We start from the raw sequence: 113,325 nt of genomic DNA, 5'->3' as shown, positions 1-113,325 counted from the left end.
GGAAGCCGAGCTGGTAGAGCAGGTCGAACGGGTGGTCGACGAGCTCGTCGCCCCACGCCGCGATCGCGCCGGTCTGCAGGTTCGACGACGGGCTCGTCTCGAGCGCGATCTCGCGGTCGCGAACCCACTGCGCGACCGGACCGAGCGAGACGTAGGTGTTCTCGTCGTCCTGGCGCTCGATCGTGAGGTCTTCGGCGAGGCGCACGCCGTGGCCGAGGCGCAGGGCGCGACCGTCGAACAGGGCGCTGCGGATGGACTCGAGGCCGTCGCCCTCGCCGGCATGCACCGTGACCGGGAGGAACTGCGTGGCGAGGTAGTCGAAGGCGGTGCGGTGCCGACTGGCGGGGAATCCCGCCTCGGCGCCGGCGATGTCGAACCCAACGACGCCGCGATCGCGGTGGCGCACGGCGAGCTCGGCGATCTCGAGACCTCGGTCGGCGTGGCGCATCGCGGTGACGAGCTGGCCCACACGGATGCGACCGCCCTGCCGGCGCACCTCATCGACGCCCTCGTCGAGTCCGGCCTGCACGGCCTCGACCGTCTCGTCGAGCGAGAGCCCGCGGCTGAGGTGCTGCTCGGGCGCCCAGCGCACCTCGCCGTAGATCACGCCGTCCTCGGCGAGGTCGAGCGCGAACTCGCGCGCGACGCGGGCCAGGCCGTCGCGCGTCTGCATCACCGCGGTCGTCAGGTCGAACGTCTTCAGGTACTCGACGAGCGAGCCCGAGTTCGACTGGTCGGCGAACCAGGTCGCGAGCGCCTCGGCGTCGGTCGCGGGCACCTCGTGCCCGATCTCCTCTGCGAGTTCGATCAGGGTCTGCGGCCGCAGGCCGCCGTCGAGGTGATCGTGCAACGAGATCTTGGGCAGCGACCGGATGTCGGTCCCGTCCCCCTCGAGCCGGTAGTCGGTCGCGCGCGTGTCCACCCCACCACGATAGCGGCGCGCGCCTCGCCCGGCGCGGCCATTTCGCGCGGCGTCAGCGGCCGATGCGGTCGGCGATCAGGGGCCCGCCGTCCTGGATCTCGTCACCGGCGTCGCCGATGGTCCACGCGCCCTCGACGGCCTCGAGCGCCCGCGCGAACCGCTCGGGCTCGTCGGCGTGCAGCGTGAACAGCGGCTCGCCCTTGCGGACCGGATCGCCCGGCTTGGCGTGCAGGTCGATGCCGGCGGCGTGCTGCACCGGGTCCTCCTTGCGCGCGCGACCCGCGCCGAGGCGCCAGGCGCCGATGCCGAACGGCAGCGCCTCCTGCCGGACGAGCACGCCGTCCCGGTCGGCCACGACCACGTGCTGCTCCCGCGCCGTCGGCAGCGGCGCCTCGGGGTCACCACCCTGCGCACGGATCGCCGCACGCCAGGTGTCCATGGCGCGCCCGTCGTCGAGCGCCGCCTCGACGTCGAGGTCGGGCTTGCCGGCGAGCGCGAGCATCTCGCGGGCGAGTTCGACGGTCAGCTCCCGGATGTCGGCCGGCCCGCCGCCCGCGAGCACCTCGACGGACTCGCGCACCTCGTTGGCGTTGCCGATGGTGAGTCCGAGCGGCACGTTCATGTTGGTGAGCAGGGCTGACGTCGCGACGCCCGCATCCTCGCCGAGCTCGACCATGGTGCGCGCGAGCTCGCGGGAGCGCTCGATGTCCTGCAGGAACGCGCCCGAGCCGAACTTCACGTCGAGCACCAGTGCCCCCGTGCCCTCGGCGATCTTCTTCGACATGATCGACGAGGCGATGAGCGGGATGGCCTCGACCGTGCCCGTGATGTCGCGAAGCGCGTACAGCTTCTTGTCGGCGGGCGCGAGGCCGGCGCCGGCGGCGCAGATGACGCCGCCGACATCGCGCAGCTGCGCGAACATCTCGTCGTTCGACAGTTCGGCCCGCCAGCCGGGGATCGACTCGAGCTTGTCGAGCGTGCCGCCGGTGTGGCCGAGGCCACGGCCCGACAGCTGGGGCACGGCGACGCCGAAGGTCGCCACGAGCGGCATGAGGGGCAGCGTGATCTTGTCGCCGACGCCGCCCGTCGAGTGCTTGTCGGTCGTGGGCTTGCCGAGGCCGGAGAAGTCCATGCGCTCGCCCGACGCGATCATCGCCATCGTCATGTCGCGGATCTCGCGTCGCGTCATGCCGTTGAGGAAGATGGCCATGGTCATGGCCGACATCTGCTCGTCGGCGACGTACCCGCGGGTGTACGCGTCGACGAGCCAGTCGATCTGGGCGGTCGACAGCTCGCCGCGGTCGCGCTTCGTGCGGATCAGGTCGACGGCGTCGAAGGCCTCGACGGTGCTCATGCGGTCTCTCCTCGGAATTCGGCGAGCTGTCGCGGGCCGAACGCGTCGGGCAGCACCTCGTCGATGGTCTTCAGTCCCGAGACGGTCTCGAGCACCATGCCGTCAGCCGAGTGCTCGTAGAGCAGCTGGCGGCAGCGGCCGCAGGGCATGAGCACGTTGCCGTGGCCGTCGACGCAGGTGAACGCCGTGAGCTTGCCGCCCCCGGACATGACGAGCGCGGACACGAGCGAGCATTCGGCGCACAGCGTGACGCCGTACGAGGCGTTCTCGACGTTGCATCCGCTCACGATGCGGCCGTCGTCGGCGATCGCGGCCGCGCCGACCGGGAATTGCGAGTACGGGACGTACGCCTTCGCCATCGCCTCGCGGGCGATCTCGCGGAGGTGGTCCCAGTCGATCGCGTGCTGGGCGGTCATGGTGCTCCTCGGGTCAGGACTTGATGTACGGCTTGCCCTCGGCTGCGGGTGGTCGTGACTTCCCGACCAGCCCGGCGACGGCGAAGATCGTCACGACGTAGGGCAGCATGAGCATGAACTCGCTCGGCACGGGCGAGCCGATGACCGACAGCGTGTTCTGCAGGTTCGACGCGAAGCCGAACAGCAGCGCCGCGAGGGTCGCCTTGATCGGGTCCCACTGGCCGAAGATGACGGCGGCGAGCGCGATGAAGCCCGCGCCCGCGGTCATCTCCTTGTTGAAGGCGATGCCCGAGCCGATCGTGAAGAACGTGCCGCCGAGGCCGGCGATCGCGCCCGCGAGTGCGACGTTCCAGAACCGGGTGCGGTTCACGTTGATGCCCACCGTGTCGGCCGCCTGCGGGTGCTCGCCCACCGAGCGGACGCGCAGGCCCCACTTCGTGTGGAACAGGCCGACGTAGACGAGGGCCACGGCGACGTACATGAGGTAGACGATGATGGTCTGGCGGAACAGCACGGGCCCGATGATCGGGATCTCGCTGAGGACCGGGATCGGCAGCCGCTCGAAGCGCTGAGCGGTGTTGTTGAGTGCGGCGGCGTTCGGGGCGAGGACCTGCGAGAAGAAGAAGCTCGTGAGGCCGACGACGAGCACGTTGAGCACGACACCCACGATGACCTGGTCGACGAAGTACTTGATGGCGAAGGCCGCGAGCACCATGCCGACGAGCATGCCGGCGACCATCGCCGCGATGGTGCCGGCGATGAGGCCGAGCCAGGCCTGGCCCGTGGACGACGAGACGATCGAGCACACGACGGCCGCGGTGAACGCGCCCGCGAGCAGCTGGCCCTCGATCGCGATGTTGATGACGCCCGCGCGCTCGCCGATGACGCCGGCGAGCGCGCCGTAGATCAGCGGAACGGCGAGGCTCAGCGAGCCGAACAGGAGGCCGATCATGGGCAGTGATGCGCCCGCGCCGGCCCATGTCAGGAAGCCGAACATGAACAGGATCGCGAAGACGACGACGAGCCAGAGCGGCACGCGGCGCTTCTGCGACACGAGCCACGCCGAGTACGCCGTCACGAGCCCCAGCAGGACGACGACGGTCCACAGTGCGGGCATCGCCGGAACGGTGAGCTCGGGCAGCTGGATGACGTCGTTGGCCGTCGAGAGCCGATAGGTGGTGGTGGCACCGCCGGATCGCGGCGCGAACACCGCGAACGCGAGCAGCACGAGCGTGAAGACGCCGAAGGCGATGGGTGCCTTCCAGCTCGTCACGACGGTCGTGTCGAGCGACGTGGACTGCGGCACGACGGGGGCGTTCGCCAGCGAGCTGCTCACTTCGCCACCACCTCCTTCGGGGTGACGCGCGTCGGTCGCTTCCGGCGGTCGGGATCGGGCAGCCGGAAGATCGTGCGCACGAGCGGCGGCGCAGCGATGAAGAGCACGATGAGGGACTGCACGACGAGCACGATCTCGATCGGCACGCCCTCGGCGGCCTGCATCGCGAAGCCGCCGGCCTTGAAGGCACCGAACAGGATGCCCGCGGCGAAGGTGCCCCACGGCGTGGATCGGCCGAGCAACGCCACCGTGATCGCGTCGAAGCCGATGCCCGCGTCGATGCCGGCCGTGAACCCGCTCGTGACGGTGCCGAGCACCTGGCTGACGCCGGCGAGACCGAGCAGCGCACCCGAGATGAGCATCGCGTAGACGTACATGCCCTTGACGTTGATGCCGGCGACGCGCGCAGCATTGGGGTTGATGCCGACGGCGCGGAACTTGAATCCGAGGCTCGACCGGCTGAGGATCCACCACACGATCACCGTGGCGACCACCGCGAGGATGAAGCCGAAGTGCAGGTTGTACTGGTCGCCGAGGAGCGCGGGGAAGATCGCCGTCTCCTTCATCGCCGGCGTCTTGGGGTTCGACGAACCCGGTGCCTGCAGCAGGCCCGGCGTGCGCAGCAGCCATGACACGAGGTAGAAGGCGACGTAGTTGAGCATGATCGTCACGATCACCTCGTGGGCGCCGGTGCGCGCCTTGAGCAGGCCGGCGATGCCGGCCCACAGCGCACCGCCGATGAGGCCGCCGACGAGCGCCACGAGCATGTGCAGGCCCCAGGGCAGGTCGAAGCCGAACGCGAGCCAGCCCGCGACGGATGCCGCGATGAGCATCTGGCCGCGGCCACCGATGTTGAACATGCCGACGCGGAACGCGAGGGCGACGCCGAGGCCGCCGGCGATCAGGGGCGTCGCGAAGGTCAGCGTCTCGGTGAGCGGGCGGATGCCGTCGATGAAGGTGTCGCGCCGGAAGTTGTAGATCGCACCCTGGAACAGCGCCGAGTAGGCGCCGGACACCGAATCCCAGACGGCGACCAGCGTGTCGGTGGGACGCGCGAAGAAGTACACGCTCGTCTGCTGGACCCGCTCATCGGTGAAGGCGATCATGATCGCGCCGACCAGCAATGCGAGCAGGACGGCGAGCACCGAGATGATGGCGTTGCCGGTGGCGATGTCGCGCAGCGTCGTGTGCCAGCGGGACGGCGGAGCCACCTCTGCGGCCTCGGGCGCCGGGGCCTCGGGCTCCTCGGCGACGGCGCCGGGTTCCTCGAGGACGACGTCGATGTCGAGGTCGGGCTCGTCGGCGCGGGGCGCGTCGCCCCGCGGCTCCTGGGGGTCGCTCATGCGGCCGCTCCTTCTGCGGGGGTTTCGCCGGCCATCATGAGGCCGAGCACGTCGCGCGGGGTGTCGCCGGGCACGATCCCGACGATGCGCCCGCGGTACATGACCATGATCCGGTCGGCGAGCGCCTCGGCCTCGTCGAGCTCGGTGGTGACCACGAGCACCGGGACGCCGTCGTCGCGGGTCTCGACGATGCGCTTGTGGATGAACTCGATGGAGCCCACGTCGACGCCCCGGGTCGGCTGGGCCGCGACGAGGAGCCGGAGCTCGCGGCTCAGCTCGCGCGCCAGCACCACCTTCTGCTGGTTGCCGCCGGACAGGCGGCTGGCCCAGACGTCGATGCCCTGCGTGCGGATGTCGAACTCGCGGACCTTCTCGCGCGCGAACTCGGCCAGCGCCCCGCGCTGCAGGCTGCCGGCCCGAACGAACGGCGGACTCTCGCTGCGGTTCAGCATGAGGTTCTCGGCGATCGTGAACTCGCCGACGAGGCCGTCCTCCTTGCGGTCCTCGGGCACGAAGCCCACGCCGGATTCCAGGATCCGGCGCACGCTCGCGCCGACGAGCTCGACGCCGTCGAGCCGGACGGTGCCCTGCACATGCTCCTGCAGCCCCAGGAGCGCTTCGGTGAGCTCGGTCTGGCCGTTGCCCTGCACGCCCGCGACCGCGAGGATCTCGCCGCGGCGCACCTCGAAGCTCACCTCGTTGACCACGAGGTGGCCGAGCGGGTCGATCACCGTGAGGCCCTCGACGACGAGCGCGGGATCGCCGAGCGTCGGCTCCTCCTTGCGGACCTTCAGCTCGACCGCACGGCCGACCATGAGCGACGCGAGCTCGGCGTTCGATGCGGTGGGCGACGCCTCGCCGACGACCTTGCCGAGCCGGATGACCGTGATGCGGTCGGCGACCTCGCGCACCTCACGCAGCTTGTGCGTGATGAAGACGATGGACGTGCCCGACTCCTTGAGCTGGCGCATGATGCCCATCAGCTCGTCGGTCTCCTGCGGCGTCAGCACGGCGGTCGGCTCGTCGAAGACGAGCACGCGTGCATCGCGGGAGAGCGCCTTGATGATCTCGACCCGCTGCTGGACGCCGACCGGCAGGTCTTCGACCAGCGCATCGGGATCGACGTGGAAGCCGAACCGCTTGGAAATCTCGAGGACCTTCTCGCGGGCGGCCGCCAGGTCGAGCAGCCCGCCGGTGCGTGTGGACTCGTTGCCCAGCATGACGTTCTCGGCGACCGTGAACACGGGGATCAGCATGAAGTGCTGGTGCACCATGCCGATGCCCGCCGCCATCGCGTCGCCCGGTCCGGCGAAGTGCTGCACCTCGTCGTCGAGGAGCACCTCGCCCTCGTCGGCGGTGTACAGGCCGTAGAGCACGTTCATCAGCGTCGACTTGCCCGCGCCGTTCTCGCCGAGGAGGCAGTGGATCTCTCCAGCCTCAACGGTGAGGTCGATGTGGTCGTTGGCGACCAGGCTGCCGAAGCGCTTCGTGATCCCGCGAAGTTCGAGCTTCATGTCCCCGATCCTAGTGAGGGCGCTGCATCCGTTGGGGGTGCTGCGCGGATGTCGGAGCGGCTCATGGCGGCCTGCTCAGATGTTGGGATGCGCGCGCCGATGCGCGAGCCGGAATGCCGAACGGGGAGGCCGGCTGTGCCGACCTCCCCGTTCCGTACGGGTGTCCTTACTCCGCGAGGTAGGACTGGACCTCGATGTCACCGGCGATGATCGCGTCGCGCAGCTCGTCGAGCTCGCCCTGGAGCGTGTCGGAGACCTTCGACTCGAAGTCGTGGAACGGCGCGAGGCCGACGCCCTCGTTCTCGAGCGTGCCGATGAACGGCGTCGGGTCGAACTCGCCCTGGCCGGCGGCGAGCACGGCCTCGGAGACGCCGACGTCGATGCCCTTCAGAATCGAGGTCAGGACGAGGTCGGCCACGTCGGGGTCGGTCTCAGTGAAGTCCGCGTCGACGCCGATGAGGGCGATGTCACGGCCGGCCTCGCGGATCGCCGCTGCGGCCGACTGGTAGATCGGGCCGCCGACGGGCAGCACCACGTCGACGTCCTGGTCGATCAGGCCCTGCGCCACCTGGCGAGCGGTGTCGTTCGCCTCGAACCCGCCCGTGAACAGGCCGTCGGTGCCGTCCCAGCCGAGGACCTCGACGTTCGTGCCCTTCTCCTGGTTGTAGTAGTCGGCGCCCTGCTTGAAGCCGTCCATGAAGATCGAGACGGTCGGGAAGTTCATGCCGCCGAAGGTGCCGATCTTGTCGGTCTCGCTGAAGTCGGCCGCCGCGTAGCCGGCCAGGAACGCCGCCTGGGCGGTGTCGAACAGGATCGGCTTGATGTTCTCGGAGTCGACGGTGCCGTCGAAGTCGTTGTCGGCCGCGTCGTCGATGATGACGTACTCGATGTCGGGGTTGGCGAGCGCCGACTCGACCGTGGCGGCCGAGAGGGCGAAGCCGACCGTCACGATGAGGTCGCAACCCTGGTCGACGAGGCTCGTCAGGTTCGGGGCGTAGTCGGTCTCGGACGCGGACTCGACGGTGATCGCCTCGACGCCGAGCTCGTCGCTGGCCTGGGTGATGCCCTCGAAGCCGAGCTGGTTGAACGACTTGTCGTCGAAGCCGCCGGCGTCGGAGACCATGCACGGCTGGAAGTCGATCGCCTCGCCCGAGGCGCCGCCGTCTTCGGACTCCTCGGGAGCCGATGCGCAGCCCGCGAGCAGCGCGACCGCGCCGAGCGTCGCCAGGCCGCCGAACGCGGCCTTCTTGAACGTGAACGTCACAGTGTCCTCCAAAAGACTGCACCCCGATCAGGTCTCGGGGACCGTGCAGTCACGTTACCCAAAGTTTCGGCGGGCGCCACGGGTCGTTCGGCCCGGTCGGGCAATGGTTATGAAGCCGCGACCTTCTGCTCATATGAGCAGGGTTCACTCACCCCCGAGCGGGGGACGCGCCATCCGGGATCAGGGCGTCGACGGGGATTCGACGACCAGCTCGCCCGCGATGATGCTCTGCCTGACGCCCTCGATCTCGCCCTGCAACTCGGGCGGGACGAGCGACTCGAGGTCGTGGTACGGCGCGATCTCGACGCCGCCGTTCTCGAGCGTGCCGATGTACGGCTCGTTCGTGAACGAGTCGTCGACGACGTCTCCCACGATCTCGACCATCGCCTGCTGCGTGTTCTTCAGGACGCTCGTGAGCAGCACCGCGCGGTACTGCTCGGGAAGCGTGTCGTAGCCGTCGCTGTCGACCCAGATGATCGACGTCGCACCGCGCTCGAGCGCCGCGGCCGCCGCACCCTCGCCCACCTGACCGGCGACGGGGAGGATCACGTCGGCCCCCTGGTCGATGAAGCCCTCGGTGAGCACCTTGCCCTTGTTGACGTCCTCGAAGTCGCCCGTGAAGGCGCCGTCCTGGGCCTCCTTGTCCCACCCGAGTGCGCGCACCTGCGTGCCGTGCACCTCGTTGTACTGCGCGACACCGTCGACGAAGCCGTCCATGAACAGGGTCACCGGCGGCTGGTTGCCACCGCCGAAGGTCGCCACCATCCCCGTCTTCGAGACGCCTGCGGCGAGGTATCCGGCGAGGAAGGACGCCTGCGCGGTGTCGAACACGACCGGCTTGACGTTCTCGGCCTCGACCACCTCGTCGACGATGGCGAACGCCAGGTCGGGGTTCGCCTCGGCCTGGTCGAGCGTCGCCTGCGCGAGTTCGTATCCCACGGTGACGATGAGCTCGCAGCCGGAGTCGACGGCCTGCTGCACGTTCGGCTCGAGGTCGGTCTCGGCGGTCGAGACGAGCGCCTCGGCCTCGATGCCGTATTCCTCCTCGGCCTGCTGCAGGCCCTCCCAGCTGGACTGGTTGAAGGAACGGTCCTCGAGGCCGCCCGAGTTGGTGACCATGCGGGCGCAGACCTCGGCCTGGGCGCCGTCGTCGCCGCCTTCGGGTGCCTGGCCGCACCCGGCGAGCGCGAGGGATGCCGCGACGAGCGCGGCTCCGACCGTGACGACCCTGCGCACCGACATCCCGACCGCCTTCCCGTGCCTAGAGCACGTCGCTGGATCCGCCGAGACGCAGCGCGTCGACGACGGCCTTCACGCGCTGGGCGTGCTCGCTCGTGGTGACCAGCAGCGCGTCCGGCGTGTCCACGACGACGATATCGCGGACCCCGATCAGCGTGATCACGCGGTCGGCGCGGCTGACCACGATGCCGCTCGCGGCGTCGGCGAGGACGCGCGCGTTCTCGCCGAGGATCGCGAGCTCGCCCGAACGGCCGGAGGTGTTCAGCTTCGCCAGCGACGCGAAGTCGCCGACGTCGTCCCACTGGAAGTGGCCGCGGATGACCGCGAGCCGTCCCCGCTCGGCGGCGGGCTCGGCCACGGAGTAGTCGATGGCGATCTTCTCGAGCCCGGGCCAGATGCGGTCGACGGCCGGACCGCGCGTGGCGGGGTCGTCCCACGCCGCCGCGAGCTCGACGAGGGCGGCGTGCAGCTCGGGCTTGGTCCGCGCGAGCTCCTCGAGCAGCCGGTCCGCGCGCGCGATGAACATGCCCGCGTTCCACAGGTGCTTGCCACCCTCGAGGTAGGTGCGGGCCGTGTCGAGGTCGGGCTTCTCGACGAAGCTCGAGACGGCCGACGCGTGCTCCGCCCCCGGGATGTCGAGCGGCTCGCCGCACTCGATGTAGCCGAAGCCCACCGCCGGCTCGGTCGGCGTGATGCCGATCGTCGCGATGTACCCGGCGTCGGCCGCGGCGACCGCCGAGGCGACGGCCTCGCGGAACAGCGTCGAGCCCGAGATGACGTGGTCGGCCGCGAACGAGCCGATGATCACGCCCGGCTCGCGGCGCTGCAGGATCGCCGCGGCGAGCCCGATGGCCGCGGTCGAGTCGCGCGGCTCGCTCTCGAGGACGATGTTCTCGTCGGCCAGCTCGGGCAGCTGAGCCTCGACGGCGGCGCGATGCGCGCGGCCGGTGACCACCATGATGCGCTGCTCGCCCGACAGGGGCGCCAGGCGGTCCCAGGTGTCGCGCAGCAGCGTCTGACCCGACCCGGTGAGGTCGTGAAGGAACTTGGGCGCGTCGGCGCGCGACAGCGGCCAGAGCCGTGAGCCGACGCCGCCGGCGGGGATCACGCTGTAGAAGCGTTCGAGGGGAGCCTGTCGCATCCGATCAGGATAGTGGCGGGTCCCTGCATGGACGCGGCGGCGAACGAAGCACGCGCGCGGCGGGGATAGACTCGTGCCGGGCCATCGGTCCCGTCACGCCCACAGTCGGGCGACGCACACCGCCAGGAGGGTTGTCCATGTCCGCAACGACGACACGGACCCCGACCGCACCCCAACCGGCGCAGCAGAAGCCGGGCGGCACGCTCTACCGCGGCCGCGAGGGCATGTGGTCGTGGGTGCTGCACCGGATCACCGGGGTGGCGATCTTCTTCTTCCTCCTCGTGCACATCCTCGACACGGCCCTCGTGCGGGTGAGCCCCGACGCGTACAACGCGGTCATCGGCACCTACCAGACGCCGATCATGGGCCTCGGCGAGGTGGCCCTCGTCGGCGCGATCGTCTTCCACGCGTTCAACGGGCTGCGCATCATCCTCGTCGACTTCTGGTCGTGGGCGACCCGCAACCAGAAGGTCCTCTTCTACGTCGTCGTGGCGCTGTGGGTCCTCACCATGCTCGCGTTCACCCCGCGCCACCTGATCAACGTCTTCAGCCACTAGGAGCGCGAGATGACCGTCATCGAATCCCCGCGCACCCCGGCGCGGCCGGCGCCGCGGAAGGGCGTCAACCTCGAGAAGTGGGGCTGGATCTGGATGCGCGCCTCCGGCGTGGTCCTCGTCGTGCTGATCTTCGGCCACCTCTACGTGAACCTCGTCGACGGCGAGGGCGTGAAGGCCATCGACTTCGGCTTCGTCGCCGGCAAGTGGGCCAGCCCGTTCTGGCAGGTCTGGGACCTCCTGATCCTCTGGCTCGCGCTGATCCACGGCGCGAACGGCATGCGCACGATCATCAACGACTACACGAGCCCCGGCGCGGTGCAGAAGGTGCTGAAGGGCGCGCTGCTGCTCGCGACCGTCGTCCTGCTCGTGCTCGGCACGCTCGTGATCTTCACGTTCGACCCGTGCCCCGCCGGATCGCCGGCCGAGCTCCTCCCCTCGTTCTGCACCGCATAGGAGACACGTGACCACCGAGAACCACGTCGACACGACGGTCGTCGACGGCGTCCACCACCACCAGTACGACATCGTCATCGTCGGCGCAGGCGGCGCCGGCATGCGCGCGGCCATCGAGGCCGGGCCCGGCGCGAAGACGGCCGTCATCTCGAAGCTCTACCCGACCCGCTCCCACACCGGCGCGGCGCAGGGCGGCATGGCGGCCGCGCTCGCGAACGTCGAGGAGGACAGCTGGGAGTGGCACACCTTCGACACCGTCAAGGGCGGCGACTACCTCGTCGACCAGGATGCCGCCGAGATCCTCGCGAAGGAGGCCATCGACGCGGTCATCGACCTCGAGAACATGGGCCTGCCGTTCAACCGCACGCCCGAGGGCAAGATCGACCAGCGCCGGTTCGGCGGGCACACGCGCGACCACGGCAAGGCCCCGGTGCGCCGCGCGTGCTACGCCGCCGACCGCACCGGCCACATGATCCTGCAGACGCTGTTCCAGAACTGCGTCAAGCTCGGCATCGAGTTCCACAACGAGTTCTACGCGCTCGACCTGGTGATGACCGAGGTCGACGGCGTACCCCAGCCCTCCGGCATCGTGGCCTACGAGCTGGCCACGGGCGAGCTCCACGTCTTCCAGGCCAAGGCGATCATCTTCGCCACCGGCGGCTTCGGCAAGATCTACAAGACCACGTCGAACGCGCACACCCTCACGGGCGACGGCGTCGGCATCATCTGGCGCAAGGGGCTGCCGCTGGAGGACATGGAGTTCTTCCAGTTCCACCCGACCGGCCTCGCGGGGCTCGGCATCCTCCTCACCGAGGGCGCGCGCGGCGAGGGCGCGATCCTGCGCAACGCCTCGGGCGAGCGGTTCATGGAGCGCTACGCCCCCACCATCAAGGACCTGGCGCCGCGCGACATCGTCGCCCGGTGCATGGTGCAAGAGGTCGCCGAGGGCCGCGGCGCCGGTCCGCACAAGGACTACGTGCTGCTCGACTGCACGCACCTCGGGGCCGAGGTGCTCGAGACCAAGCTGCCCGACATCACCGAGTTCGCCCGCACGTACCTCGGCGTCGACCCGGTGTACGAGCCCGTCCCGGTCATGCCCACCGCGCACTACGCGATGGGGGGCATCCCGACCAACGTCGCGGCCGAGGTGCTGCGCGACAACACGACCGTCGTGCCCGGCCTCTACGCGGCCGGCGAGTGCGCGTGCGTCTCGGTGCACGGCTCGAATCGCCTCGGCACCAACTCGCTGCTCGACATCAACGTCTTCGGCAAGCGCGCCGGCCGCAACGCGGTCGAGTACGTCAAGACCGTCGACTTCACCCCGCTGCCCGCCGACCCCGCTGCCGGCGTGCGCGCGCTCCTCGAGACGCTGCGCGACTCCGACGGCACCGAGCGCATCGCGGCGATCCGCAAGGAGCTGCAGGACGAGATGGACAAGGGCGCGCAGGTGTTCCGCACCAGCGAGTCGCTGGCCCACGTGGCATCCGTCATCTCGAACCTGCGCGAGCGCTACCGGCACATCGCCGTCCAGGACAAGGGCAAGCGGTTCAACACCGACCTGCTCGAGGCCGTCGAACTGGGCTTCCTGCTCGACCTCGCCGAGGTCGTCGTGACGTCCGCCGCCAACCGCGAGGAGAGCCGCGGCGGCCACATGCGCGACGACTTCCCGAACCGCGACGACGCGAAGTACATGCAGCACACGATGGCCTATCTCTCGGGCGACCCGCACTCCACGCACGCGGCCGACCACATCCGGCTCGACTGGAAGCCCGTGACGATCACCCGATACCAGCCGATGGAGAGGAAGTACTGACGTGACGACCGCCACGCTCCAGAACGCGTCGACCGGCACGGTGGATGCCGCCACGCAGGCCTTCACCGTCACGTTCCTGATCCGCCGCTTCGACCCCGACGTCGACACCGAGCCGCGCTGGCAGGACTTCGACGTCGAGATGTACGCGACCGACCGCGTGCTCGACGCGCTGCACAAGATCAAGTGGGAACAGGACGGCTCGCTGACGTTCCGTCGCTCGTGCGCGCACGGCATCTGCGGCTCCGACGCCATGCGCATCAACGGCCGCAACCGCCTCGCCTGCAAGACGCTGATCAAGGACCTCGACATCTCGAAGCCGATCTACGTCGAGGCGATCAAGGGCCTGCCGCTCGAGAAGGACCTCATCGTCGACATGGAGCCGTTCTTCGCGAGCTACCGCGAGGTGCAGCCGTTCCTCATCGCGAACTCGACGCCCGAGCCCGGCAAGGAGCGCATCCAGGACGTCGCGTCGCGCGCCCGCTTCGACGACACCACGAAGTGCATCCTCTGCGCCGCGTGCACCTCGTCGTGCCCCGTGTTCTGGACCGACGGCCAGTACTTCGGCCCCGCCGCCATCGTGAACGCGCACCGGTTCATCTTCGACTCGCGCGACGACGAGGCGAAGGTGCGCCTCGACATCCTCAACGACAAGGAGGGCGTGTGGCGCTGCCGCACGACCTTCAACTGCACCGACGCATGCCCTCGCGGCATCGAGGTCACGAAGGCGATCGCCGAGGTCAAGCAGGCCATCCTGCGCGGCTCGCCCTGAGTCCGATCATCGTCCCGCGGAGGGGTCGGCGCGTCGCGCCGGCCCCTCCGTCGTTCCCGTGACGCCACGCCGAAGCCGGGCCCTTCGCCGCGCCGGTGCCGCGGCATCCGCTCGCTAGGGTGAGCGTGTGAGCGAACGCGATCGGGGGCGCGGGAACGGAACGCCCGACGGTGCCTCGGGCGCGCCCACCGACGGTGGGACGCCCGCGCCATCCGGCCCCGCATCGGACGACCGGCCGCGGTCCACCGCCGCCGATGTCGCCGAGAGCATGCGCGAGCGCTTCGACGAGCCGATCGCGAAGGTCGAGGACCTCACGCAGCGGACGATGGCGCTCTTCCCTGTGCGGGTGTGGCGGCACTTCCTCGCCCGCAACGGGTTCCTGCTCACCGCGGGCATGAGCTACCAGTCGCTGTTCGCGGTGTTCGCGGCGATCTACATCGTCTTCGCCGTCGCGGGCATCTGGCTGCTGGGCGACGACGAGACGCTCGACGCCCTGATCACCCTCATCAACACGTACGCGCCGGGCCTGGTCGGCGAGAACGGGGTCATCACCCCCGAGGCGTTGCAGGAGGCGGCCACCGCGAGCACGAGCCTCTTCGGGTGGACGGGTGCCGTCGCCCTCGGCGGCCTGGTCTGGACGGCCATCGGATGGGTGACGTACGCCCGGATGGCCGTTCGGAGCATCTTCGGCCTGCCCAAGGACGATCGCGCCTACCTGTACCTCAAGGGTCGCGACTTCCTCGCCGCGCTCATGTTCGGCCTCGCCATCCTCGTCGCGGCCGTGCTCTCGATCGTGGCGACCGGGTTCCTCGACTGGGTGTTCAGCCTGCTCGGGATCGGGCTGACGACCGATTCCCCCGTCGTCAGCGCCACCCTCCAGCTCGGCGCGCTCGCCATCGTGTTCGTCATCGACACGCTCGCGCTCGCGGTCATGTTCCGGTTCCTGTCGGGCGCCGAGATGCCGTGGCGCCGGATGTGGACGGGATCGCTGCTCGGCTCCGCGGCGCTCAGCGTGCTGCAGCTCGCCGGCGGCTTCGTGCTCTCGTGGGCCGGGTCGAACCCGTTGCTCGCGACGTTCGCTGTGCTCGTGGCGCTGCTGCTCTGGTTCCGCATCGCTAGCATCATCATCCTCGTCGCCGCGTCGTGGATCGCGGTGGAGGCCGCCGACCGGAACGAGTCGCTCCGACGGGTCACGGCCGAGCAGCTCGAGGCGGAGCGGCGGGTCCGGGAGTACGAGGCGCTCGTGACGGCGGCGCGAGTGCGGGTGCGCGAGGCGAGCCAGGAGCTCGCGGCCGCGCGCTGGTACGAACGGGTGGTCGCCGAGCGACGGCTGACGAAGGCGCGACGCGAACTCGCCGAGCTCGAGGCGAACGCCCCGCCCCCACCGCCCGCCCGACCGCGCGCCTGGCTGGCGCCGAACGACCGGAACGGCGGCGACCGCCCGAACGCCTGAGTCAGGGCGGCGTGGTCGGTGGCCTCGCCTAGGATCGAAAGCATGCCCTCCGCGTCCCCGCTCCGTATCGCCAGCGCCAACGTGAACGGGATCAGGGCGGCGTTCCGCCGCGGCATGGGCGAGTGGCTCGCCGCGCGCGACATCGACATCCTCGCGATGCAAGAGGTCCGGGCCTCCACCGACGACGTCGCTGAGCTCCTCGGCGACGAGTGGAGCATCGTGCACGACCCGGCGACCGCGAAGGGCCGGGCGGGCGTGGCGATCGCGAGCCGCGCCGACGCGAGCATCCACCGCGTCGAGCTCGGCGTCGGCGACCACGACACCGCCGGGCGCTGGCTCGAGGCCGACTACGAGGTCGACGGCCGCATCGTCACGGTCGTGAGCTGCTACGTGCCGTCGGGCGTGGCCGATTCCCCGAAGCAGGTCGAGAAGTACCGCTTCCTCGATGCGATGAGCGAGCGGATGGCGCAACTCGCCGACCACGAGCTCGCCGTCGTCGTCGGCGACCTCAACGTCGGCCACCGCACGCTCGACATCAAGAACTGGAAGGGCAACCTCAAGCACGCCGGCTTCCTGCCCGAGGAGCGCGAGTACTTCGACCGCTTCATGGGCGCCGAGGGCGAAGACCAGTACAACGCGGGCGCCGGCTTCGGCTGGGTCGACGTGGGCCGACGCGTCGCCGGCGAGGTCCCCGGGCCGTACACGTGGTGGTCGTGGCGCGGCAAGGCGTTCGACAACGACAGCGGATGGCGCATCGACTACCAGCTCGCGACCCCGAAGCTGGCCGAGGCGGTGGCCGCCTACACGGTCGACCGCGCCGACGCCTACGACCAGCGATGGTCCGACCACGCCCCCGTCGTCGTCGACTACGCCATCCAACCCTGAGGACCTGACACCGAAATGAACACCGCACGCCCCGTCGTCTTCTCCGGCATGCAGCCGTCGGGCGACTCGCTCCACCTCGGCAACTACCTCGGCGCCCTCGTGAACTGGGTCGCCCTCCAGGAGGACCACGACCCGATCTACTGCGTCGTCGACCTGCACGCCATCACCGTCCCGCAGGATCCGACCGAGCTGCACGCCGCCACGCGCCGCACCGCGGCGCAGTACCTCGCGGCCGGCGTCGATCCCGAGCGCTCGACCCTGTTCGTCCAGTCGCACGTGCTCGCCCACACCGAGCTCGCCTGGGTGCTCGGCACGCTGACCGGCTTCGGCGAGGCCAGCCGCATGACGCAGTTCAAGGACAAGTCCGCCCGGTACGGGGCCGAGGCGACCACGGTCGGCCTCTTCACCTACCCGGTGCTCATGGCCTCCGACATCCTGCTCTACGGCACGCAGCTCGTGCCCGTCGGCGACGACCAGCGCCAGCACCTCGAGCTCACGCGCGACCTCGCGGGTCGGTTCAACTCGCGCTTCGGCGAGACGTTCGTCGTGCCCGAGGCACTGATCCCCAAGGAGTCGGCGCGCATCTACGACCTGCAGGATCCGAACGCCAAGATGTCGAAGTCGGCGTCGAGCCCGAACGGCCTCGTCAACCTGATGGACGACCCCAAGGTCATCGCCAAGAAGATCAAGAGCGCGGTGACCGACACCGAGCGCGAGGTCCGGTACGACCCGCAGGCCAAGCCCGGCATCGCCAACCTGCTCGACATCTACGCGACGGTCTCGGGGCGCACGATCCCCGAACTCGAGGCCGAGTACGACGGCCGCGGCTACGGCGACCTGAAGAAGGACCTCGCCGAGGTCGTGGTCGAGCGCGTCGCGCCGATCCGCGCGCGCACGCTCGAGCTCATGGAGGATCCGGCCGAGCTCGACCGGCTGCTCGCGATCGGTGCCGACAAGGCGGCCGAGCGCGCCGATCGCACGCTCGCGACGGTCTACGAGCGCGTCGGCTTCCTGCGCCGCCGGTGAGTGCGAGCCGGCGCGACGAGACGCCGTCGCAGGATCCGGCGCCCGGCGGCGCCGTGATCCTGTTCGACCTCGACGACACGCTCATGGCGCATCGCGAGGCGGTCGCCGACGGAATCCTGGCGCACCTGCGCGAGCGAGGATACGACGCCCACGTCGCCGAGGCCCGTGCCCTCTGGCACGAGCTCGAGGAGCGGCACTACCACGCGTACCTCGCCGGCGCGCTGACCTTCGAGGAGCAGCGGCGCGCCCGCGCTTCGGAGTTCGCGCTCGCACACGGCGACGCCCTCGACGATGACGCGGCGGGGGCCTGGTTCGCCCGGTACTTCGAGCACTATCGCGCCTCCTGGGCACTGCACGACGACGTCGAACCGGCGTTCGACGCGCTCGAGCGGACCCTTCCCGGTGTGCGATTCGGGATCATCACGAACGGCGAGGAGGAGTTCCAGCTCGCCAAACTCGTCCGCCTCGGACTCGAGGTCGGGCATCCGGGTCGCATCGCCCATCTCGTCGCGTCGGGTTCCGAGGGCGTCACGAAGCCCGATGCGCGGATCTTCCACGCGGCGATCGCGCGGTTCGCCGCGTCCTCGCCGGTCTCGGCGGCGGCCTACGTCGGCGATCGGCTGCGCACCGACGCGATCGGCGCCGCACGCGCCGGGCTCGTCGGCGTCTGGCTGAACCGTTCCGGCGAGCGCCCCGACGAACTCGACGCAGCGGATGCCGCGACCGCCGGGGTGCTCGAGATCCGCTCGCTGTCCGAACTCCCGGCGCTGCTCCGCGATCACCTCGCGGGCGAGTAGCGGCGGCCGCAGGCCGACGCGTATCGAGACCCCCACGAGGAGGGTCTCGATACGCGTGCCGCTCCGCCGCGCGCTACTCGACCACCGAGGGTCAGCGGACGTCGTCGTCGACCCAGTCGAGGGTCTTGGTGACGGCCTTCCTCCAGTTGCGCAGAAGCCGGCCCTGCTCGGCCTCGTCCATCGACGGCTCCCAGCGACGATCCTCCTGCCAGTTCTTGGCGAGGTCGTCGAGGTCGGCCCAGAAGCCGACCGCGAGGCCGGCCGCGTACGCGGCGCCGAGCGCCGTCGTCTCGGCGACGACCGGGCGCACCACCGGGACGCCGAGGATGTCGGCCTGGAACTGCAGCAGGGTGTCGTTGGCCGTCGCCCCGCCGTCGACGCGCAGTTCCGTGAGCTCGATCCCCGCATCGGCGTTCACGGCGTCCACGACGTCGCGCGTCTGGAACGCGATCGCCTCGAGTGCCGCCCGCGCGATGTGCCCCTTCTGCACGTAGCGGGTCAGGCCCACGAGCGCGCCGCGCGCGTCCGGACGCCAGTACGGGGCGAAGAGCCCCGAGAACGCGGGCACGAAGTACGCGCCGCCGTTGTCCTCGACGGACGTCGCGAGCTCCTCGACCTCGGCGGCCGACGAGATCAGGCCGAGGTTGTCGCGCAGCCACTGCATCAGCGAGCCCGTCACGGCGATCGACCCCTCGAGCGCGTAGTGGACCGGCTGGTCGCCGAGCTTGTAGCCGACGGTGGTGAGCAGCCCGTTCTTCGAGTGGACGATCTCCTCGCCCGTGTTGAAGATGAGGAAGTTGCCCGTGCCGTAGGTGTTCTTCGCTTCGCCGGCGTCGAACGCGGCCTGGCCGAACGTGGCGGCCTGCTGGTCGCCCAGGATCCCGGCGATGGGGGTCTCGCGCAGCAGCGAGTGCTCGTTCGCGACGCCGTACACCTCGGACGAGGACCGGATCTCCGGCAGCATCGAGCGCGGCACGCCGAACGCGGCGAGGATCTCGTCGTCCCACTGGAGGGTCTCGAGGTCCATGAACATCGTGCGGCTCGCGTTCGTGACATCCGTCGCGTGCACGCCGCCGTCGACCCCGCCTGTGAGGTTCCAGAGCACCCAGGTGTCGGTCGTGCCGAAGAGCAGGTCGCCCGCCTCGGCCTTCTCGCGTGCCCCGGGCACGTTCTCGAGGATCCAGACGATCTTGGTGCCCGAGAAGTAGGTGGCGAGCGGCAGCCCGACCTTGTCCTTGAAGCGCTCCACGCCGCCCTCGGCGGCGAGCCGGTCGACGATGGGCTGCGTGCGGGTGTCCTGCCAGACGATGGCGTTGTAGACGGGCTCGCCGGTCGTGCGGTCCCAGACCACCGCGGTCTCGCGCTGGTTCGTGATGCCCACCGCGGCGATGTCGTGCCGGGTCAGGTTCGCCTTGCCGAGCGCCTGCCCGATGACCTCGCCCGTGTTGCGCCAGATCTCGGCGGGGTCGTGCTCGACCCATCCCGGCTTCGGGAAGATCTGCTCGTGCTCGAGCTGCCCGGTCGAGACGATCGATCCGGCCTTGTCGAAGATGATCGCGCGCGACGAGGTCGTGCCCTGGTCGATCGCGAGGATGTGGTCAGCCATCTGAGAACTCCGTCGTGTCAGTGAATGGATTGGGGTCGGGCGCGCTGACGCGCGCGGATGGCGCGGCTCAGCCGAGCAGCGGCAGCAGCGGGATCGCGGCCCAGCCGGCGAGCACGCCGCCGATGATCGGGCCGACGACGGGCACCCACGAGTAGGACCAGTCGGAGCCGCCCTTGCCTGCGATCGGGAGCACTGCGTGCGCGATGCGCGGGCCGAGGTCGCGGGCGGGATTGATCGCGTAGCCGGTCGGGCCACCGAGGGAGGCGCCGATGCCGATCACGAGCAGCGCCACGGGCAGCGCGCCGAGCGCGGCGAGCCCCGACGCGTCGCCGTTGCGGCCGAAGCCGATCACGACGAACACGAGCACGAAGGTGCCGATGATCTCGGTCACCAGGTTCCAGCGTACGAGCGGATGGCGGGACCGGTCGAGAACACGCCGAGCTTCGGCGCAGCCTCGGGCTCGGCGTCGAAGTGCTGCTTGTAGGCCAGCCAGCACACGACGGCCCCGATGAACGCGCCGATGAGCTGCGCGCCGATGTACGTGAGCACCGAGAGCGCGTCGACGGGAACACCCGGGACGAACTCGGTCGCGCCGTTCGCGACGAGTCCGAGGGTGACGGCGGGGTTCAGGTGCGCGCCGGAGGCGTACGCGACGATGACGCCGGCGAAGACCGCGAGGCCCCAGCCGAAGTTGACCATCAGGAACCCGCCGCCGAAGCCCTTGTTCTTCGCGAGCGCGACATTGGCGACGACGCCGCAGCCGAGGAGCACGAGCATGGCCGTGCCGACGAGTTCCGACAGGAACACGACACCGAGAGTGTCCACGTTGACCTTCTTTCGTTGTGATCGGGATGCCGCGTCCGCGCGGCCCCGATGAAACGTACCGGCGGGAAAGCCCGGAAAACGGCGGTCCCGCGTGCACGTCTGTGCAAGTTGGAGCCGGTGTCGAGTGGGGCTACTCGACCGGCGACGCCGCCTCGAGCACGACGCCGTGGCGGTCGGCGAGCAGGCGGCGCGTTGCCTCGACCTCGGCGCGTCGCTCCGCGGCATCCCACCCGAGCTCGTCGCCGACGACCTCCGCGAGCTCATCGAGCAGCAGCGGCGTGAGCGCACCCGTGAACGCGAGGCTCGTTCGGCGCAGCACGAGGTCGGCGAGATGCACGACCCGCTCGTTCCGGGCGAGCCAGGCGACCTCTTCGCGGCTGTATCCCTCGTGCACGGCGAACGGCGTCTCGGGGCCGCCCTCGACCTCTCGGATCAGTGCCTCCGAACGCGTGCCGTAGCGCTCGAGCAGCGCCTCGGCGCGCGCGCGGCCGACTCCGTCGCCATGCCCGGCGATCCACACCAGCCGCGCGTCATCCGTCGTCGGGTACCCGGCGCCGCCGCCGATCGGCAGGCCCTTCGTGGAGCGCACGCGTGAGCGGCCGACGAGCTCGAGGACCTCGTCGGCGAGGTGCTCGGCGAGCGCCCGGAACGTGGTCCACTTGCCGCCCACGAGGCTCAGCATCGTGGTGCCCGGGCGCTCCGCGACATCCGCCCGCTCGATGCGGTAGTCGCGGCTCACGAAGCCGGGCTGGGTGTCGTCGTGACGCGGCAGGGGTCGCACCCCCGAGAAGCGGTACACGATCTGCGAACGGTCGACGCGGATGCCTGGGAAAACGTGCGCGACGAGGTCGAAGAAGTAGTCGACCTCGGCCTCGGTGCATACCGCGGGCTCGCGCATGTCGTGCTCGAGGTCGGTCGTGCCGACCATGACGCGACCCTTCAGCGGGTAGATGAGCACGATGCGGCCGTCCTCGTGCTCGAAGAAGATCTCTCGGCCGCCGGTCGCCTCGAGCAGCTCGGGGTGGTCGAGCACGATGTGGGAGCCCTTGGTGCCGCCCATGAAGCGGGTCTCGCGGCCGAGCTGCGCGTTCGTCAGGTCGGTCCAGGGACCGGAGGTGTTGACGACGACGTCGGCGGCGAGGTCGAACTCGTCGCCCGTGACCGCATCGCGCACGCGCACGCCGTTCGCACCGAAGCCGACCGCTTCGAGGTGGTTCGCCGCCCGGGCGTGCGGACCGGCCGCGAGGCCGTCGAACAGCACGTCGAGGGCGAGCCGCTCGGGGTCGTGCATGCTCGCGTCGTAGTACGTCGCGGTGTACTTCAGGCCCGGGTTCAGCGCGGGCAGCTCGGCGAGCGACTTCTTGGCACCGAGGAACCGGTGCCGCGGTACGCTCCCGCCGTCGCGCGAGAACGCGTCGTACATGGTCAGTCCGGCCTTGATGAGCGCCGCACCGCGCTCGGTGGGCGCGCCCTGCTTGTGCGTCAGGAACCGCAGCGGCGCGGAGAGGATGCCCGAGAAGGTCGAGAAGATCGGCACGGTCGTACGCAGCGGCTTGACGTAGTGCGGCGCGATCCTCAGCAGGCCGTTGCGCTCCTGCACCGACTCCTGCACGAGGCGGAACTCGCCGTTCTCGAGGTAGCGGATGCCCCCGTGGATCATGTGGCTCGACGCCGACGAGGCGCCCGAGACGAAGTCGTCGCGCTCGACGAGCACGACGTCGACGCCCTGCAGGGCGAGGTCGCGGAACGTGGCGATGCCGTTGATGCCGCCGCCGATGATCACGACCTCGGCGGTGGGTCGGGCGCGCAGCGCCGACACCTCGGGGCGGGTGCGGGGCGCGTGGTTCGGTCGGGTCGTCATCGACGTGGTGGGCGACATCGCTGTCCTTTCGAGCTGCGGTCACGCCGGCTTGCGGAGGCGGGCCGGCTGTGGATGAATACATCGTGAGCACATGCGCACATGCTTGCAAGCCGAATGAACAGATGTGCAAGAGGGGGCGGCGATGACCGTGACGGATGCCGCGGGGCCGGCGCTGGAGGGCGAACTGCCGTCCGGCAAGGTCCGCGATGCGCTGCGAGCAGCGCACCTGTACTACCTGCAGGACCTCACGATGGACGCCATCGCGAAGGAGCTGCACACCTCGCGATCCTCGGTATCGCGGCTGTTGAGCCACGCCCGCGCGACCGGACTGGTCGAGATCTCCATCCACTCGCCGCTCGACCTGCCGAGCCGGCTCGAGCAGGAGATCCTCGAGCGCCACGAGGTCTCGGCGCACGTCGTGCCGGTGCCCGACCACGCCAGCGACGTCGACCGGCTCGAGCGGGTCGCGCTCTCGGCTGCACGGATTCTCAGCCGCTTCATCGACTCGAACCAGACGATCGGCGTCGCGTGGGGCTCGACCATGAGCGCGATGAGCCGGCACCTCGCCCCCAAGGCGACGCACAACTCCGAGGTCGTGCAGCTCAACGGCGCGGGCAACCTCCGCACGACCGGCATCCTGTACGCCTCGGAGCTGCTGCGCCGCTTCGGCGACGCCTTCGGCGCTCGGGTGCAGCAGTTCCCGGTCCCCGCATTCTTCGACGATCCCGCCACGAAGCAGGCCTTCTGGCGGGAGCGCAGCACGCGGCGCCTGCTCGACCTGCAGGCCGGGATGGACGTGGCGATCTTCGGCATCGGCTCGCCCTTCGCCGAGGTGCCGAGCCACGTCTACCAGGGTGGCTACCTCGAGCGAGCCGACTACGAGTCGCTCTCGCGCGACGGTGTGGTGGGCGACGTCGCGACGGTCTTCTACCGAGCGGATGGATCGACCGAGGGCATCGCGATGAACGCGCGCGGCACCGGGCCCGACTTCGCGACGCTCCGACGCGCGCCCCGGCGCATCTGCGTCGTCTCGGGGCGGGCGAAGCTGCCGGGCTTGACCGGAGCCCTGGCGGCGGGACTCATCACCGACCTCATCATCGACGAGGGGACGGCACGCGACCTCGTCGGGGAGGCGTGATGCGGGTAGCCTGACCGTCGGATGACCGACCTGACCCGCCCGCCCGCACGACGCAGCCCGGCCGCGACCGCCGCGGTCGCGGTCGTCGTCGGCGTGCTCATCACCGCGGCCGGCCACCAGCTTGCCGCGACCGAGATGCACCGGCAGTTCTGGCCGTCGTGGGTCGCGGCCGACACTCGAAGCGACGACGCATCCGCCGCGTACGACGAGGCGATGGCGCTTGGCGAGGCCGCCGTGAGCCGGACCGAGGAGCTCGAGGCCGTCCTCACGCCCGACCTGGTGCGCGACCAGGACCGCACCGCGCTGACCGACGCGCTCGTGGGGCTGCGGTCCGAGCTCGACGAGGGTGCTGCCGCGGGCGCGGCACGGCTCGGCATCGTCGAGCTCACCGACCCCGATGCATTCGCTCCTGCCTGGGAACGGTACGCCGACCTGTGGGAGATCTCGGAGCTCGTCCCGGAGCGCATCGCGGCGGCGGAATCGAGCGAGGCCGCGACCGATGCCGTGCAGGCGGCGCGCGACGAGGTCGACGCGGCGACCGAGACGCTGGTCGCCGGCGCTCACGAGATCGCGCGCGCGGAGCTCGCCGCGAACCCGTCTGCGACGTTCCGCGCGCGGAGCACGCTGCAACAGCTCGTCGACGGCGCAGCGTCGACCACCGATGCCGCCGGGTTCACCGCGCTCGTGACCGCGGTCGCCGACGTCCGCGCGTCGCACGCGGCCGCGGTGGCCCGCGCCGACGCCAACCCGGTGCGTGCCGAGATCGAGGCGTTCGCGCGATCCATCGCGAACGGGGTCGCGCTCGACTTCGCCTGGGCGTACGAGGTCGCCGGGCTCGAGAGCGACACGTGGTACTCCGGCACGGCCGAATTCGGGGTCGACGGCGGCGAGTGGGGGCTGATCACGCTGAGCGAGAGCATCGAGTGGGCCTGGGGGAACGACCCCAACGCCGAGGCGGTCGTCGTCCACGAGGTGGGCCACACGCAGGTGATCCGCGAGGCGTGCCGCGCGCTGTTCGAGGAGGCCGGAAGCGACCACGAGTCATGGGCGACGGCCTGGGCGATCAGCATGGGCTACGACCTCCCCGGCGCCGGCATCGAGGCGTACGGGCGGCCGAGCGATGCGCAGGTCGCCGCGGCCGCCGAGTGCCGCTGACGCGTTCGGTGGTCGAGTAGCCCCGCGGCGAAGCCGCGCGCGTACCGAGGCCTGGAACCCGGGGAATACGACCCGCCCGCGTGCGTTGACCTAGAATCGAACACGAAACGTGCTCCGGGGTCGGTGCAAGTCCGAACCGGCGGTGAAAGTCCGCGAGCCGGGAGCGCGTGGCCGTCCGGCCATGCGCGAGCGGTTGAACCGGTGGAACTCCGGTACCGACGGTGAAAGTCCGGATGGGAGGCGGCACGTGTCGACGATGCTCACGAGCGCCGTCGACGTTTCCGGCGCCGCCGGGAGTCCCGGAGCCTGGAAGGCAGGCGACCGATGTCCACGGCGACGCACGCGGCGACGGATGTCGCGGTCATGCGCCGGGCGCTCGAGCTGGCCGAGCGCGGCCCCGCCCGAGGGGTGAACCCCCGCGTCGGATGCGTCATCCTCTCCCCCGACGGCGACGTGCTCGCCGAGGGATGGCACCGCGGTGCCGGCACCCCGCACGCCGAGGTCGACGCGCTCTCGGCGCTGCCGGCCGGCGCGGCGCGCGGCGCGACTGCGATCGTGACGCTCGAGCCGTGCAACCACACGGGACGCACCGGCCCGTGCGCGCAGGCCCTCGTCGACGCCGGCATCGCGCGCGTCGTGTACGCGGTCGACGACCCGGGCGATCACTCCGCCGGCGGGGCGCGCACGCTGCGGCACGCCGGCGTCGAGGTCGTGGCCGGAGTGCTGGCCGACGAGGTCGCGGCGTTCCTCGAGGACTGGCTGTTCGCAGCCCGGCACCGTCGTCCGCGCGTCACCGTGAAGTGGGCGTCGAGCCTCGACGGGCGCGCGGCCGCGGCGGACGGCACGAGCCAGTGGATCACCGGCCCCGAGGCGCGCGCCGACGTGCACCTGCGCCGCGCGGCATCCGATGCCATCGCGGTGGGCACGGGCACTCTGCTCACTGACGACCCGGCCCTCACCGCGCGCGACGCCGACGGCGAGCTGTTCGAGAACCAGCCCGTTCCCGTCGTGTTCGGGCGGCGCGAGGTGCCGCCGGGCGCCGCGCTCGGGCGCCATCCGCACGAGGCGATCCGGATGGCGGGGATGGACCTCGCCGCCGACCTCGCGGAGCTGCAGCGCCGTGGCATCCGCTCGCTCTTCATCGAGGGCGGCCCGAGGCTCGCGAGCTCGTTCCTCGCGGCCGGCCTGGCCGACGAGGTGCTCGTCTACCTCGCCCCTGCGCTCATCGGCGGCCCGCGGACCGCCATCGACGACCTGGGCGTCGCGACCATCGCCGACACCCTCCGCTACGACTTCACCGACCTGGTGCGACTCGGCGACGACCTGCTCGTCGTCGCTCGGCCACGAGCCGCCTCGCACGACGTAACTCCCACCCGAGAGAGGGCCTGACAATGTTCACCGGAATCATCGAGGAGCTCGGCGAGGTTATCCGCGTCGAGCCGAACGCCGACGTCGTGCGGCTGACCGTGCGCGGGCCGAAGGTCGTCGAGGGCGTGCGACACGGCGACTCGATCGCGGTCTCGGGCGTGTGCCTGACCGTGGTCGACGCCGACGCGTCCTCGTTCAGTGCCGACGTCATGGCCCAGACGCTGCGGATGTCGACGCTGGACACGGTCTCGACCGGACGTCCCGTGAACCTCGAGCGCGCGGCCCTCGTCGGCGATCGACTCGGCGGGCACATCGTGCAGGGGCATGTCGACGGCACCGCCGACGTGCTGGAGGTCCGGCCCGGCGACGAGTGGAGGGTCATCCGCTTCTCGCTTCCCGACGCGCTCGCCTCGCTCGTGGTCGACAAGGGCTCGATCTCGGTCGACGGCGTCTCGCTCACGGTCTCGGCGCTCGGCGATGAGGCGGACGGGTCGTGGTTCGAGGTGTCGCTGATCCCCGAGACGCTCGCCGCGACCACGCTCGGCCGGCTCGAGCCCGGCGACCGGGTCAACCTCGAGACCGACGTGCTCGCCCGACACGTGCAGCGGATGCTCCGCCTCGACGCGCACCGGTCGTTGCCGTCCTCACTCGCCGAGCCGGTCGGGGGTGCGCGATGAGCCTCGCGACGATGCCCGAGGTGCTCGACGCGCTGCGCGCGGGCAAGCCCGTGATCGTGGCCGACGACGAGGGCCGCGAGAACGAGGGCGACGCCATCATCGCGGCCGAGTTCGCGACGCAGGAGTGGATCGCGTGGATGGTCCGGCGCACGAGCGGGTACCTGTGCGCGCCGATGCCGAACGCGTACGCCGACCGGCTCCGCCTGCCGCCGATGGTCGAGCGCAACGAGGATGCGCGCGGCACCGCATACACCGTGTCGGTCGACGCCGCCGACCGCATCTCGACCGGCATCTCGGCGTCGGATCGCGCGCACACGCTGCGAATCCTCGCCGACCCCGCCGCGACACCCGATCGCCTGATCCGCCCCGGGCACATCCTGCCGCTGCGTGCGGTCGACGGCGGCGTGCGCGAGCGCGCCGGCCACACCGAAGCGGCGGTCGACCTGATGCGCCTCGCCGGCCTCTCCCCCGTCGCCGTGATCGGCGAGCTCGTCGCCGACGACGGCGAGATGATGCGACTGCCCGAGCTCATCACGCTCGGCGAGCGCGAGGGCCTGCCGGTCACGACGGTCGAGGCGCTCGTCGCCTGGCTGCACGAATGGCACGACGGCCAGGACCTCGCCGCGGGCGAGGAGCCCGAGGCGATCGTGGAGTCCTCGCGCGTGCAGTTCGAGGTCGAGACGAACCTGCCGACCATGCACGGCACGTTCCGCGTGCGCGCGTACCGCGACCGGAACACCGGCGCCGATCACCTCGCGATCATCGCGGGCGATCCCGCAGCCGATCCGGCGGGCGCGATCGCGCGCGTGCACTCGGAGTGCCTGACCGGCGAGGCGTTCGGCTCGCTGAAGTGCGAGTGCGGTCCCCAGCTCGACACCGCGCTCGCGGCGATCGCGGAGCGCGGCGGAGTGGTGATCTACCTCCGCGGTCACGAGGGTCGCGGCATCGGCCTGATCAACAAGCTGCGCGCCTACCGGCTGCAGGAGGGCGGGCTCGACACGCTCGACGCCAACCTCGCCCTGGGCCTGCCGATCGACGCGCGCGACTACACCGCGGCGAGCGCGATCCTCGACGACCTCGGCGTCGAGCGGGTGCGCCTGCTCACGAACAACCCCGAGAAGGTCCGCCAGCTCGAGGCGCACGGCATCCGCGTCGCCGACCGGCTGCCGCTCGTCGTCGGTGTCGGCGACGTGAACGCGGGCTACCTCGAGACCAAGCGCACCCGCATGGGTCATGCGATCGACGACGAGCAGCTGACGAATGGCGCTGCCGACGAACTCATGAAAGGACACGCAACATGAGCGGAGCCGGATCCCCCGAACTCGACGTCGACGGCCGCGGCCTCCGCGTCACGATCGTCGCCGGCAGCTGGCACGACGAGATCACCGACGGGCTCATCGCCGGCGCGACGCGCACGCTCGAGTCGGCCGGGGCCGCGTTCGAGCTGGTGCGCGTGCCGGGCAGCTTCGAGCTGCCGGTCGTCTCGAAGGCGGCGCTCGAGGCGGGCGCCGACGCGGTCGTGGCGCTCGGCGTCATCATCCGGGGTGGCACGCCCCACTTCGAGTACGTCTCGTCGGCCGCGACCGACGGCCTGACCCGGGTCGCCCTCGACACCGGCAAGCCCGTCGGCTTCGGCGTGCTCACCCTCGACGACGAGCAGCAGGGCCTCGACCGCGCCGGCCTGCCCGGCTCGAAGGAGGACAAGGGTCGCGAGGCCGCCGAGGCCGCCATCGCGACGGCGAACCTGCTACGGGGCCTGCGGGGCTGACGCCTCGTCCGCGTGTCTCCATCGCGGGCACACGGTCCACTTCCACGACCGAACCTGCTTGCGATGCGGCCACGCCGAACGCGCGGCATCCGACGTTCGAGGGGCTTCGTGGCCGGGCTCCCACGCCCGTCGTGGGCGCCGTGCAGCGTCGGGGCTCACGCCGCTGAGCGCGATCCTCGCGGTCGCCTGGCGCTGAGTCGTCGCACGACGTCGCCGAGCCGGCCCCACGCCCACCACGCGGCGAGGCCGACGGCGAAGGACGCCGCGATCGCGAGCGGTGGCGACACCTCCTCGATCGGCGGGTAGACCTGCCAGTGCGTCAGGTACACGAACAGCGAGGCGGATGCCACGGTGCCGATCGCGCCCGCCAGGAACGCCGGCACCGGCAGGCTCGTCACCCAGATCAGCAGGCCGAGCCCGATGATCACGATCGACTCGCGCAGCGGATCGCCGAAGAAGCCCGGCACGGTCGCGAGCACGATCGCGGTCGCGGCGACCCGACGCGGAAGCGTCGTCGAGCGGGCGACGAGCCATCCGAGCGCGATCAGCCACGCGATCGCGGGCAGCGCGTAGCGCATCGGCGAATCGGGCGTGATGCCGCCCGACACGATGAACCGCCACGCCAGCGCAGCGCCGAGCACGGCGAGCGCGAACGCGTACGGATGCCGCCGCTCGAGCGCGTTGACGCCCGGCACCGCGAACAGGACCGCGAGGCCCACGAACGACCAGATCAGCGCCTCGAGGAACCAGAACTGCCACTGTTCGCTCCACGCGGTCGCGCCGGGCACCGCCCAGTTGGACAGCAGCACCGTGGCGGGATCGTACGTGCCGGCGATGAGCGCGACACCGCCGATCCACAGCACAGCCGGGACTGCGAGGGCGCGGACGCTGCGGAGCAGGCCGCGCACGCGGCGCATCCGAGCGGTCCGTTCATCGCCCGCGCGGGCGCCGCCGCCGCTGAGGCGGAAGCGCGCGAGGTTGAATCCGGCGACCGCGAGCAGGAGGTGCGCGCCGCCCTTGACCTGCACGACGTCGGCGTGCGTCGCGACGATGAGCAGGATCGCGGCGGCACGGAGCACGACCGAGGTCTCGAGCCGGGCGACCCGGCGGCGCGGGCGCGGTTGGGCTCGGGCTGCCGGGTTTCGAGACGGGTGCTGCGCGCCCTCCTCAACCACCACAGTCGACTCGTCGGCCGGGCGCTGCGCGCCCTCCTCGGCCACGACGTCGACGGCGAGATCCCGGATGCGCCGGCTCGGCCAGTCCGCGGGCAGGGCGCCGATGCGCTCCTCGAGCCGGAGCGCGAGCTCCACGTAGTTCAGCGAGTCGCCGTCGAGCGTCGTGAAGCTGTCGTCCTCGGTCGCGTCGGGACGCGCGAGCAGTTCGGCGCAGAGGTCGCGGAGGGCGGACGCCGAGGTCGCCGCCGCGGTCGGCGCCGACCCCGCGGCATCCGTCGCCGTCGCCGTCGCGTTCGTGGTCGTCGCCGCGGCGCGCAGCAACGACGCGTGCGCGCGCAGCGCCGCGTGGTCGGGCTTGCCGTTCGCCGTGCGCGGGAACTCGGCGAGCGCGTGGACATCGAAGGCGTGCGTCGGCAGCCCGGTGTGCCGCTGCACCGCCTCGCGGGCGGCCGCGACGAACCGCTCGTGCCGCACGAACGCCGCGAGCCGCTCGTCGACCCCGACGGTGCGGGCCTCGATGCCGTCGGCGGCGAGCAGGCGCTCGATGCGGTCGAGGTCGAGCCGCAGCCCGAAGCCCTTCACGAACCGGCTGATCCGCCCGGTGATCTCGTAGAGCCCGTCGTCCCGCCGGCGGGCGAGATCCCCGGTGCGGAGCTCGTCGAGCTCGGGTCCGCGGGCCAGGTCGGACGGCGTCTCGGCGTAGCCCATCATCACGTTGGGCCCCGAGTAGACCAGCTCGCCCTCGCCGGGCGCACCGCCGCCGACCGCCTCGTCGATGCGGAACGACCCGCCCGGAATCGGCATGCCGATCGCTCCGGCGGCCGAGGACGCGAGCGACGGCGGCAGGTACGCCATCCGCGCGGTCGCCTCGGTCTGCCCGTACATCACGACGACCTCGAAGCCGCGCTCGCGGCCGAGGTCGGCGAGCGCGCGCACACGCTCGGGCGCGAGCCGTCCGCCGGCCTGCGTCACGTACCGCAGCGTGGGCAGCCGGCGCTGCGCGAAGTCGGTCGACTCGAGAAGCTCGTACGTGTAGGGCACGCCGGCGAACGACGTCGCGCCGGCCGCGTCGAACTCGCTCCAGAACTCGGGCTCGACGACCGAGCGATCGGTGAGCAGCAGGCTGCCGCCCGAGATGAGGTGGCTGTTCACGACCGACAGCCCGTAGCAGTAGTGCAGCGGCAGCGGCGTCGCCGCGCGGTCGTCGGGCGTCAGGCGCAGGTAGTCGGCGATGCTGCGCGCGTTGCTCAGCACGTTCGCGCGCGACAACCGGACGAGCTTCGGCGAGCCCGTCGATCCCGAGGTGCTCGCGAGCAGGGCCAGCTCGGGATGGAACGTGTGGCGACTGCCCGCGCCGCGGTGGTCGAGCTCGACGTCCGCGCCATCCGGGCCGGCCGTGGCGATCACGTCGGGCCGGTACCGGTCGATCAGGCCCTCGAGGCCGGGTGCGCCATCCGCCCCGCTCGCCTGCAGCAGCACCGGGTGGCCGCCCGCGAGCGCCGCGAGGTAGGTCACCACGGTCTCGATCGTGTTCGAGCCGGCGAGGAACACCAGGCGGCGGCCGGTGCCGAGCGCGGCACGGCGGTCGGCGACGCGCTCGGCGAGTTCGGCGTAGTCGATCGACGCGTCGCGCGTCAGGATCGCCGGCGCGGCGGCCTCGCCCCCGAGCAGGTCGAGCACGGCGGGCTCGGTCCTGGTCAGGGTGGTGCGCATGCGGGGACTCCGGAATCGGAAGAGAAGAGACGCCGGGAAGCGTCAGAGGTAAGGCTAACCTTACGTGACATACCGACCAGGCCGAAATCGGATGGCGCGACCGTTCGTCGCACGCTTCGACCGCTCGTCGTGCTCGATTCGCCGGCGCGCCGCGCCGTGCATAGGGTGTGGGCGTTGCCACAAGCAGCGGTTCCGCGCCGACGCGGTGCGGCGCCCCACAATGAAGTGCCGCGCGCCGGCCATCCTCACCATCGGAGTCCCGTCCTGCCATGACCGCAACCCAATCCCCCGCCGACTCGACGGCGCCGGCCGCGCCGGCCGCCGGCACCGCGCCCGCCAACTCGCGCAGCCGCGTCATCCTCGCCAGCCTCGTCGGCACCACGATCGAGTTCTACGACTTCTACGCGTACGCGACCGCGGCCGTGCTCGTCTTCCCCATCCTCTTCTTCCCGACGGGCAACGAGACGACCGCCCTGCTGTCGTCGTTCGCCGTGTTCGGCGCCGCGATGGTCGCCCGACCGATCGGCGCGATCGTGTTCGGCCACTTCGGCGACAAGTACGGCCGCAAGGCGACGCTCGTCGCGTCCCTGCTCACGATGGGCATCGCGACGTTCCTCATCGGCCTGCTGCCGACCCACGAGCAGATCGGATGGTTCGCGGCGCTGTTCCTGCTGATCCTCCGCCTCGCGCAGGGCTTCGCGCTCGGCGGCGAGTGGTCGGGCGCCGCGCTCGTCGCGACCGAGAACGCACCGAAGGGCAAGCGCGCCTGGTACGGGACCTTCCCGCAGCTCGGCGCGCCGATCGGCTTCATCATCGCGAACGGCGTGTTCCTCGCGATCAACCTGCTCTCGCCGTCGCGCGAGTGGTTCTTCGAGTGGGGATGGCGCGTGCCGTTCCTGTTCTCGGCCGTCATGGTCATCGTCGGTCTCTGGGTGCGCCTCAAGCTCGTCGAGTCGAGCACCTTCACCAAGGCCGCCGAGAAGGGTGCGATCCGCAAGCTGCCGCTCGGCACCGCGTTCAAGCACAACTGGCGCGAGCTCATCCTCGGCACGTTCATCATGTTGGCCACGTACGTGCTCTTCTACCTGATGACGAACTTCACGCTGTCGTACGGCACGAAGGCCGCCGACCTCGAGGCCGCGAGCGCCGCCGCACAGGCCACTGCCGAGGCATCCGGCCAGCCGTTCGACGCCGATGCGTTCGCGGCTGCCTTCTATCCCGGACTCGGGTTCACCTATCCCGACTTCGTGATGATGCAGATCATCGGCGTCGTGTTCTTCGGTGTCTTCACGCTCCTCTCCGGCCCGATCGCCGACGCGATCGGCCGCCGTCGCCTGCTGATCTGGGTGACGGTCGCGATCATCGTGTTCGGCCTGACGTTCAACCTGTTCCTGATGCCGCAGCTCGACCCGAAGTTCACCGGCGCCCTGACGCAGGCGTTCCTCATCTTCGGCTTCGTGCTCATGGGCTCGACGTTCGGTCCGATGGGCGCGATCCTGCCCGAGCTGTTCCCGACGAACGTGCGGTACACCGGCTCGGCCGTGGCGTACAACGTCTCGTCGATCCTCGGCGCCGCCGTGGCCCCGCTCATCGCGGTCGCCCTGTGGGCCGCGGCCGACGGCCAGCCGTGGCCGGTCGGCATCTACCTCTCGGTCATGGGCGTGCTGACGCTCGTCGCGCTGCTCATCTCGAAGGAGACCAAGGACGTCGACTACGACGACGCCGGCGTCGGCGCTCGCGGCCGGCTCGCCGAGGGCGAGGCCGAGGCGGCCTCGCTGTAGCGCGTCGCGCCTGACACAGGGCGGATGTCGCGGGCTCACGAGCCCCGCGGCATCCGCCCTGTTCCGTTCGTGTTGCGGGTTCGTTCCACGCCCGTGACGGATGGCGCGACCCCCTTCTGGGCGCTCGGGTCGCGGCGTACCATGACGCCGACAGGGTCGCCGGGACCTCAGCCGGCAACGTCGACGCCCGGCCCCGGAGACGGCGGGTGCGCGGATGAACATGACGATGGACATGATGAAGGGCGCGATGTCGGCGTCGGACATGCCTATGAAGGACATGGACATGTCGATGATGCAGGAGTGTATGGAGGCCCTCTCCGCGTGCATGCAGGCGTGCGTCATGTGCGCCGATGCGGACGCGGGCGAGGGTATGGGCCGCTGCGCGGCGATGTGCTCCAACTGCGCCGACGTGTGCGACAGCATGATGCGGATGATGCTCCGCACCACCGGCTACGACTCGCAGGTCATGATGTCGATGATGGAGACGTGCGTGAAGATGTGCCGCGCGTGCTCCGCCGAGTGCATGATGCACGCCGACATGAGCGAGCACTGCCGCATGTGCGCGATGGCGTGCGACCAGGCCGCCATGGCGATGGAGAAGATGATGGGCGCGATGAAGGAGATGATGCCCAGCTAGACGGCGGCCACCGAGAATCGGTCGTCGCCCCGGGCGAGGACGCCGTAGACGCCGTGGAGCGCGACCGGGTCGCCGACGGCGAGCTGCCCGGTGAACGCGCCGTGGTGCCAGACGCGGTGCACGCCGCCGTCGAGGTCGAGGAGTTCGACGAACCCGTCGGCGCCCGAGGCGGTCACGACGGCGTCGACCCAGCGGCTGGCCGCGATGCGGGACAGGCGGTCCTGCATCGCGTGCAGGCCGTGCCCGGGCCGATCGCTCGAGCACGTCTCGCCCTCGACGCAGCCGCGCATGCCCATCGCGAGGCCCGTGCGGGACTCGGCGGCGGCGTGCGGCTGGTGGGTCGACATGCGTGGCTCCTCTGGGTTCGTACCGTGCAGGCGACGATACGCCCGGGCTGCGCGGATGTCGCGGCGCGCCGTCACACGCGGAAACAGTGCTCCCGCGTCAGGCGAGGAACAGCGCCCGCAGCCGCTTGGTGGTGAAGAACATGCCGAGCGCGATCATCACGACGTAGTAGCCGACGTGGATGAGCATGGCCGGACCGACAGCCCCCGTCGTCAGGCCGCGCACGAGTTCGACGCCGTGCCACAGGGGCAGCGCCTGGATCACCCACTGGATCGGCTCGGGGTAGACCGAGAGGGGGTAGAACGTCGCCGAGAAGAGGAACATCGGCAGCATCACGAAGTTGATCCAGTCCATCTCCTGGAACGACTTCAGGTAGCTCGTCACCGCCATCCCGACGCTCGCGAACCCGAACGCGATGAGCAGCACCGCGGGGATCGCGAGCAGCGCCCACCACGACAGCGCGAGTCCGAGCACCTGCATCACGACCATGAACCCGGCGGCGTACAGGCCACCGCGCAGCAGGGCGAGCGAGATCTCGCCGAGCGCGACGTCGAGCGGGCCGAGCGAGGTCGCGAGCATGCCCTCGTAGAGCTTGGCGAACCGGATCTTGAAGAACACGTTCCAGGTGGAGTCGTAGATCGCGCCGTTCATGGCCGCCACGGCGAGCAGGGCGGGAGCGATGAACGCCGCGTACGGCACCTCGCGCCCGTCGACGGTCACGGTGCCGACGAGGGCACCGAGGCCGATGCCGAGCGAGAGCAGGTAGAAGATCGGCTCGAACAGGCCGCTGAGCATGACGAGCCAGTTCGTGGATCGCGTGGCGCGCCATCCGCGGTACATCACCGATCGGGCGTTGCCGGCGTACAGCGCCCCGACGCCGCGACGGGTGCGGTACTGGGCGGCGTGGTCGACGGTGGTCATGCCGTCAGCCTCCGGAACGCGATGCGGCGCGACCACACCCACCCGACCGCGGTCATGGCCACGAGCACGACGACGTGGAGCGCCGTGAGCCAGATCGGCTCGGGGTAGCCGAAGGTGAGGACCCGCGCGAGCTCGGTGCCGTGCCACAGGGGCGAGAGCCATCCGATCCACTGGAGGAACCACGGCAGCTCGGAGAGCGGGAAGAACGTGCCCGAGAACAGCGTGAGCGGCAGCACGATGAGCCGCTCGACCATCGCGAGCTGCCCGGTGTCCTCGCGGATCGTCGAGGCGTACGCCATGAGCAGCGTGCCGAACGCCATGCCGGTGAGGGTCGCGACGAGGATCGCGAGCCAGCCGGTCGCCGACGGCACGGCGCCGAAGAGCAGCATGAACGCGAAGTACACGGCCATCGTCGCCGCGAGGCGGATGACCACCGAGATGACCAGGCCGTCGACGATCTGGCCAGGCCTGATGGGGCCCGAGTGGATGCCGCTGAACGTCGGGTTCCACTTGTAGCCGAGCAGCACCGGATACGAGAACTCGATCGTCGCGGTCGTGAGTCCCGCGCTGCACAGCAGGGCGGGCGCGACGTAGACGAGGTAGCCGACGCCGGCGGCCTCGGCGCCCAGGTTCTGGTCGACGAGCGTGGCGAGCCCGACGCCCATCGCGTAGAGGTAGATGAGCGGCTCGCCGAACCCGGTCGCGATGATCGTCTGCCCGTACGACCACATGACGCGCAGGCGGTGCTCGGCGACGTACCAGGCGCCGAAGCGCCGCGGCCGGGCGCCGCCGGCGAGGGCGAGGCGCGCGTCGTCGGAAGCGCCGGCGTTGGTCGCCGGGGTCTCGACACGGCCCTCCCGGCCTCCTCGACTGACGGAATGGTCGCTCATTCGATGAGGCTCCGTCCGGTCAACCTGAGGAACACGTCCTCGAGGCTCGAGCGCCGCACGAGGCTCGTGAGCGGGTGCAGGCCTGCGTCGGAGATGCGCTCGAGCTCGGCCTCGCCGTCGCCCGTGTAGACGAGGATGCGGTCGGGCAGGACCTCGACGCGGTCGCCCGTGCCCTCGAGAGCGCGCGCCACCTCTTCGTTGCGGTCGGAGCCGAATCGCAGCTCGAGCACCTCGCGCGACGAGTGCCGTCGGATGAGCTCGGCCGGCGTTCCCTCGGCCATGATCCGGCCGTGGTCGACGACGATGAGCCGGTCGCACAGCTGCTCGGCCTCGTCCATGTAGTGCGTCGTGAGCACCAGCGTCTTGCCCTGCTCCTTGAGGCGGAACAGGCGATCCCAGAGGATGTGCCGGGCCTGGGGGTCGAGCCCGGTGGTCGGTTCGTCGAGCAGCAGGATGCGCGGGTCGTTGATGAGGGCCCGCGCGATCGTGAGTCGGCGCTTCATGCCGCCGGAGAGCGCGTCGACCTTCGCGGTGCCGCGATCTTCGAGCTGGGCGAAGCGCAGCAGGTCGTCGGCCCGCTCGGCGACCACGCGTCGCGGCAACCCGAAGTAGCGCCCGTAGACGAGCAGGTTCTCGCGCACGCGCAGTTCGGCGTCGAGGTTGTCGGCCTGCGGCACGACCCCGAGCTGCGAGCGGATGTCGGGACCGTGCCGGTCGGGATCGAGCCCGAGGATCGACAGCTCGCCGCCGGTGCGCGCCGAGACCGCGCCGATCATGCGCATGGTCGTCGACTTGCCGGCCCCGTTGGGCCCGAGCAGTCCGAACGACTCGCCGGGCGCGACCTCGAACGAGAGCCCGTCGACGGCGGCGAACTCCCCGTATCGCTTGACGAGGTCGGCGGCGACGATCACGGGCTGCGGCACGGTTCCCCACCCTAGACCCGGGGGCCGACATAGCATGGCGCCATGCAGCCCGACCCCTCCCCCGGCGCCGGGAGCGCCATCCGCGTCAGCGACCGGGTCCGCGAAGCCGTCGCCGCGGGGCGCCCGGTCCTCGCGCTCGAGTCGACGATCCTCACGCACGGCCTCCCGCGGCCGCGCAACCTCGAGGTCGGCCTCCAGGCCGAGGCCATGGTGCGCGAGGCGGGGGTCGAGCCGGCGACGATCGGGGTCGTGAGCGGGATCCCGGTCGTGGGACTCGAGCCCGACGACATCCGGCGCCTCTGCACGACAGAGACCGTCGTCAAGGCGAGCACGCGCGACCTGCCGATCGCCCGGGCGCAGCGGCTCGACGCGGGCACGACCGTCGCGGCGACCGCGTGGCTCGCGCATCGCGCCGGCATCCGGGTGTTCTCGACCGGTGGGCTCGGAGGCGTGCATCGCGGTGCGGGCGAGACGTTCGACGAGTCGGCCGACCTCCCGACGCTCGCGGTCACGCCCATCACGCTCGTGAGCGCGGGCGTGAAGTCGATCCTCGACATCGCCGCGACGCTCGAGCGGATCGAGACGCTCGGCATCCCCGTGGTGGGTTATCGCACCGACCGGTACCCCGGCTTCTACGTCGCCGACTCCGGCTTCCCCGTGCCGGCGCGCGTCGAGTCGGCGGGCGAGATCGCGGCGCTCGCCCGGGCGCGCGACGAGCTCGGGCTGCCGTCGGCGGTCCTCGTGGCGAACCCCATCGCCGAGGCCGACCAGCTCGACCCGGCCGAGCACGATCGCGTCCTCGGCGAAGCGCTCCAGGCGGCGGATGACGCGGGCATCACCGGGCACGACACCACGCCGTTCCTCCTCGACCACGTCCAGCGTGAGACCGGCGGACGCAGCCTCGAGGTGAACCTCGCCGTCTACTTCGGCAACGCGCGCCTCGGCGCGGAGATCGCGCGTGAGCTCGCCGGCTGAAGCGGCCGAGCCGGCTGGGCCTGCGGAGCGCGCCGGGCACCGGACGCCGGGCGTGCTCGTGGTCGTCGGCGACCTGCTCGAGGACATCGTGGTGTGGGCGACCGAGCCGATCCGCGCCGCGACCGACTCGGCGGCGCAGGTGTTCCGCTCGCGGGGCGGGAGCGCGGCGAACGTCGCGGCGCACGCGGCGACGCTCGCACCCACGCGGTTCATCGGTCGCGTCGGCGACGACGGTGCGGGCCGGGCACTCGAGAGCGCGCTCGCCGCGACAGGAGTCGACGTGCGCGTGCAGCGTGCCGGCCGTTCGGGCGCGGTCGTGCTCATCGTCGCGCCCGACGGCGAGCGCACGATGTTCCCCGACCGCGCCGCCGCGGCCGAGCTCGAGGACGTCGACCCGGGCTGGCTCGACGGCGTCGACTGGGTGCACGTGCCGAGCTACGGGCTCGAGCACGAACCCATGCGCGGCGAGGTCCGGCGGCTCGTGGCGCTCGCGCGAGAGCGCGGTGCGACGGTGTCCGTCGACGCATCCTCGACCGGCCTGCTCGAGACCCTGGGGGTCGAGCGCGCGCTCGGGTGGATCGCCGGGCTCCGGCCCGACGTGCTGTTCGCGAACGAGACCGAGGCGACGCTGCTCGGGGTCGCCAGCGGCGGCGGGATCGCGGCATCCGTCGCCCGGCGCGTCGTCGTCAAGCACGGACCCGAGCCGACCGAGGTGTTCGACGACGGCAGGCTCGACGTGCGCGTGCCCGTGGCCCCGGTCGCGTCGGTGCGCGACCTCACCGGTGCGGGCGACGCGTTCGCCGCGGGCTACGTCGCCGCAGCCCTGGCCGGGGCGGATGCCACGGGGTGCTGCCTCGCCGGGCACCGGCTCGCGGCATCCGTCATCGCCTCGCCCGGCGGCGACGTCAACGGCGGTTGACGTGGTGCTCTTCGTCAACTACGGTTGACGCATGGACGACGGCACCCTGAAGACCGCGATCGCCGCGGCCGACGGCGACGACCCGTACCGCGCGCTTCGGCGCATCCGCGCCGCGCGCGTCGAGCTCACCAGCGAACTCGATCGAGCCGAGGCGGCCGCGGTGCGCCGCGCCCGCGCATCGGGCTCGAGCTGGCAGCTCATCGCGCTCGCGCTCGACGTGAGCAAGCAGGCAGTGCACAAGAAGTACGGGCGCGCGTAGCCGCGATCCATCCACAGGCGCGCACTTCCGCGGGCCCGGCTCCCAGCCGGGCGACGTATGCTGCAAGGCGGCCCGGCGAGCGCCACGACAGATGCCGCAGCCGCGCGCCATGCGAGCAGGAAGACGACATGAGCGACATCGAGACCCGTCCCGGCACCCGAGCCGCCGCGCGTGCAGCCGAGCGCGCTGCCGAGCGCACCGCGCGCACCGGCGGCATCCCGCTGCCCGGCCGCCGCGCCACGGCCTCCGACCGTCCGAACGCGGAGCGTCCCGCATCCGCCCCCGGCGCCGGCGGAGAGCGGCGCCGCAGCCCCTTCGGCCGCCGTGGCGAGACGCCGCCCGGCCCCCGCGCGACCTTCCGCCAGCTGCTGCCGTTCATCTTCGAGCACCGGCCGGTGCTCATCCTCGTCGCCGTGCTCTCGGTCATCGGCGCCGTCGCGAGCCTCGCCCAGCCGCTGCTCGTCGGCCGCGTCATCACCATCGTCGAGGCGGGCGACCCGCTCGACGGACTCGTCTGGGCGCTCGTCGCGCTCGTCGTCGTCAGCGCGGTCATCACCGGCTACCAGCACTACCTGCTGCAGCGCACGGGCGAGGGCGTCGTGCTCTCGAGCCGGCGGCGCCTCATCGCCAAGATCCTGCACCTGCCCATCGCCGAGTTCGACACGCGTCGCACGGGCGACCTCGTCTCGCGCGTCGGCAGCGACACCACGATGCTCCGGGCCGTGCTCACGCAGGGCCTCGTCGAGGCGGTCGGCGGAGCCGTCACGTTCGTCGGCGCCCTCATCGCGATGCTCATCATCGACGCGACGCTGCTCGGGCTCACCGGGCTCGTCATCGCGATCGCCATCACGACCGTGACCCTCCTGTCGTCGCGCGTGCGCGAGGCGTCGCACGCCGCGCAGGCCAAGGTCGGCGACGTCGCGGCATCCGTCGAACGCGCCATCACCTCGGTCCGCACCATCCGCGCCGCCGGCGCCACCGAGCGCGAGGTCGCGGCCGTCGACCGCGAGGCCGAGGGCGCCTGGTCGATGGGCGTGCAGGTCGCGAAGGTCTCGGCGCTCATCGTGCCGATCGCGGGCATCGCGATGCAGGTGTCGTTCCTCGTCGTGCTCGGCGTCGGCGGCTTCCGCGTCGCATCGGGCGCGATCACCGTCGCCGACCTCGTCGCGTTCATCCTCTTCCTGTTCATGATGATCCTGCCGCTCGGCCAGGCGTTCGGCGCGATCACCTCGGTCAACCAGGCGCTCGGCGCGCTCGGCCGCATCCAGGAGATCCTCGACCTGCCCGACGAAGACGCACACGATCGACAGCTCGCCGCTCGCGCCGTGGTCGTCGGCCCCGCCAACGAGGGCCTGCTGCCCGACTCGCCCGCCATCGAGTTCGACGACGTGCACTTCGCGTACGCGCTCACGCGCCCCTCCGACCCGGCCGACCCCGCCAACGACTCGCCCGACGAGCACCTGCCCGAGCCCGACGTCACCGAGCGGCAGCCGGTCCTGCGGGGCGTCTCGTTCCGGGTGCCGCGCGGGCAGCGCATCGCGCTCGTCGGGCCGTCCGGGGCCGGCAAGTCCACGATCCTCTCCCTCATCGAGCGGTTCTACGACCCGAGCGTCGGTACGGTCCGCATGGGCGGGCTCGACCTCCGCGCCCTCGAGCGGGCCGAGCTGCGCGCCCAGATCGGCTACGTCGAGCAGGATGCGCCCGTGCTCGCCGGCACGATCCGCGACAACCTCAAGCTCGGCAGCCCCGACGCCACCGACATCGAGTGCGAGCACGTGCTCCACGCGGTGAACCTGGGGTCGGTGCTCGAACGCGACCCGGCCGGGCTCGACGCGCAGGTCGGCGAGAACGGCATCATGCTCTCCGGCGGCGAACGACAGCGGCTCGCGATCGCCCGAGCGCTCCTGGCGGCCCCGCCGATCCTGCTGCTCGACGAGTCGACGTCGTCGCTCGACGGCGTGAACGAGCGCATGATGCGCGAGGCGATCGACGCGGTCGCCGCCGGCCGCACGCTGATCGTGATCGCGCACCGGCTTTCGACCGTCGTCGACTCCGACCGGATCGTCGTGATCGACGAGGGTCGCGTGATCGGCGAGGGCACCCACCAGCAGCTCGTCGAGACCGTGCCGCTCTACCGCGAGCTCGCGGAGCACCAACTCCTGGTCTGAGTTCATTCGCGCGCCGGTCCCCGCCCGGCGCGCCGTGGTCGAGCGGGCGTGGCCGCTTCTCAGGGTTATCCCCCATGCCCACCCGGGGCGGACTCCGATGCCGGGTCAGCGCATCGTTCGTAGCGTGGCCTCCATCGCAATCCCGGCGCGCTCGCGCCGCCCCACACGGAGGACCACCATGACGCTGCTCGATTCCCCCCGGACCGCCGGCCCCGCGGTCCTCTCCTCGCGCGACCTCGTCGCCGCCCTCGACACCCCGCCGGTCGACGACGCGCCCAGTGCGTCCGCGCCCGGATTCGACCAACTCCGCAGCCGCCTGCAGACCTGGCTGCGCGAATGGGACACCCAGCGCCTGCCCGCATTCGAGCAGGCGCGCACGGTCAGTCCCGACGGCGAGCGGACCAGCGCACTGCGCTCGGCCCCCGCGCGGGCCGACGGCGCCGTGCGCATCACCGCCAGCCTGTACGACGCACCGAACCGCCAGGGCGATGCCCTCGCCTGGTCGCGTCACTGGGTCAGCGCCGCCGTGCTGCCCGCCGCACCCGTCGACGGCCGTCTCTTCTACCGGTTCCGCGCCGGAAGCCGGCTCGTACTCGACGGCCACGCCGAGACCGCGCTCGCCTCGACGAGCGTGCACGTCGGCGTGTCGGCGGATGCCGCGACCTCGAGCCCGTTCGACGCACCTGGTTTCGGCACGCCCGTGTGCCGTCCGCTCGTCGGCGTCGAGGCCCGCGAGGACGTCGACGCACGTGCCGAGCACGACATCGAGGGTTCGATCGACCTGCGCGCCGGCGATACCCCGGCCATCGCGATCGTCCTCGGCGCCGACGTCGTCTTCCGCGACGGCTGGATGCGCGTGCACGAGGGTTCTGGCCTCTGGATCGGCTCCGCCGGCGGCGGACCGACCGGATCGGTCGAGGTGCGGTTCGCACCGTCCGCCCTGCTCGACCTGTTCGGCCAGGCCGGCATCGCCTGACGAGCGGCCCACTGCTCGCCCGAAGCGTCCCATGCGGCGTACCCTCGCCGCATGGGACGCTTCGCCGTGGTGCTTCCGCTCGAACCGCTCGCCGCGGGCGACGGCTTCCCGGTCTCGGCGTGGCCGCTGCACGTGACGGTCATCGAGCCCTTCGAGACGCGCCACGATGCCGCGTGGGTCGCCGAACTCCTCACGCCCGTCCTGCACGGGCGCCGACCCGTCGAGGTGGAATCCTTCGACCGCGCGATGTTCGGCCCGAAGCGCGACGTGCCCGTCACGCTGGTCCGCGACCGCGGGCCGCTCGGCGCGATGCGCACACGACTCCTCGGCGCGCTTCGCGACGCCGACGTCGACGTCGCGCGGGCCCGGCTCGACTACCGCCCGCACGTGACCGACAACTCGCACGGCTCGATCGCGCCCGGGCGCGCCATCCGGCTCAGGCAGGCGGCACTCGTCGACCTCCGGCCACCCGAGGGACGCGCGATGCGCACCGTCGCGGCCGTGTGGCCGCTGGACGCCTAGCGCCGACGGGCCCCACGCGGGCTTCAGAAGCCGCCGCGATCCCATTCCCGGACCTGCGGATCGTCACGGCGGCGTACACCTCCGGCGAGCGCGCGGGCGGATCCGCGCGCATCCGCCGGAACTACACGCGCTCGGCGCCTCCGGCCGGTGCCGGAGCGGCGGCGGCGGGCGCGGTCGCGCCGGTTGCGTCGTCATCGACGGCGCCAGCACGCCACCTCTGCCACGGCCAGCGTCCGGTGATCTCGACGGCGAGCGACCAACTCAGGAATGTCCGGATCAGCACGATGAGCGCGAGCACCGCGACCGATTCGAGGGTCGGCGTCACGGCGACCGTGCGGATGATGTCCGCCGCGACGAGCAGCTCGAGGCCGACCAGGATGCCCCGGCCCAGCACGCGACGGAATCGCTCGTAGACCGGGCCGGTGCGCCGGAGGCGCCGAACCGCGGCATCCGCCACGGCGTAGACCACGCCGACGACGATCGCCAGGACTCCAACGATGTCGATGACCTCGCCGACGCGTGTGATGATCGTGCCGAACTCCATGCCGCCCTCCACGGCTCACGGTAGACCCGCCGCGGACGCTGGCGTCGGACGCGCCGCGCGTGGCGCGGAGCGGGTCCACGCGACCCCGTCGATGCCGCGCCGTCCCCGGTTGGGGTCTTCCGGGGCCGGGCGCGCGGGACGAGAATGCGAGCATCGGCCGACGATCACGCCGGTCGAGCGTATCGACAGGGGGTCGATCATGAGGATTTCCAGCGTCCTGCTCGCCGCAACCCTGGCAGTCGGCGGCTCGATGGCCGTGGCCGTGCCTGCCCAGGCGGCCGATACCACCTACACCGCGCACCTCAGCGCCGCGGACGAAGTGCCGACGAACGTGTCGCTCGCCCACGGACAGGTCGTGCTGAAACTGTCCAGCGACGGCACCGAGCTCGAGTACCGACTCATCGTCGCCAACCTGGACAACCCGGTCGCGGCGCACATCCACCTCAGCCCCGAGGGCGTGAACGGCCCGGTCGTCGCCTTCCTGTTCGGTCCGGCCGCACCCGCCGGCGGGCAGACCAGCGGCGTCATCGCGACCGGCACGATCACCGCGGACGACCTGGTCGGACCGCTGGCGGGCCAGCCGCTGAGCGTGCTGATCGACGCGATCGAGGACGGGAACGCGTACGTCAACGTCCACACGAACGACGGCGACCCGTCCACGTCGGGTGGGCCTGGCGACATCCCCGCCGGGGAGATCCGCGGTCAGCTCGACTGATCGACCTGCGCGCCGACGCAGGAGAAGGGCGACGGATGCCGCGGGCGAGGCGCGCCTTCCCGTGCACGCCGCGCCCGCGGCATCCGTCGCCGTGCGCGCACCCCCATGCGCGCGGCCGCCGGCCGCCCCCGCCCAGGGACGGCCGGCCGCGATCGATCGCTACGCGACCTGCTGCTGCAGGTGGTAGCGCAGGCTCGACAGCTCGGCGTTGAGGGCGGCAGGCACCCGGTCGCCGAACTGGGCGAAGTACTCCTCGGTGAGGTTGCACTCCGCGAGCCAGGTCTTCGGGTCGACCTCGAAGAGGTGGTCGACCGTGTCCTGCGAGATCTCGAGCCCGTCGAGGTCGAGCGAACCCTCGGCGGGGAGCAGCCCGATCGGCGTCTCCCGCGCCTCGGCAGTGCCCTCGACGCGACCGACGATCCACTCGAGCACGCGCGAGTTCTCGCCGAACCCGGGCCAGAGGAACGAACCGTCGTGGCCCTTGCGGAACCAGTTGACCTGGAAGATTCTCGGCGCGTTCGTGCCGAGGATCCGGCCCATCTTCACCCAGTGGCCCCAGTAGTCGGCCATGTTGTAGCCGCAGAACGGCAGCATCGCGAACGGGTCGCGGCGGAGCTCGCCCACGGTGCCCTCGGCCGCCGCGGTCTGCTCGGACGAGATCGTGGCGCCCATGAACACGCCGTGCTTCCAGGTGCGCGCCTCGGCGACGAGCGGCACGTTCGTGGCGCGGCGGCCGCCGAAGAGGATCGCGTCGATCGGCACGCCGTCATGCGCGTCCCAGTCGTCGGAGATCTGCGGGCACTGCGCCGCCGCGACGGTGAAGCGCGAGTTGGGGTGCGCGGCCGGGCGGCCCGATTCCGGCGTCCAGGCGTTGCCCTCCCAGTCGATGAGCTCGGCGGGCGCCGTGTCGGTCAGGCCCTCCCACCACACGTCGCCGTCGGGCCGCAGCGCGACGTTCGTGAAGATCGTGTTGCCCCACAGCGTCTGGACCGCGGTCGGGTTCGTCGACTCGCCCGTGCCGGGCGCGACGCCGAAGAAGCCCGCCTCGGGGTTGATCGCGTAGAGGCGGCCGTCCTCGCCGGGACGCATCCACGCGATGTCGTCGCCGATGGTCTCGACCTTCCAGCCGGGGATCGTGGGCTGCAGCATCGCGAGGTTCGTCTTGCCGCACGCCGACGGGAACGCCGCGGCGACGTGGTAGGCCTGACCCTCGGGCGAGGTGATCTTGATCAGCAGCATGTGCTCGGCGAGCCATCCCTCATCTCGGGCCATCACCGATGCGATGCGCAGAGCGAAGGCCTTCTTGGCCAGCAGGGCGTTGCCGCCGTAGCCGGAGCCGTACGACCAGATCTCGCGCGAGTCGGGGAACTGCACGATGTACTTCGTCTCGTTGCAGGGCCATTCGACGTCGTCGCGGCGGTGGCCGACGCCGTCGACGAGCGGGTAGCCGACCGAGTGGATGGTGCGCACCCACGGTTCCCCCGCCTCGATGAGGCGGTACACCTGCTCGCCCATGCGCGTCATGATGCCCATGGAGAGCACGACGTAGGGCGAGTCGGTGATCTCGACACCGAGCTGGCTGATCTCGCCGCCGAGCGGGCCCATCGAGAAGGGCACGACGTACATCGTGCGGCCCTTCATCGAGCCGTCGAAGACGTGCGAGAGCTCCTCGCGCATGGCGTGCGGGTCGCGCCAGTTGTTCGTGGGGCCCGCGTCCTCTTCGTAGGTCGAGCAGATGAACGTGCGGTCCTCGACGCGCGCGACATCCGACGGGTCGGTGCGGGCCAGGAAGCTGTTCGGACGCCACTCGGGGTTGAGCTTGATCATCTTGCCCTCGGCGACGAGCTGCTTGGTGAGCAGGTCGGCCTCGTGCTTCGAGCCGTCGCACCAGACGATCTCGTCGGGCTTGGTCAGTGCGGCGATCTCGGCGACCCAGGCGCGAAGGGCGGGATCGGTGGTGCCGTGCGGGCGCTCCTCCGCGTCCGAGGCGGATCCGGAGGCGCTGACCGAGAAGTCGGAGATGGTCATCGTCGTCCCTTTCGTGGAGGTTCGGGAGCCCCAGGTTCGGTGGCGTGTTTCCAGTCTGCGAGAAGACGAGGCATCCATTCAGCCCCTTGACGTGTTAAGAACGCGCGATCTTTCGATATTCTGAAGGCATGAAGCTCGGCAGCCCCGACCTGGCCACGCTCGGCCACCGTATCCGGCACTACCGCGGCGAGCGCGGGTTCACGCTCGACCAGCTCGGCGAACGCGTGGGGCTCGCCGGCAGCCAGCTCTCGCTCATCGAGAACGGCAAGCGCGAGCCGAAGCTGTCGACGCTCGACGCGCTCGCCTCGGCGCTCGAGGTCGAGATGACCGACCTCCTTTCGCGCGAGGCGCCGAGCCGCCGCGCCGCGCTCGAGCTCGAGCTCGGCCGCGCGCAGTCCAGCCCGCTCTACGCCACCCTCGGCCTGCCGCACGTCAAGCCGTCGCGCGGCATGAGCGACGAATCCCTCGAGGCGATCGTGGGCCTGCACCGCGAGCTCGAGCGCCGTGCGGGCGAGGCGATCGCGACACCCGAAGAGGCGCGCCGCGCCAACACCGATCTGCGCGAGCGCATGCGCGACCAGGCGAACTACCTGCCCGAGATCGAGGACCTCGCCGAGGAGCAGGTGCGTGCCGCCGGGCACCGCTCGGGCGCGCTCACGCACCGCGAGGTGAGCGTCATGGCCGAGCGACTCGGGTTCCAGCTCATCTACGTCAACGACCTGCCCGACTCGACCCGCTCGATTACCGACCTGGCGAACGGCCGCATCTACCTGCCACCCGCGTCGATCCCGGGCGGGCACGGCCTGCGCTCGATGGCGCTGCAGGCGATGGCGCACCGGCTGCTCGGGCATACTCCCCCGGCGAGCTACGACGAGTTCCTCTGGCAGCGACTCGAGATCAACTACTTCGCCGCGGCGGCCCTCATGCCGCAGGACGCATCGGTCGCGTTCCTGCAGGACGCGAAGAAGGAGAAGCGGCTCGCGATCGAGGACTTCCGGGATGCGTTCGGCGTGACGCACGAGGCCGCGGCGCTGCGGTTCACGAACCTCGCGACCGAGCGGCTCGACATGACCGTGCATTTCCTGCGCGTCAACGGCGACGGTGCCCTGCTGAAGGGCTACGAGAACGACGGCCTGCCGCTGCCGACGGATGTCACGGGGTCGATCGAGGGCCAGTGGGTGTGCAAGAGGTGGAGCGCGCGCACGGCGTTCGAGCACACGAACCGCACGACCGAGAACTACCAGTACACCGACACGCCCGCCGGCACCTACTGGTGTGCCACGCAGACGGGTCGAACGGATGCCGCGGAATTCTCGATCACGATCGGCGTGCCGTTCAGCCAGGCGAAGTGGTTCCGCGGCCGCGAGACCACCGTGCGCGCGAGCTCGACGTGCCCCGACGAGTCGTGCTGCCGCCGCGCGCCGAACGAGCTCGCTGAGCGGTGGTCGGGCCAGGCGTGGCCGAGCGCGCGGCTGCACGCGCACGTGCTCTCCCCGCTCCCGTCGGGCACGTTCCCCGGCGTCGACGACGTTGAGGTGTACGCGTTCCTCGAGGCGCACGCGGGCGAGTAGCCGGCCGGGCGGCGCGGTCGCCTTCGCACGGCGTAGGGCGACATCCGTCATCGTGCCTCTTGCAATAGTGTGCGTTGCACAGTACAGTGCTTCACATGAGCATGGATGACACGACTGCCGGCCACCTGCAGGAGCTGCGGCGCGGCACGGTCGTGCTCGGCTGCCTGATCCGGCTGCGCGAGCCCGACTACGGATACGCCCTGCTCGAGGCGCTCAACGGCATCGGCATCACCGTCGACGCGAACACGCTGTACCCGCTGCTCCGGCGCCTCGAGAAGCAGGGCCTCCTCACGAGCGAGTGGAACACCGACGAGGCCCGGCCTCGCAAGTTCTATCGCACCGGCCCGGCGGGCGAGCAGCTCGCCGGCGTCCTCACCGCCGACTGGAAGAACATCGACCGGGCGCTGACCCGGCTCACCTCGGGAGACGAACGATGAGCGAACCCACGCCCACCCTGACCGACCGCTACGTCTGGGCGGCCGCCCGCCGCATGCCCGAGGCGCAACGCACCGAGTTCGGTCGCGAGTTGCGCGAACGCATCGGCGACGAGGTCGACGCCCGCCTCGCCGACGGGACGGCGCCGGCCGACGCGGAACGCGCCGTGCTCGTCGAGCTCGGCGACCCCGACGCCCTCGCCGCCGAGTACGCCGACCGGCCGATGCAGCTCATCGGGCCGCGCTACTTCCTCGCGTGGAGGCGACTGCTGACCCTCCTCTACGCGATCGTGCTCCCGATCGCCGGAGCCGGCCTGCTCCTCGCGCAGCTGCTGGCCGGGGCCGAGCCGGGCGAGATCGCCGGCAGCGTCGTCTCGACCCTGCTCGCGCTCGTCGTGCACCTCGCCTTCTGGGTCACGCTCGTGTTCGCGATCCTCGAACGGTCGCCGCAGACGCAGGCGCTCGCCCCGTGGACGCCCGAGCAGCTGCGCGAGCTGCCCGACACGGGCCGGTCGGGTCGCCTCAGCGACCTCATCGCGTCGCTCGTGTTCCTGACCCTCTTCGCCGTCGTGATCGTCTGGCAGCAGGCCGAGCCCTTCGCGTTCGGGGCCGCCGACGCGATGCCCATCCTCGACCCCGAGCTGTGGTCGTTCTGGCTGCCGTACTTCCTCGTGCTGATCGTGCTCGAGATGCTGTTCGCGATCGCGGTCTACGCCTGGGGCTGGAACTGGTGGCTCGTCGCGGCGAACGTCGTGCTCAACGTGGCCTTCACCGTGCCGGCGCTCTGGCTGTTCGCCACCGGGCAGCTCCTCAACCCCGAGTTCCTCGAGGTCATCGGCTGGCCGTGGGGCGAGGGATCGGACGTCACGACGATCGTGATCGTGGTCGTCTTCGTCGGCGTCGCGATCTGGGACGTCGTCGACGGCGTCATCAAGACCGTGCGTGGTCGGGACGGGTCGGCGCTCGCGCTCGGCCGGATCTGAGCCGGGCGGTCGGATGCCGCGGGGTCGTCGCCCCGCGGCATCCGCCGTCTCGCGACTACTTCGGCTGCATCCGGATCGCGCCGTCGAGCCGGATCACCTCGCCGTTGAGCATCGGGTTCGCGATGATCGACCGCACGAGCGCGGCGTACTCGGCCGGGTGGCCGAGTCGGGACGGATGCGGCACCTGCTGCTCGAGCGACGCCCGGACCTCGTCGGTCATGCCGGCCATCATCGGCGTCTCGAAGATGCCGGGCGCGATGGTGGCGACGCGGATGAGCAGCTTCGACAGGTCGCGCGCGATCGGCAGGGTCATCCCGGCGACCGCGGCCTTCGACGCCGAGTAGGCGGCCTGGCCGACCTGTCCGTCGAACGCGGCCACCGAGGCGGTGCTCACGATGACGCCGCGCTCGCTCGTGGCCGGTCCGCCCGGCACGCCGGCCGAGACCGGCTCGGTCGCGGCCATCGCAGCCGCCGCGAGCCTCGTCACGTTGAACGTGCCGATGAGGTTCACCCGGATGGTGCGCTCGAACGCCTCGAGCGGCGCCGGGCCGTCGCGACCCACGGTCCGGTTCGCGGTCACGATGCCCGCGCAGTTGACCGCGATGCGAAGCGGAGCCAGCTCGGAGGCCGCGTCGACGGCCGCCTGCACCTGCGCCTCGTCCGCGACATCCGCCGGCACGAATCGGGCGTGCTCGCCGAGTTCGGCCGCCGCCTGCTCGCCGCGCGGACCGGGCAGGTCGACGAGCACGACCTGCGCACCGCCGTCGACGAGCGCCTGCGCGGTCGCGCGGCCGAGTCCCGATGCGCCGCCCGTGACGATCGCGGATGCTCCGCTGAGTTCCATGTGGTTCCTTCCTGTGGTGTGTTCGACGAGTGTTTCCGTTCGTCGCGAACCCGGCCCACCGAACGGGCCAGTTCCCGTCGAACGGGAACGCTCGACGAGTGGGAGCTCAGAGGCGTTCGATGATCGTGGCGTTGGCCATGCCGCCGCCTTCGCACATCACCTGGAGGCCGTAGGTACCGTCCGTCGCCTCGAGCTGGTTCACGAGGGTGGTGAGCAGGCGCGTGCCGCTGGAGCCCAGGGCGTGCCCGAGGGCGATGGCGCCGCCGCGCGGGTTGAGCTTCGCGACATCCGCCCCCGTCTCGGCGAGCCAGGCGAGCGGGACCGACGAGAACGCCTCGTTCACCTCGTAGGCGTCCATGTCGGCGTGGGTCAGGCCCGCGCGCTCGAGCACCCTCGCCGTCGCCGGGATCACCCCGGTGAGCATGTACAGCGGGTCGCTGCCGACGACCGAGAACGCGCGGAAGCGGGCGCGCGGTTCGAGCCCGAGCTTGTCGGCGGCGTCGGCGCTCATGATGAGCGCGGCCGACGCCCCGTCGGTGAGCGGCGAGGAGTTGCCCGGCGTGATGTTCCACGCGACATCCGGGAACCGCTCGGCAAGGGCGTCGGTGCGGAACGACGGGTTCAGGCTCGCGAGCGAGTCGACGGTGGTGCCGGGGCGGACCGTCTCGTCGACGAGCCGGTCGACCCCTGCGACGGGCACGAGCTCGGTCGCGAACGCGCCCGACTCCCCCGCCTCGGCGGCGAGCGCGTGCGAGCGCGCCGCGTACCCGTCGAGCTCGTCGCGCGAGAAGCCCCACTTCGCGGCGATCAGCTCGGCCGACACGCCCTGGTTCACGAGTCCCTCGGGGTAGCGGGCGCGGAGGCGCGAGCCGAACGGGTCGGCCCCCGCCGCGCTCGATCCGAGCGGCACGCGGCTCATCGACTCGACGCCGCACGCGATCACGATGTCGGCCTGGCCGGCGAGCACCGCCTGGGCGGCGAAGGTCGCGGCCTGCTGGCTCGACCCGCACTGCCGGTCGATCGTCGTGCCGGGCACCGACTCGGGGAAGCCGGCGGCGAGCAGCGCGTTGCGGGTGACGTTGTACGACTGCTCGCCGATCTGGCTGACGCATCCGCCGATCACGTCGTCGACGAGCGCGGGATCGAGGTCGTTGCGGTCGACGATCGCGGTGAGCACGCCCGCGAGCAGGTCCACGGGGTGCACGCCGGACAGCATGCCGCCCGGCTTCCCGCGCCCCACGGGGGTGCGGATCACGTCGATGATCACGGCGTCGTGGCTCATGGGTTCAGCCTACGACCGCGCGGGACTCAGCCGACCTCGGCGACCTCGGGCACGGCCGCGGCGACGACCTGCTCGACGCGCACCGGCTGTCGCTCGGGCAGCACGCGCGGGTGGGTGCCCGCCATCGCCTCGATGACCCGCACGACCTGGCACGAGTAGCCGTACTCGTTGTCGTACCAGACGTAGAGCACGACGTCCGTGCCATCCGCGATCGTCGCCAGCCCGTCGACGATGCCGGCGCGGTTCGACCCCACGAAGTCGGTCGAGACCACCTCGGGCGACTCGATGTAGTCGACCTGCTGGCGCAGCGGCGAGGTCAGCGACACCTGGCGGAGGTACGCGTTCAGCGTCGCCTTGTCGGTCGGCTGCTCGAGCTGCAGGTTCAGGATGGCGAGGCTCACGTCGGGCGTCGGCACCCGGATGGCGCTGCCGGTGAGCTTGCCCTGCAGCTCGGGGAGCGCCTTCGCGACGGCCTTCGCAGCGCCGGTCTCGGCGATGACCATGTTGAGCACCGCCGAGCGGCCGCGACGGTCGCCCTTGTGGAAGTTGTCGATGAGGTTCTGGTCGTTCGTGAACGAGTGCACGGTCTCGACGTGGCCGCGCACGATGCCGTACGCGTCCTGGATCGCGGCGAGCACCGGGGTGATCGCGTTGGTCGTGCACGAGGCCGCCGACAGGATGCGGTCGTCGGCCGTGATCGCGTCGTGGTTGATGCCGTGCACGATGTTCTTGATCGCGCCCTTGCCGGGCGCGGTGAGCAGCACGCGAGCGACGCCCTTCGACTCGAGGTGACGGCCGAGGCCCGCCTCGTCGCGCCAGCGGCCCGTGTTGTCGACCACGATCGCGTCGGAGATGCCGTACGCGGTGTAGTCGATCGTGCCGGGATCGTCGGAGTAGATCACCTGGATGAGCGTGCCGTTCGCGAGGATCGTGTTCGCCTCCTCATCGACCGCGATGGTGCCCTGGAAGGGGCCGTGCACCGAGTCGCGACGCAGCAGGCTGGCGCGCTTCACGAGGTCGTTCTCGCTGCCCTTGCGCACCACGATCGCGCGCAGGCGCAGCCCCTGGCCGCCGCCGGAGTGGGCGATGAGGATGCGGGCGAGCAGGCGCCCGATGCGGCCGAAGCCGTAGAGCACCACGTCGGTTCCGGATGCCGCGGGCTCGCCGCCCTCGACCAGCACCGGAGCGAGCTCGGACCGCAGGAAGTCGACCAGCTCGGTGCCGGGCTCGGCGGTGTGGAAGCGCGCAACGAGGCGGGCCACGTCGATCGACGCGGGCGACGGCTCGATCTCGGCGAGCGCCTCGAGCACGCGCATGGTGTCGTCGAGTGCGAGCTCGACATCGCCGGCCTGGCGGGCGAAGCGGTGCGCCTTGAGCAGGTCGACGGTCGAGGCGTTGATGAGCCGCCGGCCGTGGATGGAGGTCACCACCCCGTGGCGTCGGTAGAGGCCGCCGATGAGCGGGATCATCCGCTCGGCGAGTTCCTCTCGGGCGATCCATTCCTCGCGGCGGGTTTCGAACTCGTGGTTCACGTCAGGCCCTTCTCGGCCGCGCGCGATGGTGGGCAGCGTCGACCGCACTCAAGTTGGGGATGAACAGAATGCTACCGGCCCGGATGAGCGGGAAGGGCGTACACGGTGGTACCTCGGGCCGCTGCCAGTGTACTCGACGTCGATATGCGGCCAGGAACCCGGCCCGAACAGATGGCGCGCCGCGCGCCGCGACACGGGTCAGGCGAACGTGTCGTCGACGAGCGCGATGTCGGAGATCGCGACCCGCTGCGGCACGCCGTCGAACGCCGCCGCGCGGGCGTCGGACGCGAGGTACTCCTGCTCGAGCGCGCGGAAGGCGTCGGCGTCGCCGGGCGCGCTCACGGCCCACACGAACTGGTTCGCCTCGCGGATGCCGTACGCGAACTCGATCGTGAAGCCCGCGGCGGGCCGCACGCGCGGCATCCACTCCTGCCACCACGCCACGAAGGCGTCGTACTCCCCGTCGACGAGCGTGTACCGGCGCAGCTGGGTGGTCTTCACCCGAGCCATTCTGCCGTGCGGCGGCAGCGGATGACGCGCCGCATCCTTGCGCGGTCGGTCAACCGCGGCGCGCAGCGCGACAAGGCGGCGCGGAGCGGCGTCCCTAGCGTGGAGGGCCACGACTCGATGTGGAGGAGACATGACCATCGACACCCCGACCGGCGTCATCGCGGCGCCGTACGCCGACCTGCTCGGCGCGATCGCGCCCGAGGCGGGCGAGGTCCGCGACATCCTCGACCCGGCGACCGGTGAGGTGATCGGCCGGGCACCCGTGCAGACGGTCGCCGACCTCGACCGCGCCGTCGCCGCGGCCAGGGCCGCCCAGCCTGCCTGGGCGGCGCTCGGACATGAACGCCGCAGCGAGCTGCTGCTCGCGGCGGCCGACGCGATCGACGCGAACGCCGAGGCGCTCGCGCACCTCCTGTCGCGCGAGCAGGGCAAGCCGCTCAACGGCCCGAACGCGCGCTTCGAGGTGGGCGGGGCATCCGGATGGATGCGCGCCGCCGCCGCGACGCCGCTCGAGACCGAGGTGGTGTTCGACGACGGACAGACGCACGCCGAGCTCACGTATCGTCCTATCGGCGTCGTCGGCGCGATCGGGCCGTGGAACTGGCCTCAGATGATCAGCGTGTGGCAGATCGCGCCGGCGCTCCGCATGGGCAACACCGTCGTGGTGAAGCCGTCGGAGTACACGCCGCTCAGCGTGCTGGCGCTCGTGCATGTGATCAACACCGTGCTGCCCGAGGGCGTGCTGCACGTCGTCAGCGGCGGACGCGACGTGGGCGCCGCGCTCTCGACGCACCCCGAGGTCGGCAAGGTCATGTTCACGGGCTCGACCGCGACGGGCAAGGCGATCATCCGCAGCTCGGCCGACACGATCAAGCGCCTCACGCTCGAACTCGGCGGCAACGACGCCGGCATCGTGCTGCCCGACGTCGACCCGAAGGCCATCGCCGAGGGGCTGTTCTGGGGCGCGTTCATCAACACCGGGCAGACCTGCGCCGCCCTCAAGCGCCTCTACGTGCACGAGGACGTCTACGACGCCGTGTGCGACGCGCTCGTCGACGTCGCCCGCTCGATGCCCATGGGCATCGGCCTCGACGAGCAGAACGTGCTCGGCCCGCTGCAGAACCGGCAGCAGTTCGAGATCGTCGACCGCCTCGTCGAGGCGGCGAAGGCGTCGGGCGCTCGGGTGCTGCTCGGCGGCGACCCGGATCGCGACCAGCCGGGCCACTTCTACCCGACGACGCTGATCGCCGACATCCACGACGGCGCCCCGCTGGTGGACGAGGAGCAGTTCGGTCCGGCGCTGCCGATCATCCGGTACCGCGACCTCGACGAGGTGATCGAGAAGGCCAACGGCGTCGACGTGGGCCTCGGCGCCTCGGTGTGGTCATCGGACCGCGAGCAGGCCCGCGCCGTCGCCGCCCGGATCGACGCCGGCACCGTGTGGATCAACGCGCATGGGGCCGTGCACCCCCTGGTGCCGTTCGGCGGTGCCAAGCAGTCGGGGTACGGGCTCGAGTTCGGCGTCGAGGGCCTGAAGGCGCTCGGGGTGCCCCAGGTGATCAACGGCTGACGTCCCACTCGTCACGACACGGCGGCCGCACGGATCCATCCGTGGGGCCGTCGTCGTCGTGCGCGCCCGTATCGTGGAGGGCGAGCGCACCGACATCCGGGAGAGGCCATGCCGAAGATCGTCGATCACGACGAGCGACGACTCTCGATCGTGCACGCGACGTGGCGGCTGATCGCCGCGAAGGGGTTCCGCGCGACGACCATGCGCGAGATCGCCAAGGCGTCGGGCGTCGCGAACGGCGGCCTGTTCCCGTACTTCCGGAACAAGGAGGAGCTGATCGGCGCGACGTTCGAGCACGTGTTCGAGGCGACGAACGAGCGCTTCGCCGCCGTGCGCGCCGACCTCGAGGGGCTGCCCGCCCTGCGCGCCCTCATGCTGCAGATCTTCCCGCTCGACGAGGAGCGCCTGCTCGAGGCGCGCATCGTGATCCCGTTCTGGGAGTACGCGGCCAACGAGCCCGAGCTGCTCGAACTCCACGAGCGCACGATGCAGCAGTGGCGCGGCGAGATCTCCGACCACCTCGAGACGGCCAAGCGGCTCGGCGAGATCCGCGACGACGTGGATGTCGCGCGCTCGACGGACCTGTTCATGGCGCTGCTCGACGGCGTGCAGGTCGTCGCGGTCGTGTCGCCGGGCACGTCCTCAGCTGAGCGCCTCACCGGCCTGCTCGACGGCTACCTCGACCTGTTGCGCTGACCAGTCGGTGAGGGCGGATGGCGCCGCTCGCGCCATCCGTCCTCGTGCGAAGTCACGGGCTCAGTGCGCGTGGCCCGAGCAGGTGCACGCGCCGGAGGCGCAGTCGCATGCGCCCGCGCCGTCGTGCGCGCCGTGCCCCGCGACATCCGCGTGGCAGGCCATGCCCATCGACTCGGATGACGGCACGTTCAGCGTGGGGTTGCGGTCGAAGAAGCCGTACGGCTTGAGCGTGAACTTCGCGTAGTCGACCGGCATGACGGGCCAGTCCTCGACGCGCGGGAAGTGCGTCGGCCCGAAGGTGTGCCAGACCACGAGGTCCTCGCCATCGATCGAGCGGTCGGCCGCGGTGTAGCGGGGCAGGCCGTCGCCGCCGGGGTTCTGGTTCACGAGATCACCGGCGGGGTAGCGCTCGTCCTGCGCGTACCGAGTGACCCACAGGTGGTTGCGCGTGAAGCCTGCGCGCTTCGCGATGACCGACTCGGGGTCGGCCATGAGCGTCGGCAGGCCCTGCGAAAGCAGCTCGTAGGCGACCGGCTGGCCGAGGCGGTTCTGCTTCTCGGTGTTCACGATGTGCCACGCGCGGCCCACGCTGAGGTCGGCGTCACGCACGCCCTCGGACTCGGTGCGCAGGCGCGTGCGCCGCTTCGTGAACGCGTTGCCGTACTCGTTGCCCTCACCCATCGGCAGGCGCACCGCGTCGACCTCGTCGACCGCGTTCGCGACGCCGTCGACCATCATGTCGAGGCGCGCGCTGAACAGGTGCTGGTGGTACGGGGCCCCGAGCCCGGGCGCGACCTGGCTCGCGTGGTCACCGGCCTCGGGGTCGTAGGCCGACGTGAACAGTACGCCCGTGAGCTTGGCCTCGCACTCGATCGTGCCGTCGAGGTACAGGTACCAGTAGAACCCGTAGTCGTAGTTGCCGACGGTCGTGAAGAAGCTGATCACCAGGCGGCGCTGGCGGCGCACCTCGTTCGAGCCGGTGTAGATGTCGGTGTGCTTCCAGAGCGTGCCGTAGTCCTCCTCGTGCATGCAGATCGCGTTCGGGATGACGCGGGGGTTGCCGAACTCGTCGGCGAGCGTCGCATCGAAGTAGCGGATCTCGCCGAGGCAGTCGCAGCCCAGCACGAGCGAGTTGGCGTACCGGCCGAAGACGTACTCGCCGGTGTCGAAGTAGTTCTGCCAGAACCGCGCCGGCGACGGGTCGCCGTACGGCACGACCATCTCGGCGATGGAGGCGCGGTAGACGATGTCGCGCTCCTGCCCGCCCTGGTCGGCGTCGACATATCGGATGCGACGCAGCACGAGCCCCTCGCGCGCGTCGAAGGCGATTGAGAAGCGCCAGTTCGCCCACGACACCTCGTCGCCCTCGACGCTGAAGCTCGGACCCTCGGGCTGCGTGATCGCGATGGGCTTGAGCGTGTCGAGCGGAGCGCCCTGCACCTCTGGGTCGTCGAAGTTGCCGCCCTCGGCGGGGATGTCGTAGACCTTGTGATCGACCAGCTTGAACATGCGGCCCTCGACCATGTCGACGTAGGCGCACAGGCCGTCGACGGGGTGCGCCCAGCAGTGGTCCTGCTCGTACTGCCGCATGAAGGCGAGCACCCGGATGACGCGGCGCCCGCGCTCGTCCTCGAAGCCGTACTGCCCGGCCGACAGCGGTGCGAGCGCCACCTGGTCGTGCGTGATGCCGCGCTTGGCGAGCGCCGCGCGCCACTCGTCCTCCGCCCCGAGCATGTCGTATATCGCCTCGAACTCGACATCGAGGATCGGCAGCTGGCCGTCGGCGCCGTCGATCTCGTCGGCGCGGATGACCGAGCGCTCGGTGAGCGAGACGCGCGCGTCGTGCGCGGCCCCCGTCGCCTGGTCGAGCAGCAGGGCGCGGATGACGCGGGGCAGGTCGCCGCCCGCGAGCACCTCGACCTTGTCGGGCTCGTCGACGCCCACGTACACGAAGCGCGTGGACTCCTGCACCAGCCCGGCGGCGGCCAGGATCTCCCGGGTCGCGACGATCTCGTCGGCATCGAGGCCGCGGAGCGGATCGGCGGATCCGGCGGCGGAAGCGGTGGGGGCGAGCGCGGTGGTCGCGGTCGCGGCGTGCGAGTGGTGGGCCTGAGCGGCTGACATCGTCGTCATGCTGGGTTCCTTTTTCTCTACGTTTGTTGAGTAATATAGCTCGCAATCACGAGACAGGGAAGTCCGGAGATGAGCGAACTCGCACACGGCGCGATGCTGATCGGCGCACTGGGGGGTGCGGCCTGCGCGGTCGGCGGCGGCCGTCGCACGGCACTCGACCTCGCGGCATCCGCGGCCATGCTCGTCGCGATGACCGACATGGCGTTCACCCGATTCGTACCCGCACTGGCGTGGACCGCGGTGCTCGCCGGCCTCGGCATCGCGCTCGGCACCCGCCTGCGACCGACTCGCGCCGCGACCCAGCCCGCACTCTCCGCCGGGCGTCGCGGCCACGCGCTGTACCGGGCGCTCGCGTTCATCGTCGGCGCCTGGGCGTTCGTCGCCGCCGGCCGTGGATCGGGCGCCGCACCCTCCGCGACCGGCCACACGCACGCCGACGCCGGCCTCCCCTTCGTGGTGGCGACGCTGGTGATGACGGCCTTCGGCGGATGGCTCGTGGCGGCCGAGCTGCGGGAGCGTCGGCGGGCGCGCCGCGCCGGGTCCGTCCACGACTCATCCGGATGGGCCCGGCACACAGCCGAGGCGGCGAGCACGACCGTCATGCTCGCCGCCATGGCCGTTCCGGGACTGCTCGCCGCGCTCGCCTAGATGCCGCGGTGCGGCTCGTGGTCGAACGCGGCCGCTTCGGCTTCCTCGATGCCGTGCCCGATGTTGCGGTAGAGCCCGGGGTCGCGGCGACGCAGCACGAAGGCCCAGATCACGCCGAGGATGCCGGGGACGATGAGCAGCGCCGGCAGCACGAACGTGAGCGCCGAGGGCTCGGTCTGGCCGAGCAGCACGTCGAAGTTCGCGACGATGAGCGCGAACACCGAGAAGAGCACGATCGCGGCGATGGTCGGCGCGACGACGGCCGCCCAGGCGCTCACGCCGCGTCGGTCGCGGCGGAAGAAGCCGATGACCGCGATCGCGATGATGCCCATGAGCAGCACGAGCCCCATCGCGCCTGTGTTCGTGAGCCACGTGAACATGGTCAGCACCGGGTAGAGGAACTCGACCGGCGCGAAGTCGGCCTCGAGTCCGAGGCCCTCGCCCGCGACGACGAACGCGAGCGTCACGACGAGCGCGATGACGCTCTGGGCGACCGACCCCGCCCACGGTGCGCGCGATCCGGACCGAACCGCGCCGAGCCCGCGGTGCAGCACGCCCTCACGACCCAGCGAGTAGAGGTAGCGCGCGACCGCGTTGTGGAACGACTGCAGTGCCGCGAACAGGCTCGTGAGGAAGAGCACCTGCATGATGTCGCTGATGATCATCGGGGCGTGCTCGCCCATGAGCGCGAACATGAGGTCGGGTCCGGCCGTGGCCGACGCCTCGACGATCTGCGACGGGCCGATGCCCACGGTGAACGCCCACGCGCTGAACGCGTAGAACACGCCGATGATCGCGACGGCCGAGTACGTGGCCCGGGCGACCGTGCGCTTGGGGTCCTTCGCCTCCTCGCCGTAGATGGCGGCCGACTCGAAGCCCATGAACGCGGCGATGCCGAACGCGAGCACGGCGCCGACGCCGGGCACGAAGAGGTTCGCGGGCTGCAGCGACGCGGTGCTGAGCCCCTCGGGCGCAACCGCGAGCGACACGAGGTCGAACACGAGCACGGCGACGAACTCGAGTGCGACGAGCGCGCCGAGCACCTTCGCCGAGAGGTCCACGCGGTTCACGCCGAGGATGCCGACGATCACGATGCAGACCAGGATCCACAGCCACCAGGGCGTGACGATGCCGAACTTCGCCTCGAGGAACATCGAGGCCTGGAACCCGAACAAGCCGTAGATGCCGATCTGCATGGCGTTGTAGGCCACCAGTGCGACGAGCGACGCGCCCACGCCGAACGGCCGGCCGAGGCCCTGCGCGATGTACGCGTAGAAGGCGCCGGCGTTCGTCACGAATCGGCTCATCGCCGCGTAGCCGACCGCGAACACGGCGAGCGCGGCCGCCAGCAGGATGAACGAGAGCGGCACGCCGATGACACCCGTCACCGCGAAGGTCGTGGTCACGCCGCCCGCGACGACCGTGAGCGGCGCCGAGGCCGCGATGATCATGAAGGTGACGGATGGCACGCCGAGGCGGCGGTGACCGAGGTCACCGGTGGTCGTCGGCGGCGGCATCGTCGGCGCTGAGGTCATGGCAGGAACCCTTCGTCAGGTCGGAGCGAAGCCGGGGCAGCCTCGCACGATGCCCGTCATCATCGTCGCGCACCTCGGCGGCGGGTTGTCCGAGCGCGAACGCCGCTTGTCCTCGGATGCACGGCTCGCCTGTCGCTCTTAGCCCTACAGGCGTAGACTTACCCAACCTGTGCCGGACGAGGACGTCCGGAGGAAGACCGAGGTCACGCCGTGCCCCACGTCCCCGAGACATCCGCCGCCGACATCACGACCGCGCCGCTCGACTTCACGGAGTTCAGCGCGATCGTGTCGCAGTCGTTCGTGCCGCTGCGCGTCCATTCCGACCGGCCCGAGCCGTTCCGCGGCGAGGTGCGCACCGCGGCATCCGACGACGTGCACCTGTCGGTCGTCACCGCCGATGCCCACGACATCCAGCGCACGCCCGCCCTCGTGGCCCGCAAGGAGCAGCGGTACTTCAAGCTCGGGCTGCAGCTGTCGGGCACGGGGCTCCTGATCCAGGACGGACGCGAGGCGGTCGTGCGCCCCGGCGACCTCGCCATCTACGACACGAACACCCCGTATTCGCTCGTGTTCGAGGAGCGCTTCAGCACGGCTGTGCTCATGGTGCCGCACCGGCTCATCGAACTCCCCACCGAGGCGGTGCGCGGCATGACCGCGACGACGCTCCCGGGCGAGGAGGGCCTCGCACGCGTCGTCTCGGGCTTCCTCGGCGGCCTCGCAGGGCAGCTCGACCAGCTCGACGGCCCGGTGGGCGCTCGGCTCGCGCGCAACGCGGTCGACCTCGTCACGACGATGTACGCCCAGCAGCTCGACGTCGCGCGCGACGCCGACAAGCCGCACCGGCCGGTGGTGCGCCGCGTGCAGGCCTACATCGACGAGCACCTGCCGCTGCCCGACCTGAACCCCTCGACGATCGCGGCCGCGCACTTCATCTCGACGCGTCACCTGCACGCGATCTTCCACGAGGAGGGCCTCACGGTCTCGAGCTGGATCCGCGCTCGGCGCCTCGACCGGTGCCGCCGCGAGCTGGTCGACCCGCTCGCCGCGCAGCGGCCGGTGAGCGAGGTCGCAGCCCGCTGGGGGTTCCCGGATGCCGCGCACTTCAGCCGCGCGTTCCGCGCCGAGTTCGGCGAGCCGCCGTCGGCCGTGCGCGCGCGGGCGCTCGCGGGCTGACCCGCCGGTATACTCGGCAGCGTCCAGGCACCCCTCGTCCGAGGTGGCGCCGGCGCTCGAAAAATGGGCGCGAAGCGTCGCCGATGCCGGCGTCGGCCGCGAGACACATACGGAAGCACGACATCCGTCTCGTCTCGAAAGGCTTCGCCATGCCCACCGTCTCCGCGCACGTCGCCCGCACCCTCGCCGCCCACGTCGACCACGTCTTCGGCGTCATGGGCAACGGCAACGCGTACTTCCTCGACGCGCTCGAGCGCGACACCGACGCGACCTTCACCGCGGTGCGTCACGAGGCCGGCGGTGTGGTCGCGGCCGACGCGCACTTCCGCGCCTCGAACCGGCTCGCCGCGGCGACCGCGACGTACGGCGCCGGTTTCACCAACACCCTGACCGCGCTCGCCGAGGCCGTGCAGGCGCGCGTGCCGCTCGTGCTCGTCGTGGGCGACGAGCCGACGTCGGGCCCGCGCCCGTGGGATGTGGACCAGATCGCGCTCGCCTCGGCCGTCGGCGGCCGCACCTATACCGTGGGCCGAACGGATGCCGCGGCGACGACGGTCATCGCGCTCGAGCACGCCCTGACCTACCGCGTGCCCACCGTGCTCGCGATCCCGTACGACGTCGCCGCGCTCGAGGCCGGCGACGTGCCGCCCACGCCCCAGCCGAACCTGCCTGGACCGCTGGCGCCGCGCGGCCCGTTCGCCCGGCGTGCGATCGCCGATCTCGCGCGGGCACTCGCGGGCGCGCGCCATCCGCTGCTCATCGCCGGCCGCGGCGCCTGGCTCGCCGGCGCCGGCGAGGCGCTCGGCGCACTCGCCGACGCGACCGGCGCCGTCACCGCGACCACCGCGCTCGGGCGCGGCGTCTTCCCCGCCGGAGGCTACGACCTCGGCGTGACGGGCGGCTTCGGCGCCGAGGGCGCGATGGAGCTCATCCGCGAGGCCGACGTCGCCGTCGTCTTCGGCGCCTCGCTCAACCAGTTCACGATGCGCTTCGGCGAGCTGTTCGCGCCGGGGACGCACGTCGCCCAGGTCGACGTCGGGCCTGCGGCGACGCACCGGAACGTGGGCGCCTTCATCCAGGGCGACGCGGCAGTGGTCGCGCGCGTGCTCGTCGACGAGCTCGTGTCCCTCGATGCGACGAGTTCCGGATGGCGCGAGTCGATCGATCTCGCGCCGCTCCGCGCGCACGACCCGGGCGTCGGCATCATCGAGGCCGACGGTCGCCTCGATCCGCGCTCGGTCGCCGCCCGCCTCGGCGAACTGCTGCCCGGGGACCGCGTCGTCGTATCCGACGGCGGGCACTTCATCGGCTGGGCGAACATGCACTGGCCGGTCGCCTCGCCCGACCGCATGATGATGGTCGGCACCGCGTTCCAGTCGATCGGCCTCGGCTTCCCGAGCGTCGCCGGTGCCGCCGCCGCGAAGCCCGAGTCCACCATCGTCCTCACGACCGGCGATGGTGGTGGCCTCATGGCGATCGCCGACCTCGAGACCGCGGTGCGCACCGCCGGTGGGCGCGGCATCGCCGTCGTCTGGAACGACGCCGCCTACGGCGCCGAGATCCACCTCTACGGCCGCAAGGGCCTCGCCGAGCCGCCCATGCGCATCCCCGAGACCGACTTCGCCGGCATGGCGACGGCGCTGGGCGCCGAGGGGATCGTCGTGCGCGAGCTCGCCGACCTCGACCGGCTCGCGACATGGTCGACCGAGCGGGTCGATGAGCGTCGCTTCCTGCTGCTCGACTGCCGGATCTCCGACCGGGTCACGGCGCCGTACCAGGAGGAGATCCTCCACGTGAACTCGCTCCCCCGCGACTGAGTCCTCCCCGGTCGACGGATCGGGCGCGGGCCGATGTGGAAGGCTGCTGACATGCCGTCCCCGCAGTCGTTGAGCGAGCCGGACCGCCGCGTCGTCGCGGCGTGGGCAGCGGAGTGTGCCGAGCGCGTCCTGGGCCTGTTCGAGGCCGAGGCCCCGTCGGATGATCGACCACGCGACGCGATCGCTCGAGCTCGAGCTTTCTCCCGCGGCGAGTTGGATGCCGCCGGCGAGATCCGTCGCCGGTTCGTCGCCGGTCGAGCGGCGCACGCGGTGAGCTCTCCTGCGGCCGTGGCCGCTGCCCGGGCCGCTGCCCAAGCCGCCGGCGTCGCCCACATGGGCGCGCACGCCCTCGGCGCCGCCGCCTATGCGGCGAACGCTGCCAGACTCGCCGCGCCCGATCAGCCCGAGGCTGTTCAGGACGAGGTCTCCTGGCAGCTCGAGCGCCTGACCGAGGAAACCCGGTCTGTGCTTCGCAAGCTGCCTCCGGTGGGCGAGGACTCCGCAGGCCCTCTCGGCGCAGGACTGCTCGCGTCAGGCAGGCTCGGGTCGATCATCCGCGAGATCCAGGCCGCGCTCAGCGAGCCCGGGGCGTGAAACGAGCGGATGTCGCGCGCCCTGCGGTACGCGACATCCGCTCGTTCGGAACTTCGCCCGGCCTACTTCTCCCAGACGAAATGGCGCTGCGACTGCTCGGCCTCGTGGTCGGGCCCGAGCGGGATGCCCGTGCGGTCGCGGAGCAGCAGCGTCGCGATGAACGCGATCACCATGACGCCGGCGATGTAGAACGCGACGGATGTCGCGGTGCCGGTCGACTGCACGAGCCAGGCGGCGATGGTCGGGGCGAACGCGCCGCCGATGATCGCGCCGATCGCGTACGTGATCGAGACGCCCGAGTAGCGGATCGATGCCGGGAACAGCTCGGTGAAGTACGCCGCCTGCTGGCCGTAGGTGAAGCCGTTGCCGATCGCGAACAGCGAGACGCCGAGGAACAGCAGCCACGGGTTGCCGGTGTTCGTGAGCGGGAACAGCAGGAACACGGTCGCGAGGAACGCGATCCAGCCGATGATGTACGTGTTCCGGCGGCCGATGCGGTCGGACACGATACCCGCGGCGAAGGTGCAGATCAGCCAGACGATCGAGGCGCCGGCAACGGCGAGCAGGACGGGTGTCCGCTCCATGCCGACGAGTCCGCCGTCCTCGACGGGCGTCGTGGCGTAGTTCTGCAGGTAGCCGCCCGTGGTCATGTAGCCCGCGGCGTTGTTTCCGGCGAACGTGAGCGCGGCGAGCAGCACAAGCAGCCAGTGCCGGCGGAAAAGCGTCAGGATCGGGGTCTTGGCCTTCTCCTTCTTCGCGGCGATCTCCTGGAACACGGGGCTCTCGTCGACGGCCCGACGCACGACGATGCCGACGATGATGAGCACGAAACTCAGCAGGAACGGGATGCGCCAGCCCCACTCGAGGAACGCGTCACCGGGCGAGATCACGCCGGTCATGAGCGCGAGGATCCCGGACGCGAGGAGGAGTCCGATCGGCACGCCGATCTGCGGGAACGCGCCGAACCGGCCGCGCTTGCCGCCGGGCGCGTGCTCGACGGCCATGAGCACGGCGCCGCCCCACTCACCGCCGGTCGAGAGGCCCTGCACGATGCGGAGCAGGATGAGCAGGACCGGCGCGGCCATGCCGATCTGCTCGTACGTCGGGAGCACGCCGATGAGCGTGGTCGCCGCGCCCATGAGGATCAGCGTGATCACGAGCATCGCCTTGCGGCCGATCTTGTCGCCGTAGTGGCCGGCGAGGAACGCCCCCAGCGGCCGGAACAGGAAGCTGATGCCGACGGTCGCGAACGCCAGGATCGTCGCGAACTGCGGACCGGCCGGCGCGAAGAAGAGGGCGCCGAACACGAGGGCGGCGGCGCTCGCGTAGAGGAAGAAGTCGTACCACTCGATCGTCGTGCCGATCACGGTGGCGAAGGCGACGCGACGCAGCTCGTGCGGTCGGGTCGCGGCGTGGAACTCGGTGCCGGGTGTCGCGGTCATGGCGGGATTCGACTCCTCTGTCGGTCCGCGGATGGATGGATGCCGCTCCGAATGTCCGGAGCAGGTTTCGGAGACTATCGTATATGATTTCGGATACCAAATGTGATCACGCTTTCGCGTAGCATCACGAGAGGCCTCGACGACGGAGTGGAGACACATTGCTCGACCCAGCACGCATCACCGAGATCGCCGACGAGCTGCTCGCGGCCGATCGCGACCGCACGACCGTCCCGCTCCTCACCGCGCGCAATCCCGACATGACCGTCGAGGACGCGTACGCCGTGCAGCGGCTCTGGGCTGACCGCGCCATCGAGCGCGGCCGACGGCTCGTCGGGCGCAAGATCGGCCTCACGTCGAAGGTCATGCAGGTCGCGACCGGCATCACCGAGCCCGACTACGGCGTGATCCTCGACGACATGGTCTACGAGTCCGGCGCGGTGGTCGAGTTCGACCGCTTCTCGAACGTGCGCATCGAGGTCGAGCTCGCGTTCGTGCTCGCCAAGCCGCTGACGGGCCCGGGCACGACGATCTTCGACGTGCTCGACGCGACGGCCTACGTCGTGCCGGCGCTCGAGATCCTGAACTCGCACATCGAGATGCAGGGCCGCACGATCGTCGACACCATCTCCGACAACGCCGCGATGGGCGCCATGGTCGTCGGCGGCACTCCGGTCAAGCCCGACGCGGTCGACCTGCGCTGGGTCTCCGCACTGCTCTACCGCAACGAGACCATCGAGGAATCGGGCGTCGCCGGTGCCGTGCTCGGCCACCCCGCGATGGGCGTCGCCTGGCTCGCCGACAAGCTCGCGCAGCACGGGCAGTCGCTCGAGGCGGGCGAGATCATCCTCGCCGGCTCGTTCACCCGCCCCATGTGGGTCGAGCGCGGCGACACCGTCCATGCCGAGTACGGACCCCTGGGAGCGATCACGTGCCGATTCGCATGAACCTGCCCGAGACCTTCGCGGCGCGCCTCGCCGCAGCCGATCGACCGCTCGTCGGCCTCTGGGTCTGCTCCGGCAGCCCGGTCATGGCCGAACTCGTGGCGGGCAGCGGCGTCGACTGGGTGCTCATCGACGGCGAGCACTCCCCCAACGGCCTCGAGTCGATCCTCGCGCAGCTGTACGCCGTGTCGGCCTACCCGGTCGCACCGGTCGTCCGCGTGCCGATCGGCGACACCGTGATCATCAAGCAGGTGCTCGACCTCGGCGCGCAGAACCTGCTCGTACCCATGGTCGACAGCGCGGCGCACGCCGAAGAGCTCGTGCGCGCCATCCGCTACCCCGCCGGCGGCGTGCGCGGGGTCGGCGCCTCGCTCGCGCGTTCGTCGCGCTGGAACCGCGTTCCGGGCTACCTGGCGAACGCGTCATCGACCGTGAGCCTCACGGTGCAGATCGAGTCGGCGGCGGCCGTCGCGGCGGTCGACGAGATCCTCGCGGTCGACGGCGTCGACGCGATCTTCATCGGGCCGGCCGACCTGGCGGCGTCGATGGGACGGCTCGGGGAGCCGACGCATCCCGAGGTCGTCGAGGCCGTCCTCACGGCCCTGCGCGCGGCCGCCGCGGCCGGCAAGCCCGCGGGCGTCAACGCGTTCGTGCCCGAGGAGGCCGAGCGGTACCTCGCCGAGGGTACCGCCTTCGTGGCGGTCGGGGCCGATGTCGCGCTCGTCGCGCGCGCCACCGAGGCGCTCGCCGACCGGTTCATCCCGCTGAGCGACGGCGGGCCGGATGGCGCTCCGCGCGCCTCCTACTAGCCCACCCTTGCACCGCCTGACCCGATCGTATACGATTTAAGATACGAAGAGACGAGGACGCTCATGGCCAACGACGGCATCGCCACGCCCGGCAAGATCATCGCCGTGCACCTGAACTACCCGTCGCGCGCCGCGCAGCGGGGCCGCACCCCCGCGGCACCGAGCTACTTCCTCAAGCCGGCCAGTTCGGTCGCCGCGACCGGCGGCACGCTCGAACGCCCCAGCGGCACCGAGCTGCTCGCGTTCGAGGGAGAGATCGCCGTGATCATCGGCGAGCCGGGCCGCCGCATCGCGCCCGGCGACGCGTGGTCGCACGTCGCCGCCGTCACCGCGGCGAACGACTTCGGCGTCTACGACCTCCGCGCCGCCGACAAGGGCTCGAACGTCCGCTCGAAGGGCGGCGACGGCTTCACCCCGATCGGCCCCGCGCTGATCCCGGCGGCCGACATCTCCCCCGACGCGCTGCGCGTCCGCACGTGGGTGAACGGCGAGCTCGTGCAGGACGACACGAGCGACACCCTGCTGTTCCCGTTCTCCCAGCTCATCGCCGACCTCTCGCAGCTGATGACGCTCGAGAGCGGCGACGTGATCCTCACCGGCACGCCCGCGGGCTCGTCCGTCGTCGTCCCCGGCGACGTCGTCGAGGTCGAGGTCGACGCACCTGATGCCGCGGGCTCGCCGAGCTCCGGCCGGCTCGTCACGCGCATCTCCCAGGGAGCCGAGCCGTTCGGCGACCACGGCACCAAGCCCGCCGTCGACGACCTGCAGCGCGTCGAGGCATGGGGCTCCGAGGAGGAGCTCGCGGCGGCAGTCGCGGCGGGGCGCGCGACGGCGCCGGGCGACGCCGGGTCTCGAGACGGCGCTGACGCGATTCCTCGACCCTCACAGACGTTCGAGCTGAGCGACGAGCTCCGCGAGCGCCTCGGTCGCGTCGGCGTCGCGACCCTCTCCGTCGCGCTCCGCAAGCGCGGCTACCACGACGTGGTCATCGAGGGCGTCCACGCGCTCCGCCCCGGCCAGCGCCTGGTCGGCCGTGCGAAGACGCTCCGCTTCATCCCGTTCCGGCCCGACCTCTTCGCCTCGCACGGCGGCGGCTTCAACGCACAGAAGCGCGCGTTCGACACCGTCGAGCCCGGCGAGGTGCTCGTCGTCGAGGCCCGCGGCGAGCGCCGCACGGGCACCGTCGGCGACGTGCTCGCCCTGCGCGCGAAGTTCCGCGGGGCGGCCGGCGTCGTGACCGACGGCGGCGTCCGCGACGCCGACGCCGTCGCCGAGATCGGGCTCCCCGTCTTCTCGCAGGGGCCCCACCCAGCGGTGCTCGGCCGACGCCACGTGCCGTGGGAGACCGACGTCACGATCGCGTGCGGCGGCGCGGCCGTGCAGCCCGGCGACGTCATCGTGGGCGATGGCGACGGCGTCATCGTGATCCCGCCGGCGCTCGTCGAGGAGGTCCTCGCCGAGACCGAGGCGCAGGAGCGCGAGGACGCGTGGATCGCCGAGCAGGTCGCGCGCGGCGAGTCCGTCGACGGCCTGTTCCCCATGAACGCCGACTGGCGCCGCCGCTTCGAGGCGACCGTTCGACAGGCTCAGGAACCGGAGGAAGGCCGATGAGCGCCGAGAGCAAGTCCGAGCGCGCCTACCGCTTCCTGCGCGAGCGCATCGACGACGGCCGTTACGTGCCCGGCTACCGGCTCGTGCTCGCGCAGATCGCATCCGAGCTCGACGTGTCGGTGGTGCCCGTGCGCGAGGCCATCCGCCGCCTCGAGGCCGAGGGACTCGTGACCTTCGTCCGCAACGTCGGCGCGCAGGTCGCGCTCCAGCAGGAGACCGAGTACCTGCACACCATGCAGACGCTGGCGCTCGTCGAGGGCTTCGCGACGAGCCTGTCGGCGCCGCACCTCACGCCCGACCACCTCGTGCGGGCGCGAGAGGTCAACGAGCGGATGCGACGCACGCTCGACGACTTCGACCCGCACCGCTTCACCGAGCTCAACCGGCAGTTCCACGCCGTGCTGTTCGAGGAGTGCCCGAACCCGCACGTGCTCGATCTCGTGCACCGCGGCTGGAACCGCATGCGCGTGCTTCGCGACTCGTCGTTCAGCTTCGTGCCCGGCCGTGCGCGTGAGTCCGTCGAGGAGCACGCCCGCATCATCGACCTCATCGAGCAGGGCGCGCCGGCGCTCGAGATCGAGCTCGCCGCGCGCGAGCACCGCACCGCCACGCTCGACGCGGTCCTCTCGTACCAGTCCGAGCACAAGCCGCCGACGGATGCCGCGTCGGCGCGCACGACGACCGAACCCGTTCCCGAGCCCGGCGCCGCTGCCGCGGCATCCGCTTCGAGCCAGGAGGCACAGATCGCATGACCCACCACATCCCCGAGGGCCTGCCCGACCGCATCCGCCACTACGTCGACGGCGAGTTCGTCGACTCGATCGGCGGCGAGACGTTCGACGTGCTCGACCCGGTGAGCAACGAGACGTACGTGCAGGCGGCCGCCGGGCAGAAGGCCGACATCGACCGCGCGGTCGAGGCCGCCTCGCGCGCGTTCCGTGAGGGGCCGTGGCCGCGGATGCTGCCGCGCGAGCGCTCGCGCGTGCTGCACCGCATCGCCGACATCGTCGAGTCGCGCGACGCGCAGCTCGCCGAGCTCGAGTCCTTCGATTCGGGACTGCCGATCACGCAGGCGCTCGGCCAGGCGCGCCGTGCCGCCGAGAACTTCCGGTTCTTCGCCGACCTGATCGTGGCGCAGGCCGACGACACCTACAAGGTGCCCGGCCGCCAGATCAACTACGTGAACCGCAAGCCGATCGGCGTCGCCGGCCTGATCACGCCGTGGAACACGCCCTTCATGCTCGAATCGTGGAAGCTCGGCCCCGCGCTCGCCACCGGCAACACGGTGGTGCTGAAGCCCGCCGAGTTCACGCCGCTCTCGGCGTCGCTCTGGGCCGGAATCTTCGAGGAGGCGGGGCTGCCGAAGGGCGTCTTCAACCTCGTCAACGGCCTCGGCGAGGAGGCGGGCGACGCCTTGGTGAAGCATCCGGATGTGCCGCTCATCTCGTTCACGGGCGAGAGCCGCACCGGGCAGGTCATCTTCGGCAACGCCGCGCCGTTCCTCAAGGGCCTCTCGATGGAGCTCGGCGGCAAGAGCCCGGCCGTCGTGTTCGCCGACGCCGACCTCGACGCGGCCGTCGACGCCACGATCTTCGGCGTGTTCTCGCTGAACGGCGAACGCTGCACCGCGGGCAGCCGCATCCTCGTCGAGCGCCCGATCTACGACGAGTTCGTCGAGAAGTACGCCGCGCAGGCCAAGCGCGTCGTGGTGGGCGACCCGCACGACCCGAAGACCGAGGTCGGCGCGCTCGTGCACCCCGAGCACTACGAGAAGGTCATGAGCTACGTCGAGATCGGCAAGGCCGAGGGCCGCCTCGTCGCGGGCGGCGGCCGGCCCGAGGGCTTCCCGACGGGCAACTACGTCGCCCCGACGGTGTTCGCGGATGTCCCGAAGAACGCGCGCATCTTCCAGGAGGAGATCTTCGGCCCGGTCGTCGCGATCACGCCGTTCGACTCCGACGAGGAGGCGCTCGAGCTCGCGAACGGCGTGAAGTACGGCCTCGCCGCCTATATCTGGACCAACGACCTCAAGCGCGCCCACAACTTCTCGCAGGCCGTCGAGGCCGGCATGGTGTGGCTGAACTCGAACAACGTGCGCGACCTGCGCACGCCGTTCGGCGGCGTGAAGGCCTCCGGGCTCGGCCACGAGGGCGGCTACCGCTCCATCGACTTCTACACCGACCAGCAGGCGGTGCACATCACCCTCGGTGCCGTGCACAACCCCACGTTCGGCAAGCAGGAGCACCACGAGACCGACCTCGACGACCCGGACCCGCGCTGACGCGCCATCCCATCGACCCACCCCAGGCAAGGACGCTGACATGACCAACCGCGACGACAAGACGTTGACCTCCTCGGGCTTCTACGTGAGCCAGGAGGCGCCGATCCACACCGACAACCCCATCCCCACCCCGTCGGCGCCGGCGCCCGACATCCTGCGCTGCGCGTACATGGAGCTCGTGGTGACCGACCTCGAGGCCAGCCGCAGGTTCTACGTCGACGTGCTCGACCTCGTCGTGACCGAGGAGACCGAGGACACGGTCTACCTGCGCTCGCTCGAGGAGTTCATCCACCACAACCTCGTGCTGCGCAAGGGTCCGGTCGCGGCGGTCGCCGCGTTCTCGTACCGCGTGCGCACGCCCGAGGACCTCGACAAGGCCGTCGCGTTCTACACCGAGCTCGGATGCCGCGTCGAACGCCGTGCGGAGGGCTTCACGAAGGGCATCGGCGAGTCGGTGCGCGTCGAGGACCCGCTGGGCTTCCCGTACGAGTTCTTCCACGACGTCGAGCACGTCGAGCGCCTCGCCTGGCGCTACGACCTCTACACGCCCGGCGCGCTCGTCCGCCTCGACCACTTCAACCAGGTCACGCCCGACGTGCCCCGTGCGGTCGCGTTCATGCAGGACCTCGGCTTCCGCGTGACCGAGGACATCCAGGACGACGAGGGCACGGTCTACGCGGCGTGGATGCGCCGCAAGCCCACCGTGCACGACACCGCCATGACCGGCGGCGACGGCCCGCGCATGCACCACGTCGCGTTCTCGACGCACGAGAAGCACAACATCCTCGCGATCTGCGACAAGCTGGGCGCGCTCCGGATGTCGGATCGCATCGAGCGCGGACCGGGCCGTCACGGCGTCTCGAACGCGTTCTACCTCTACCTGCGCGACCCCGACGGGCACCGCGTCGAGATCTACACGCAGGACTACTACACGGGCGACCCCGACAACCCCGTGGTGACGTGGGACGTGCACGACAACCAGCGCCGCGACTGGTGGGGCAACCCCGTCGTGCCGTCGTGGTACACCGAGGCGTCGCTCGTGCTCGACCTCGACGGCAACCCCAAGGAGGTCGTCGCCCGGACCGACGCGAGCGAGATGGCCGTCACCATCGGCGCCGACGGGTTCTCGTACACGCGGCACGACGACGGCGAGGGCTCGATGCCCGAATGGAAGCAGGGCGAGTACAAGCTCGGCAACCAGCTCTGACGCGCTGACCCCCGGTCGGGAGGCACCCACGGGGTCTCCCGACCGCGCGCGTCCCGCTACAGTCTGAGCATGCCGCCGGAACGAACCCAGCTCCTGTCCGGGAGGGTGCGCGTCCTCGAGCTCGACCGGTTCGACGACGAGCGGGGTTCGCTGGTCCCGCTCGCGTTCGACGACCTCGGCTTCCGGGTCGCTCGCACCTTCGTCGTGAACGCGCCCGCCGGCGCGGTGCGCGGCGGTCACGCGCACCGCCGAGTGCGCCAGGTGCTCCTGCGAGCCGGCGGCACCATCGAGGTCGAGGTGCGGCACGACGGCGAGCAGGCCCGCGTCACGCTCGACGCGGCCCGGCCGGCGCTGCTCATCGAGCCGGGCGTGTGGGCCGAGCAACGCTACCTCGACGAGTGCGCCGCCCTCGTCGTGTTCGCCGACGGCCCGTACGAGGCCGACGAGTACGTGCACGAGCCCGTCGACGTCTCCGAGACGCCGTCGTGAGGCGGCGCCGGGTCGCGGTCCTCGGGGCCGGCATCATGGGCAGCGCCGTGGCGATCCACCTGGCTCGGCGCGGACTGGACGTCACCGTTCTCGATCGGGAACCGGCGCCCATGTCGGCCGCCAGCCGGTGGAACGAGGGCAAGATCCACCTCGGCTACATCTACGGCGCGGATCCCACGCTCGCGACGGCGCAGCACCTGCTCACGGGCGGTCTCCTCTTCGGCGACCGGCTGCGCGAGCTCATCGACGACGACCTCGCCGGGCACGCGACGACCGAGGACGACATCTACCTGGTCCACCGCGACTCCGTCGTGGGTCCCGACCGCCTGCGGCCGAAATTCGAGGCGATCAGCGAGCTGATCCGCGAGCACCCCGACGCCGGCCGGTACCTCGTCGATGTCGGCGACGCCCGCGCGACCGAGATCGCTCGCGACGAGCTGGCGCGCCTCGCCGGGCCCGACATCGTCGCGGGCTTCCGCGTTCCCGAGCGCTCGGTCGAGACCCGTTGGGTCGCCGACCGTCTCGCCGGCGCACTCGCCTCGCAGGCCGGCGTCACCGTGCGCACTGGCACGGACGTCATCGCCGTCGAGCCGACCGACGGCCACGCTGGCTCCTGGCGCGTGCGGACCGCCGATGGCGAGCACGAGGAGGCCGACCTCGTCGTGAACGCCCTGTGGGACGGGCGGCTCGCGATCGACGCGACCGCGGGCCTCGCGCCGCAGCCGCCGTGGACCCACCGGTACCGGCGCTGCCTGTTCGTCCGCACGCGCCGCGCCCACGAGCTGCCGAGCGCACTCGTGGCCGTCGGCCCGTTCGGCGACGTCAAGAACTACAACGGCCGCGACTTCTACGTCTCCTGGTATCCCGTCGGCCTCGTCGCCGAATCGTCCGAAGTGGAGCTGGCCGCGCCCGATCCGCTGGGCGACACCGAGGCCGACGAGTTCGCTGCGCGCGTCAGGGCTGCGCTCGAGCCCGTGATGCCGGGACTCGGAGCGGTCCTCGACGATGCGGAGTCCGTGGTCGTGCATGGCGGCTTCGTGTTCGCGCGCGGAGCGGGTGCCCTCGATGACCCGCGCTCGGGGCTGCATCGGCGCGACCGGTACGGCGTCCAGCGCCACGGCAGCTACTTCTCGGTCGACACCGGCAAGTACTCGACCGCGCCGTGGTTCGCGCGCGAGCTCGCGATCGAAATCGCCGGGTGAGGCGATGGTCGGAAGGATGGAAGGAACGCGATGGCGGATGCCTCGACCCCGCTGGTGAGCGCCCTCGTGCCGACGTACAACGGCGCCGCGTTCATCGGGCGCACGCTCGACAGCCTCGCGGCGCAGACCTGGCCGAACCTCGAGATCGTGATCGGCGACGATCGGTCGACGGATGACACGCTCGCCGTGGTCCAGGGGTTCGCCGCCGATCATCCGAACGTCCGGATCCTCGAACGCGACGCCAACCTCGGCTGGCTCCGGAACTCCAACGACCTCATGGCGCAGGCGCGCGGTGAGCTCATGTTCTTCGCGTTCCACGATGACGTCGTGGCCCCGGACTACGTCGAGGCATTGGCGAGGGCGCTGAGCGCGCGTCCGGATGCGGTGCTCGCGTTCAGCGACATGGAGGTCCATGAGCTCGACGGGACCACCGAGCTGCAGGTGTTCGAGAAGCTCGAGGGCCTTCGAACGCCGATGGAGCGCGGCCGCGTCATGGTGCTCCGGCCGGGCGAGTGGTGGGTGCCGAATCGCGGGCTCTTCCGCGCCTCCGCCTTCGCCGAAGTGGGGGGCATCCACCCGAACGAGCGCGGCGAGTATTCCGCCGATTGGACCTGGTTGCTCGGGCTCGCGCTGATCGGTGAGTTCGTGCGCGTGCCCGAGGTGCTCTGCACGAAGTACTACATGTCGGGGAGCCTGTCCAAGCGGTGGCCGCACGACGCCGCCCAACGGCTCGCGCTCCAGCGCGCAGGGATCGCCGAGATCGGACGCAGTCGCCGCCTCAACCGCGCGCAGAAGGCGATGCTCGCCGGATTCCTCCGTCGACGCGTGCTCGGGCGTCGCCTGCCCGGCGGACTCAAGCGCGTGCTGAAGCGCCTCGGCCTCTGACGTCGGGAAGACCGCCGGGAGCGTACCGCAGACGGCGCACCGACGGAATGCCTAGACAATCTAAGTACCTTGTGGTCTTGTTGGTCTTGTGATCGCGGACAAGGGAACGACCGCACAGCGGGCGATCACGGCTGGGGGGTTGACCCCGGGGGGTCGGGGCCCCCCGGGTCTCCGCAGCGTCATCGCAGACTCGGCTGGGCCGATCGTCGATGACGCGCGAGCAGGACGAGTTCCTCCTCGGATCTCGCCATCCCCCTTGATGCACCGCGTCGTGCGGTGCCTCGCCGACAGAAAGGCACCTCTGTGAACATTCTGCTCATCATCGTCGCCATCATCGCCGTCATCCTGCTCTTCACCGGCGGCTTCGTGCAGTCCCTGAACTTCCTGCTCTGGGTCGGCATCATCCTGCTCGTACTGGCGGTCATCATCTGGCTCGTCCGGATGCTGACGGGCAACCGCACGCCCTGACCGACCGCTGACCCGTGCCGCGGGCCGTCGCAAAGGGGGCGACGGCCCGCCGCCATGTCACCGGGCGGATGACAGGAATGCGATGGCGGCGTCCTTGAACGCGCGGGCCGTGAGCGTCGAGACGTGGTCGCGTCCGGGGATCGTGACGAGGTCGCTCCCCCAGTCGAGGGCGAGTTCCTGCACGCCGCGCGGCACCGGGTCGTGCTCGCCGGCGACGAAGAGCACCGGGATGCCTCCCGGGATGGCGAGCGGCGCACCCTGCACGCCCTCGATGCAGGCGAGCAGGGCCTCGCGGTCGGCGCCGGCACGGATCGCCGGCGCGAGCACCTCGGCGATGAGCGGGTTCGATGGCGGCGTGTCGTGGAGCAGGTACGCCCTGGCCTCGTCGAGGCTCCAGGTGGCGAAGAGCTCGGACGGACCGGCCCCGCCGACCACGGCGCGACGCACGCGGTCGGGCGCCAGCTCGCAGAGTGCCGACACGACACGATTGCCCATCGAATAGCCGACCACGTCGACGATCGACGCGCCCGCCGAGTCGAGCACGGCGATGAGGTCGGCGCCGAGCCGATCGGGCGAGTACGCATCGCCCTGCGCCGGCTTGTCGCTCTGACCGTGACCGCGCAGGTCCACCAGGATCACCGAACGCCCCGCGTCCGCCAGGGCGCGGACCCAGCCCGTGCCCTCCCAGGTCACGGCCGAGGTGGACGCGAAGCCGTGGACCAGGAGCACGGGAGGCGGCGATCCGTCGCCGGCGTCGAGCTCACCGATGGTGCGGTACGCGATGAGCACGCCGTCGGCCGCCTCGGCGTGGAGCATGGGAACGGGCGCGGACGACGCCGCCCTCACGCGGACGTTCCCGCCGTGTTGCCCGCGTCCGCATCGCCGGGTGCGCCGGACTCGGGCGACTCGACGATCGTCGCGGTCGGCAGGGCGCCCGAGTCCACGATCGCGACTCCGGCGTGCCCGAGCTCGGCGATGGCGGCGTCGGACGTCGTGTCGTCGACCCCCGCGACGAGGTCGCGCAGCACGCGCACGTGCTGGCCGTGCTCGAGCGCGTCCAGGGCGCTCGCTCGCACGCAGTAGTCGGTCGCGATGCCCACGAGGTCGATGTCGGTGATGCCGTGCCGCGTGAGCAGGTCGGCGATCGTGTCGCCCGCGTCATCCGTGCCCTCGAAGATCGAGTACGCGGCGATGCCCTGGCCCTTGCGGATGTGCGCGTCGACATGCGACGTGTCCAGCGCGGGGTGGTACTCGGCGCCCGGCGTTCCGGCCACGCAGTGCTCGGGCCAGGTCGTGACGTAGTCCGGCTCCGAATCGGTGGCGAAATGACCGTCGTTGTGGTCGTCGGGGTTGTGCCAGTCGCGCGAGGCGACCACGAGGTCGTATCCGGCGCCGTGCTCGGCGAGGTACTCGGAGATCCGCGCCGCCGTCGCGGCGCCGCCCTCGACGCCGAGGGCTCCGCCCTCGGTGAAGTCGTTCTGCACGTCGATGATGAACAGGGCGCGACTCATGATCGGCTCCTTCGCTCTTCGGGTCTCGACGGGGCCATCCGTCGTCGATTCCATTCTGTCGCGGATCCGCGCGGTCGGCGCCCGTTCCCGGGCCCCGCCTCCCGATCAGGTGTTCGCGAGCTCGTCACCGCAGCGGTAGAAGCCCGTCGTGAGGGTGTCGATGGCCTGCTTCGCGGCGTCGGTGACGTCGCCGAGCGCGTAGATCGCGAACGTGAGCGTGGTGCCGTCCTGGGCGTGGATGATGCCGGCCAGCGTGTAGCCGGTCGTGATCCAGCCCGTCTTGGCGAAGACCGCGCCGTCGGCGACCGCGTTGTCGCCCGCGAATCGATCCGCGTACGACAGCGAACCCTTCTGCCCCGAGACCGGCAGTCCGTCTCGGATGACGCCGAGGTTGCCCTCGCGGGCCTCGACCTTGTCGAACAGCCGCGTCAGGTAGGCCGGCGGCACGGCGTTCTCCGGTGACAGACCCGAGCCGTCGATGACCCGGATGCCGCCCCGCGCGATGCCGTACGTGGCGAGCACCTGGCGGATCGCCGGGTCGATGGCCTCGAACGTGCCGCCCGTCCCGACCTCGATCGCGACCAGGCGCGCAAGCATCTCCGCCGCGGTGTTGTCGGACACGATGAGCGACTTCTCGACGAGCTGCGCGACGGTCGGCGACCACACCCGGCCGAGCTCGGCGGCGCCCGACGGAGCCGTGCCGCGCCCGATCGACCCGATGCCGCCGAGCTCGGCGGCGAACGCCTCGCCCGCGCGGGCGACGGGGTCCGTGCCGCGTGCCGACGTGTTCGCGTACGGATCCTGGCGGTCGCCGTCGACCATGAGCGCGGTGATGTTCGGCATGTAGCCGAGCTCGCGCTCGGCCGGATCCCAGCTGGCGTGCCATGCGTCGCCGCCGAAGAGCGAGCTGTCGAGCACGAGCTTGGTCAGCGGCGGGTTCGACGGGTCGGCCTCCCACGCGGCGCGTACCTGGCGGGCCAGGTCGTCGAGATGCGCGGCGCCGGGGTACACGGTCTCGCTCCCGCTCGGGGTCCGCGACAGCGTGAGGTCGCCGCCGCCGACGAGCACGACCGAGCCCGGCTCGGTGCCCCGCACCACGGTGGTGGCGAAGCGGTGGTCGGGGGCGAACACGGCGAGCGCCGCGGCGGACGTGAGCACCTTCATGACGCTCGCGGTGCGGGACGCCGTGAGGCCCCCACGGTCGAAGAGGATCTCGCCCGTGCCGGCGTTCATCACCTGCGCCTGCAGGTTCGCCAGGCGCGGGTCGGCGGCGAGGTCGGCGACCGAACACGTGCGCACCCGCGGCGGCGGCACGCTGGCCGCGGCCGCCTGCGGGGTCGGCGTCGGAGTCGGCGTGGGCGTCGTCGTCTCGGTCGGCAACGGCTCAGGCGCGGCCGACGGCGGCGCATTCAGGGCGGCGCCGAGCGCGACCGCTCCCCCGCCGACGAGCGCCACGGCCACGAGCGCAGCGGCGGCCGCCAGCGCGCGGTGCCGGGCGATCAGGCCGCGGATGCCGCGGGGCGAGGTCTGAGGATCCATCCGCGGCATTGTACGGATCGCACCCGGGTGCACCGTGGGAGGCGGTCCGCGTCAGTCTCCGCAGAAGTCGGGGATGACGTCCTCGATGATCGCGACCAGCGTCCGCAGCGACGCGATCGACACCCACTCCTCGTCGGCGTGGGCGCCGCCACCCGCAGCGCCCACGAGCACCACGGGAATGCCCGCCTCGGCGATCAGGCCGGCATCGGTCCACCACGGGTCGCCGCGGTGGACGACGGGCGCACCGCCTTCGCGCTCCACGGCCGCCAGGACGGCCCGGGCGATCGGCGATGCGGGGTCGGCCTCCATGCCGGGTCGCGTGACGAGCTCCTCGATGCGTGCCGGGCGGGATGCCGCGAGCGCCCGCTCGAGCTCGGGACCGGGGTCGGTCTCGCCTGGAAGGGTGCGCCGCTCGACGACGAGCGTGCAGCGGTCGGCGACGGTCGCGGCATCCGTCCCGCCCTCGATGGTGGCCACCCGCACGCTCCCGTTGCCGAGCAGCGGATGGCGCGGACGCGCGCGCAGCTCGGCCGCGATCGCTCGTAGCGCGACCAGGCCGTCGAGCGCCCGATCGATGGCGTCGACACCGAGCTCGGGTTGCGACCCGTGGGCCGCTACGCCCTCGTATTCGACGCGGTACCAGGCGAATCCGCGGTGCGCGAGCGTCACCTCGAGGTCGGTGGGCTCCAGCACCACCGCACCGTCGGGCAGCGCCGCTCCCTCGGCGTCGAGTGCCGCGAGGAGCTCCTCCATCCCGACCGAGCCGAACTCCTCGTCGGCGGCGAACGCGAGCACCACGTCGCCGGCGAGGTCGTGCGGCGCCTCGGCGGCCGCGATCATCGCGGCGGCCAGTCCGCCTGCCATGTCGTACGCGCCGCGACCGACGACGCGATCGTCAGCGGACGGCGCGGACGCGCCATCCGCCCCCGCCCCGTCGCCGCCGACCGTGTCGAGGTGGCCGGCCAGGAGGAGCGTTCGACCACCGCCGGTACCCCGCCGCCGGGCGAGGACGCTGGACCGGGCTGGGTCCGCACCGACGAGGCGGACCTCGAACCCGCGAGTACCGAGCCACTCCGCGACGAACTCGGCGAGCTCCTGCTCGCCCGCCCCGCCCGCGACCAGCGATGGGTTGACGGCGTCGATGCCGACCAGCCGGCGCGCGAGCGACACGACGTCCTCACCATCGCGCCGCGGCGCGGTCGGCACATCCGCCCGGATCAGTCCTCCCCGGGGTAGCGCAGGCCGATCTCGGCGCGGATGCGGTCGAGCGTGCCCATGATCTCCACCGACCCCTCGGTCGGGAGGATGTCGCCGCCGTCGAGCCGACCCTCGGCCACGAGGCGTTCGAAGGCCTCGGCCTGGAAGTGCATGCCCCGGCCATTGACCTCGGAACGGAACTCCTCGAGCACCGAGCCGTCGGGCGCGACGACGCGGAACGTGGTCGGCGCGTACCAGATGGCGTCGATCTCGATGCGGGCCTGCGTGCCGAGGATCACGGCGCGGTTCGGCCCCGCCGTGTCGCTCGCCGAGTACGTGCTGGCGATGCGACCCGAGTCGTACCCGAGCTGGACTGCGATGCCGGCGTCGGCACCCGTCGAGCGGAACACCGCGGTCGACTGGATGGTCGTCGGCGCGCCGAAGAGGTCCCAGGCGAACGAGATCGGGTAGATGCCGAGGTCGAGCAGCGCACCGCCGCCCAGCTCGAGGGCGTTGAGCCGGTGCGCGGGGTCGTCGGAGAGCTTCTGCGTGTGATCGGCGACCAGTGATCGAACGTCGCCGAGCGTGCCCGCTGCGATGATCTCGCGGATGCGCACCATGTGCGGCAGGTAGCGCGTCCACATCGCCTCGAGGGCGAGCACGCCGCGCTCGCGCGCGGCGTCGGCGACCGCGCGGGCCTCGGCCTGGTTCAGGGCGAACGGCTTCTCGACGAGCACGTGCTTGCCCGCTTCGATCGCGAGCAGCGCGACCGCGGCGTGGAACGGATGCGGCGTGGCGATGTAGACCGCATCGATGTCGGGATCGGCGAGGAGCCGGTCGTAGCCGCCGTACGCGGTCGGGATCCCGAACTCGTCGGCGAACGCCTGCGCGGTGTCGAGCGAGCGCGAACCGGCGGCCTTCACGTCGAAGCCGTTGAGCAGCAGGTCGTTCGTGAAGACGTGGGCGATGCCGCCCGGGGCGAGGATGCCCCAGCGAAGTCGATCGGTCATGCGGGCAGCCTATCGCCGGGGCGGGCCGGACCGACCGGCCGATCGTCGGCGTCGGCGTCGGCGTCGGTTCACGTGACACCCGTTCTGGGAAGGTGCGGTTTCCTCTGCTTCCCGCTACGGTTCGGCCATGTCGGCACGTTCGATCCGAAGGAGCCGCATCGTCGGCTCGACCGTCGCGGCCATCGTCGCCCTCACCGCCGCCCTCGGCGGCGCCGCACCTGCCGGTGCCGTCCAGCCGGCCCCCGTGGCCAAGTACGTCGCCCTCGGTGATTCGTACGCCGCCGGCCAGGGCGCGGCAGCGCCACTCGATTCGTGCCTCCGCAGCAATGCGGCCTACCCCGTTCTGCTCGACGCCGAGCCGCGCACGAACCTCCTGCGGTTCCCCGCATGCTCGGGCGACGGGATCGCGGAGGTCGCGGCGACGCAGCTCTCGCAGGTCAACCGCGGCACGACCCTCGTGACGCTCACCGTCGGGGCGAACGATCTCGGTGCCGGCGCGGCGTACGCCGCGTGTGTCCCCGACCCGACCTCGTTCGCGTGCGCCGCTGCGCTCGCCACGGTCCAGCAGGTGCTGCAGTCCGGTGCGATCGCCACCGGCGTCGGCGGGCTCGTGGCGGCGATCGCCGAGCGTGCACCGAACGCGCACATCGTCGTGACCGACTACCCGATCCCGTTCAAGCCCGCACTGCAACCGCCGATCACCGACGCCGTCAACGCGGCGATCGTCCAGCTCGACACGCAGATCGCGCAGGCCGTCGCCGCCGCGGCCGCGGCCGGGGCCGACGTGGAGCTCGCGAGCGTCGCCCTCGCCTTCGTCGGGCACCAGATCGGCGACCCCACACCGTGGCTCGGCGCCGATTCCACGAACCCGATCACGTTCCTTCACCCGACCGCAGACGGCCAGGCCGTCTATCGCGCCGCGGTCCTCACCGCGCTCGCAAGCTGAGGGGATCGACATGTCCGTGCTGTCCACCCGTCCTGACGCCGCCGTCACCGCCGACCGCCGACCTCTCGTCGCGCTCGCCGCCGCGCTCCTCGCGGGCGTCGTCGTCGCGATCGCCGGCGCCGCCGCCGGGCCCACCGCGCCCGCGTCCGCCGCCGTCACCGAGCTCGACTACGCGGCGGTGGGCGACTCGTACGCGGCCGGCACGGGCGCGCGCCCCTACCTCGACTCGACCTGCTATCGCAGCTCGAAGTCGTACCCGAAGCTGCTCGACCTCGACGCGAACCGCCGACTGGTCTCGTTCCCGGCATGCTCCGGCGCATCGACCGTCGAGACGGTCAGCCAGGTCGCGACGATCCCGACGACCACGAAGGTCGTGACGGTCACCGTGGGCGGCAACGACGTCGGGTTCTCGAAGGTCATGCAGAACTGCTTCGTGCTCCCGCGCAGCACCTGCAAGGCGACCATCGACGCCGGCACCGCCGTGGCCAACTCCCAGGCCTTCAAGGACAAGCTGGCCTCCGTGCTGACTGCCGTCCGGAACCGCACCGAGCCGGATGCCACGGTCATCGTCGCGGGGTACCCGCAGCTGTTCCATCTCACGAACGGCGTCAACCGCAAGTACGCGTGGGCCGACGAGGTGAACGCGCAGACCGTGGTGCTCAACAACGTCATCAAGACGGTGGTCGTCGCCAACGGCGCGAAGTTCGTCGACGTGCAGACCGCCTTCGCCGGGCACGGCATCGGCAGCGTTGCGCCGTGGATCAACGACTGGAACTGGCTGAGGACCGTCGACGGCTTCCACCCGAATGCGACCGGTTACGTCGCCTATGCCAACGCGATCCGCGCGGTCCCGGTGGCCTGACGCCGGTGGGAATGACGAACGGCCCGGACATCGTCCGGGCCGTTCGCGCTGGAGCCGCCTGTGGGAATCGAACCCACGACCTATTCATTACGAGTGAATCGCTCTGCCGACTGAGCTAAGGCGGCGTGACCTCGTCTCGGCGGAACCGGACGGGCACGAGAGACCATGTTAGCGGGTTTTCGAAGGCCGCATGACCACGGTGCGGGCACCCGCGGCGGTCAGCACTCCGGGTCGGACTCGGGCACGCTTCCGTCGAGGAAGTACGCCTCGACCACCTGATCGACGCACGCGTTGGACTTGCGGTAGGCGGTGTGCCCTTCGCCGTCGTAGGTCACGAGCACGCCGCTGTCGAGCTGGTCGGCGAGCGCGACCGCATCCTCATACGGCGTCGCCGGATCGCCCGTCGTGCCGACGACGAGGATCGGTGCCGCGCCCTCGGCCGTGATGGGTTCGCGCGGCCCATCGCCCGCAGAGGGCCAGTTCGCGCAACCGACGTCACCGTAGCTGAAGTACGGCCCGATGATCGGCGCAGCCTCGGCGAGTTCGGCGGCCCTCTGCCGCATCGACGCGACATCGGCGTCGTACGTGTAGTCCAGGCAGTTGATCGCACGGAACGCTTCGACCGAGTTGTCGCGGTACGTGCCGTCGGTCTCCCGCCCGTTGTAGCCGTCGGCGAACGCGAGCGCCGTGTCGGCCTGGCCGAACATGACGGACTCGAACATGTCGCTGAGGTACGGCCAGGTCTCGGGGCTGTACAGCGGGTAGATGATCGCGAGCACCAGGGCGTCGGCGCCGAGTTCCCGCCCGTCGCTCCCCTTCAGAGGGCTCGCGTCGACCGAGGCGAGCAGGCGCGCGACCTCGTCGGCCGCCTCGTCGACCGTGCCCGAGAACGGGCATTCGTCGGACGCCAGGCAGTCCGCGAGGTAGCCGCGCAGCGCGTGTTCGAACCCGACCGACTGGGCGATGTTGACCTCGTCGAGGCTGGTCGAGGGGTCGACCGCGCCGTCGAGTACGAGTCGGCCCACCTTGTCGGGGTAGAGGCCGGCGTAGGTCGCGCCCAGGAACGTGCCGTACGAGTAGCCGAGGTAGTTCAGCTTCTCGTCGCCGAGGACCGCGCGCAGCAGGTCGAGATCGCGCGCCGCGCTCTCGGTGTCGACGTTGGCGAGCAGTTCACCGGTGCCGGCAGCGCACGCGGCCCCGAAGTCCTCGTTCGGGTCGCTGGCGGCGGCGATCCACTCGTCGCTGCCGCGCTCGGCCGGGATCACGCCGTAGATGAACGCATCCTTCTCGGCGTCGTCGTAGCAGGTCACCGGCGTGGACCGCCCCACGCCGCGGGGGTCGAATCCGACGACGTCGAAGTGGTCCTGGAGGCGCGGACCGACCGCGTAGTCCAGCGATTCGGAGATGAAGTCGTACCCCGACCCGCCGGGACCGCCCGGGTTCACGAGCAGCGACCCGTACTTCTCGCCTCGCGCGGGCTGACGTACGAGCGCGAGGTCGATGCTGTCGGCCTCAGGCGCCGACCAGTCGAGGGGCGCAGTGGCCGTCGCGCACTGCATCTCGCCGCACGGCTCCCATTCGAGCACCTGCGAGTAGTACGGCTCGAGCTCGGCCGTCACCTTCTCGCCCGTCGGCTCGGAGCGGGCGCTGCCCGGCCCCGTCAGGAACGACGGGAATGCGCATCCGGTCATCACCAGCGCCGTCGCGGCGGCGAGTGCAGCCAGCAGCCGTCGCGCGCGTGTCACGATCGAACCCCCCGTGCGGCCTCGGGACGCCGGATCGCCGAGACCAGCATCGCCTCGAGCGCCAGTGCGGGCTGCACGTTGCCGTCGATGCGCACGCGGGCCTCCTGGATGGCGTCGAGCGTGGCGAGCGTGCGAGCGGGCGGGGCGGATGCCGCGGCCCGCGCGATGTCGTCGGCGATCTCGAGGTTGACCAGCGCGACGTCGGCCCCGAGCTGCGTGACGAGGATGTCGCGGAACAGCGACGCGAGATCGACCAGGATGCGGTCGATGCCGTCGCGCAGGCTGCGGGTCGCGCGGCGCTTCTGGTCCTCCTCGAGTGCGCGCAGTTGAGAACGCAGGGCGGCAGGCACCGCCTGGCCGGGCGCTACGCCCAGCGAGCGGAGCGTGTGCTCGCGTTCCTCGGCGTCGCGCAGCTCGGTGATCGCCTTCGCGTCGTCGCCGGCGATCTCGAGCAGTCGTGCCGCCGCGGCCACCGCACCGGGGGTCGAACGCACCGAGAGCGCGAGGCGCAGCGTCTCGGCACGACGGTCGCGCGCCTCGGCGCTGGTGGCCAGCCGGTGCGCCATGCCGATGTGGCTCTGCGCCTCTCGCGCGGCCCGCTCGGCGAGCCCCGGATCGACGCCGTCGCGGCGCGCTAGGAGCGCGGCGACATCGGCCACGCTCGGCACCTGGAGTCGCACCGACCGCACGCGCGATCGGATGGTCGGGATGAGGTCGGCCTCGCTCGGGGCGCACAGGATCCAGACGGTGCGTACGGGCGGCTCTTCGAGCTCCTTCAGCAGCACGTTGGAGGTCTGCTCGGTCATCCTGTCGGCGTCCTCGACGACGATGACGCGGTGCCGGCCGACCGATGGCGCGTAGTGCGAGCGCTCGACGATCTTGCGCACGTCGGCGACCTTGATGATCACGCCCTCGGTCGCGAGCACGTGGAGGTCGGGGTGGCTGCGAGCGACGACCTGGGCGTGCACCGCCTCGTCGCCGTCGGGTACACCGGAGAGCAGCGCCTCGGCGAACGCGTACGCCAGGTTGGAGCGGCCGGAGCCGGGCGGGCCGGTGATCAGCCACGAATGCGTCATGTCGGATGACGCGGGCGCACCGTGCGCGGCCGTCGATGCGGTCGCCGCCGCGCGCAGCACGGCGATCGCGGCATCCTGGCCGGTCAGGTCGCTCCACACGGTCACGATTCCACGCTACCTGCCGCTGCCGACGCGGATGCCGCTCCCCGGCGCACTCACAGCAGGGGCTCGACCCGCTCGGAGATGCGCGCGGCGATCTCGTCGACCGGCAGCGTCGCGTCGACGACGAGGAAGCGCTCGGGCTCGGCCGCGGCGAGGCCGAGGTACGCGTCGCGCACCCGGGCGTGGAACTCCCCCGCCTCGGCCTCGAGCCGGTCGTATCGCGTGCGCGCATCCTGCAGGCGGCCCCGCGCGACCTCCCACGGCAGGTCGAGCAGCACCGTGAGGTCGGGCATGAGCCCCTCGGTCGCCCACTCGGACAGCGAACGCACCTCGCCGGCGTCGAGGACCCGCCCCGCGCCCTGGTAGGCGACGGACGAATCGACGTATCGGTCCTGGACCACGACGTCTCCGCGCGCGATCGCGGGCCGCACGACGGTCGCGACGTGGTGCGCCCGATCGGCCGCGTAGAGCAGCGCCTCGGCCCGCGGCGCCACGTCGCCCCGATGGTGCAGCACGATCTCGCGGACCTCGATGCCGACCGGGGTGCCGCCGGGCTCGCGGGTCCGCACGACCGCACGACCGCGTTCGACGAGCCACTGCTCGAGCAGGCTCGCCTGGGTGGACTTGCCGGAACCGTCGCCGCCCTCGAGGGTGACGAACAGTCCGCGGCTCACGCCGAGCTCGACTTCTTCGAGCGCGTCGAGGTCGAGCGCTTCGCCGCGGTCGTCCGCTTGGCACGGGGCGCCGCGGGGCCCTTGTCGCGCTTGACCTGCAGCAGCTCGGCCGCGCGCTCGAACGTGATGTCCTCCACGGTCTCGCCGCGCGGGATGGTCGCGTTCGTCGTCCCGTCGGTCACGTAGGGTCCGAACCGGCCGTCCTTGACCTTGATCGGCTTGCCGCTGACCGGGTCCTCGGCGAACTCCTTCAGCGCGCTCGAGGCGCGCCGCGCACCGTACTTGGGCTGCGCGAGCAGTTCGAGCGCCCCGGGGAGGTCGATCTCGAAGATCGCGTCCTCGCTGGGAAGCGTGCGGGTCTCGGCACCCTTCTTGAGGTACGGGCCGTAGCGGCCGTTCTGCGCGGTGATCTCGTCGCCCGACTCGGGGTCGGCGCCGACGATGCGCGGCAGGTCGAGCAGCTTCAGCGCGGTCGCGAGGTCGATCTCGGCGGGCTCCATGCTCTTGAACAGCGAGGCCGTGCGCGGCTTGGGCGCCGCGGCCTTCTTCGCGCCGCGCTTGGGCTTGGCGGGTTCCGCGACCACGCCGGTGGCGGGGTCGACGACGGGCTCGGCCGACTCGGGCTCGGGCTCGAGCTCGGTGACGTACGGTCCGAACCGGCCGTCCTTGACGACGACCTGCTTGCCGTTGTCGGGGTTCGCGCCGAGCACCCGGTCGCCCTGGACGGGCGCCTCGATGAGCTCGCGCGCCTTCTCGGCGGTGAGCTCGTCGGGTGCGAGGTCGTCGGGCAGGTTCACGCGGCGCGGCGCGGCGTCGGGCGCCGCACCGGGCTCGACCGTCTCGAGGTAGGGCCCGTACTTGCCGATGCGGAGCGTGACCCCCGGCGCGATCTCGACCGAGTTGATCTCGCGCGCGTCGATCTCGCCGAGGTTGTCGACGACCTGGCGCAGGCCCTTGTGGCGGTCGCTGCCGAAGTAGAACTCGTTGAGCCAGTCCACGCGGTCGGCCTCGCCCGACGCGATGCGGTCGAGGTCGTCCTCCATCTCGGCGGTGAAGTCGTACTCGACGAGGTCGCCGAAGTGCTCCTCGAGCAGGCGGACCACCGAGAAGGCGACCCAGCTCGGCACGAGTGCCTGGCCGCGCTGCGAGACGTACCCGCGGTCGAGGATGGTCGAGATGATCGAGGCGAACGTCGAGGGGCGGCCGATGCCGAGCTCTTCCAGCCGCTTGACGAGGCTCGCCTCGGTGTAGCGCGGCGGCGGACTCGTCTCGTGGCCCTTCTCCTCGAGCTCGGCCAGCCCGACCGCCTGCCCCTCGTTCAGCGGCGGCAGCTTCGCCTCGCCGGGCGAGTCGTCGGCGTTGCGCTCCTCGTCGCGGCTCTCTTCGTAGGCGGCGAGGAAGCCGCGGAACGTGATGACCGTGCCGCTGGCGGTGAACTCGGCCGTGGTGCCCGCCACGGGCGCCGTCGCCGACTCGGGCGTCGTCGCATCGGCCGCGGTGGGACCGACCTCGATGGTGACGGTCGCCGTCTGGCCCTTCGCGTCGGCCATCTGCGAGGCGACCGTGCGCTTCCAGATGAGGTCGTACAGCTTGAACTCGCTGCCGCGCAGCACGTTCTGCAGTTCGGCGGGCGTGCGGAACACCTCGCCCGACGGGCGGATCGCCTCGTGCGCCTCTTGCGCGTTCTTCGACTTGCCCGCGTACGCGCGGGGCTTCTCGGGCACGCTGTCGGCGCCGTACAGCTTGACGGCCTGCGTGCGCGCGGCCTGGATCGCCTGCTGCGAGAGCGACACCGAGTCGGTGCGCATATAGGTGATGTACCCGTTCTCGTACAGCGACTGCGCCACGCGCATGGTGTCGCGGGCGGACAGCCGCAGCTTGCGCGCGGACTCCTGCTGCAGCGTGGAGGTCGTGAACGGAGCCGCGGGTCGCCGCGAGTACGGCTTCGACTCCACGCGACTCACGCGGCGCGCGACCGTGTCGTCGCGGAGGGCCGCGGCGAGCGCGTGGGCCGTCGGCTCGTCGAGGACGACGGCCTTGCCCGTCAGACGGCCCGAGTCGTCGAAGTCGCGGCCGGTGGCGACGCGCTCTCCGCCGACGCGGACGAGCTTCGCGTCGAAGCCCGAGTCGTCGCTCGTGAAGCGGCCGACGAGGTCCCAGTAGGACGCCGGAACGAACGCCAGTCGCTCGCGCTCGCGGTCGACCACGAGCCGCGTCGCGGCGGACTGGACGCGGCCGGCGGACAGGCCCGGCCCGACCTTGCGCCACAGCACCGGCGAGACCTCGTAGCCGTACAGCCGGTCGAGGATGCGACGGGTCTCCTGCGCATCGACGAGCGCCGTGTCGAGCTCGCGGGTCTGGTCCTTCGCCTTGAGGATGGCGTCCTTCGTGATCTCGTGGAAGACCATGCGCCGCACGGGCACCTTGGGCTTGAGCTCCTGCAGGAGGTGCCACGCGATGGCCTCGCCCTCGCGATCCTCATCGGTGGCGAGGAGGAGCTCGTCGGCGTCCTTCAGCGCGCGCTTGAGTTCGGCGACCGTCTTCTTCTTCGAATCGGAGACCACGTAGTACGGCTCGAACCCGTTCTCGACGTCGACGGAGAACTTGCCGAGGGAGCCCTTCTTGAGCTCGGCCGGGAGGTTCTTGGGCTCGATGAGGTCGCGGATGTGGCCGACCGAGGAGAGCACCTCGTAGCCGTCGCCGAGGTACGCGGCGATCGACTTCATCTTCGTCGGCGACTCCACGATCACGAGCTTCTTCGTGCCTGGCACCGGACTCCTTATTGCTGATGACACTGGACGGGGAACGCACGACGTCGCCTCGCCCCCGAGCGGTGTGCTGATCGGCCGGCGGCGTCGCGCCGACAGGCACACCATACACATTCCGGCCGTGAGCGCACCTACGGACGGCCGATCCGCCCGAGGGACGCAAGGCCCTTGCCGTTGTGGAGGACAGGTGCAGAATGACCGCATGGACACGTCATCGGGCACCTACACCGCGAAGCTGATCGACGGGCCGCTCGAGGGCAAGACGGTCTCGACCGGCTTCCTCGACAGCGGCGACCCGCAACCGCGGCTCGAGATCTCGGGCGACGGCGGCAAGCGCTACGTCTACTCCCGCGCTGCGGGGCTCGAGTTCGGCACGCCCGACGACGACCGGCCCAGCGCGGTCGAGTACCGCTTCATCGAGACCGTCTTCGACTGACGGATGTCGCGCGGGGCCCGCGCGCTCGGCCGGAGGCCGCGGCGGCGGACGGGGTCACCGTGCGACGGTGAAGTTGAAGATCGAGGTGTCGAAGTGGTTGTAGCCCTCGTAGTCGATGAGGTCGTACAGGTCGGCGCGGTGCTGCATCTCGGGTAGGAGGCGCGTGAGCGCACCGGCATCCGTCAGCTCGTCGAGGCCGCGCCCCGCGGCGCCCATCGCGATGCGCAGCAGCGAGACGGGCCAGATGACGATGTTCATGCCCACGTCGGCGAGTTGCTGCACGGTGAAGAGATCGCTCTTCCCGAATTCCGTCATGTTCGCCAGCAGCGGCACGTCGACCGCCGCGCGGATCGCGGCGAACTCCTCGAGCGAGGCCATCGCCTCGGGGAAGATCGCATCGGCGCCGGCGTCGACCAGGCGCTTCGCACGGTCGACCGCGGCGTCGAGACCGTCGACGGCACGGATGTCGGTCCGCGCCATGATCAGGAAGTTCCCGTCGCGGCGCGCGTCGACCGCCGCCGCGATCCGCTGCAGCGCGGTGTGCTCGTCGACGACCTGCTTGCCGTCGAGGTGGCCGCACCGCTTCGGGTTGACCTGGTCCTCGATGTGGAGGCCGGCCAGCCCCGCATCCTCCATCTCCTGGACGGTGCGGGCGACGTTCATGGGCTCGCCGAACCCCGTGTCGGCGTCGACGATCGCGGGCAGCTCGGTCATGCGTGCGATCTGCTTCGCCCGGCCGGCGACCTCGCTGAGCGTCGTGAGCCCGATGTCGGGCAGGCCGAGGTCGGCCGAGAGCACGGCGCCCGAGATGTAGACGCCCTCGAAGCCCTTCCGCTCGATGAGTCGCGCCGAGAGCGGGTTGAACGCGCCGGGGAAGCGGAGCAGCTCGCCGCTCGCGAGGCGCTCGCGGAACAGCCGGCGCTTCTCGTGCGCGGGGGTCTGTGCGTACAGCATGGTCTCCTCCTAGAAGATGCCGTGGGGCGTCGGGACCGAGGTGAGCACGCCCGGCGCGGCGACGATGGTCAGGTGCTGCAGCTCGTCGGGTCCGAGCTCGGGCAGGCGCTGCGCGACATCCAGGAACCGCTCGATCTCGGCGGTCTCGAGGACGTCGGCGGCCAGCGTGCGGAACTTCTGCACGTACTGCTCGCGCCCGAATGGGCGCGCGCCGAGGGGGTGCGCGTCGGCGACCGCGATCTCATCGACGATGGTCGTGCCATCCGTCAGCGTGATGACCACGCGGCCGCCGAACGCCTTCTCGGCGATGTCGAGCGAGTGGTAGCGACGCGTCCACTCCTCGTCCTCGACGGTGGTGACGGTGCGCCAGAGCGCGACGGTCTCGGGCCGGCCGGCGCGCTCGGGCGCGTACGAGCCGACGTGGTGCCAGGTGCCGTCGAGGAACGCCACGGTGAAGATGTACGGGATGGAGTGGTCCAGCGTCTCGCGCGAGGCCGTCGGGTCGTACTTCTGCGGGTCGTTCGCCCCCGAGCCGATCACGAAGTGCGTGTGGTGCGACGTGTGGATGACGACGTTCGCGACCTTCGACGGGTCGGCGACCAGCTCGGGGTGCTCGTGGTGGAGCTTGCGGGCCAGGTCGATCCACGCCTGCGCCTGGTACTCGGCCGAGTGCTCCTTGGTGTAGGTGTCGAGGATGGCGCGCTTCGCCTCGCCGCGCTCGGGCAGCGGGACGTCGTACGCGGCGTCGGGTCCGTCGAGGAGCCACGCGATCACGCCGTCCTCGCCCTCGTAGATCGGAGTGGGGCTCGTCTCGCCGCGCATCGCCCGGTCGACGGCCTCGACGGCCATCTTCCCGGCGAACGCGGGGGCATGCGCCTTCCAGGTCGAGATCTCGCCCTTGCGCGACTGGCGGGTCGCGGTGGTCGTGTGGAGTGCCTGGCCGACCGCCTGGAAGATCGTCTCGGCGTCGAGGCCGAGCAGGGTGCCGATGCCGGCCGCGGCCGACGGGCCGAGGTGCGCGACGTGGTCGATCTTGTGCTTGTGGAGCGAGATGGCCTTGACGAGGTCGACCTGGATCTCGTACCCGGTCGCGATGCCGCGGACCAGGTCCCGGCCTGTGAGCCCCCTCGCGGCGCCGAGGTGCTGTGCAACCGCGACGATCGGCGGGATGTTGTCACCGGGGTGCGAGTAGTCCGCGGCGAGGAACGTGTCGTGGAAGTCGAGCTCGCGCACGGCCACGCCGTTCGCCCACGCCGCCCATTCCGGGCTCGTGCGGCGTGCGACATCCACGCCGAACACCGTCGCGCCGTCGCCGCCGACCGAGACCGGATGGCTCAGCGCCTGGCTGCGCGCGGCGACCACGGGGCGCCGGGTGAGCGAGGCCGCCGCGACGGCCGCGTTGTCGATGACCCGGTTCACCACCATCTCGGTCACGTCGTCGACGACCTCGACCGGGTCGGCCGCGACCTCGGCGATCTTCCAGGCGAGCTGGCCGTCGCGGGCCAGGTTCTCGTCGCTTCGATGGACGCGCACGTGGTGGAGCTGCACGGTTGACCTTCCGTTCCGGGGTGTCTGGCTGGGTGCTGGCTATTCGGCGCTGGCCGAGGTGGCGAGCGCATTGGTCAGGCTCATGTGGAGGTGCACATGCGTAGCGTGGGCGGCGAGCTCGGCGTCGCGGGCGAGGATCGCGTCGACGATGAGCAGGTGCTCGCCCGCGGCCGCGCGCAGTCGGTCGGGGTTGTGCCGGGAGAGCCGGCGGATGCGGGCCGAGTGCAGCTGCACGCTGCGCAGCGACGATGCGAGGAACGGGTTCGCGACCGCCGCCTCGATCGCGTCGTCGAGCTCGTCGACGATCGCGAAATAGGCGGCGAGCCCCTCCTCGCCCTGCGCGAGCAGCTGCGGCGCCTCGCGGAGACGGACGCGGATCGCGAGGAACCGCGCGTCGTCGTGCCGCTCCGCGGCAAGGCCCGCGGCCTTCCCCTCGAGGGCCTCCCGCAGTTCGTAGAGCGAGACGATGTCGTCGCGCGAGACCTCGGTGACGACCGTGCCGCGCCCGTTCGCCTCGACGAGGCCGTCGCCGGCGAGCTGACGGAGCGCCTCCCGGACCGGCGTGCGGCTGACGCCGAGGCGGACGGACTGCTCCACCTCCTGCAGCACGGTGCCGGGCTCGAGCACTCCGTCGAGGATCTCGGTGCGGAGGGTGCGATACGCCCGATCGCCGGCTCGCATGCGCTCCCCCTTCCGCCTTCGACATCCGACCTCAATGTATACACGACTGCCAACGCCTCGGCAATCCGCCTTGGGTTATCGAGGCCAACGCTGACAGTTACGCAGTGTATGTATACATGCACGATGCTCCGCGCCACCGGGCTCGTGAAGCATCCTCGGCACGACGACGACGCCGCCGCGGATGCCGACGCGAGCCCGGCGAGATCCGGGCGACGTCCGTGTGGACCCGACCGTGCCCACACGCACGCGCGACCGGCGGATGCACCCCAGAACAGGTCGCAATGTGACGGCGAGGCGTGACACGAGTGAGGGTTGCTCACGATGATGGGGGTGGACACACCACCCCTGCTGTCCTCGGGGTCGCGGCGTTCCCTCACCTGGCGTCGCGACCCTGACAGCCCGGCGAGCGTGCCGGCCCGGTATTTCGCAGCGCGCGGCGGACATGGAGATACGCCCTAGCTCGGCGGCGGGCCGGCTCGCGCGGACGCGGTCACCGCGAACGCGGCACGATCGACCGCGACCCGCACGAGCACCACCGCACCGGACACCTCGCACGACGTCAGCCGGGCGCCGTTCCGGGCGGCGAGCCGCGTCGCGACCACACAGGGCTCGCCGGGCACGGCGCCGGAGATCGCGTCGGCCGCGGCGAGCGCCGCCGCGTCCGCGGCGTTCGCCGCAGCCTGGGAGGCCACGGACCCGACGAGCACGGTGGCGAGCCCGGCCGCGAGCGCGACGATGGCACCGACGATCCCCAGCGTGACGACGGTCGCCGCACCCTGCTCGGCTCGCAGCCGCGGCCACGACCCGGACACTGGGCGCGCCGTCACAACCCGCCCCGCATCGCGCACGACTCCGCCCGGAGCTCGAGCGCCGAGAGGACCCCGCCCGCGTGCCCGACGAGCGTCGCGCACACGAACGGCTCGTCAACGCTCGTCGACAGCCGCGCACCGCCCGCGTTCCGGGCTGCGATGCCGGCGGCGACGGCGTCGCTCTCGCCCCGACCCAGGGCGCGGGCGGCATCGGCAGCCGCATCGGCCAGCCTGACCTGCACCGCCGACACGTGCACCGCCGCGAGCGACGCCGCCAGCACCAGCGCGATCGCGGGCAGTGCGACGGCGAACTCCGCCGTCACGCTGCCGCGCTCGCGCTCACCCCACCGTGAGCGCATTCCGCACGAGGTCGGTGAGGATGCCGCGCACCTCGTCACCGCGGAGAATGACCACGAGCAGGCCCGCGAAGCCGACCGCCGCCATGGTGGCCACGGCGTACTCGGCGGTCGCGGCGCCGCGCTCGCCCGCGAGACGCCCGACGATGCGCCGGAATCGCCGGCGTGCGGCCGTGACTCGGCGGGTGGGCGATGGCCCGGTGGCGCCGCTCGGGTCGCCGACGCCGGTGGAAGGGTTGGATGACATGTGATTCCTCTCTCTGGGCCGCAGCTGCGGCGACGGTGGCACGAGACTGGAGCGGTCACACGGCACCGCCGAGCGTGCCCGTGACGACGGAGATGAGCAACGGCGCGACGCCCAACAGGACGAAGGCGGGGAGCACGCAGCAGCCGAGGGGGATCATGAGCCGAACCCCGAGTGCCGCGGCCCGGACGGCGCCGGCCGTCTGCGCCGCACCACGCCGGCGATTCGCCTCGGCACGGAGCAGGTCGGCCACGGGCGCACCCGCACGCTCGGCGAGTCGGAGCACCGGCGCAGCAGACGCCGAATCGGCCAGTTCCGGGAGGTGGGTCCGGAGTGCCGTGGCCACGATCTCCTCGGCGCGCGGCAGTGAGGTTCCACTGGTCAGGGCCACGGCGAGCAGCTCGAGCTCGACCCCACTCGTCGGCCGCGCGGCGGCGGCCCTGGCGACCATCGCGCGACTCCAGCGGGTGCCGGCCCAGAGCAGTGCCGAGCCGCCGACCAGGCAACCGAGACCGACGGGGTTGCCGAACAACACCCCGACCGTGTCGAACCCCAGCACGGCGCCGAAGGCCAGCGCGATCAGCGGAAGGGCCGCGACGAGCTTGGCGCTCGCGGCGGGGCCGGCCAGGGCCGCGGCCGCCTCGCGGCGCAACTGCGCCTCGGCCCGGAGCGCGCCGGCGAGCACGCCGAGGCATCCCGCGAGCGGAGCGCCTGCGGCATCGGCCACCGCCCACGCGGCGGCCAGGATCGACCACGCCGGCGACGCGTCGGCGCGCGACGCGCGCACGCGCTCGATCGCGCCGGCCACGGAGGCTCCCTCGCCCGCCGCCGCGGCGGCGGCCGCGATCACGAGTTCGTCGCCGCGGCCTGCTGCGGCGCCGCGAACGAGGGCACCGTCGGATACGAGGTCGACGTTGCGCCAGGCCGCCGCCGGTGCGAGTCCTGCGGTGAGCAGCGCCGCGAGCCGCTCGGAAGCGGCCGCTACCCGGTCGACCGCGGCCCCCGGGTCGGCACGCACCAGGCGCCGTCGCGCCATGAGGGCCGCGGCGAGGCGGACCGGCGCCGGCGCCCGCGCCTCGGCAGGGTTCAGCACGGCTCGATCCCCAGTCGGGCGCCGTCGAGCTCGAACCGGCCGATCCGCCCGACTCGGCGGCGACCCTCCTGTCGTTCGAGGTGGACGACGAGGTCGAATGCACTGACGGCCTGACGAGCCACGGCGTCGGGCGACATGCCCGCGGTCGACCCGAGGGCCTCGAGCCGCGCCGGCACGTCGTCGAGGGAGTTGGCGTGCAAGGTGCCCGCCCCGCCGTCGTGCCCCGTGTTGAGTGCCGCGAGCAATTCGCGCAGCTCGGGCCCACGGCATTCGCCGACGACGAGCCGATCGGGTCGCATGCGCAGCGCCTCGCGCAGCAGCACATCGAGGCCGATCCGCCCGCTGCCTTCGAGGTTGGCCTGCCGGGCCTCCAAGGACACGACGTGCGGGTGCGAGATCCGCAGCTCGGCCACGTCTTCGAGCAGCACGATCCGCTCTTTCGGCCCCGCCTCGCCGAGCAGGGCCCCCAGCAGGGTGGTCTTCCCCGTTCCGCCCGCGCCGGTCACCAGGATGTTGCGCCGTTCCGCGACCGCGCGTCGCAGCGCCGCCTCCTGCTCGTCGTCGAGCATGCCCGCCCTCGCGAGTGCGGCGAGCGGGAAGTCGGCGATCCGTGGGATCCGGACCGAGACCAGCGTGCCGCTCGACGAGAGCGGCGGGAGCACCGCATGCACCCGGATGCCGCGGCCGAGGCGGACGTCGACGGCTGGGGTCGCCTCGTCGACGTGCCGCCCGCCGCGCGCGATGAGCTGGATCGCGAGGGCGCGCACGTCCTCCTCCGCGGCGCTCCACGAGGGCTCGTGCTCCGGACCCGCTCCCCGGTCGATCCAGAGTCCGCGGTCGCCGTTGAGGAACAGGTCGGTGACCGGTCCGGCTGCGGCGTACCCGGCGAGCGGGCCGAGCAGCGCCAGCTCGTCGACGGCCACGCCGCGCGCGGCGGCTACGTCGGCGCCGAAGGGCGCGGAGGCCGCGGCCCGGCGCTCGGCGCGATCGACCGCCGTCGCGTCGACCGTCGGATCGATGGCCCCGTGCACGGCGCCGGACAGCGCCTCGGGCGCCCACGGCGATGCCGCCGTGAGCGGCGTCTCACCTGCCGACCCGGCGACGAGGCGCTCCGGCAGCGGTGGCTCCCAGGACGGGACGGCGACGAACGGGCGAGGCATGCGACCGACGCTAGGCGCGGGACATCCGGGCGACGGGCGCGGCACGTGCGGGAACGGAACGAGCCCTCCGCCACGTCGTTGTGGAGGAGGGCTCGTGCGACATCCGTCGCCGTGAAACAGAAGGGGGCGGCACCCATTGGGGGGAACAGGTGCCGCCTCGGCAACGCACGGATTGGGGGGAATCTCGAGCGTTGCAGGCCACGAAGCAAACGTTCGGGCGTTCTCAGTGTATGGGCTCGATCTCCATGCGCAAGTACTTTTTGTCCTCATTTGTGCCGACACACAGCAATGTCTGCGACTTCCTCCAGTCCTGGAGGTGAAGGAGGGCGAAATCGTTGGAGAAATCATCAGAATGCGACGCATTCCGAAGGAGGTGCCCCCGGCGCGATCCCTGGACGACACTCGCTCGGCGGCGGCAACGACACGCGAACGGGCTCAAGACTACGACGTCGTGCGACTCCGTCGCGAACGACACGCCTCCGGCGGGCGCTAGTCTGCTGTACAGGGCAGGCGAACCCGATAGTCCAATCTTTCGCGAAGGAGCGATCGCACCACTATGAACGCGCAGATCGATCACGCGCTCGAGGAGATCCGGCGCTTCCGCCCGAGTCCCGAGTTCGCCGCCCAGGCCGTCGCCGACGAGGGCCTCTACGACGCCGCCCGGGCCGACCGGATCGGCTTCTGGGCCGACCAGGCCCGCACGCTCCTCCAGTGGGAGAAGCCCTTCACCCGCACCCTCGACTGGTCGAACCCTCCGTTCGCGAAGTGGTTCGACGACGGCGAGCTCAACGTCGCCGTGAACTGCCTCGACCGGCACGTCGAGGCCGGCCTCGGCGACCGCGTCGCGCTGCTCTGGGAGGGCGAGCCCGGCGACTCGCGCGCCGTCACCTACGCCGAGCTGACCGACGAGGTGAAGCGCGCCGCGAATGCGCTCACCGACCTCGGCGTCGGCGAACACGATCGCGTCGCGATCTACCTGCCGATGATCCCCGAGGCCGTGGTGGCCATGCTCGCCTGCGCGCGCATCGGCGCCATCCACTCGGTCGTCTTCGGCGGGTTCAGCGCCGACAGCCTCGCCTCGCGCATCGATGACGCCGAGGCATCCGTCGTCATCACGGCCGACGGCGGGTACCGTAAGGGCCGGGTCTTCCCGCTCAAGCCCGTCGTCGACGAGGCGCTCGGCAAGACCCAGGGCGACACCGTGCGGAACGTGCTCGTCGTCAAGCGCGGCGAGAACGAGGTCGACTGGAACGCCGACCGCGACCTCTGGTGGCACGAGATCGTCGCGACGGCGTCGAACGAGCACGAGGCGAAGGCGTTCGAGGCCGAGCACCCGTTGTTCATCCTCTACACCTCGGGCACCACCGGGAAGCCGAAGGGCATCCTGCACACGTCGGGCGGCTACCTCACCCAGGCGGCGTTCACCCACAAGAACGTGTTCGACCTGCACCCCGAGCGCGACGTGTACTGGTGCACCGCCGACGTCGGCTGGATCACCGGCCACTCCTACGTGGTCTACGGGCCGCTCGCGAACGGCGCGACGCAGGTGCTGTACGAGGGCACGCCCGACACGCCGCACCCCGGCCGTTGGTGGGAGATCGTCGAGAAGTACAAGGTCTCGATCCTGTACACGGCGCCCACCGCCATCCGCTCGTTCATGAAGCTCGGCCGGCAGATTCCGCACGAGTTCAACCTGCGGTCGCTCCGCCTGCTCGGTTCGGTCGGCGAGCCGATCAACCCCGAGGCGTGGATCTGGTACCGCCACGTCATCGGCGGCGGCTCGATCCCGGTCGTCGACACGTGGTGGCAGACCGAGACCGGCGCGATCATGATCTCAGCGCTGCCGGGCATCACCGACCTCAAGCCCGGCGCGGCGCAGGTACCGGTCCCCGGCGTCGAGATCGGCATCCTCGACGATGACGGCACGTCCGTCGACGGCGAGGGCGGCGGACTCCTCGTCGTCACCGAGCCGTGGCCGTCGATGCTCCGCGGCATCTGGGGCGACCCCGAGCGCTTCAAGGAGACGTACTGGGAGAAGTTCGGCGACAAGTACTTCGCCGGCGACGGTGCCCGGCGTGACGAGGACGGCGACTTCTGGCTGCTCGGCCGCGTCGACGACGTCATGAACGTCTCCGGCCACCGCCTCTCGACCGCCGAGATCGAGTCGTCGCTCGTCGCCCACCCGTGGACGGCCGAGGCCGCCGTCGTCGGCGCCTCCGACGAGACCACGGGTCAGGCGGTCGTCGCGTTCGTGATCCTCAAGGCGAGCCAGGTCTCGCAGGTCAGCGACCCGACCGAGGCGAGCGAGGAGCTGCGCAAGCACGTCGCCACCCAGATCGGCGCGATCGCGCGCCCGCGTCAGGTCTTCATCGTCAACGAGCTGCCGAAGACCCGGTCGGGCAAGATCATGCGCCGCCTGCTGCGCGACCTCGCCGAGGGCCGCGAGATCGGCGACACCACGACGCTCGCCGACACGTCGATCATGCAGGTGATCAGCGCACAGGTGCGCTGACCCCGTCGACACCGGATGCCGCGACGGGCACGTTCCCGTCGCGGCATCCGTCGTCTGGCGCCGCACCGAGGGCCTCGCGGCGTCTGCAGGAGAATCCGCGGCTCGCCGCTCAGATCAGGCCGGCGCCTCCTGCGATTCGCCGGATCTCCTGCGAAGCTGGCCGGAGGCTCGCGGGCCCGACCCAGAGGTGGAGCCCCTGCGCAATCGCCGACAGGATCTGTCCCTCCGTCCGCGACCAGTGGTCGAGGACGTCGGGCGTGCCGAATCGGAGCACCGTGAACCCCTGCAGCATGAGACGCGCATCCTGTTCTCGGTCGCGTTGCCGCTGTTCCCTCGTCGAGTGGAACTGGTCGCCGTCGAACTGCAGCACGAGTCGTTCGCCGATCAGCCCGTCGACCTGATGCCCGTCGATCCGCACCTGCGGCACCATCTCGATCCCCTGCCGCGCGAGGCGGAGCCGGGGCAACGTCTCGAGGCCTGAATCCGCCCGCGCGTCGGAGTCGGCGACGACATCGGCGAATCGCCCACCTACTGACGCAGCGACGCGGAGGAGCTGACCTCTGCGGACCAGCTTCCGGTTCAGCGCGGAGTCGATGACCGCGACGGCATGTTCGCGCGGCTGGCACCGAGCGATGGCGACGAGCACGTTCTCGATCGGGTCGATCGCGCTCCGTGCCGTGACCGGGACGGGCGGCATCGTCCAGTGGACGACCTCCGGCGACCTCCCGGGAGGTACCGATACGGCGAGCCTGAGACGACTGGCGGTCGGAGCCGCAGCGACATGGAAGGCGCCGTCATCGATGGTCCACAGCGACAGATGCGACGCTGCGGAGATGCAGGCCAGCCGACCGCCGATCTCCACGGCGCGCCGGAGCACAGCTGGAGCATCCGGCGTCGCGACCCAGTCGCGGCGCACCCGGAGGATCTGGCCGCCGCGAACGGCCGCGCGGATCGAGTCTGCCGTTGCGCCGAGCGCGTAGAGGTCGGCGCGATGAACGATGCCGCCGAATCGACGGATGATGGACGGGAGGTGCATTCCGCGAGCATCCAGCCGCCGCAACGGCACAAGCGCGCGATCGACGGTCGGTCGCCCTCGTGATCGGCCCACCGGGTTGTGGAGGACGGCTCGCTCGCCGGCGCGGCGCGGCCGATCCCGCCGCCTTCACAGGAGATCCGGCGATGTGCAGGACGAGTTGCGCGATCTCGTCCTGCGCGCGCTGTGATCTCCTGCGAACCGACCCGCGGCGCCGCCGGCGCTATGCGAACTCGACGATGAGCTCGACCTCGACCGGCGCGTCGAGCGGCAGGGCCGCGACGCCGACGGCCGAGCGTGCGTGCTTGCCGGCGTCGCCGAAGACCTCGCCGATGAGCTCGGACGCGCCGTTCACGACGCCCGGCTGGCCCGTGAACGCCGCGTCGGACGCCACGAAGCCGACGAGCTTGACCACGCGGACCACGCGGTCGAGCGAACCGAGCTCGGCGCGCACGGCCGCGAGCGCATTGAGCGCGCAGAGGCGCGCGTAGCCCTTCGCATCCTCGGCGGGGACCAGCCTGTGTCCGTCGCCGACCTTGCCTGTCGCGGGCAGGGCGCCGGACACGAACGGCAGCTGGCCGGACGTGTACACCAGTGAGCCCGTGGCGACCGCGGGCACGTACGCGGCGACGGGCGCCGCGACATCCGGAAGCTCGATGCCGAGCTCTGCCAGGCGCGCCTCGGCCGATGCGGACCCGGAGGCCATCAGGCGTCGCCCTCGAACTGCTTCGCGGCCTGGGCGGCCGCGGCGGCACCGGCGGATGCCGCGACCGACGTCTCACCGCCGACCGGGCGCTTGAGGTACGCCACGAGCCCGCCCTCGGGACCCTGCACGACCTGCACGAGCTCCCAGCCCTCGGACCCCCAGTTGTTGAGGATCGCGGCCGTGTTGTGGATGAGCAGCGGGGTGGTGATGTACTCCCAGGCGGGCATTGACGCTCCTTCGGACCGGCTGATCGGAGCGAGTCGGCAGGCGCGCAACACCTCGGCACGCTGGTGCACAGCGTGTTTTGCCAGCCTTCTCGGTTAAGCTCCACTATATGTCTGCCCAAAAACCCTTGAGTGACACCGCCTCTGGCATCCTCGGCTTCGTCGGCATGAGCGCACTCGCCGGCATCCTGGTGACCGCAGCGGTGACCCCCGCACTCGCCGTCACGGGCATGGCCGCGAACAACGGCATCACGATGTTCGAGAACCTCCCCGGGTACCTCGAGCCCGCCGAGCTCGCCGAGAAGTCCACCGTCTACGCGATGGTCGACGGCGTGCCGTCCGCGATGGCGTCGTTCTTCGACGAGAACCGCGAGGAGGTGGCGTGGGACTACATCTCGCAGTACCTGAAGGATTCCGCGGTCGCGGGTGAGGATCCCCGCTTCTACGACCACGGCGGGGTCGACATCCAGGGCACCGTGCGCGGTGCCCTGAAGACCGTCATCGGCGGCGACACGCAGGGTGGTTCCTCGATCACGCAGCAGTACGTGAAGAACGTGCTCATCAACAACGGCGTGTCCGAGGCGCAGACCGAGGAGGAGAAGCAGGCCGCCTACGAGGAGGCCACCGAGGTCAGCGCCGAGCGCAAGCTCAAGGAGATCCGGTACGCGATCACGCTCGAGAAGAAGTTCTCGAAGGACGAGATCCTCCTCGGCTACCTGAACATCGCGCACTTCGGCGGACGCGTGTACGGCGTCCAGGCCGCCGCTCAGTACTACTTCGGCACGAATGCCCGCGACCTCACGCTCGCGCAGGCGGCGAGCCTCATCGCGATCGTGAACCATCCCGAGAAGTTCCGCCTCGACTACCCCGAGAGCGAGGAGAACGGCACCGCCTCGGTGGATGCCGCGGGCAACCCTGTCCCGTACGCGGCGAACAAGGATCGACGCGACTACATCCTGGGCGAGATGCTCAAGGAGAAGAAGATCACGCAGGAGGAGCACGACGCCGCCATCGCGGAGCCCGTGGCCCCCGCGATCACGCAGCCGAGCACCGGATGCGTGTCGGCCAAGGGCCATGCGTTCTTCTGCGACTACGTCTCGTGGGAGATCAAGAACAAGTTCGACGACCCGGACACGCCCGATGTCAACGAGGGCCGCGAGCTCCTGCAGACGGGCGGCCTCGACATCTACACGACGCTCGACCTCGGACTGCAGAACGAGGCGATCAACGCGATCAACGAGAACGTGCCGAAGACCGCCGACGGCGTGGACATCGGCAGCACCGTCGTGAGCGTCGAGGTCGGGACCGGCCGCATCCTCGCGATGGCGCAGAACAAGGACTTCTCGAACGATCCCGACGTGCTCGCCAGCGGTGCGAACTACAGCGCGGTGAACTACAACTCCGACATCGACTACGGCGGTTCGAGCGGCTTCCAGCCCGGATCGACGTACAAAGTCTTCACGCTCGCGGAATGGCTCAAGGAGGGCCACTCGCTGAACGAGTCCGTCGACGCCCGGCGCCGCGACAACTGGGGCCAGTTCAACAACAGCTGCGAAGGCACCATGAGCGGCGACGGCTGGAACCCCAAGAACGACGGCGGTGAGGACGGCGGCTACTGGAGCGCCGTGCAGAACACCGTGAACTCGTACAACAGCGGCTTCGTGGCGATGGCCAAGCAGCTCGACCTGTGCGGCATCGCCAAGACGGCCGAGGCGCTCGGCGTGCACCGCGCCGACTACCAAGCGCTCTCGCAGTTCCCATCGGCCGTCCTTGGCACGAACGAGGTCGCTCCGCTCTCGATGGCGACCGCGTTCGCCGGCATCGCGGGCAACGGCACCTCGTGCACGCCGATCGCGATCGACCGCATGGTGGACGCGAAGGGCGAGGATGTCGCGCCGCCGAAGAGCGAGTGCACCCAGGCCCTCACGCCCGAGGTGGCCAACGCCACCGCGTACGCGATGCAGCGTGTCATGACCGACGGCACGGGAACCAGCTCGAGCGGACGCACCGACCCGTGGGTGCCGATGATCGGCAAGACCGGAACGACCGACAACGCCGAGGCCACCTGGATGAGCGGCGCGTCGACCAAGGTCGCGACGGTCGTGGGCGTGTTCAACGTCACCGGTCACGTGAACCTGCGCGACACCTACTTCGACGCCGGCCAGGCGGCCACGCTCCGCCACCAGATCTGGCCTCGCGTGATGTCGTACGCCAACGCCAAGTACGGCGGCGACGACTTCCCCGAGCCGCAGAGCTCGTTCCTGAACGCCCCGCAGGTGTCGGTGCCCGACGTGCTCGGCCTGTCACCAGAGGAGGCGCAGCAGGCGCTCGAGTCCGCCGGCTTCGGATGGTCGATGGACGGCGAGGTCGACTCCAGCCAGCCCAAGGGCACGATCGGCGCCCAGAACCCGTCGGGCACGGCGAGCCGCGGTGCGGTCATCTCGCTGCAAGTCAGTCGCGGCAACGGCGTCACGGTTCCGGATGTCGCCGGCATGAACCAGGACGAAGCCGAGAACGCGCTGAAGAGTGCAGGATTCAAGGTCGACCGGACGGAGCAGGACGTGCTCGATCCGACGCAGGACGGGATCGTCATCGGGCAGTCTCCGGCTGCGGGTTCTGCTGCGAAGCAGGGAGACCGGGTCACCATCACGGTCGGCAAGCTCGGTACCCCCGGCGGTGGCGACGGAGTAGCGCCGCCCGGTAACGACTAGTGCCCGGCGGCCTCGCCACGGCCGCGACGCGGATCGCCTCGGCGATCGGCGTCGCCGCCGTGGCCGCCGGGGCGTGGGGCTCGCTCATCGAGCGGACCCAGTGGACGCTGCGCCGCGTCGAGGTGCCCGTGCTGCCCGCCGGCGCCGACCCGGTGCGCGTCCTGCACGTGTCCGACCTGCACATGGCGCCGTGGCAGCGATCGAAGCAGGAGTGGGTGGCCGCACTCGCCGCCCTCCACCCTGACCTCGTCGTGAACACGGGCGACAACCTCGGTCACGTGCGCGGTCTCGAGGGCATCCGACGTGCCTTCGCGCCCTTCGCGGGGATCCCCGGTGTCTTCGTCAACGGCTCCAACGACTACTTCGGACCCGTGCTGAAGAACCCGTTCTCGTACTTCGGCGGTCCGTCGGTGAACCTCGGGCGCGCCGCCGAACTCGACATCGCGGCGCTGCACGCGTTCTTCGGCGAGTTGGGCTGGACCGACATCGACAATCGGGCCACGAGCCTGGACCTGCGAGGCACCCACTTCGAGTTCTTCGGCGTCGACGACCCGCACAAGGGCTACGACCGGCTCGATCTGATCACGGCCGCCATCGACGACCTCCGTTCGGACGACCCCCTCGGCGACGACGTCTGGCCAGACCCGGCCACCGTGCCGCACCCGCGCCCGACGGTCACGGTGGGCGTGACGCACGCGCCGTACCAGCGCGTGCTCAACTCGTTCGTGACCCACGGCGCGCAGCTCATGCTCGCCGGGCACACCCACGGCGGACAGGTGTGCGTGCCGGGCTACGGGGCGCTCGTCACCAACTGCGACATCCCGCGGACCCAGGTGAAGGGCCTGTCGCTCTGGCGCCACGGACTGCGCTCGGCGTACCTCCACGTGTCGGCGGGCCTCGGCACGTCGATCTACGCCCCGGTCCGGTTCGCGTGCCCGCCGGAGGCGACCCTGCTGACCCTGACGGCCGCTCGACCGGCCCGCACGACGGCGGGGAGCGTGGTCGGGAGCGCCTGAAATATCGGCTATCCTTGTGGAGGCCCTCGGGCCATCGGGGTGTGGCGCAGCTTGGTAGCGCGCTTCGTTCGGGACGAAGAGGTCGCAGGTTCAAATCCTGTCACCCCGACCATCTGATCGGCCCCTCCTTCGGGAGGGGCCGTCGTCGTCTCCGGGGGTGTCGCGGCGGAACGCGGCTACGCTGAATCGATGACCTCGGACCGCTCGGAGCGTCGGCTCGCGGCATCCGCTCGCCTCGCCCGGCTGGCGGCCCCACCGGTGCCGCGGATCCGTCTCCCCCGCGTCTGGATCGCCCTGGTGACGGTGGCCTACTCGATCGGCCTCGGCATCGTGCTGTTCTGGCCGGTACACGTCGATGGCGAGGGCGGGCTGATCGACCCCACGTGGCTGCTCGGCATACTCGGGTCCTGGGGTCTGTCGGCGGCAGTGCGCTACCCGCTCGTCGAGTCGGCCGGGAACGCGCTGATGTTCCTGCCGCTCGGTGCGCTGTGGATCGCCTGGGTCCGCCGGCCGCGCTGGCGCAGCGTGGTCGCGGCGATGGCGATCGCGTTGGCAGTGAGCCTCGCCGCCGAGATCGTCCAGGCGAGGTACCTTCCGGCCCGCACGTTCGACCCTCGGGACATGATCGCGAACACCGTCGGCGCCGGAATGGGCGCGGCGATCACGCTGCTGGCGGTGCGGTCGTGGTTCCGACCGACGGGGCCGGTCCTGCGCGAGCCGCGGGCCGGGTGACGGCGCCGGTCACGGACGATCAGGGCCGCGCGCCGGCTCCTGAGCCTCAGGGCGCGATCGTCCGCTCGCCCAACGCAGGAGCATCTCGAGCGGCCCGCGCCCGATGTAGTGCTGCCAGAGCCAGGCGAAGACCATCGACCCGACGACGAGGCCGATCACGAGCGGCCAGGAATCATCCGTCACCACGCCGTCCACCCTGCGCTTCGAGGCGGCGATGACGACGAGGTGCGCTGTGTAGATCGTAAGCGGCATCGCGCCCATGGCCGTGATCGGCGAGAGCGCGGTGCGCGCGACCTGGCGCGCCGCCGGCCGTGCGAGCGCCGTCAGTGCGACGGTCGCAGCGACGACGACGACTCCCACGGCGGTGTTCCCCAGGGTCTCGAGCGACGCGCGCACCGGTGCGGCCCACGCGGCCGTCGACGGATCGAGCGTCTCCTCGCCCGGGTCGGGCAGCAGCCGGGCCAGCGGCAGGGTGACGGATGCCACGGCCACGGCGATGAGCGCGGACCAATGCACGACGCGCGGCGACGCGACGCCGGCGCGCGCCATCCCGAGCCCGATCAGCATCACCGGGATCCAGATGATGACGGGGTAGGCACCGACGAGGAACCAGGTGGCGAGCAGCCCGAGCGGGCCGTCGGCGAGTTCGACGGTCTGCGGGTCGCGCGCGGCGATCGCGGTGATGGCCGGCGTCATGGTCAGGAGCACCGTGCCGAGGACCATCGCCACGCGTGCGGGGAGGAAGAGCAGCGGCAGCATGACGAGGAATGCGACGCCGTACACGTCGAGGATCACGAACACGAGCGGCCGCAGCATCGCGACGACGAGCACGCCGAGTGCGATGAGCAGCACGGCCCGGATCGCGATCTGGCGCCGGAGCGTGCCGCGCTCGCCCCGGTCGCGCACCGGCCGGACGGCGCCCGAGATGAGGCCCAGTCCGATGCCCGCCGTCAGCGCGAAGAGCAGGCGCGGGCGATCGTCGGCCAGCGCGATCAGCTCGTTGGCGTCAATGGTCGCGGCCGCGGGCGCGACGTGCGCCACGAACATCCCGATCAGCGCGATCCCGCGTGCGGCGTCCACCCCATCGATGCGGACGGCCGCGCGCGTCGACGCCGTCGTGCGAGGTGCGGCGGCCGTCATGCTGCCACTCTCGCACGGATGCGAGCGGACTGCGCCCGGCTTCGGACACGGCACGCGGGCGGCGATCAGGGCACTGCGATGCAGACCAGGTACTCCCCCGACTCGAGTTCCACGTCGCAGCGCGGCGGGGCCTCCCCGAACCAGATCCGCGGATCGTCGGCGGTCACCTCCACCGCGTCGGTCAGGCCGACGTGCGCGCCCGCGAGGACGCCGATGCTCACGCCGGGACCCCAGACCACCGCGACGTGGTCGTAGCCGAGCTCGGCGATGTCCCGCGCGGCCTCCCGCTGGGCGGAGAGGGTCTCACCGGGCGGATAGACGTGATCGCCGACGGCGCCTACGCGGCCGGCGATCGACCATGCCAGCGCCACGATGCCGACCGCCGCGACCCCGGCGATCGCCGCGCGCCACCATCGTGCTGCCGCTGCCGACCACGCGATCCGCGCGGCGGGCACGATGGCGGCGACGAGCACGGGAACGAACGCGAGCACGGCGGGGGCCGGATGCCGCACCCACGCCGGCGTGTGCCGGGAGACCAGCCACCACGCGAGGTAGGTCGCCAGCCCGAGCGCGGCGGCAAGCAACATGGCGCGGAACTCGGCCGGGTCGGTGCGGCTGCCACCGGAGGTCTCGAGCACCTCGGGGCTCCGGGCGATGCGGCGCAGCGCGACCACGAGGACCGCCGTTCCACCCGCGACGACCAGCGCCGCGACCACGGCCGCGACGACGACGGGGAGGTTCCACGACTCCAGCAGCGTGCCGAGCTTGTCGAGCGGCGGGACCGCGTATCCCCGCTGACCCCCGGAGCGGAGGAACCAGCCGAACTCGCGCACGTTCTGCACGTAGCCGGCCGCACCGAGGCTGAGGAGCTTCGACACTTCGAAGAGCACGGTCGGCGCCGCGGCCGCGAGGGCCGCCCACAGCACCTTCGGGACATTGCTCCGTGCCCGTCGGAGGATCGGCCCTGTGCCGTCGAGGAGGACGGCGATCGTGAACGCCGGCACGGCGAGCAGCGCGATGAACTTGACCTGGATGGCGAGGCCGAGCATGAGGCCCGCGAGCCAGGGGCGACGATGGACGAACAGCAGCGCTGCCACGAGGAACGCGGCCGCGGTCACCTCGCCGAGCACGTCGACGGGCGTCTGGATCGGCGAGGGCATCGCCGCCGTCTCGAACGCCAGCGGAACCGCGACCGCGACGACCGCGGCCCACCGGCCGCCGAGCCGCCGGCCGACAAGGGCGAGCGCCACCAGGAGCCCGAGGTACCCGGCCGTCGCGACCCCGCGTCCGGCGAACACGGGGTCGACGCCGATCCCGATGAGTCCGGCGATCGGGAGCAGCATGACCGGCCCCGTGGAGATGCGGACATCGAACGGCGCGAGCTCGCTTCCCGACAGCGTGCCGTCGCTCGCGTACCCCAGTCCGCGCACCAGGTTGAGCGGCACGCTGAGGTTGAACGCCTCGTCCTCCCAGAGCCGCACCGTCGCGATGCCCGGGATGAGCACGGCGAGGTTGGCCGCGACGAGCGCGACGAGTGCGACCCACCACGCGACGTCGACGAGGACGCGTCTCGCGTCGGTGCGCGGTCGGGCCTCGCTCGACGGGGCGCCGACCGGCGAGGTCACCGCCCGGCTCCCGGCCGGAGCGAGACCTGCCAGAGCTCGCCCGCCGCGGCGACCGCGAACTGCCGCAGGCGCTTCGGCGGGAGCTTCGGAGGCCGCTCGACCCCCCACATGGTGCCGGTCTGGTTCGACCCGCGGCGCGGGATGCTCGCGACCTCGACGTAGCGCACCCGGAAACCGAGGCGAGCCTCGGCGAGCGAGAAGTGCACGTGGGGCACGAGCGCGTCGGCGGGGATCCGGCCGAGCAGCTCGGCGAGCCGCTCCGGGCGATAGGCGCGCAGCGGGGTGTTGACGTCGGGCACGCGCCGCCCGGCTGCGAGCGCCACCACGGCGCCGACCGCCGCGGTGAGCACGCGTCGGAACCACGGATCGTCGCGACCGTGCCGCACGCCGTGCACCACGTCGGCACCGGTGGACACGGCGGCCCGCACCACCCGGGCGAGGTCGGCCCCGTGGAACTGCCCGTCGCCGTCGACGTGCAGGACCAGGTCGGGTGCGAGGTCGAGGCCGGCTCGGTACGCCGCGAGCGCGGTCGGACCGTGGCCCCGGTTGACTTCGGCGTCGATCGGAACGAGTCCCGGCAGCTCGTCGACGAGCCCGCGCAGCATCTCACCCGTGCCATCCGTCGACCGGTCGTTCACCACGACGATGCTCAGCCGGCGGGCGAGCGGCGTCACGTGCTCGCTCACCTCGGCCAGGAATCCGGCCAGCCCCTCGGCCTCGTTGTACGCGGGCATGACCACGACGAGATGATCCAGTTGCACACCGCCTCCCGGCGACTCGGCTGCACGGAAGGGCGCAGGCTCGCGTAGTAGCGTAGTGCAGATGTCACAGCATGCTCGATGGCGCCGGATCGCCGGCCTCGGCGCACGGTTCCTCACCGTGGGCGCCGTCAGCACGCTCATCGAGATCGTGGTGTTCAACCTGCTGTACCTCGTGCTCGGCGTCGACCTCGTCGCATCGAAGGTCATCGCCTCGCTCGTGGCGCTCGTGAACGCCTACCTCGGCAACCGCGAGTGGACGTTCCGCGACCGCGGTGGGCACACCCGCGCGATGGAAATCACGCTCTTCGTCATCGTCAACGCCGCATGCACGGCGCTCGGCGCGCTGATCGTCTGGGTGGGCGTGCTCGCGGCCTCGGCGCTGCTCGGCCGCGAGGCCGGCCCGTTCGCGGTGAACATCGTGAACCTCGCGAGCATCATCGTCGTGGTGATGCTCCGGTTCCTGCTGTACCACTACGTCGTGTTCCGCGGCGTGCGCAAGCCCAAGGCCGCGCAGCCGACGCCCACGCACACTGCGTAGCCGGCGCCCGCCACCGGGCCGGTCGGTCGTCGGCCTCAGCCCGCCGCGGCGCAGCCGGGCGCGTCGATGGTCACGTTCGCCGGGCGCACGAGCGGGGTGTGCCAGACCTCGAGCGGGCCGTACGCCGCGCCGGCCGTCCCACTGAACACCGCAGTGACCGCATGGGCCGACCCGGGCAGGTTGCGCACGTTGATCTTCACGGCAGGTCGGCCGAGGTGGGTCAGCGGGGTGACGGCGGCCGGCGCCCCATCGAGCTTCGCCGACTGGAACGTCGACCCGACCGGCCCGTACAGCACCACGTCGGATGAGATGTCGCCCTTGGGGAAGTACTTGCCGGTCGCGATGTACTCCGCGAGCCCATCGACGTCTTCTGGGCGCACGGTCGAAGTGAGCGTGGCGGTGGTGGTGAACGTCGGGGCGGTTCCGGAGTCGACGGTGCAGGAGTCCGTGGCCGCGGTGGCGTCGAGCTGCAGGTAGTAGTCCATCTTGCCCTGCGTGACGTCGTTGACGTAGACACCGACGACGCTCTGCAGGTCGTTGTCGGCAGGAAGGGCGCCGGTGATGCGCGAGCCCGCGATGAACTCGGCCTCGGCGGCGTCGGACGGCGCGTACATGAGCCGGCCCTCGTCGACCGAACGAGCGAGCGCTTCGACGAGCGCGTCCGTCTCGCCGGAACCCGACGTGATCACCTTGAACACCGAGGCCGCCGCGGCCGCGAAGAACGCGTCCTGTGCCTCGGGCTCGTCGTACCGGAAGTACACCTCGTTGAGGACCGTGCTCGCGGTGTTGTCGGCCGTGAGCTTCTCGCCGCTCGGCAGGGTGACCGGCCCCGTCGCGCCGAGCAGGTAACCCAGCGCCACGGGATCGAACGAGATCACGCCGTCGACCTGGGAACCGAACGACTCGGCCCACCACGCGCGGATCAACTCGGACGTCTCCGCGAAGTCGGGCGTCAGCGTGACATCCATCATGTAGCGGCCGATCTTGTCGCCGTACAGGGCCTCGGTCTCGGGATCGAGCTCGACGATCGGCGTCGCGCGGCCGTTCTGGAAGTCGCTGCTGGACGCCTGCTGGGCGATGGTGATCTTGCCGTCGGTGACATTGACGAGCAGCAGCGCGGCCGGGTTGCCGCCGGTGCCGCGTGCTTCGGCGTTGTTCTGGAACAACAGCAGGTAGTTTCGCGGTCCGTCGGCGCCCAGTGCCTTGGGGAGCACCTCGAGGGCCGTGCTGGCCGGGCCGATCATGGGCTCCACCTGTCCGACCGCCTCGTCGAGCTGCCCTATGCCGTCGGCGACGGGCCCGATGAGCTGGTCGCGCTCGACCGAGGCGAGCTCGGTCGAGACCTGGTCGATCGTGTCGGCCACGCCCTTGATGACGTTCGACAGGTCGGCGAGCGCCACGAGGTCGATCGCCCCGCCGGCGGGCTTCAACGCATCGAGGCTGAGCGTGGTCGCGGGTCGCACCACGCCGTCGACGAGCTGGTCGACCGACGTGGACGCGACGCGAACGGCCTGGAGGTTCGGGCCGGCCACCGGGACCCACTCGAAGGCCCGCCAGAGGGGGTCGTCGGTCAGCCGCCGGGCCTCGGCGGCGTGCACGGCGAGCTCGTCGACGGTGGCCGTCGCGCCGGCCTGGTCGCCGGCGAGGACCTGCTCCTGCGCCTTCTTCGCGAGCGGGATGGCCTGTTCGAGCTCGTCCTTCGCGGCCAGGCCGCGCTCGGCGATCTGCCAGCCGGCGACGCCGATCCCGATGATGGCGAGCAGCAGCACGCCGAGCGTCACGGGCACCCACAGCCGCGCGCTGCGCGCCAGCGGCTTCTTCGGTCGGTCGCTCGATCGTGGACTCACGCGACACATCGTATTCGGAGAACGCCGGGAGATCACCGATGACGCAGGAGATGATGCCGAAGCGCGATCTCGGCGGGTTCGGGCTCGAATCCGGTGGCGCGCAGTTTCGACAGGTCGAACTCGCTGTGCGACGGCCTCGCAGCGACCGGCCTGCCCGCCGTCGCGAACCGGGTCGCGTACGCTGCGGCGGTGGTCGGGGTGACGCGGTCGGGGTCGTGGCCGAGCTCCCTGAAGACGGCGCGCGCGAGGTCGAACCACGACACCACCGGTCCGGCGTTCGAGAGGTGGTAGACGCCGTAGGGCGCACCGCTGTCGAGCAGGTGCCGGATGCCACGGGCCAGCTCGTCCGCGAACGTGGGGCGCCCGGTCTGGTCGGTGACGACGGTGGGATCGGTCCCGTCCTCGGCGCATCGACGCATCGTCCGCACGAAGTTCGGCCCGTCGCCGACGACCCAGCTGGTCCGCACGAGGTAGTGGCGGGCGACGCCCTGCGCGGCGAGCTCTCCCGCGGCCTTCGACGCCCCGTACGCGCCGAGCGGCGACGGCGGTTCATCCTCCCGGTGCGGGTGGCGCGAGCCGTCGAACACGTACTCGGTCGAGACGTGGACGAGCGTCATCCGGCGGCGGCGCGCCACGTCGGCGATCGCGCCGACCGCGACCGCGTTCACCGCCCAGGCGTCGGCGCGGCCTTCGGCTTCGGCGAGATCCACCGCGGTGTACGCGGCAGCGTTGACGATGGTGCCGACGCCCGACCAGTCATGCTCGCGGATCGCGTCGGCATCGCGCAGGTCGAGGTCGTGTCTCGTGAGGAATCGCACCGAGCCGTCGGACTCGCCGGCATACGCGCCGCGCAGGGCCCGGCCGAGCTGCCCGTCGGCGCCGAGCACCACCGTGCGCAGCGGCGGAACGCGGGTCGCCTGCGCGAGCGGCGGATTCGCACGGTCCTTGTCGGAGACGATCGCCCGGTCGAGCGGAACGGGCCACTCGACGCCGAGCACCGGATCGCCGAGGTTGATCGCCGGGTACGCGGCATCCGGCGACCAGTGGTCGTTGACGAGGTACGAGTAGACGGTGTCGGGCTCGAGGGTCTGGAACGCGTTCGCGACCCCGCGGGGCACGAAGACGGCGGTTCCGGGTCCGAGCTCCAGCGTCACGGTGCGTCCGAAGCCGCTCCCCTCGCGAAGGTCGACCCACGCGCCGAAGGCCCGCCCGCTCGCGACGCCGAGGTACTTGTCCCACGGTTCGGCGTGGAAGCCGCGGGTCGTGCCGACGGCGGCGTTGTACGAGAGGTTCTGCTGCACGGGCCCGAAGTCGGGTAGTCCGAGCGCGACCATCCTGTCGCGATGCCAGTGCTCCTTGAACCACCCGCGTGCGTCGCCGTGCAGGGGCAGGTCGACGGTGAGCAGTCCCGCGATCGCCGTCTCGCGCACGCCGAGCGGCGCGGCCCTCCCGCTCACCGCCCGAGCTCCGCGTACCGCGCCTCGGTGTCGTCCTTCTGCGGCGCCCACCACGACTCGTTGGCGCGGTACCACTCGACCGTGCGGGCGAGGCCGTCGCGGAAGTCGGTGAAGCGAGGCGACCAGCCGGTCTCGCGGCGGAGCTTGGTCGCGTCGATCGCGTACCGCAGGTCGTGCCCCGGCCGATCGGGAACCAGGTCGTAGGCGTCGCGCGGGTGTCCGAGCAGGTCGAGGAGCTCCTCGACGACCTGAACGTTGTTGCGCTCGCCGTCGGCCCCGATGAGGTATGTCTCGCCGATGCGCCCTCGCTCGAGGATCGCGAGGACGGCGCTCGAGTGGTCCTCGACGTGGATCCAGTCGCGCACGTTCAGGCCGCTGCCGTAGAGCTTCGGGCGCGCGCCGCGCAGCACGTTCGTGATCTGGCGCGGGATGAACTTCTCGACGTGCTGGTAGGGGCCGTAGTTGTTCGAGCACCCGCTGATGGTCGCTCGCAGCCCGTAGCTGCGCACCCACGCGCGCACCAGCAGGTCGGACGCCGCCTTGGTCGCGGAGTACGGGCTGGACGGCCGGTACGCGGTCTCCTCGGTGAAGCGTGCCGGGTCGTCCAGCTCGAGGTCGCCGTACACCTCGTCGGTCGAGATGTGGTGGAACCGGATGTCGCGGCCGCGCGCGGCCTCGAGCAGCACGAAGGTGCCGACGACGTTGGTGTCGACGAACGGCCGCGGACCGGCGAGCGAGTTGTCGTTGTGCGACTCCGCGGCGAAGTGGACGATCGCATCGGTCGCCGGGTCGAGGCGCCCGACGAGCTCCTCGACGAGCGGCGCATCGGCGATGTCGCCGCGGACGAAGCGGAACCGTTCGTCGGGCAGCCCGTCGAGGGAGGCGAGGTTGCCGGCATAGGTGAGCCTGTCGAGCACGACGACGTCGTGGGCCGTGCGCTCGAGCACATGGCGCACGAAGTTGGACCCGATGAACCCGGCACCCCCGGTCACGAGCAGGGTGCTCATGCGTCCTTCCCCCGTTCGACGAGGCCGAGCAGGTACGCGCCGTAGCCGGACTTGCGCAGCTCCTCGGCCCGCGTCCGCAGGTCGTCGTCGCCGAGCCATCCCTGCCGCCAGGCCACCTCTTCTGGCGCCCCGATCTTGAGGCTCTGGCGGCGCTCGATCGTGCGCACGAACTCGGTCGCCTCGGACAGCGAGTCCACGGTGCCGGTGTCGAGCCAAGCGGTGCCGCGCGGGAGCACCTCGACGTGCAGCCGGCCTGCGGCGAGGTACGCGGCGTTGACGTCGGTGATCTCGTACTCGCCGCGCGCCGACGGCCGGAGCGACCCGGCGATGGACACCACGTCGTTGTCGTAGAAGTAGATGCCGGGCACGGCGAAGTCGCTGCGTGGATCGGCCGGCTTCTCCTCGATGGAGACGGCCCGCCCGTCGCCGTCGAACTCGATCACGCCGTACGCCGTCGGGTCGGACACCCGGTAGGCG

Annotated in this window: 101 protein-coding genes, 2 tRNA genes, 2 pseudogenes and 1 riboswitch (2 of these 106 cut by a window edge); of the genes and pseudogenes, 51 read left to right on the top strand and 54 right to left on the bottom strand. The window is 71.3% G+C overall.

The window, feature by feature from the left end:
- From ACFQ58_RS12455 to ACFQ58_RS12415, 9 genes are all read right to left on the bottom strand, one after another.
- Positions 1 to 922 carry the 5' portion of an adenosine deaminase gene (locus tag ACFQ58_RS12455; RefSeq protein ID WP_376951436.1) on the bottom strand. The gene continues 200 nt to the left of window position 1, outside the view, so only the first 922 of its 1,122 coding nucleotides appear in the window; its start codon is at positions 920 to 922; its stop codon lies beyond the left edge, outside the window.
- A gap of 52 nt (positions 923 to 974) precedes the next feature.
- A complete protein-coding gene (locus ACFQ58_RS12450) occupies positions 975 to 2,276 on the bottom strand; it encodes a thymidine phosphorylase (protein WP_376951434.1) in 1,302 nt (433 codons plus the stop codon).
- Positions 2,273 to 2,692 carry a cytidine deaminase gene (locus ACFQ58_RS12445; RefSeq protein ID WP_376951432.1) on the bottom strand — a complete coding sequence of 140 codons (420 nt, stop codon included), beginning with the start codon at positions 2,690 to 2,692 and terminating at the stop codon, positions 2,273 to 2,275. The genes ACFQ58_RS12450 and ACFQ58_RS12445 overlap by 4 nt, the downstream gene beginning before the upstream one ends.
- A 13-nt stretch (positions 2,693 to 2,705) precedes the next feature.
- On the bottom strand, positions 2,706 to 4,028 hold the full coding sequence (locus ACFQ58_RS12440) for an ABC transporter permease (protein ID WP_376951431.1): 1,323 nt from the start codon (positions 4,026 to 4,028) through the stop codon (positions 2,706 to 2,708).
- Entirely contained in the window at positions 4,025 to 5,371 is a 1,347-nt protein-coding gene (locus ACFQ58_RS12435; protein WP_376951429.1) for an ABC transporter permease, read from the bottom strand. The genes ACFQ58_RS12440 and ACFQ58_RS12435 overlap by 4 nt, the downstream gene beginning before the upstream one ends.
- On the bottom strand, positions 5,368 to 6,885 hold the full coding sequence (locus ACFQ58_RS12430) for an ABC transporter ATP-binding protein (protein ID WP_376951427.1): 1,518 nt from the start codon (positions 6,883 to 6,885) through the stop codon (positions 5,368 to 5,370). Before ACFQ58_RS12430 ends, ACFQ58_RS12435 begins: the two co-directional genes overlap by 4 nt.
- Positions 6,886 to 7,051: 166 nt before the next feature.
- Positions 7,052 to 8,149 (bottom strand): BMP family protein, encoded by a 1,098-nt coding sequence (locus ACFQ58_RS12425; RefSeq protein ID WP_376951426.1) that lies wholly within the window; start codon positions 8,147 to 8,149, stop codon positions 7,052 to 7,054.
- Between the two features lie 180 nt (positions 8,150 to 8,329).
- The gene (locus ACFQ58_RS12420) at positions 8,330 to 9,391 is read right to left on the bottom strand and encodes a BMP family protein (RefSeq protein ID WP_376951424.1); all 1,062 of its coding nucleotides are present in this window, start codon (positions 9,389 to 9,391) and stop codon (positions 8,330 to 8,332) included.
- Between the two features lie 19 nt (positions 9,392 to 9,410).
- On the bottom strand, positions 9,411 to 10,529 hold the full coding sequence (locus ACFQ58_RS12415; protein ID WP_376951422.1) for a mannose-1-phosphate guanylyltransferase: 1,119 nt from the start codon (positions 10,527 to 10,529) through the stop codon (positions 9,411 to 9,413).
- A gap of 137 nt (positions 10,530 to 10,666) precedes the next feature.
- Between ACFQ58_RS12415 and sdhC the strand changes: the two genes are divergently transcribed.
- The 8 genes from sdhC to ACFQ58_RS12375 all read left to right on the top strand — a co-directional run bounded on the left by sdhC (position 10,667) and on the right by ACFQ58_RS12375 (position 18,282).
- Positions 10,667 to 11,086, top strand: coding sequence for a succinate dehydrogenase, cytochrome b556 subunit (gene sdhC / locus ACFQ58_RS12410; RefSeq protein ID WP_092671291.1), 420 nt, complete (start codon positions 10,667 to 10,669; stop codon positions 11,084 to 11,086).
- Between the two features lie 9 nt (positions 11,087 to 11,095).
- Entirely contained in the window at positions 11,096 to 11,539 is a 444-nt protein-coding gene (gene sdhD / locus ACFQ58_RS12405; RefSeq protein WP_376951421.1) for a succinate dehydrogenase, hydrophobic membrane anchor protein, read from the top strand.
- Between the two features lie 7 nt (positions 11,540 to 11,546).
- Complete coding sequence (gene sdhA / locus ACFQ58_RS12400; RefSeq protein ID WP_376951420.1) at positions 11,547 to 13,352, top strand: succinate dehydrogenase flavoprotein subunit; 1,806 nt, start codon at positions 11,547 to 11,549, stop codon at positions 13,350 to 13,352.
- Between the two features lies 1 nt (position 13,353).
- A complete protein-coding gene (locus ACFQ58_RS12395; RefSeq protein ID WP_376951419.1) occupies positions 13,354 to 14,121 on the top strand; it encodes a succinate dehydrogenase iron-sulfur subunit in 768 nt (255 codons plus the stop codon).
- Between the two features lie 127 nt (positions 14,122 to 14,248).
- A complete protein-coding gene (locus ACFQ58_RS12390) occupies positions 14,249 to 15,574 on the top strand; it encodes a YhjD/YihY/BrkB family envelope integrity protein (protein ID WP_376951418.1) in 1,326 nt (441 codons plus the stop codon).
- A gap of 42 nt (positions 15,575 to 15,616) precedes the next feature.
- Entirely contained in the window at positions 15,617 to 16,459 is an 843-nt protein-coding gene (locus ACFQ58_RS12385) for an exodeoxyribonuclease III (protein ID WP_376951417.1), read from the top strand.
- 15 nt (positions 16,460 to 16,474) lie between these two features.
- Positions 16,475 to 17,485, top strand: coding sequence for a tryptophan--tRNA ligase (gene trpS, locus ACFQ58_RS12380; protein ID WP_376951416.1), 1,011 nt, complete (start codon positions 16,475 to 16,477; stop codon positions 17,483 to 17,485).
- Complete coding sequence (locus ACFQ58_RS12375; RefSeq protein WP_376951414.1) at positions 17,482 to 18,282, top strand: HAD family hydrolase; 801 nt, start codon at positions 17,482 to 17,484, stop codon at positions 18,280 to 18,282. Before trpS ends, ACFQ58_RS12375 begins: the two co-directional genes overlap by 4 nt.
- A gap of 91 nt (positions 18,283 to 18,373) precedes the next feature.
- Here ACFQ58_RS12375 and glpK read toward each other — a convergent pair whose 3' ends face one another.
- From glpK to ACFQ58_RS12360, 3 genes and pseudogenes are all read right to left on the bottom strand, one after another.
- Positions 18,374 to 19,888 carry a glycerol kinase GlpK gene (glpK, locus tag ACFQ58_RS12370; protein ID WP_376951413.1) on the bottom strand — a complete coding sequence of 505 codons (1,515 nt, stop codon included), beginning with the start codon at positions 19,886 to 19,888 and terminating at the stop codon, positions 18,374 to 18,376.
- 67 nt (positions 19,889 to 19,955) lie between these two features.
- Positions 19,956 to 20,665: pseudogene (locus ACFQ58_RS12365) on the bottom strand (MIP/aquaporin family protein).
- A gap of 178 nt (positions 20,666 to 20,843) precedes the next feature.
- Entirely contained in the window at positions 20,844 to 22,592 is a 1,749-nt protein-coding gene (locus ACFQ58_RS12360) for a glycerol-3-phosphate dehydrogenase/oxidase (RefSeq protein ID WP_376951412.1), read from the bottom strand.
- A 124-nt stretch (positions 22,593 to 22,716) separates the two neighbouring features.
- Here ACFQ58_RS12360 and ACFQ58_RS12355 point away from each other — a divergent pair, with 124 nt between their 5' ends.
- From ACFQ58_RS12355 to ribH, 6 genes are all read left to right on the top strand, one after another.
- Positions 22,717 to 23,712: a sugar-binding transcriptional regulator gene (locus ACFQ58_RS12355; protein WP_376951411.1), complete on the top strand. Its 996-nt coding sequence runs from the start codon at positions 22,717 to 22,719 to the stop codon at positions 23,710 to 23,712.
- Positions 23,713 to 23,733: 21 nt separating this feature from the next.
- On the top strand, positions 23,734 to 24,867 hold the full coding sequence (locus tag ACFQ58_RS12350) for a hypothetical protein (protein WP_376951410.1): 1,134 nt from the start codon (positions 23,734 to 23,736) through the stop codon (positions 24,865 to 24,867).
- Between the two features lie 105 nt (positions 24,868 to 24,972).
- A riboswitch (FMN riboswitch) is annotated at positions 24,973 to 25,118 on the top strand.
- Positions 25,119 to 25,191: 73 nt separating this feature from the next.
- Entirely contained in the window at positions 25,192 to 26,256 is a 1,065-nt protein-coding gene (gene ribD, locus ACFQ58_RS12345) for a bifunctional diaminohydroxyphosphoribosylaminopyrimidine deaminase/5-amino-6-(5-phosphoribosylamino)uracil reductase RibD (RefSeq protein ID WP_376951409.1), read from the top strand.
- 2 nt (positions 26,257 to 26,258) lie between these two features.
- Positions 26,259 to 26,912 carry a riboflavin synthase gene (locus ACFQ58_RS12340; RefSeq protein WP_376951408.1) on the top strand — a complete coding sequence of 218 codons (654 nt, stop codon included), beginning with the start codon at positions 26,259 to 26,261 and terminating at the stop codon, positions 26,910 to 26,912.
- On the top strand, positions 26,909 to 28,213 hold the full coding sequence (ribA, locus tag ACFQ58_RS12335; RefSeq protein WP_376951407.1) for a GTP cyclohydrolase II: 1,305 nt from the start codon (positions 26,909 to 26,911) through the stop codon (positions 28,211 to 28,213). The genes ACFQ58_RS12340 and ribA overlap by 4 nt, the downstream gene beginning before the upstream one ends.
- Positions 28,210 to 28,680, top strand: a complete 471-nt coding sequence (gene ribH / locus ACFQ58_RS12330; protein WP_376951406.1) for a 6,7-dimethyl-8-ribityllumazine synthase — start codon at positions 28,210 to 28,212, stop codon at positions 28,678 to 28,680. The genes ribA and ribH overlap by 4 nt, the downstream gene beginning before the upstream one ends.
- 155 nt (positions 28,681 to 28,835) lie before the next feature.
- Here the strand turns inward: ribH and ACFQ58_RS12325 are convergent, their stop codons facing one another.
- A complete protein-coding gene (locus ACFQ58_RS12325; protein WP_376951405.1) occupies positions 28,836 to 31,568 on the bottom strand; it encodes an AMP-binding protein in 2,733 nt (910 codons plus the stop codon).
- A 269-nt stretch (positions 31,569 to 31,837) separates the two neighbouring features.
- On the opposite strand from ACFQ58_RS12325, the gene ACFQ58_RS12320 reads away from it, so the two are divergent.
- Both ACFQ58_RS12320 and ACFQ58_RS12315 read left to right on the top strand, forming a co-directional pair.
- On the top strand, positions 31,838 to 33,349 hold the full coding sequence (locus ACFQ58_RS12320) for an MFS transporter (protein ID WP_376951403.1): 1,512 nt from the start codon (positions 31,838 to 31,840) through the stop codon (positions 33,347 to 33,349).
- 214 nt (positions 33,350 to 33,563) lie between these two features.
- Positions 33,564 to 33,986: a hypothetical protein gene (locus ACFQ58_RS12315; RefSeq protein ID WP_376951402.1), complete on the top strand. Its 423-nt coding sequence runs from the start codon at positions 33,564 to 33,566 to the stop codon at positions 33,984 to 33,986.
- Here the strand turns inward: ACFQ58_RS12315 and ACFQ58_RS12310 are convergent.
- From ACFQ58_RS12310 to ACFQ58_RS12295, 4 genes are all read right to left on the bottom strand, one after another.
- On the bottom strand, positions 33,983 to 34,333 hold the full coding sequence (locus ACFQ58_RS12310) for a hypothetical protein (protein WP_376951401.1): 351 nt from the start codon (positions 34,331 to 34,333) through the stop codon (positions 33,983 to 33,985). The genes ACFQ58_RS12315 and ACFQ58_RS12310 overlap by 4 nt on opposite strands.
- A 97-nt stretch (positions 34,334 to 34,430) precedes the next feature.
- Positions 34,431 to 35,252 (bottom strand): ABC transporter permease, encoded by an 822-nt coding sequence (locus ACFQ58_RS12305; protein WP_376951400.1) that lies wholly within the window; start codon positions 35,250 to 35,252, stop codon positions 34,431 to 34,433.
- Positions 35,249 to 36,142 (bottom strand): ABC transporter permease, encoded by an 894-nt coding sequence (locus ACFQ58_RS12300; protein WP_376951399.1) that lies wholly within the window; start codon positions 36,140 to 36,142, stop codon positions 35,249 to 35,251. Before ACFQ58_RS12300 ends, ACFQ58_RS12305 begins: the two co-directional genes overlap by 4 nt.
- Positions 36,139 to 37,065, bottom strand: coding sequence for an ABC transporter ATP-binding protein (locus ACFQ58_RS12295; RefSeq protein ID WP_376951398.1), 927 nt, complete (start codon positions 37,063 to 37,065; stop codon positions 36,139 to 36,141). The genes ACFQ58_RS12300 and ACFQ58_RS12295 overlap by 4 nt, the downstream gene beginning before the upstream one ends.
- Positions 37,066 to 37,107: 42 nt before the next feature.
- Between ACFQ58_RS12295 and ACFQ58_RS12290 the strand changes: the two genes are divergently transcribed.
- From ACFQ58_RS12290 to ACFQ58_RS12265, 6 genes are all read left to right on the top strand, one after another.
- Complete coding sequence (locus ACFQ58_RS12290; RefSeq protein WP_376951397.1) at positions 37,108 to 38,040, top strand: pseudouridine-5'-phosphate glycosidase; 933 nt, start codon at positions 37,108 to 37,110, stop codon at positions 38,038 to 38,040.
- Positions 38,024 to 38,959 (top strand): carbohydrate kinase family protein, encoded by a 936-nt coding sequence (locus tag ACFQ58_RS12285; RefSeq protein WP_376951396.1) that lies wholly within the window; start codon positions 38,024 to 38,026, stop codon positions 38,957 to 38,959. Before ACFQ58_RS12290 ends, ACFQ58_RS12285 begins: the two co-directional genes overlap by 17 nt.
- 31 nt (positions 38,960 to 38,990) lie before the next feature.
- A complete protein-coding gene (locus tag ACFQ58_RS12280) occupies positions 38,991 to 39,218 on the top strand; it encodes a hypothetical protein (RefSeq protein WP_376951395.1) in 228 nt (75 codons plus the stop codon).
- Between the two features lie 128 nt (positions 39,219 to 39,346).
- Positions 39,347 to 41,386: an ABC transporter ATP-binding protein gene (locus ACFQ58_RS12275; protein ID WP_376951393.1), complete on the top strand. Its 2,040-nt coding sequence runs from the start codon at positions 39,347 to 39,349 to the stop codon at positions 41,384 to 41,386.
- 178 nt (positions 41,387 to 41,564) lie between these two features.
- Entirely contained in the window at positions 41,565 to 42,362 is a 798-nt protein-coding gene (locus tag ACFQ58_RS12270) for a hypothetical protein (protein ID WP_376951391.1), read from the top strand.
- Between the two features lie 51 nt (positions 42,363 to 42,413).
- The gene (locus tag ACFQ58_RS12265) at positions 42,414 to 42,884 is read left to right on the top strand and encodes a 2'-5' RNA ligase family protein (protein WP_376951390.1); all 471 of its coding nucleotides are present in this window, start codon (positions 42,414 to 42,416) and stop codon (positions 42,882 to 42,884) included.
- Between the two features lie 121 nt (positions 42,885 to 43,005).
- Here the strand turns inward: ACFQ58_RS12265 and ACFQ58_RS12260 are convergent, their stop codons facing one another.
- Positions 43,006 to 43,428, bottom strand: coding sequence for a DUF1622 domain-containing protein (locus ACFQ58_RS12260; RefSeq protein WP_376951389.1), 423 nt, complete (start codon positions 43,426 to 43,428; stop codon positions 43,006 to 43,008).
- Positions 43,429 to 43,627: 199 nt separating this feature from the next.
- On the opposite strand from ACFQ58_RS12260, the gene ACFQ58_RS12255 reads away from it, so the two are divergent.
- The gene (locus ACFQ58_RS12255) at positions 43,628 to 44,143 is read left to right on the top strand and encodes a CHRD domain-containing protein (protein ID WP_376951387.1); all 516 of its coding nucleotides are present in this window, start codon (positions 43,628 to 43,630) and stop codon (positions 44,141 to 44,143) included.
- Between the two features lie 159 nt (positions 44,144 to 44,302).
- On the opposite strand, the gene ACFQ58_RS12250 is transcribed toward ACFQ58_RS12255, so the two are convergent.
- Positions 44,303 to 46,171 (bottom strand): phosphoenolpyruvate carboxykinase (GTP), encoded by a 1,869-nt coding sequence (locus ACFQ58_RS12250; protein WP_376951386.1) that lies wholly within the window; start codon positions 46,169 to 46,171, stop codon positions 44,303 to 44,305.
- A 128-nt stretch (positions 46,172 to 46,299) separates the two neighbouring features.
- On the opposite strand from ACFQ58_RS12250, the gene ACFQ58_RS12245 reads away from it, so the two are divergent.
- The 3 genes from ACFQ58_RS12245 (at position 46,300) to ACFQ58_RS12235 (ending at position 49,159) form a co-directional block, all read left to right on the top strand.
- A complete protein-coding gene (locus ACFQ58_RS12245) occupies positions 46,300 to 47,742 on the top strand; it encodes a helix-turn-helix domain-containing protein (RefSeq protein WP_376951385.1) in 1,443 nt (480 codons plus the stop codon).
- Positions 47,743 to 47,843: 101 nt separating this feature from the next.
- Positions 47,844 to 48,179 (top strand): PadR family transcriptional regulator, encoded by a 336-nt coding sequence (locus tag ACFQ58_RS12240; RefSeq protein WP_376951383.1) that lies wholly within the window; start codon positions 47,844 to 47,846, stop codon positions 48,177 to 48,179.
- The gene (locus ACFQ58_RS12235) at positions 48,176 to 49,159 is read left to right on the top strand and encodes a permease prefix domain 1-containing protein (protein WP_376951382.1); all 984 of its coding nucleotides are present in this window, start codon (positions 48,176 to 48,178) and stop codon (positions 49,157 to 49,159) included. The genes ACFQ58_RS12240 and ACFQ58_RS12235 overlap by 4 nt, the downstream gene beginning before the upstream one ends.
- Before the next feature lie 55 nt (positions 49,160 to 49,214).
- Here ACFQ58_RS12235 and ACFQ58_RS12230 read toward each other — a convergent pair whose 3' ends face one another.
- The 4 genes from ACFQ58_RS12230 to ACFQ58_RS12215 form a co-directional block, all read right to left on the bottom strand.
- Positions 49,215 to 50,003 (bottom strand): SDR family NAD(P)-dependent oxidoreductase, encoded by a 789-nt coding sequence (locus ACFQ58_RS12230; protein ID WP_376951380.1) that lies wholly within the window; start codon positions 50,001 to 50,003, stop codon positions 49,215 to 49,217.
- A gap of 106 nt (positions 50,004 to 50,109) precedes the next feature.
- The gene (locus tag ACFQ58_RS12225) at positions 50,110 to 51,285 is read right to left on the bottom strand and encodes a thiolase family protein (RefSeq protein WP_376951379.1); all 1,176 of its coding nucleotides are present in this window, start codon (positions 51,283 to 51,285) and stop codon (positions 50,110 to 50,112) included.
- 26 nt (positions 51,286 to 51,311) lie between these two features.
- Entirely contained in the window at positions 51,312 to 52,817 is a 1,506-nt protein-coding gene (locus tag ACFQ58_RS12220) for a glyceraldehyde-3-phosphate dehydrogenase (RefSeq protein ID WP_376951378.1), read from the bottom strand.
- Positions 52,818 to 53,015: 198 nt separating this feature from the next.
- Positions 53,016 to 53,318 (bottom strand): hypothetical protein, encoded by a 303-nt coding sequence (locus ACFQ58_RS12215; protein ID WP_376951377.1) that lies wholly within the window; start codon positions 53,316 to 53,318, stop codon positions 53,016 to 53,018.
- Between the two features lie 139 nt (positions 53,319 to 53,457).
- On the opposite strand from ACFQ58_RS12215, the gene ACFQ58_RS12210 reads away from it, so the two are divergent.
- On the top strand, positions 53,458 to 54,897 hold the full coding sequence (locus ACFQ58_RS12210; RefSeq protein WP_376951376.1) for an aldehyde dehydrogenase family protein: 1,440 nt from the start codon (positions 53,458 to 53,460) through the stop codon (positions 54,895 to 54,897).
- Between the two features lie 108 nt (positions 54,898 to 55,005).
- Positions 55,006 to 55,593, top strand: a complete 588-nt coding sequence (locus ACFQ58_RS12205) for a TetR/AcrR family transcriptional regulator (RefSeq protein ID WP_376951375.1) — start codon at positions 55,006 to 55,008, stop codon at positions 55,591 to 55,593.
- A 60-nt stretch (positions 55,594 to 55,653) separates the two neighbouring features.
- Here the strand turns inward: ACFQ58_RS12205 and ACFQ58_RS12200 are convergent, their stop codons facing one another.
- The gene (locus ACFQ58_RS12200) at positions 55,654 to 57,726 is read right to left on the bottom strand and encodes a primary-amine oxidase (RefSeq protein WP_376951374.1); all 2,073 of its coding nucleotides are present in this window, start codon (positions 57,724 to 57,726) and stop codon (positions 55,654 to 55,656) included.
- Between the two features lie 69 nt (positions 57,727 to 57,795).
- Here ACFQ58_RS12200 and ACFQ58_RS12195 point away from each other — a divergent pair, with 69 nt between their 5' ends.
- Positions 57,796 to 58,374, top strand: coding sequence for a hypothetical protein (locus tag ACFQ58_RS12195; RefSeq protein ID WP_376951373.1), 579 nt, complete (start codon positions 57,796 to 57,798; stop codon positions 58,372 to 58,374).
- Here the strand turns inward: ACFQ58_RS12195 and ACFQ58_RS12190 are convergent.
- Positions 58,371 to 59,909 carry an APC family permease gene (locus ACFQ58_RS12190; protein WP_376951372.1) on the bottom strand — a complete coding sequence of 513 codons (1,539 nt, stop codon included), beginning with the start codon at positions 59,907 to 59,909 and terminating at the stop codon, positions 58,371 to 58,373. The two genes, ACFQ58_RS12195 and ACFQ58_RS12190, sit on opposite strands and share 4 nt — an antisense overlap.
- Positions 59,910 to 60,119: 210 nt before the next feature.
- Here ACFQ58_RS12190 and ACFQ58_RS12185 point away from each other — a divergent pair, with 210 nt between their 5' ends.
- The 3 genes from ACFQ58_RS12185 to ACFQ58_RS12175 all read left to right on the top strand — a co-directional run bounded on the left by ACFQ58_RS12185 (position 60,120) and on the right by ACFQ58_RS12175 (position 63,493).
- A complete protein-coding gene (locus ACFQ58_RS12185) occupies positions 60,120 to 61,082 on the top strand; it encodes a helix-turn-helix domain-containing protein (protein ID WP_376951371.1) in 963 nt (320 codons plus the stop codon).
- 149 nt (positions 61,083 to 61,231) lie between these two features.
- Positions 61,232 to 62,899: a thiamine pyrophosphate-binding protein gene (locus ACFQ58_RS12180; RefSeq protein ID WP_376951370.1), complete on the top strand. Its 1,668-nt coding sequence runs from the start codon at positions 61,232 to 61,234 to the stop codon at positions 62,897 to 62,899.
- A gap of 51 nt (positions 62,900 to 62,950) precedes the next feature.
- Entirely contained in the window at positions 62,951 to 63,493 is a 543-nt protein-coding gene (locus ACFQ58_RS12175; protein ID WP_376951369.1) for a putative immunity protein, read from the top strand.
- Positions 63,494 to 63,555: 62 nt separating this feature from the next.
- Here ACFQ58_RS12175 and ACFQ58_RS12170 read toward each other — a convergent pair whose 3' ends face one another.
- A complete protein-coding gene (locus tag ACFQ58_RS12170; protein ID WP_376951368.1) occupies positions 63,556 to 64,935 on the bottom strand; it encodes an MFS transporter in 1,380 nt (459 codons plus the stop codon).
- A gap of 158 nt (positions 64,936 to 65,093) precedes the next feature.
- On the opposite strand from ACFQ58_RS12170, the gene hpaH reads away from it, so the two are divergent.
- The 10 genes from hpaH to ACFQ58_RS12120 all read left to right on the top strand — a co-directional run bounded on the left by hpaH (position 65,094) and on the right by ACFQ58_RS12120 (position 74,828).
- Positions 65,094 to 65,879 carry a 2-oxo-hept-4-ene-1,7-dioate hydratase gene (hpaH, locus tag ACFQ58_RS12165; protein ID WP_376951367.1) on the top strand — a complete coding sequence of 262 codons (786 nt, stop codon included), beginning with the start codon at positions 65,094 to 65,096 and terminating at the stop codon, positions 65,877 to 65,879.
- Positions 65,864 to 66,685, top strand: a complete 822-nt coding sequence (locus tag ACFQ58_RS12160) for an HpcH/HpaI aldolase/citrate lyase family protein (RefSeq protein ID WP_376951366.1) — start codon at positions 65,864 to 65,866, stop codon at positions 66,683 to 66,685. The genes hpaH and ACFQ58_RS12160 overlap by 16 nt, the downstream gene beginning before the upstream one ends.
- 63 nt (positions 66,686 to 66,748) lie before the next feature.
- On the top strand, positions 66,749 to 68,296 hold the full coding sequence (locus ACFQ58_RS12155; protein WP_376951365.1) for a fumarylacetoacetate hydrolase family protein: 1,548 nt from the start codon (positions 66,749 to 66,751) through the stop codon (positions 68,294 to 68,296).
- Positions 68,293 to 69,048, top strand: a complete 756-nt coding sequence (locus ACFQ58_RS12150; RefSeq protein WP_376951364.1) for a GntR family transcriptional regulator — start codon at positions 68,293 to 68,295, stop codon at positions 69,046 to 69,048. The genes ACFQ58_RS12155 and ACFQ58_RS12150 overlap by 4 nt, the downstream gene beginning before the upstream one ends.
- The gene (gene hpaE / locus ACFQ58_RS12145) at positions 69,045 to 70,577 is read left to right on the top strand and encodes a 5-carboxymethyl-2-hydroxymuconate semialdehyde dehydrogenase (protein ID WP_376951363.1); all 1,533 of its coding nucleotides are present in this window, start codon (positions 69,045 to 69,047) and stop codon (positions 70,575 to 70,577) included. Before ACFQ58_RS12150 ends, hpaE begins: the two co-directional genes overlap by 4 nt.
- 40 nt (positions 70,578 to 70,617) lie before the next feature.
- Positions 70,618 to 71,784 carry a 3,4-dihydroxyphenylacetate 2,3-dioxygenase gene (gene hpaD / locus ACFQ58_RS12140; protein ID WP_376951362.1) on the top strand — a complete coding sequence of 389 codons (1,167 nt, stop codon included), beginning with the start codon at positions 70,618 to 70,620 and terminating at the stop codon, positions 71,782 to 71,784.
- Between the two features lie 69 nt (positions 71,785 to 71,853).
- Positions 71,854 to 72,273 (top strand): sugar 3,4-ketoisomerase, encoded by a 420-nt coding sequence (locus ACFQ58_RS12135; protein WP_376951361.1) that lies wholly within the window; start codon positions 71,854 to 71,856, stop codon positions 72,271 to 72,273.
- Positions 72,270 to 73,475 (top strand): NAD(P)/FAD-dependent oxidoreductase, encoded by a 1,206-nt coding sequence (locus ACFQ58_RS12130; RefSeq protein WP_376951360.1) that lies wholly within the window; start codon positions 72,270 to 72,272, stop codon positions 73,473 to 73,475. The genes ACFQ58_RS12135 and ACFQ58_RS12130 overlap by 4 nt, the downstream gene beginning before the upstream one ends.
- 30 nt (positions 73,476 to 73,505) lie before the next feature.
- Positions 73,506 to 74,360 carry a glycosyltransferase family 2 protein gene (locus tag ACFQ58_RS12125; RefSeq protein WP_376951359.1) on the top strand — a complete coding sequence of 285 codons (855 nt, stop codon included), beginning with the start codon at positions 73,506 to 73,508 and terminating at the stop codon, positions 74,358 to 74,360.
- A 303-nt stretch (positions 74,361 to 74,663) separates the two neighbouring features.
- Entirely contained in the window at positions 74,664 to 74,828 is a 165-nt protein-coding gene (locus tag ACFQ58_RS12120) for a hypothetical protein (protein ID WP_376951358.1), read from the top strand.
- 57 nt (positions 74,829 to 74,885) lie between these two features.
- Here the strand turns inward: ACFQ58_RS12120 and ACFQ58_RS12115 are convergent, their stop codons facing one another.
- From ACFQ58_RS12115 to ACFQ58_RS12095, 5 genes are all read right to left on the bottom strand, one after another.
- Complete coding sequence (locus ACFQ58_RS12115) at positions 74,886 to 75,644, bottom strand: alpha/beta fold hydrolase (RefSeq protein ID WP_376951357.1); 759 nt, start codon at positions 75,642 to 75,644, stop codon at positions 74,886 to 74,888.
- A gap of 26 nt (positions 75,645 to 75,670) precedes the next feature.
- A complete protein-coding gene (locus ACFQ58_RS12110) occupies positions 75,671 to 76,339 on the bottom strand; it encodes an isochorismatase family protein (RefSeq protein WP_376951356.1) in 669 nt (222 codons plus the stop codon).
- A 105-nt stretch (positions 76,340 to 76,444) separates the two neighbouring features.
- On the bottom strand, positions 76,445 to 77,878 hold the full coding sequence (locus tag ACFQ58_RS12105) for a D-alanyl-D-alanine carboxypeptidase/D-alanyl-D-alanine-endopeptidase (RefSeq protein ID WP_376951355.1): 1,434 nt from the start codon (positions 77,876 to 77,878) through the stop codon (positions 76,445 to 76,447).
- Positions 77,879 to 77,929: 51 nt separating this feature from the next.
- Positions 77,930 to 79,048, bottom strand: a complete 1,119-nt coding sequence (locus ACFQ58_RS12100; RefSeq protein ID WP_376951354.1) for a M20/M25/M40 family metallo-hydrolase — start codon at positions 79,046 to 79,048, stop codon at positions 77,930 to 77,932.
- A gap of 47 nt (positions 79,049 to 79,095) precedes the next feature.
- On the bottom strand, positions 79,096 to 80,085 hold the full coding sequence (locus tag ACFQ58_RS12095) for a Gfo/Idh/MocA family protein (protein WP_376951353.1): 990 nt from the start codon (positions 80,083 to 80,085) through the stop codon (positions 79,096 to 79,098).
- 127 nt (positions 80,086 to 80,212) lie between these two features.
- On the opposite strand from ACFQ58_RS12095, the gene ACFQ58_RS12090 reads away from it, so the two are divergent.
- Positions 80,213 to 81,031, top strand: coding sequence for a GDSL-type esterase/lipase family protein (locus ACFQ58_RS12090; protein WP_376951352.1), 819 nt, complete (start codon positions 80,213 to 80,215; stop codon positions 81,029 to 81,031).
- A gap of 10 nt (positions 81,032 to 81,041) precedes the next feature.
- On the top strand, positions 81,042 to 81,893 hold the full coding sequence (locus ACFQ58_RS12085) for an SGNH/GDSL hydrolase family protein (protein ID WP_376951351.1): 852 nt from the start codon (positions 81,042 to 81,044) through the stop codon (positions 81,891 to 81,893).
- A gap of 49 nt (positions 81,894 to 81,942) precedes the next feature.
- Here the strand turns inward: ACFQ58_RS12085 and ACFQ58_RS12080 are convergent.
- The 5 genes and pseudogenes from ACFQ58_RS12080 to topA all read right to left on the bottom strand — a co-directional run.
- Positions 81,943 to 82,018: transfer RNA gene (locus ACFQ58_RS12080), tRNA-Thr, on the bottom strand.
- Between the two features lie 93 nt (positions 82,019 to 82,111).
- Positions 82,112 to 83,584: an alpha/beta hydrolase gene (locus ACFQ58_RS12075; protein ID WP_376951620.1), complete on the bottom strand. Its 1,473-nt coding sequence runs from the start codon at positions 83,582 to 83,584 to the stop codon at positions 82,112 to 82,114.
- A 50-nt stretch (positions 83,585 to 83,634) separates the two neighbouring features.
- Entirely contained in the window at positions 83,635 to 84,819 is a 1,185-nt protein-coding gene (locus ACFQ58_RS12070) for a DNA polymerase III subunit delta' (RefSeq protein WP_376951350.1), read from the bottom strand.
- 50 nt (positions 84,820 to 84,869) lie between these two features.
- On the bottom strand, positions 84,870 to 85,490 hold the full coding sequence (gene tmk / locus ACFQ58_RS12065; protein ID WP_376951349.1) for a dTMP kinase: 621 nt from the start codon (positions 85,488 to 85,490) through the stop codon (positions 84,870 to 84,872).
- Positions 85,490 to 88,261 (bottom strand): annotated as a pseudogene (gene topA / locus ACFQ58_RS12060) (type I DNA topoisomerase); the annotation flags it as partial. The gene tmk and the pseudogene topA, both read right to left, overlap by 1 nt.
- 199 nt (positions 88,262 to 88,460) lie before the next feature.
- Between topA and ACFQ58_RS12055 the strand changes: the two are divergent.
- Positions 88,461 to 88,694, top strand: coding sequence for a hypothetical protein (locus ACFQ58_RS12055; RefSeq protein ID WP_376951348.1), 234 nt, complete (start codon positions 88,461 to 88,463; stop codon positions 88,692 to 88,694).
- 54 nt (positions 88,695 to 88,748) lie between these two features.
- Here the strand turns inward: ACFQ58_RS12055 and prpB are convergent, their stop codons facing one another.
- The 8 genes from prpB to ACFQ58_RS12015 all read right to left on the bottom strand — a co-directional run bounded on the left by prpB (position 88,749) and on the right by ACFQ58_RS12015 (position 95,539).
- Positions 88,749 to 89,648, bottom strand: a complete 900-nt coding sequence (prpB, locus tag ACFQ58_RS12050; RefSeq protein WP_376951347.1) for a methylisocitrate lyase — start codon at positions 89,646 to 89,648, stop codon at positions 88,749 to 88,751.
- Positions 89,649 to 89,657: 9 nt separating this feature from the next.
- Entirely contained in the window at positions 89,658 to 91,196 is a 1,539-nt protein-coding gene (locus tag ACFQ58_RS12045) for an MmgE/PrpD family protein (protein ID WP_376951346.1), read from the bottom strand.
- 39 nt (positions 91,197 to 91,235) lie between these two features.
- Positions 91,236 to 91,877: a GntR family transcriptional regulator gene (locus ACFQ58_RS12040; RefSeq protein ID WP_376951345.1), complete on the bottom strand. Its 642-nt coding sequence runs from the start codon at positions 91,875 to 91,877 to the stop codon at positions 91,236 to 91,238.
- Positions 91,878 to 92,332: 455 nt separating this feature from the next.
- Entirely contained in the window at positions 92,333 to 92,689 is a 357-nt protein-coding gene (locus ACFQ58_RS12035; protein WP_376951344.1) for an Rv3654c family TadE-like protein, read from the bottom strand.
- A gap of 11 nt (positions 92,690 to 92,700) precedes the next feature.
- Positions 92,701 to 93,009, bottom strand: coding sequence for a TadE family type IV pilus minor pilin (locus ACFQ58_RS12030; RefSeq protein ID WP_376951343.1), 309 nt, complete (start codon positions 93,007 to 93,009; stop codon positions 92,701 to 92,703).
- Between the two features lie 16 nt (positions 93,010 to 93,025).
- Positions 93,026 to 93,289, bottom strand: a complete 264-nt coding sequence (locus tag ACFQ58_RS12025) for a DUF4244 domain-containing protein (RefSeq protein WP_376951342.1) — start codon at positions 93,287 to 93,289, stop codon at positions 93,026 to 93,028.
- Positions 93,290 to 93,344: 55 nt separating this feature from the next.
- Complete coding sequence (locus ACFQ58_RS12020) at positions 93,345 to 94,379, bottom strand: hypothetical protein (protein ID WP_376951341.1); 1,035 nt, start codon at positions 94,377 to 94,379, stop codon at positions 93,345 to 93,347.
- Complete coding sequence (locus ACFQ58_RS12015; protein WP_376951340.1) at positions 94,373 to 95,539, bottom strand: TadA family conjugal transfer-associated ATPase; 1,167 nt, start codon at positions 95,537 to 95,539, stop codon at positions 94,373 to 94,375. Before ACFQ58_RS12015 ends, ACFQ58_RS12020 begins: the two co-directional genes overlap by 7 nt.
- A gap of 556 nt (positions 95,540 to 96,095) precedes the next feature.
- Here ACFQ58_RS12015 and acs point away from each other — a divergent pair.
- A complete protein-coding gene (acs, locus tag ACFQ58_RS12010) occupies positions 96,096 to 98,051 on the top strand; it encodes an acetate--CoA ligase (protein WP_376951339.1) in 1,956 nt (651 codons plus the stop codon).
- 109 nt (positions 98,052 to 98,160) lie between these two features.
- Here the strand turns inward: acs and ACFQ58_RS12005 are convergent, their stop codons facing one another.
- From ACFQ58_RS12005 to ACFQ58_RS11995, 3 genes are all read right to left on the bottom strand, one after another.
- Complete coding sequence (locus ACFQ58_RS12005; protein ID WP_376951338.1) at positions 98,161 to 99,087, bottom strand: endonuclease domain-containing protein; 927 nt, start codon at positions 99,085 to 99,087, stop codon at positions 98,161 to 98,163.
- A 220-nt stretch (positions 99,088 to 99,307) separates the two neighbouring features.
- On the bottom strand, positions 99,308 to 99,790 hold the full coding sequence (locus ACFQ58_RS12000; protein WP_376951337.1) for a RidA family protein: 483 nt from the start codon (positions 99,788 to 99,790) through the stop codon (positions 99,308 to 99,310).
- Entirely contained in the window at positions 99,790 to 100,017 is a 228-nt protein-coding gene (locus ACFQ58_RS11995; protein WP_376951336.1) for a hypothetical protein, read from the bottom strand. Before ACFQ58_RS11995 ends, ACFQ58_RS12000 begins: the two co-directional genes overlap by 1 nt.
- Before the next feature lie 164 nt (positions 100,018 to 100,181).
- Here ACFQ58_RS11995 and ACFQ58_RS11990 point away from each other — a divergent pair, with 164 nt between their 5' ends.
- The 4 genes from ACFQ58_RS11990 to ACFQ58_RS11975 all read left to right on the top strand — a co-directional run bounded on the left by ACFQ58_RS11990 (position 100,182) and on the right by ACFQ58_RS11975 (position 104,473).
- Positions 100,182 to 102,725: a transglycosylase domain-containing protein gene (locus ACFQ58_RS11990; protein ID WP_376951335.1), complete on the top strand. Its 2,544-nt coding sequence runs from the start codon at positions 100,182 to 100,184 to the stop codon at positions 102,723 to 102,725.
- Positions 102,725 to 103,741 (top strand): metallophosphoesterase, encoded by a 1,017-nt coding sequence (locus tag ACFQ58_RS11985; RefSeq protein ID WP_376951334.1) that lies wholly within the window; start codon positions 102,725 to 102,727, stop codon positions 103,739 to 103,741. The genes ACFQ58_RS11990 and ACFQ58_RS11985 overlap by 1 nt, the downstream gene beginning before the upstream one ends.
- A 35-nt stretch (positions 103,742 to 103,776) precedes the next feature.
- Positions 103,777 to 103,853, top strand: a tRNA-Pro gene (locus tag ACFQ58_RS11980).
- A 77-nt stretch (positions 103,854 to 103,930) separates the two neighbouring features.
- Positions 103,931 to 104,473, top strand: coding sequence for a VanZ family protein (locus ACFQ58_RS11975; RefSeq protein WP_376951333.1), 543 nt, complete (start codon positions 103,931 to 103,933; stop codon positions 104,471 to 104,473).
- A 9-nt stretch (positions 104,474 to 104,482) separates the two neighbouring features.
- Here ACFQ58_RS11975 and ACFQ58_RS11970 read toward each other — a convergent pair whose 3' ends face one another.
- From ACFQ58_RS11970 to ACFQ58_RS11960, 3 genes are all read right to left on the bottom strand, one after another.
- Complete coding sequence (locus ACFQ58_RS11970) at positions 104,483 to 105,613, bottom strand: heparan-alpha-glucosaminide N-acetyltransferase domain-containing protein (protein WP_376951332.1); 1,131 nt, start codon at positions 105,611 to 105,613, stop codon at positions 104,483 to 104,485.
- A 65-nt stretch (positions 105,614 to 105,678) separates the two neighbouring features.
- The gene (locus tag ACFQ58_RS11965; protein ID WP_376951330.1) at positions 105,679 to 107,238 is read right to left on the bottom strand and encodes a glycosyltransferase 87 family protein; all 1,560 of its coding nucleotides are present in this window, start codon (positions 107,236 to 107,238) and stop codon (positions 105,679 to 105,681) included.
- Positions 107,235 to 107,972: a glycosyltransferase family 2 protein gene (locus tag ACFQ58_RS11960; protein ID WP_376951619.1), complete on the bottom strand. Its 738-nt coding sequence runs from the start codon at positions 107,970 to 107,972 to the stop codon at positions 107,235 to 107,237. The genes ACFQ58_RS11965 and ACFQ58_RS11960 overlap by 4 nt, the downstream gene beginning before the upstream one ends.
- An 88-nt stretch (positions 107,973 to 108,060) precedes the next feature.
- On the opposite strand from ACFQ58_RS11960, the gene ACFQ58_RS11955 reads away from it, so the two are divergent.
- Positions 108,061 to 108,537 carry a GtrA family protein gene (locus ACFQ58_RS11955; RefSeq protein WP_376951328.1) on the top strand — a complete coding sequence of 159 codons (477 nt, stop codon included), beginning with the start codon at positions 108,061 to 108,063 and terminating at the stop codon, positions 108,535 to 108,537.
- Positions 108,538 to 108,572: 35 nt separating this feature from the next.
- On the opposite strand, the gene ACFQ58_RS11950 is transcribed toward ACFQ58_RS11955, so the two are convergent.
- The 4 genes in view from ACFQ58_RS11950 to rfbA are tightly spaced (at most 32 nt apart) and all read right to left on the bottom strand, a layout consistent with a single transcriptional unit that may run on beyond the window.
- Positions 108,573 to 110,384 carry a DUF4012 domain-containing protein gene (locus ACFQ58_RS11950; RefSeq protein WP_376951327.1) on the bottom strand — a complete coding sequence of 604 codons (1,812 nt, stop codon included), beginning with the start codon at positions 110,382 to 110,384 and terminating at the stop codon, positions 108,573 to 108,575.
- A gap of 32 nt (positions 110,385 to 110,416) precedes the next feature.
- Entirely contained in the window at positions 110,417 to 111,841 is a 1,425-nt protein-coding gene (locus ACFQ58_RS11945) for a sugar nucleotide-binding protein (protein WP_376951326.1), read from the bottom strand.
- Positions 111,838 to 112,848: a dTDP-glucose 4,6-dehydratase gene (gene rfbB, locus ACFQ58_RS11940; protein ID WP_376951325.1), complete on the bottom strand. Its 1,011-nt coding sequence runs from the start codon at positions 112,846 to 112,848 to the stop codon at positions 111,838 to 111,840. Before rfbB ends, ACFQ58_RS11945 begins: the two co-directional genes overlap by 4 nt.
- Positions 112,845 to 113,325, bottom strand: partial view of a glucose-1-phosphate thymidylyltransferase RfbA gene (rfbA, locus tag ACFQ58_RS11935; RefSeq protein ID WP_376951324.1) — the 3' portion only. 395 nt of this gene lie beyond the right edge of the window; the window shows 481 of its 876 coding nt (coding positions 396–876); the start codon falls outside the window, past its right edge; it ends in the stop codon at positions 112,845 to 112,847. Before rfbA ends, rfbB begins: the two co-directional genes overlap by 4 nt.

It is taken from the genome of Agromyces sp. NPDC056523, assembly GCF_042794545.1.
GTDB lineage: Bacteria > Actinomycetota > Actinomycetes > Actinomycetales > Microbacteriaceae > Agromyces.
Note: the sequence above shows the minus strand (reverse complement) of the source record. Positions and strands in the feature narration are given on the sequence as shown.

Excerpts from the sequence above, each read along its gene's own strand:
- ACFQ58_RS12450 (WP_376951434.1), bottom strand. The coding sequence starts at position 2,276 with ATGAGCACCGTCGAGGCCTTCGACGCCGTCGACCTGATCCGCACGAAG.
- ACFQ58_RS12445 (WP_376951432.1), bottom strand. The coding sequence starts at position 2,692 with ATGACCGCCCAGCACGCGATCGACTGGGACCACCTCCGCGAGATCGCC.
- ACFQ58_RS12435 (WP_376951429.1), bottom strand. The coding sequence starts at position 5,371 with ATGAGCGACCCCCAGGAGCCGCGGGGCGACGCGCCCCGCGCCGACGAG.
- ACFQ58_RS12430 (WP_376951427.1), bottom strand. The coding sequence starts at position 6,885 with ATGAAGCTCGAACTTCGCGGGATCACGAAGCGCTTCGGCAGCCTGGTC.
- ACFQ58_RS12420 (WP_376951424.1), bottom strand. The coding sequence starts at position 9,391 with ATGTCGGTGCGCAGGGTCGTCACGGTCGGAGCCGCGCTCGTCGCGGCA.
- ACFQ58_RS12415 (WP_376951422.1), bottom strand. The coding sequence starts at position 10,529 with ATGCGACAGGCTCCCCTCGAACGCTTCTACAGCGTGATCCCCGCCGGC.
- sdhC (WP_092671291.1), top strand. The coding sequence starts at position 10,667 with ATGTCCGCAACGACGACACGGACCCCGACCGCACCCCAACCGGCGCAG.
- sdhD (WP_376951421.1), top strand. The coding sequence starts at position 11,096 with ATGACCGTCATCGAATCCCCGCGCACCCCGGCGCGGCCGGCGCCGCGG.
- ACFQ58_RS12385 (WP_376951417.1), top strand. The coding sequence starts at position 15,617 with ATGCCCTCCGCGTCCCCGCTCCGTATCGCCAGCGCCAACGTGAACGGG.
- trpS (WP_376951416.1), top strand. The coding sequence starts at position 16,475 with ATGAACACCGCACGCCCCGTCGTCTTCTCCGGCATGCAGCCGTCGGGC.
- glpK (WP_376951413.1), bottom strand. The coding sequence starts at position 19,888 with ATGGCTGACCACATCCTCGCGATCGACCAGGGCACGACCTCGTCGCGC.
- ACFQ58_RS12360 (WP_376951412.1), bottom strand. The coding sequence starts at position 22,592 with ATGTCGCCCACCACGTCGATGACGACCCGACCGAACCACGCGCCCCGC.
- ACFQ58_RS12355 (WP_376951411.1), top strand. The coding sequence starts at position 22,717 with ATGACCGTGACGGATGCCGCGGGGCCGGCGCTGGAGGGCGAACTGCCG.
- ACFQ58_RS12350 (WP_376951410.1), top strand. The coding sequence starts at position 23,734 with ATGACCGACCTGACCCGCCCGCCCGCACGACGCAGCCCGGCCGCGACC.
- ribD (WP_376951409.1), top strand. The coding sequence starts at position 25,192 with ATGTCCACGGCGACGCACGCGGCGACGGATGTCGCGGTCATGCGCCGG.
- ACFQ58_RS12340 (WP_376951408.1), top strand. The coding sequence starts at position 26,259 with ATGTTCACCGGAATCATCGAGGAGCTCGGCGAGGTTATCCGCGTCGAG.
- ribA (WP_376951407.1), top strand. The coding sequence starts at position 26,909 with ATGAGCCTCGCGACGATGCCCGAGGTGCTCGACGCGCTGCGCGCGGGC.
- ribH (WP_376951406.1), top strand. The coding sequence starts at position 28,210 with ATGAGCGGAGCCGGATCCCCCGAACTCGACGTCGACGGCCGCGGCCTC.
- ACFQ58_RS12325 (WP_376951405.1), bottom strand. The coding sequence starts at position 31,568 with ATGCGCACCACCCTGACCAGGACCGAGCCCGCCGTGCTCGACCTGCTC.
- ACFQ58_RS12320 (WP_376951403.1), top strand. The coding sequence starts at position 31,838 with ATGACCGCAACCCAATCCCCCGCCGACTCGACGGCGCCGGCCGCGCCG.
- ACFQ58_RS12315 (WP_376951402.1), top strand. The coding sequence starts at position 33,564 with ATGAACATGACGATGGACATGATGAAGGGCGCGATGTCGGCGTCGGAC.
- ACFQ58_RS12310 (WP_376951401.1), bottom strand. The coding sequence starts at position 34,333 with ATGTCGACCCACCAGCCGCACGCCGCCGCCGAGTCCCGCACGGGCCTC.
- ACFQ58_RS12305 (WP_376951400.1), bottom strand. The coding sequence starts at position 35,252 with ATGACCACCGTCGACCACGCCGCCCAGTACCGCACCCGTCGCGGCGTC.
- ACFQ58_RS12300 (WP_376951399.1), bottom strand. The coding sequence starts at position 36,142 with ATGAGCGACCATTCCGTCAGTCGAGGAGGCCGGGAGGGCCGTGTCGAG.
- ACFQ58_RS12290 (WP_376951397.1), top strand. The coding sequence starts at position 37,108 with ATGCAGCCCGACCCCTCCCCCGGCGCCGGGAGCGCCATCCGCGTCAGC.
- ACFQ58_RS12280 (WP_376951395.1), top strand. The coding sequence starts at position 38,991 with ATGGACGACGGCACCCTGAAGACCGCGATCGCCGCGGCCGACGGCGAC.
- ACFQ58_RS12275 (WP_376951393.1), top strand. The coding sequence starts at position 39,347 with ATGAGCGACATCGAGACCCGTCCCGGCACCCGAGCCGCCGCGCGTGCA.
- ACFQ58_RS12270 (WP_376951391.1), top strand. The coding sequence starts at position 41,565 with ATGACGCTGCTCGATTCCCCCCGGACCGCCGGCCCCGCGGTCCTCTCC.
- ACFQ58_RS12265 (WP_376951390.1), top strand. The coding sequence starts at position 42,414 with ATGGGACGCTTCGCCGTGGTGCTTCCGCTCGAACCGCTCGCCGCGGGC.
- ACFQ58_RS12260 (WP_376951389.1), bottom strand. The coding sequence starts at position 43,428 with ATGGAGTTCGGCACGATCATCACACGCGTCGGCGAGGTCATCGACATC.
- ACFQ58_RS12255 (WP_376951387.1), top strand. The coding sequence starts at position 43,628 with ATGAGGATTTCCAGCGTCCTGCTCGCCGCAACCCTGGCAGTCGGCGGC.
- ACFQ58_RS12250 (WP_376951386.1), bottom strand. The coding sequence starts at position 46,171 with ATGACCATCTCCGACTTCTCGGTCAGCGCCTCCGGATCCGCCTCGGAC.
- ACFQ58_RS12245 (WP_376951385.1), top strand. The coding sequence starts at position 46,300 with ATGAAGCTCGGCAGCCCCGACCTGGCCACGCTCGGCCACCGTATCCGG.
- ACFQ58_RS12240 (WP_376951383.1), top strand. The coding sequence starts at position 47,844 with ATGGATGACACGACTGCCGGCCACCTGCAGGAGCTGCGGCGCGGCACG.
- ACFQ58_RS12235 (WP_376951382.1), top strand. The coding sequence starts at position 48,176 with ATGAGCGAACCCACGCCCACCCTGACCGACCGCTACGTCTGGGCGGCC.
- ACFQ58_RS12230 (WP_376951380.1), bottom strand. The coding sequence starts at position 50,003 with ATGGAACTCAGCGGAGCATCCGCGATCGTCACGGGCGGCGCATCGGGA.
- ACFQ58_RS12225 (WP_376951379.1), bottom strand. The coding sequence starts at position 51,285 with ATGAGCCACGACGCCGTGATCATCGACGTGATCCGCACCCCCGTGGGG.
- ACFQ58_RS12210 (WP_376951376.1), top strand. The coding sequence starts at position 53,458 with ATGACCATCGACACCCCGACCGGCGTCATCGCGGCGCCGTACGCCGAC.
- ACFQ58_RS12205 (WP_376951375.1), top strand. The coding sequence starts at position 55,006 with ATGCCGAAGATCGTCGATCACGACGAGCGACGACTCTCGATCGTGCAC.
- ACFQ58_RS12200 (WP_376951374.1), bottom strand. The coding sequence starts at position 57,726 with ATGACGACGATGTCAGCCGCTCAGGCCCACCACTCGCACGCCGCGACC.
- ACFQ58_RS12195 (WP_376951373.1), top strand. The coding sequence starts at position 57,796 with ATGAGCGAACTCGCACACGGCGCGATGCTGATCGGCGCACTGGGGGGT.
- ACFQ58_RS12190 (WP_376951372.1), bottom strand. The coding sequence starts at position 59,909 with ATGACCTCAGCGCCGACGATGCCGCCGCCGACGACCACCGGTGACCTC.
- ACFQ58_RS12180 (WP_376951370.1), top strand. The coding sequence starts at position 61,232 with ATGCCCACCGTCTCCGCGCACGTCGCCCGCACCCTCGCCGCCCACGTC.
- ACFQ58_RS12175 (WP_376951369.1), top strand. The coding sequence starts at position 62,951 with ATGCCGTCCCCGCAGTCGTTGAGCGAGCCGGACCGCCGCGTCGTCGCG.
- ACFQ58_RS12170 (WP_376951368.1), bottom strand. The coding sequence starts at position 64,935 with ATGACCGCGACACCCGGCACCGAGTTCCACGCCGCGACCCGACCGCAC.
- ACFQ58_RS12155 (WP_376951365.1), top strand. The coding sequence starts at position 66,749 with ATGGCCAACGACGGCATCGCCACGCCCGGCAAGATCATCGCCGTGCAC.
- ACFQ58_RS12150 (WP_376951364.1), top strand. The coding sequence starts at position 68,293 with ATGAGCGCCGAGAGCAAGTCCGAGCGCGCCTACCGCTTCCTGCGCGAG.
- hpaE (WP_376951363.1), top strand. The coding sequence starts at position 69,045 with ATGACCCACCACATCCCCGAGGGCCTGCCCGACCGCATCCGCCACTAC.
- hpaD (WP_376951362.1), top strand. The coding sequence starts at position 70,618 with ATGACCAACCGCGACGACAAGACGTTGACCTCCTCGGGCTTCTACGTG.
- ACFQ58_RS12135 (WP_376951361.1), top strand. The coding sequence starts at position 71,854 with ATGCCGCCGGAACGAACCCAGCTCCTGTCCGGGAGGGTGCGCGTCCTC.
- ACFQ58_RS12125 (WP_376951359.1), top strand. The coding sequence starts at position 73,506 with ATGGCGGATGCCTCGACCCCGCTGGTGAGCGCCCTCGTGCCGACGTAC.
- ACFQ58_RS12115 (WP_376951357.1), bottom strand. The coding sequence starts at position 75,644 with ATGCTCCACGCCGAGGCGGCCGACGGCGTGCTCATCGCGTACCGCACC.
- ACFQ58_RS12110 (WP_376951356.1), bottom strand. The coding sequence starts at position 76,339 with ATGAGTCGCGCCCTGTTCATCATCGACGTGCAGAACGACTTCACCGAG.
- ACFQ58_RS12105 (WP_376951355.1), bottom strand. The coding sequence starts at position 77,878 with ATGGATCCTCAGACCTCGCCCCGCGGCATCCGCGGCCTGATCGCCCGG.
- ACFQ58_RS12095 (WP_376951353.1), bottom strand. The coding sequence starts at position 80,085 with ATGACCGATCGACTTCGCTGGGGCATCCTCGCCCCGGGCGGCATCGCC.
- ACFQ58_RS12090 (WP_376951352.1), top strand. The coding sequence starts at position 80,213 with ATGTCGGCACGTTCGATCCGAAGGAGCCGCATCGTCGGCTCGACCGTC.
- ACFQ58_RS12085 (WP_376951351.1), top strand. The coding sequence starts at position 81,042 with ATGTCCGTGCTGTCCACCCGTCCTGACGCCGCCGTCACCGCCGACCGC.
- ACFQ58_RS12075 (WP_376951620.1), bottom strand. The coding sequence starts at position 83,584 with ATGACCGGATGCGCATTCCCGTCGTTCCTGACGGGGCCGGGCAGCGCC.
- ACFQ58_RS12055 (WP_376951348.1), top strand. The coding sequence starts at position 88,461 with ATGGACACGTCATCGGGCACCTACACCGCGAAGCTGATCGACGGGCCG.
- prpB (WP_376951347.1), bottom strand. The coding sequence starts at position 89,648 with ATGCTGTACGCACAGACCCCCGCGCACGAGAAGCGCCGGCTGTTCCGC.
- ACFQ58_RS12040 (WP_376951345.1), bottom strand. The coding sequence starts at position 91,877 with ATGCGAGCCGGCGATCGGGCGTATCGCACCCTCCGCACCGAGATCCTC.
- ACFQ58_RS12025 (WP_376951342.1), bottom strand. The coding sequence starts at position 93,289 with ATGTCATCCAACCCTTCCACCGGCGTCGGCGACCCGAGCGGCGCCACC.
- ACFQ58_RS12015 (WP_376951340.1), bottom strand. The coding sequence starts at position 95,539 with ATGCCTCGCCCGTTCGTCGCCGTCCCGTCCTGGGAGCCACCGCTGCCG.
- acs (WP_376951339.1), top strand. The coding sequence starts at position 96,096 with ATGAACGCGCAGATCGATCACGCGCTCGAGGAGATCCGGCGCTTCCGC.
- ACFQ58_RS12005 (WP_376951338.1), bottom strand. The coding sequence starts at position 99,087 with ATGCACCTCCCGTCCATCATCCGTCGATTCGGCGGCATCGTTCATCGC.
- ACFQ58_RS12000 (WP_376951337.1), bottom strand. The coding sequence starts at position 99,790 with ATGGCCTCCGGGTCCGCATCGGCCGAGGCGCGCCTGGCAGAGCTCGGC.
- ACFQ58_RS11995 (WP_376951336.1), bottom strand. The coding sequence starts at position 100,017 with ATGCCCGCCTGGGAGTACATCACCACCCCGCTGCTCATCCACAACACG.
- ACFQ58_RS11990 (WP_376951335.1), top strand. The coding sequence starts at position 100,182 with ATGAGCGCACTCGCCGGCATCCTGGTGACCGCAGCGGTGACCCCCGCA.
- ACFQ58_RS11975 (WP_376951333.1), top strand. The coding sequence starts at position 103,931 with ATGACCTCGGACCGCTCGGAGCGTCGGCTCGCGGCATCCGCTCGCCTC.
- ACFQ58_RS11970 (WP_376951332.1), bottom strand. The coding sequence starts at position 105,613 with ATGACGGCCGCCGCACCTCGCACGACGGCGTCGACGCGCGCGGCCGTC.
- ACFQ58_RS11960 (WP_376951619.1), bottom strand. The coding sequence starts at position 107,972 with ATGCCCGCGTACAACGAGGCCGAGGGGCTGGCCGGATTCCTGGCCGAG.
- ACFQ58_RS11955 (WP_376951328.1), top strand. The coding sequence starts at position 108,061 with ATGTCACAGCATGCTCGATGGCGCCGGATCGCCGGCCTCGGCGCACGG.
- rfbB (WP_376951325.1), bottom strand. The coding sequence starts at position 112,848 with ATGAGCACCCTGCTCGTGACCGGGGGTGCCGGGTTCATCGGGTCCAAC.